The 115,343-nt window shown below is 66.8% G+C and carries 88 protein-coding genes, 2 tRNA genes, 3 rRNA genes, 1 other RNA gene, 3 pseudogenes and 2 riboswitches (2 of these 99 running past the window's edge); of the genes and pseudogenes, 53 read left to right on the forward strand and 44 right to left on the reverse strand.

What is annotated here, in order from left to right; translation table 11 throughout:
- On the forward strand, positions 1-290 hold the 3' portion of the coding sequence (locus INQ43_RS03075) for a hypothetical protein (RefSeq protein WP_194037068.1). Its footprint begins 181 nt before the window's first position; the window shows 290 of its 471 coding nt (coding positions 182-471); its start codon lies off the left edge, out of view; its stop codon occupies positions 288-290.
- 32 nt (positions 291-322) lie between these two features.
- On the opposite strand, the gene lpxH is transcribed toward INQ43_RS03075, so the two are convergent.
- Both lpxH and INQ43_RS03085 read right to left on the reverse strand, forming a co-directional pair.
- On the reverse strand, positions 323-1,057 hold the full coding sequence (lpxH, locus tag INQ43_RS03080; protein ID WP_194037069.1) for a UDP-2,3-diacylglucosamine diphosphatase: 735 nt from the start codon (positions 1,055-1,057) through the stop codon (positions 323-325).
- Between the two features lie 47 nt (positions 1,058-1,104).
- Complete coding sequence (locus INQ43_RS03085) at positions 1,105-1,698, reverse strand: DUF4124 domain-containing protein (RefSeq protein WP_194037070.1); 594 nt, start codon at positions 1,696-1,698, stop codon at positions 1,105-1,107.
- Positions 1,699-1,876: 178 nt separating this feature from the next.
- Here INQ43_RS03085 and INQ43_RS03090 point away from each other — a divergent pair, with 178 nt between their 5' ends.
- Entirely contained in the window at positions 1,877-3,154 is a 1,278-nt protein-coding gene (locus tag INQ43_RS03090; RefSeq protein WP_194037071.1) for a bifunctional O-acetylhomoserine aminocarboxypropyltransferase/cysteine synthase, read from the forward strand.
- A 15-nt stretch (positions 3,155-3,169) separates the two neighbouring features.
- Here INQ43_RS03090 and metF read toward each other — a convergent pair whose 3' ends face one another.
- Positions 3,170-3,994 (reverse strand): methylenetetrahydrofolate reductase [NAD(P)H], encoded by an 825-nt coding sequence (gene metF / locus INQ43_RS03095; protein WP_194037072.1) that lies wholly within the window; start codon positions 3,992-3,994, stop codon positions 3,170-3,172.
- A gap of 210 nt (positions 3,995-4,204) precedes the next feature.
- Between metF and INQ43_RS03100 the strand changes: the two genes are divergently transcribed.
- The 4 genes from INQ43_RS03100 to INQ43_RS03115 all read left to right on the forward strand — a co-directional run bounded on the left by INQ43_RS03100 (position 4,205) and on the right by INQ43_RS03115 (position 7,672).
- The gene (locus INQ43_RS03100; RefSeq protein WP_194037073.1) at positions 4,205-5,152 is read left to right on the forward strand and encodes an alpha/beta hydrolase; all 948 of its coding nucleotides are present in this window, start codon (positions 4,205-4,207) and stop codon (positions 5,150-5,152) included.
- A 64-nt stretch (positions 5,153-5,216) separates the two neighbouring features.
- A complete protein-coding gene (locus tag INQ43_RS03105; protein WP_228062602.1) occupies positions 5,217-6,242 on the forward strand; it encodes a histidine kinase in 1,026 nt (341 codons plus the stop codon).
- On the forward strand, positions 6,239-6,982 hold the full coding sequence (locus tag INQ43_RS03110) for a LytTR family DNA-binding domain-containing protein (RefSeq protein WP_194035051.1): 744 nt from the start codon (positions 6,239-6,241) through the stop codon (positions 6,980-6,982). The genes INQ43_RS03105 and INQ43_RS03110 overlap by 4 nt, the downstream gene beginning before the upstream one ends.
- 132 nt (positions 6,983-7,114) lie before the next feature.
- Entirely contained in the window at positions 7,115-7,672 is a 558-nt protein-coding gene (locus INQ43_RS03115) for a DUF3228 family protein (RefSeq protein WP_194037074.1), read from the forward strand.
- Positions 7,673-7,837: 165 nt separating this feature from the next.
- Here INQ43_RS03115 and ahcY read toward each other — a convergent pair whose 3' ends face one another.
- Complete coding sequence (gene ahcY / locus INQ43_RS03120) at positions 7,838-9,283, reverse strand: adenosylhomocysteinase (protein WP_194037075.1); 1,446 nt, start codon at positions 9,281-9,283, stop codon at positions 7,838-7,840.
- 59 nt (positions 9,284-9,342) lie between these two features.
- A riboswitch (S-adenosyl-L-homocysteine riboswitch) is annotated at positions 9,343-9,446 on the reverse strand.
- 180 nt (positions 9,447-9,626) lie between these two features.
- Here ahcY and INQ43_RS03125 point away from each other — a divergent pair.
- Entirely contained in the window at positions 9,627-12,131 is a 2,505-nt protein-coding gene (locus INQ43_RS03125; RefSeq protein WP_194037076.1) for a prolyl oligopeptidase family serine peptidase, read from the forward strand.
- Positions 12,132-12,456: 325 nt separating this feature from the next.
- Here the strand turns inward: INQ43_RS03125 and INQ43_RS03130 are convergent, their stop codons facing one another.
- The 3 genes from INQ43_RS03130 to INQ43_RS03140 all read right to left on the reverse strand — a co-directional run bounded on the left by INQ43_RS03130 (position 12,457) and on the right by INQ43_RS03140 (position 17,287).
- The gene (locus INQ43_RS03130; protein WP_194037544.1) at positions 12,457-14,013 is read right to left on the reverse strand and encodes an SDR family oxidoreductase; all 1,557 of its coding nucleotides are present in this window, start codon (positions 14,011-14,013) and stop codon (positions 12,457-12,459) included.
- A 181-nt stretch (positions 14,014-14,194) separates the two neighbouring features.
- On the reverse strand, positions 14,195-15,652 hold the full coding sequence (locus INQ43_RS03135) for a sigma-54 dependent transcriptional regulator (protein WP_194037077.1): 1,458 nt from the start codon (positions 15,650-15,652) through the stop codon (positions 14,195-14,197).
- A gap of 21 nt (positions 15,653-15,673) precedes the next feature.
- Positions 15,674-17,287, reverse strand: coding sequence for a HAMP domain-containing sensor histidine kinase (locus tag INQ43_RS03140; protein ID WP_228062603.1), 1,614 nt, complete (start codon positions 17,285-17,287; stop codon positions 15,674-15,676).
- A gap of 174 nt (positions 17,288-17,461) precedes the next feature.
- Here INQ43_RS03140 and sucC point away from each other — a divergent pair, with 174 nt between their 5' ends.
- Positions 17,462-18,625 carry an ADP-forming succinate--CoA ligase subunit beta gene (gene sucC / locus INQ43_RS03145; protein ID WP_194037079.1) on the forward strand — a complete coding sequence of 388 codons (1,164 nt, stop codon included), beginning with the start codon at positions 17,462-17,464 and terminating at the stop codon, positions 18,623-18,625.
- A 24-nt stretch (positions 18,626-18,649) separates the two neighbouring features.
- Positions 18,650-19,525 carry a succinate--CoA ligase subunit alpha gene (sucD, locus tag INQ43_RS03150; RefSeq protein WP_194035058.1) on the forward strand — a complete coding sequence of 292 codons (876 nt, stop codon included), beginning with the start codon at positions 18,650-18,652 and terminating at the stop codon, positions 19,523-19,525.
- A 403-nt stretch (positions 19,526-19,928) separates the two neighbouring features.
- Here the strand turns inward: sucD and INQ43_RS03155 are convergent, their stop codons facing one another.
- The 14 genes and pseudogenes from INQ43_RS03155 to INQ43_RS03215 form a co-directional block, all read right to left on the reverse strand.
- Positions 19,929-20,627, reverse strand: a complete 699-nt coding sequence (locus tag INQ43_RS03155; RefSeq protein ID WP_194035059.1) for a hypothetical protein — start codon at positions 20,625-20,627, stop codon at positions 19,929-19,931.
- 167 nt (positions 20,628-20,794) lie between these two features.
- Positions 20,795-22,096, reverse strand: coding sequence for a threonine synthase (gene thrC, locus INQ43_RS03160; RefSeq protein WP_194037080.1), 1,302 nt, complete (start codon positions 22,094-22,096; stop codon positions 20,795-20,797).
- The gene (locus INQ43_RS03165) at positions 22,093-22,986 is read right to left on the reverse strand and encodes a homoserine kinase (protein WP_255518472.1); all 894 of its coding nucleotides are present in this window, start codon (positions 22,984-22,986) and stop codon (positions 22,093-22,095) included. The genes thrC and INQ43_RS03165 overlap by 4 nt, the downstream gene beginning before the upstream one ends.
- 104 nt (positions 22,987-23,090) lie before the next feature.
- Entirely contained in the window at positions 23,091-25,625 is a 2,535-nt protein-coding gene (gene thrA / locus INQ43_RS03170; protein ID WP_194037081.1) for a bifunctional aspartate kinase/homoserine dehydrogenase I, read from the reverse strand.
- A gap of 40 nt (positions 25,626-25,665) precedes the next feature.
- Positions 25,666-26,754 carry a 3-isopropylmalate dehydrogenase gene (gene leuB, locus INQ43_RS03175; RefSeq protein WP_194037082.1) on the reverse strand — a complete coding sequence of 363 codons (1,089 nt, stop codon included), beginning with the start codon at positions 26,752-26,754 and terminating at the stop codon, positions 25,666-25,668.
- On the reverse strand, positions 26,744-27,325 hold the full coding sequence (gene leuD / locus INQ43_RS03180; RefSeq protein WP_194035063.1) for a 3-isopropylmalate dehydratase small subunit: 582 nt from the start codon (positions 27,323-27,325) through the stop codon (positions 26,744-26,746). The genes leuB and leuD overlap by 11 nt, the downstream gene beginning before the upstream one ends.
- Entirely contained in the window at positions 27,322-28,806 is a 1,485-nt protein-coding gene (gene leuC, locus INQ43_RS12975; protein WP_248285395.1) for a 3-isopropylmalate dehydratase large subunit, read from the reverse strand. The genes leuD and leuC overlap by 4 nt, the downstream gene beginning before the upstream one ends.
- Positions 28,798-30,288: pseudogene (locus INQ43_RS12980) on the reverse strand (2-isopropylmalate synthase); the annotation flags it as partial. The pseudogene INQ43_RS12980 and the gene leuC, both read right to left, overlap by 9 nt.
- Positions 30,289-30,518: 230 nt before the next feature.
- Positions 30,519-31,475, reverse strand: a pseudogene (locus INQ43_RS03190) (threonine dehydratase); the annotation flags it as partial.
- A 4-nt stretch (positions 31,476-31,479) separates the two neighbouring features.
- Positions 31,480-32,385, reverse strand: coding sequence for an aminotransferase class IV (locus INQ43_RS03195; protein WP_194037085.1), 906 nt, complete (start codon positions 32,383-32,385; stop codon positions 31,480-31,482).
- Complete coding sequence (locus INQ43_RS03200; RefSeq protein WP_194035066.1) at positions 32,376-32,612, reverse strand: ACT domain-containing protein; 237 nt, start codon at positions 32,610-32,612, stop codon at positions 32,376-32,378. The genes INQ43_RS03195 and INQ43_RS03200 overlap by 10 nt, the downstream gene beginning before the upstream one ends.
- A 136-nt stretch (positions 32,613-32,748) precedes the next feature.
- Positions 32,749-34,386, reverse strand: a pseudogene (gene ilvG / locus INQ43_RS03205) (acetolactate synthase 2 catalytic subunit); the annotation flags it as partial.
- Positions 34,383-35,429 (reverse strand): ketol-acid reductoisomerase, encoded by a 1,047-nt coding sequence (gene ilvC, locus INQ43_RS03210; protein WP_194035068.1) that lies wholly within the window; start codon positions 35,427-35,429, stop codon positions 34,383-34,385. The gene ilvC and the pseudogene ilvG, both read right to left, overlap by 4 nt.
- Before the next feature lie 80 nt (positions 35,430-35,509).
- Positions 35,510-37,240 carry a dihydroxy-acid dehydratase gene (locus tag INQ43_RS03215; RefSeq protein WP_194035069.1) on the reverse strand — a complete coding sequence of 577 codons (1,731 nt, stop codon included), beginning with the start codon at positions 37,238-37,240 and terminating at the stop codon, positions 35,510-35,512.
- A gap of 468 nt (positions 37,241-37,708) precedes the next feature.
- A riboswitch (TPP riboswitch) is annotated at positions 37,709-37,813 on the forward strand.
- Between the two features lie 88 nt (positions 37,814-37,901).
- On the opposite strand from INQ43_RS03215, the gene thiC reads away from it, so the two are divergent.
- The 4 genes from thiC to INQ43_RS03235 all read left to right on the forward strand — a co-directional run bounded on the left by thiC (position 37,902) and on the right by INQ43_RS03235 (position 46,386).
- The gene (gene thiC / locus INQ43_RS03220; protein ID WP_194037086.1) at positions 37,902-39,857 is read left to right on the forward strand and encodes a phosphomethylpyrimidine synthase ThiC; all 1,956 of its coding nucleotides are present in this window, start codon (positions 37,902-37,904) and stop codon (positions 39,855-39,857) included.
- A 177-nt stretch (positions 39,858-40,034) separates the two neighbouring features.
- Positions 40,035-42,407, forward strand: coding sequence for a winged helix-turn-helix domain-containing protein (locus INQ43_RS03225; RefSeq protein WP_194035071.1), 2,373 nt, complete (start codon positions 40,035-40,037; stop codon positions 42,405-42,407).
- A gap of 173 nt (positions 42,408-42,580) precedes the next feature.
- Positions 42,581-43,471 carry a helix-turn-helix domain-containing protein gene (locus INQ43_RS03230; protein WP_194035072.1) on the forward strand — a complete coding sequence of 297 codons (891 nt, stop codon included), beginning with the start codon at positions 42,581-42,583 and terminating at the stop codon, positions 43,469-43,471.
- An 89-nt stretch (positions 43,472-43,560) separates the two neighbouring features.
- A complete protein-coding gene (locus INQ43_RS03235) occupies positions 43,561-46,386 on the forward strand; it encodes a TonB-dependent receptor (RefSeq protein ID WP_228062604.1) in 2,826 nt (941 codons plus the stop codon).
- Between the two features lie 222 nt (positions 46,387-46,608).
- Here INQ43_RS03235 and ppa read toward each other — a convergent pair whose 3' ends face one another.
- Entirely contained in the window at positions 46,609-47,160 is a 552-nt protein-coding gene (gene ppa, locus INQ43_RS03240) for an inorganic diphosphatase (RefSeq protein WP_194035073.1), read from the reverse strand.
- A 210-nt stretch (positions 47,161-47,370) separates the two neighbouring features.
- Between ppa and INQ43_RS03245 the strand changes: the two genes are divergently transcribed.
- Positions 47,371-48,909, forward strand: coding sequence for a M91 family zinc metallopeptidase (locus INQ43_RS03245; RefSeq protein ID WP_194037087.1), 1,539 nt, complete (start codon positions 47,371-47,373; stop codon positions 48,907-48,909).
- Positions 48,910-49,116: 207 nt separating this feature from the next.
- Positions 49,117-49,668: a hypothetical protein gene (locus INQ43_RS03250; protein ID WP_194037088.1), complete on the forward strand. Its 552-nt coding sequence runs from the start codon at positions 49,117-49,119 to the stop codon at positions 49,666-49,668.
- A gap of 97 nt (positions 49,669-49,765) precedes the next feature.
- Here the strand turns inward: INQ43_RS03250 and INQ43_RS03255 are convergent, their stop codons facing one another.
- The gene (locus tag INQ43_RS03255) at positions 49,766-51,793 is read right to left on the reverse strand and encodes a sodium-translocating pyrophosphatase (RefSeq protein WP_194037089.1); all 2,028 of its coding nucleotides are present in this window, start codon (positions 51,791-51,793) and stop codon (positions 49,766-49,768) included.
- A gap of 75 nt (positions 51,794-51,868) precedes the next feature.
- A complete protein-coding gene (locus INQ43_RS03260; protein ID WP_194037090.1) occupies positions 51,869-53,125 on the reverse strand; it encodes a 6-phosphofructokinase in 1,257 nt (418 codons plus the stop codon).
- A gap of 160 nt (positions 53,126-53,285) precedes the next feature.
- Between INQ43_RS03260 and INQ43_RS03265 the strand changes: the two genes are divergently transcribed.
- From INQ43_RS03265 to INQ43_RS03275, 3 genes are read left to right on the forward strand one after another with little or no spacing between them, the layout of a single operon-like run.
- Complete coding sequence (locus INQ43_RS03265; RefSeq protein WP_194037091.1) at positions 53,286-53,864, forward strand: adenylate kinase; 579 nt, start codon at positions 53,286-53,288, stop codon at positions 53,862-53,864.
- A gap of 7 nt (positions 53,865-53,871) precedes the next feature.
- Positions 53,872-55,278, forward strand: coding sequence for a UDP-N-acetylmuramate:L-alanyl-gamma-D-glutamyl-meso-diaminopimelate ligase (mpl, locus tag INQ43_RS03270; RefSeq protein WP_194037092.1), 1,407 nt, complete (start codon positions 53,872-53,874; stop codon positions 55,276-55,278).
- A gap of 9 nt (positions 55,279-55,287) precedes the next feature.
- The gene (locus tag INQ43_RS03275) at positions 55,288-55,887 is read left to right on the forward strand and encodes an LON peptidase substrate-binding domain-containing protein (RefSeq protein ID WP_194037093.1); all 600 of its coding nucleotides are present in this window, start codon (positions 55,288-55,290) and stop codon (positions 55,885-55,887) included.
- Between the two features lie 18 nt (positions 55,888-55,905).
- Here the strand turns inward: INQ43_RS03275 and INQ43_RS03280 are convergent, their stop codons facing one another.
- Positions 55,906-57,897 carry a bifunctional DedA family/phosphatase PAP2 family protein gene (locus tag INQ43_RS03280; RefSeq protein ID WP_194037094.1) on the reverse strand — a complete coding sequence of 664 codons (1,992 nt, stop codon included), beginning with the start codon at positions 57,895-57,897 and terminating at the stop codon, positions 55,906-55,908.
- A gap of 90 nt (positions 57,898-57,987) precedes the next feature.
- On the opposite strand from INQ43_RS03280, the gene INQ43_RS03285 reads away from it, so the two are divergent.
- From INQ43_RS03285 to INQ43_RS03295, 3 genes are all read left to right on the forward strand, one after another.
- Positions 57,988-58,674 (forward strand): serine/threonine protein kinase, encoded by a 687-nt coding sequence (locus INQ43_RS03285; protein ID WP_194037095.1) that lies wholly within the window; start codon positions 57,988-57,990, stop codon positions 58,672-58,674.
- Between the two features lie 93 nt (positions 58,675-58,767).
- Positions 58,768-59,583 carry an NAD(P)-dependent oxidoreductase gene (locus INQ43_RS03290; RefSeq protein ID WP_194037096.1) on the forward strand — a complete coding sequence of 272 codons (816 nt, stop codon included), beginning with the start codon at positions 58,768-58,770 and terminating at the stop codon, positions 59,581-59,583.
- Positions 59,584-59,635: 52 nt separating this feature from the next.
- The gene (locus INQ43_RS03295; protein WP_194035084.1) at positions 59,636-60,058 is read left to right on the forward strand and encodes a VOC family protein; all 423 of its coding nucleotides are present in this window, start codon (positions 59,636-59,638) and stop codon (positions 60,056-60,058) included.
- 11 nt (positions 60,059-60,069) lie between these two features.
- Here the strand turns inward: INQ43_RS03295 and INQ43_RS03300 are convergent, their stop codons facing one another.
- Positions 60,070-60,945, reverse strand: a complete 876-nt coding sequence (locus tag INQ43_RS03300; RefSeq protein WP_194035085.1) for an ion transporter — start codon at positions 60,943-60,945, stop codon at positions 60,070-60,072.
- 98 nt (positions 60,946-61,043) lie between these two features.
- On the opposite strand from INQ43_RS03300, the gene INQ43_RS03305 reads away from it, so the two are divergent.
- On the forward strand, positions 61,044-62,309 hold the full coding sequence (locus tag INQ43_RS03305; protein ID WP_194037097.1) for an acetylornithine/succinylornithine family transaminase: 1,266 nt from the start codon (positions 61,044-61,046) through the stop codon (positions 62,307-62,309).
- 118 nt (positions 62,310-62,427) lie between these two features.
- Here INQ43_RS03305 and hemL read toward each other — a convergent pair whose 3' ends face one another.
- A complete protein-coding gene (gene hemL / locus INQ43_RS03310; protein WP_194037098.1) occupies positions 62,428-63,720 on the reverse strand; it encodes a glutamate-1-semialdehyde 2,1-aminomutase in 1,293 nt (430 codons plus the stop codon).
- 75 nt (positions 63,721-63,795) lie between these two features.
- Positions 63,796-64,434, reverse strand: coding sequence for a thiamine phosphate synthase (gene thiE, locus INQ43_RS03315; protein ID WP_194037099.1), 639 nt, complete (start codon positions 64,432-64,434; stop codon positions 63,796-63,798).
- A gap of 65 nt (positions 64,435-64,499) precedes the next feature.
- On the opposite strand from thiE, the gene INQ43_RS03320 reads away from it, so the two are divergent.
- Positions 64,500-64,691: a rubredoxin gene (locus INQ43_RS03320; RefSeq protein ID WP_194037100.1), complete on the forward strand. Its 192-nt coding sequence runs from the start codon at positions 64,500-64,502 to the stop codon at positions 64,689-64,691.
- Here the strand turns inward: INQ43_RS03320 and INQ43_RS03325 are convergent.
- Positions 64,688-65,146 carry a DUF192 domain-containing protein gene (locus INQ43_RS03325; RefSeq protein WP_194035722.1) on the reverse strand — a complete coding sequence of 153 codons (459 nt, stop codon included), beginning with the start codon at positions 65,144-65,146 and terminating at the stop codon, positions 64,688-64,690. The two genes, INQ43_RS03320 and INQ43_RS03325, sit on opposite strands and share 4 nt — an antisense overlap.
- 635 nt (positions 65,147-65,781) lie before the next feature.
- On the opposite strand from INQ43_RS03325, the gene INQ43_RS03330 reads away from it, so the two are divergent.
- The 5 genes from INQ43_RS03330 to rrf all read left to right on the forward strand — a co-directional run bounded on the left by INQ43_RS03330 (position 65,782) and on the right by rrf (position 70,988).
- Positions 65,782-67,326 (forward strand): 16S ribosomal RNA (locus INQ43_RS03330).
- 134 nt (positions 67,327-67,460) lie between these two features.
- Positions 67,461-67,536: transfer RNA gene (locus INQ43_RS03335), tRNA-Ala, on the forward strand.
- Positions 67,537-67,564: 28 nt separating this feature from the next.
- Positions 67,565-67,641: transfer RNA gene (locus tag INQ43_RS03340), tRNA-Ile, on the forward strand.
- Between the two features lie 233 nt (positions 67,642-67,874).
- Positions 67,875-70,755: ribosomal RNA gene (locus INQ43_RS03345) — 23S ribosomal RNA — on the forward strand.
- 118 nt (positions 70,756-70,873) lie between these two features.
- A 5S ribosomal RNA gene (gene rrf / locus INQ43_RS03350) occupies positions 70,874-70,988 on the forward strand.
- The 16S, 23S and 5S rRNA genes sit together here with 2 tRNA genes alongside, the layout of an rRNA operon.
- A 310-nt stretch (positions 70,989-71,298) precedes the next feature.
- On the opposite strand, the gene rpiA is transcribed toward rrf, so the two are convergent.
- The 7 genes from rpiA to INQ43_RS03385 all read right to left on the reverse strand — a co-directional run bounded on the left by rpiA (position 71,299) and on the right by INQ43_RS03385 (position 76,224).
- Positions 71,299-71,961, reverse strand: a complete 663-nt coding sequence (gene rpiA / locus INQ43_RS03355) for a ribose-5-phosphate isomerase RpiA (protein WP_194035090.1) — start codon at positions 71,959-71,961, stop codon at positions 71,299-71,301.
- Positions 71,962-71,968: 7 nt separating this feature from the next.
- Complete coding sequence (locus INQ43_RS03360) at positions 71,969-72,439, reverse strand: EVE domain-containing protein (protein WP_194035091.1); 471 nt, start codon at positions 72,437-72,439, stop codon at positions 71,969-71,971.
- Positions 72,436-73,080, reverse strand: a complete 645-nt coding sequence (locus tag INQ43_RS03365) for a 5-formyltetrahydrofolate cyclo-ligase (protein WP_194035092.1) — start codon at positions 73,078-73,080, stop codon at positions 72,436-72,438. The genes INQ43_RS03360 and INQ43_RS03365 overlap by 4 nt, the downstream gene beginning before the upstream one ends.
- A 116-nt stretch (positions 73,081-73,196) precedes the next feature.
- A non-coding RNA gene (gene ssrS, locus INQ43_RS03370) (6S RNA) lies at positions 73,197-73,384 on the reverse strand.
- Positions 73,385-73,439: 55 nt separating this feature from the next.
- Positions 73,440-73,742: a cell division protein ZapA gene (locus tag INQ43_RS03375; protein ID WP_194037101.1), complete on the reverse strand. Its 303-nt coding sequence runs from the start codon at positions 73,740-73,742 to the stop codon at positions 73,440-73,442.
- Positions 73,739-73,960, reverse strand: coding sequence for a TIGR02449 family protein (locus INQ43_RS03380; RefSeq protein ID WP_043957880.1), 222 nt, complete (start codon positions 73,958-73,960; stop codon positions 73,739-73,741). The genes INQ43_RS03375 and INQ43_RS03380 overlap by 4 nt, the downstream gene beginning before the upstream one ends.
- A gap of 56 nt (positions 73,961-74,016) precedes the next feature.
- Complete coding sequence (locus INQ43_RS03385; RefSeq protein WP_194037102.1) at positions 74,017-76,224, reverse strand: GGDEF domain-containing phosphodiesterase; 2,208 nt, start codon at positions 76,222-76,224, stop codon at positions 74,017-74,019.
- Between the two features lie 278 nt (positions 76,225-76,502).
- Here INQ43_RS03385 and INQ43_RS03390 point away from each other — a divergent pair, with 278 nt between their 5' ends.
- Together INQ43_RS03390 and INQ43_RS03395 are read left to right on the forward strand one after the other, a co-directional pair.
- Positions 76,503-77,060: a UPF0149 family protein gene (locus INQ43_RS03390; RefSeq protein WP_194035095.1), complete on the forward strand. Its 558-nt coding sequence runs from the start codon at positions 76,503-76,505 to the stop codon at positions 77,058-77,060.
- 19 nt (positions 77,061-77,079) lie between these two features.
- Entirely contained in the window at positions 77,080-78,387 is a 1,308-nt protein-coding gene (locus tag INQ43_RS03395) for an aminopeptidase P N-terminal domain-containing protein (protein WP_194037546.1), read from the forward strand.
- 33 nt (positions 78,388-78,420) lie between these two features.
- Here the strand turns inward: INQ43_RS03395 and pepQ are convergent, their stop codons facing one another.
- The 6 genes from pepQ to rph form a co-directional block, all read right to left on the reverse strand.
- A complete protein-coding gene (pepQ, locus tag INQ43_RS03400) occupies positions 78,421-79,752 on the reverse strand; it encodes a Xaa-Pro dipeptidase (protein WP_194037103.1) in 1,332 nt (443 codons plus the stop codon).
- A gap of 142 nt (positions 79,753-79,894) precedes the next feature.
- On the reverse strand, positions 79,895-80,296 hold the full coding sequence (locus INQ43_RS03405; RefSeq protein WP_194037104.1) for a PilZ domain-containing protein: 402 nt from the start codon (positions 80,294-80,296) through the stop codon (positions 79,895-79,897).
- Positions 80,293-82,629, reverse strand: a complete 2,337-nt coding sequence (locus INQ43_RS03410) for a DUF1631 family protein (protein ID WP_194037105.1) — start codon at positions 82,627-82,629, stop codon at positions 80,293-80,295. The genes INQ43_RS03405 and INQ43_RS03410 overlap by 4 nt, the downstream gene beginning before the upstream one ends.
- A 119-nt stretch (positions 82,630-82,748) precedes the next feature.
- Complete coding sequence (gene hemW, locus INQ43_RS03415; protein ID WP_194037106.1) at positions 82,749-83,921, reverse strand: radical SAM family heme chaperone HemW; 1,173 nt, start codon at positions 83,919-83,921, stop codon at positions 82,749-82,751.
- A gap of 42 nt (positions 83,922-83,963) precedes the next feature.
- On the reverse strand, positions 83,964-84,557 hold the full coding sequence (gene rdgB / locus INQ43_RS03420) for an RdgB/HAM1 family non-canonical purine NTP pyrophosphatase (RefSeq protein ID WP_194037547.1): 594 nt from the start codon (positions 84,555-84,557) through the stop codon (positions 83,964-83,966).
- Between the two features lie 43 nt (positions 84,558-84,600).
- Entirely contained in the window at positions 84,601-85,356 is a 756-nt protein-coding gene (rph, locus tag INQ43_RS03425; protein WP_194037107.1) for a ribonuclease PH, read from the reverse strand.
- Between the two features lie 107 nt (positions 85,357-85,463).
- On the opposite strand from rph, the gene INQ43_RS03430 reads away from it, so the two are divergent.
- The 10 genes from INQ43_RS03430 (at position 85,464) to INQ43_RS03475 (ending at position 96,638) form a co-directional block, all read left to right on the forward strand.
- On the forward strand, positions 85,464-86,324 hold the full coding sequence (locus INQ43_RS03430; RefSeq protein ID WP_194037108.1) for a YicC/YloC family endoribonuclease: 861 nt from the start codon (positions 85,464-85,466) through the stop codon (positions 86,322-86,324).
- A 33-nt stretch (positions 86,325-86,357) separates the two neighbouring features.
- A complete protein-coding gene (gene gmk, locus INQ43_RS03435) occupies positions 86,358-86,987 on the forward strand; it encodes a guanylate kinase (RefSeq protein ID WP_194035103.1) in 630 nt (209 codons plus the stop codon).
- Positions 86,988-87,088: 101 nt separating this feature from the next.
- Positions 87,089-87,388, forward strand: a complete 300-nt coding sequence (gene rpoZ / locus INQ43_RS03440) for a DNA-directed RNA polymerase subunit omega (RefSeq protein WP_194037109.1) — start codon at positions 87,089-87,091, stop codon at positions 87,386-87,388.
- 188 nt (positions 87,389-87,576) lie between these two features.
- Positions 87,577-89,757 (forward strand): bifunctional (p)ppGpp synthetase/guanosine-3',5'-bis(diphosphate) 3'-pyrophosphohydrolase, encoded by a 2,181-nt coding sequence (locus INQ43_RS03445; RefSeq protein WP_194037110.1) that lies wholly within the window; start codon positions 87,577-87,579, stop codon positions 89,755-89,757.
- A gap of 48 nt (positions 89,758-89,805) precedes the next feature.
- The gene (locus tag INQ43_RS03450) at positions 89,806-90,189 is read left to right on the forward strand and encodes a RidA family protein (RefSeq protein ID WP_194037111.1); all 384 of its coding nucleotides are present in this window, start codon (positions 89,806-89,808) and stop codon (positions 90,187-90,189) included.
- On the forward strand, positions 90,182-92,317 hold the full coding sequence (gene recG, locus INQ43_RS03455) for an ATP-dependent DNA helicase RecG (protein WP_194037112.1): 2,136 nt from the start codon (positions 90,182-90,184) through the stop codon (positions 92,315-92,317). The genes INQ43_RS03450 and recG overlap by 8 nt, the downstream gene beginning before the upstream one ends.
- A 102-nt stretch (positions 92,318-92,419) precedes the next feature.
- Entirely contained in the window at positions 92,420-93,838 is a 1,419-nt protein-coding gene (locus INQ43_RS03460) for a M28 family metallopeptidase (protein WP_194037113.1), read from the forward strand.
- The gene (locus INQ43_RS03465; RefSeq protein ID WP_194037114.1) at positions 93,835-94,776 is read left to right on the forward strand and encodes a nucleoside hydrolase; all 942 of its coding nucleotides are present in this window, start codon (positions 93,835-93,837) and stop codon (positions 94,774-94,776) included. The genes INQ43_RS03460 and INQ43_RS03465 overlap by 4 nt, the downstream gene beginning before the upstream one ends.
- A 75-nt stretch (positions 94,777-94,851) precedes the next feature.
- The gene (locus tag INQ43_RS03470; protein WP_043957864.1) at positions 94,852-95,094 is read left to right on the forward strand and encodes a type B 50S ribosomal protein L31; all 243 of its coding nucleotides are present in this window, start codon (positions 94,852-94,854) and stop codon (positions 95,092-95,094) included.
- Between the two features lie 251 nt (positions 95,095-95,345).
- The gene (locus INQ43_RS03475) at positions 95,346-96,638 is read left to right on the forward strand and encodes a citrate synthase (RefSeq protein ID WP_194037548.1); all 1,293 of its coding nucleotides are present in this window, start codon (positions 95,346-95,348) and stop codon (positions 96,636-96,638) included.
- A 52-nt stretch (positions 96,639-96,690) separates the two neighbouring features.
- Here INQ43_RS03475 and INQ43_RS03480 read toward each other — a convergent pair whose 3' ends face one another.
- Both INQ43_RS03480 and INQ43_RS03485 read right to left on the reverse strand, forming a co-directional pair.
- Positions 96,691-97,368, reverse strand: coding sequence for a hypothetical protein (locus tag INQ43_RS03480; protein ID WP_194037549.1), 678 nt, complete (start codon positions 97,366-97,368; stop codon positions 96,691-96,693).
- 69 nt (positions 97,369-97,437) lie between these two features.
- Positions 97,438-99,942: a penicillin-binding protein 1A gene (locus tag INQ43_RS03485; RefSeq protein ID WP_194037115.1), complete on the reverse strand. Its 2,505-nt coding sequence runs from the start codon at positions 99,940-99,942 to the stop codon at positions 97,438-97,440.
- Between the two features lie 245 nt (positions 99,943-100,187).
- Here INQ43_RS03485 and INQ43_RS03490 point away from each other — a divergent pair, with 245 nt between their 5' ends.
- From INQ43_RS03490 to tkt, 13 genes are all read left to right on the forward strand, one after another.
- Positions 100,188-101,246 (forward strand): pilus assembly protein PilM, encoded by a 1,059-nt coding sequence (locus INQ43_RS03490; protein WP_194035111.1) that lies wholly within the window; start codon positions 100,188-100,190, stop codon positions 101,244-101,246.
- Positions 101,246-102,034, forward strand: a complete 789-nt coding sequence (locus tag INQ43_RS03495; protein WP_194035112.1) for a PilN domain-containing protein — start codon at positions 101,246-101,248, stop codon at positions 102,032-102,034. Before INQ43_RS03490 ends, INQ43_RS03495 begins: the two co-directional genes overlap by 1 nt.
- Complete coding sequence (gene pilO, locus INQ43_RS03500; RefSeq protein WP_194037116.1) at positions 102,031-102,696, forward strand: type 4a pilus biogenesis protein PilO; 666 nt, start codon at positions 102,031-102,033, stop codon at positions 102,694-102,696. The genes INQ43_RS03495 and pilO overlap by 4 nt, the downstream gene beginning before the upstream one ends.
- Positions 102,696-103,250 (forward strand): pilus assembly protein PilP, encoded by a 555-nt coding sequence (locus tag INQ43_RS03505; protein ID WP_194035114.1) that lies wholly within the window; start codon positions 102,696-102,698, stop codon positions 103,248-103,250. Before pilO ends, INQ43_RS03505 begins: the two co-directional genes overlap by 1 nt.
- Positions 103,251-103,413: 163 nt before the next feature.
- Positions 103,414-105,216, forward strand: a complete 1,803-nt coding sequence (locus INQ43_RS03510; protein WP_228062658.1) for a type IV pilus secretin PilQ family protein — start codon at positions 103,414-103,416, stop codon at positions 105,214-105,216.
- Between the two features lie 147 nt (positions 105,217-105,363).
- Positions 105,364-106,392 carry a MoxR family ATPase gene (locus tag INQ43_RS03515; protein WP_194037117.1) on the forward strand — a complete coding sequence of 343 codons (1,029 nt, stop codon included), beginning with the start codon at positions 105,364-105,366 and terminating at the stop codon, positions 106,390-106,392.
- Positions 106,389-107,282 carry a DUF58 domain-containing protein gene (locus INQ43_RS03520; RefSeq protein WP_228062605.1) on the forward strand — a complete coding sequence of 298 codons (894 nt, stop codon included), beginning with the start codon at positions 106,389-106,391 and terminating at the stop codon, positions 107,280-107,282. The genes INQ43_RS03515 and INQ43_RS03520 overlap by 4 nt, the downstream gene beginning before the upstream one ends.
- On the forward strand, positions 107,282-107,770 hold the full coding sequence (locus INQ43_RS03525; protein ID WP_194035117.1) for a DUF4381 family protein: 489 nt from the start codon (positions 107,282-107,284) through the stop codon (positions 107,768-107,770). Before INQ43_RS03520 ends, INQ43_RS03525 begins: the two co-directional genes overlap by 1 nt.
- Positions 107,767-108,795, forward strand: a complete 1,029-nt coding sequence (locus INQ43_RS03530) for a VWA domain-containing protein (RefSeq protein ID WP_194035118.1) — start codon at positions 107,767-107,769, stop codon at positions 108,793-108,795. The genes INQ43_RS03525 and INQ43_RS03530 overlap by 4 nt, the downstream gene beginning before the upstream one ends.
- Entirely contained in the window at positions 108,792-110,597 is a 1,806-nt protein-coding gene (locus INQ43_RS03535) for a tetratricopeptide repeat protein (protein WP_194037118.1), read from the forward strand. Before INQ43_RS03530 ends, INQ43_RS03535 begins: the two co-directional genes overlap by 4 nt.
- The gene (locus tag INQ43_RS03540; RefSeq protein WP_194037119.1) at positions 110,597-112,288 is read left to right on the forward strand and encodes a BatD family protein; all 1,692 of its coding nucleotides are present in this window, start codon (positions 110,597-110,599) and stop codon (positions 112,286-112,288) included. Before INQ43_RS03535 ends, INQ43_RS03540 begins: the two co-directional genes overlap by 1 nt.
- 60 nt (positions 112,289-112,348) lie before the next feature.
- Complete coding sequence (locus INQ43_RS03545) at positions 112,349-113,653, forward strand: dicarboxylate/amino acid:cation symporter (protein WP_194037120.1); 1,305 nt, start codon at positions 112,349-112,351, stop codon at positions 113,651-113,653.
- A gap of 92 nt (positions 113,654-113,745) precedes the next feature.
- Positions 113,746-115,343: the 5' portion of a transketolase gene (gene tkt / locus INQ43_RS03550; RefSeq protein ID WP_194037121.1), read on the forward strand. It continues 394 nt past the right edge of the window; the window shows 1,598 of its 1,992 coding nt (coding positions 1-1,598); its start codon is at positions 113,746-113,748; the stop codon falls past the right edge of the window.

The following is a 115,343-nucleotide window of genomic DNA, read 5'->3' on the forward strand; positions in this document are numbered from 1 at the left end:
CAGCGGGTTTCCATGCGCGTGGCAACGAGCCGTTCTGGTCGGTCGAGGTCGCCGGGGACAAGCTGCTCTACAACACGCCCGATACCCAGCCCGGCGTCGAACTGGCGGCGACGCGAACTGACACCGCGACGGATGTCGAGTTCCGCGGCGTCCATGACGGCAAGGACTTCGTGCTCATCATCACGCCGGGCCATTGCGAGGATTCGATGTCCGACCAGGACTACGATTACACCGCGACCTTCAGCGACGGCGAGCGCCAGCTGACCGGCTGCGCCAGCGCCGAGGACTGACCCTCACGGGTGTTGTTTCGCCGTCCAGCCTCTCAGGCGAGCGCCTCGAGGCGGTGCCCCTGGCGGTCGACCCGCAGCACCGAGCCCTGCTCGTACCAGTCGCCCAGCACGATGCGCTCGCGCGGGCGACCGTCCACGTCCAGCGCGTGCACTGCCGGCCGATGGGTATGTCCATGGATCAGCGTCTCGACGCCGAATTGCTGGAAGGCGGCGGCGACCGCGGCGGGCGCGACATCGGTAATCGTTTCCATCGTGCCTTGCGAGCCCAGGCCCGACTGGTGCGCCTTGCTGGCCTCGCGCGCCTGCTTGGCAAAAGCGATCCGCGCGGCCAGTGGCTGGGCCAGGAACTGCGCCTGCCACACGGGATCGCGCGTCTGCGTTCGAAACTGCTGGTAAGCGACGTCATCGGTGCACAGCGTGTCGCCGTGCATCAGCAGCACCGGTTTGCCATACAGATCGACGACGGTGGGGTCGGGCAGGATCGTCATTCCCGCCCGGTCGGCGAAAGCTTGGCCCACTAGGAAATCCCGGTTGCCGTGCATGAACCAGACCGGCGTTCCGCCATCGGCGACCACGCGCAGGCGGTCGGCGACAAAAGTGGCGGTGGGGGAAGGGTCGTCATCGCCGATCCACGCCTCGAACAGGTCACCGAGAATGTAGAGCGCGTCCGCGCCGCGCGCTTCCGCGTCCAGGAAGCGCCCAAACAGCTCGGTGATGTGCGGGCGTTCCGCGTCCAGGTGCAGGTCGGAGATGAAGAGCGTCGTCATCGCGGCATTGTAGGCGCTGGGTGCGGATCCGCTGAACCACCCACCGCTCAGCCGCGGATCCACCAGCAGCCAAAGTGGCGTTGCAGTCCGAACACGGTGTTGGATGGACTGATCCCGTCGCCGGTCGACTGCTCGATGCGCAGGGCCACGGGTGTCTGGCTGATCGGGCGTTTTGCGTAGTACTCCTCGTCGCTGACCACGCCATCGACCGACGGCATCGTTTGCGGACCGACCTGCACGATGCCGGCCAGCGGCCGGTGCGCCACCGCATCCAGCCGACGCAGGATGGCGACGCTCTGGCCGCCGGACATGCCGGCCCAGTGGTAGACGCCGGCCAGCTGGTTGGTGTCCTGCTGGTTGATCGCGTTGGCGACGCGCAGCACCAGTTCAGGAAGATTGCGTGCGCAGCCAAAGCGCGGCGGTGCCCGGCGACGCTGGCCCGCCTGCCCGATAGGGAGATCGCCTGCCGGGGAAGGCGTCGCGCCAAGTTCGGAGCAGGGGCGATCGGTGTAGACCATGCCGCCGTCCGGCGCCTGACAACGATAGATCGCCGCCTGGACAACGCGCGGTGCCACGCCGGCAGTGACCAGAACACTGGCCATAAGCGCGGCACGCAGCAGGTTGATTGATGCCGGGGACATCCGTGCAGGTTACTACCGGCCGGCGTCGCGGCGGGGCGATGGAAGGGCGCGCGGCGGATTCCGGCGCATTGGTGGAGCAAATGAAATACAGCGTTGGCACAGGCGGCATGCTGCAGCGGCTGTTGTCGTTACATTGACGTGGATGCCACTGAATGACGACCACGAAGAGGGTGTGCCAATGAAGTTTGAAACGCTCGCGATCCACGCCGGATACGAGATCGATCCGACCACCAAATCGGTGGCGGTACCGATCTATCAGACCACGTCCTACGCCTTCGACAGCACCCAGCACGCGGCCGACCTGTTCGACCTGAAGACGCCCGGCAACATCTACACCCGCATCATGAACCCGACCAACGCGGTGCTCGAGGAGCGCGTCGCGGCGCTGGAGGGCGGCGTGGGCGCGCTGGCGGTGGCGTCGGGCATGGCGGCGATCACCTATGCGATCCAGACCATCGCCCAGCAGGGCGACAACATCGTCTCGGTGAGCAAGTTGTACGGCGGCACCTACAACCTGTTCGCCCACACCTTCCCGCGTCAGGGCGTCACGGTGCGGCTCGCCTCGCACGACGACATCGCCGGGCTGGAGGCCCTGATCGACGAGAACACCAGGGCGGTGTTCTGCGAGTCCATCGGCAATCCCGGCGGCGACATCGTCGATATCCAGGCGCTGGCGGACATGGCGCATCGTCACGGCATTCCGCTGATCGTCGACAATACGGTGGCGACCCCGGCCCTGTGCCGCCCGTTCGAACATGGCGCCGACATCGTGGTGCACGCCCTGACCAAGTACATGGGCGGCCACGGGACAACGATTGCCGGAGCGATCGTGGATTCCGGCAAATTCCCGTGGGCCGAGCACAGGGAGCGCTTCGCGATGCTCAACGAGCCCGACCCGTCCTACCACGACGTGGTCTACACCGAAGCGTTCGGCCCCGCCGCGTTCATCGGCCGCTGCCGCGTCGTGCCGCTGCGCAATACCGGCGCCGCGCTGTCGCCGTTCAACGCGTTCCTGGTGCTGCAGGGGATCGAGACGCTGGCGCTGCGTATGGAGCGCCACTGCGCCAATGCGCTGAAGGTCGCGCAGTTCCTGCAGGCGCACGACCACGTGGCCTGGGTGAAGTACGCCGGCTTGCCTGAGCATCCCGACCACGCGCTCGCGCAGAGCTATATGGGCGGCTGTCCGGCAGGCATCCTCACCTTCGGCATCAACGGCGGGGCCGCGGCGGGGGCGCGCTTCATCGACGCGCTGCAGATGATCGTGCGCCTGGTCAACATCGGCGATGCGAAGTCGCTCGCCTGCCACCCGGCATCGACTACCCACCGTCAGCTCACTGCCGAGGAACTGGCCGCGGCCGGCGTCAGCGAGGACATGGTGCGGCTGTCGATCGGGCTGGAGCACATCGATGACATCCTCGCCGACCTCAGCCAGGCGTTGGAGGCCAGCCGCGGCTGAGGCGCGGTTGACCGCTTACGCGAGCCGCGCCAGCACGGCCAGGGTAGGCCTGGCCAGGTTGAGCGTGTAGAAGTGCATGCCCGGCGCGCCGCCGTCGATCAGGCGTTGGCACAGCTGGGCCACCACGTCGGTCCCGAACGCGCGCACGCTGGCGACGTCATCGCCGTAGGCGAGCATCCGCTGGGTGACCCAGCGCGGGATCTCGGCCCCGCACATCTCCGAGAACCGCCGCAGCTGGCTGAAGTTGGAGATCGGCATGATGCCCGGCACGATCGGGATATCCACTCCCGCCGCGCGCACGTCGTCGACGAAGCGAAAATACGCGTCGGCGTTGTAGAAGTACTGGGTGATCGCGCCGTCGGCGCCGGCCTTCGCCTTGCCGATGAAATGCTTCAGGTCGGCGTGCGCGTCGCGGGCCTGCGGGTGCATCTCCGGGTAGGCCGCGACTTCGATGCGGAAATGATCGCCGGTCTCGTCGCGGATGAACTCGACCAGTTCGCTGGCGTAGCGCAGGTCGCCCGGACTGGCCATGCCCGAGGGCAGGTCGCCGCGCAGGGTCACCAGCCGCCTGGCGCCCATGCCCATGTAGCGCTGCAGTTGCGCGCGGATCTCCTCGCGGCTGCCGCCCATGCAACTGATGTGCGGCGCCGCCTCCAGGGCGTGGTGCCCCTGCAGGCGCTCGATCGTCTCCGGCGTATGGCTCAGGGTCGAGCCGCCGGCGCCGAAGGTCACGCTCACGTAGTCCGGAGTCGCCGACTTGAGCCTGCCGGCGGTGCGGTCCAGCTGCTTGCGCTGCTCGTCGGTCTTGGGCGGATAGAACTCGAAACTGGTCGCGATCATGCGGAGGCTGCGTCACGGGTAGGCGGGCAATATATCGCTCTATCGTGATGGATGTAAATGGAATCGGGTTTCCGGGCCGATTGCGCGGGCCGTTCCCGCCGGGCGCTCCCAAACGCCGTCTGCAGCCGATCGCGACCGCTGGTCACCCGGCGCAACACGGCGGTAGTGGATGCGGCGATGCTTGCATCACGACAACAAGGAGCCGCAGCGATGAATCAGCCAGCCCATTCCCTCACCCGTTTCCGAAAGCGCACCCCGGCCGCCGTGGCCGCGGCGATTCTTGCTGTGGCCTCGCTCGGCGCCACCGCAGCGCCGCTGGATCACCACGGCATCAGTATCGAAGTGGTCGGCGAAGGCGCGCCGGTGCTGATGATTCCCGGCCTCAACAGTGGCGCGGACACCTGGCGCGAGACCTGCCATGCATTGCGCCAGCCGGCCGCTGATGGCGCCAGCGCCATGCCGATCCAATGCCACCTGGTCCAGTTGCCGGGCTTCGCCGGCCTGGCGCCGGTGGAGGGCGAGGACTTCCTTCCGGTGATGCGCGACGGGTTGCTGGATTACGTCGTCGAGCACGACCTGCAAGGGCTGACGGTGATCGGCCACAGCCTGGGCGGAACGCTGGCCCTGCAGATGGCGATCAAGCAACCCGACGCGGTGGCCAGGCTGGTAATCGTCGACAGCCTGCCGTATTTCGCCGCCGCGCAGAATCCGGCCGCGACCGTGGCAACGACCAGACCGATGGCCGAGCAGATGCGCGCCGGCATGCTGGCGTTGGACCAGACGATGTATTTCGCCCAGGCCGAGGCTTCGCTGCTGGGCATGACCCGGGCGCCGGAGCGGGTCGAGACCCTGAAGACGTGGGGACGTGACAGCGACCGTGCGACCACCGCCCAGGCCATGTATGAGCTCATGACCACCGACCTGCGTGGCGAGCTCGGTGCCATCGGCGTGCCGACCCTGGTGCTGGGCAGCTGGGCAGCCTACAAACCCTACGGCGCGAGCATCGAATCGACGCGCAAGATCTTCGCCGACCAGTACGCCAAGTTGCCGAGCGCACGCATCGAGATGAGCCAGGGGGGCTACCACTTCCTGATGTGGGACGATCCGCAGTGGGTGCAGGCGCAGATACGCGGGTTTGTCTCGCCCTCGACCCCTTGATGCACCGAGGTGCGGGCGGCCCGCGCCGCCCGGCCTGAACGTGGACAACGCCGTGGAAGATGCCTTGCCAACCCGCCGCTTCTGGATGCTCAACGCGCTCGCGTGGAGCGCCTACATCGGCTTGAGCCTGGGCATGGCCGCCGCGTTCTCGGCGATGTCGCCGGCGATGGTGCTGATCAGCGTATCGCTGGGCGCGCTGCTCTGGCTGGTCAGCGGCGCGATCCGCGCCCGGGCCGCGCGCTTGGGGTGGTGGGAGCGCGGCTTATGGGTATTGGCAACGCGGCTGCTGGCGTCGGTGGTGATCGGGACGACGCTGGCGCAACTGGCGTTGGCGGCGATTCTGGTCCCGTCGATCGCCCTGGGCTGGGTCGAGGTCGCCGGCGGCCTGTCGGCCTATCGCCCCGCCGCGACGCTGATGTACTGGACCAATACCGCGGTCGTGCTGGCCCTGTGGACCGGAATCTGGGCCGGCGCCCATTCGGTGCGCCAGGCGCGCCGGAGCGAGCTGGCGCGGCTGCGCGCGGAGGCGCGCCACCATCTGCTGGAACGCGATGCGCTCAAGGCTCGGCTCAATCCGCATTTCGTCTTCAACGCGCTCAACAACCTGCGCGCGCTGATCAACGAGGACCCGGCGCGTGCGCGTGAACTGGTCACCCGGCTGTCGAACACCCTGCGTCATGCGCTGGAGCATTCCGGAGACACCGAGGTCACTGTCGCGCGCGAGCTCGAAGTGGTGGAGGACTATCTGGCGGTGGAGGCGGTCCACTATGAGGACCGGCTGCGCGTCGTGCGCGAGGTGCCGCCCGATACCCTGCAAGCCACACTGCCGGCGATGGCGCTGCAGCTGCTGGTGGAAAATGCGATCAAGCACGGCATCGCCGTCATTCCCGGTGGCGGCGAGATCACCATCGCCCTGAATCGCGCGGGAGCGGCGCTGCACGTCACTGTCACCAATCCGGTCCCGCTGACCCGCGCCGCGTCCGGCCACGGCGTCGGGCTGGCCTACCTGCAGGCGCAACTCGGTGCAGGCACCGTCGACCTGCAACACAAGGGAGACACCATGGTCGCCAGCCTGGTGGTCCCGCAATGAGCGGGCCGTTGCGGGTGCTCATCGTGGAGGATGCGCGGCTGGCGAGGCGCGAGCTGCGCACGCTACTGGCCGAGTCTGCGGACGTCGAGTGCGTGGGCGAGGCCGAGGACGTTCCTGCCGCCCGCGAGGCGATCGCGCGTTTGCACCCCGACCTGATCCTGCTTGATATCCAGCTGCCCTCGGGCAGTGGCTTTGACGTGCTCGACGGCCTGGACCCGCTGCCGGCGGTGGTGTTCGTCACCGCCTACGACCAGTACGCGGTGCAGGCATTCGAAGCCAATGCGCTCGACTACCTGCTCAAGCCGGTCGCGGCGGCACGCCTGGCGACCGCGTTGGACAAGGCCCGTGCCCAGCTGGGCGAGCAGGACGCGGCGCGCGCGCCCGGGCGTCGGGGCACGGACCTGCTGGCGGCCCACGACCAGGTGTTCCTGCGCGACGGCGAGCGCTGCTGGTTTGTCGCCCTGGGCGAAATCCGCCGGATCGTGGTCGACGGCAACTACGCCCGGGTCTGGTTCCGCGACCAGAACGCCCTGCTGGCGCGCAGCCTCAGCGGGCTTGAAGCGCGCATGCAGCCCGGCCTGTTCTTCCGCGCCAACCGCAACACCCTGGTCAACCTGCGCATGGTCCGCACGGTGGAGCCGTCGGTCGCCGACGGCTACGACCTTGGCCTGGACGATGGCAGCCAGGTGGAGGTGTCGCGGCGGCAGGCACGGGAATTGCGCGAGCGGCTGGCGCTCTAGCCGCCGCGCTCCCGTTGATCGTCAGCGCGCCGGGTTGCCGCGCTGGAGCCGGCCGGAAGCCGCGGGCGTTCTTCTGCAACCGCGCGGTGCAGCGGCTACCCTTGCCGGGTCTCCAGTCAACCCGTGTCGCGCATGTCCATCGTCCTGACCCCGTTTGCCGTTACCCGGTTGTTCCCGCGCACCCCGCGCGGCAATACCATCCAGGACTGCACGCCGGAGCAGTTCGAGCGCCACCTCAACGAGCACGAGCCGCTCAGGATCCTTGAGGGCTACGCGCCGTTCTGCAAGCTGCACGTCCACCGGAACTGGACGTCCACGCGCTGCCTGACCGCGCCGATCACGCAGGACAATTGCCATCTGCTGCGGTCGGCGTACGAAGCGCGCTCGCGCAGGGAACTGCCGGTGCTGGTGCGCTGGTTCGAGGGCCTGGAGCCGCCGGTGGCGGAGTACCTGGTGGTGATCCTCTACAGCCGCGATCAGCTGGCGAAAGAAGGCACCGCGGTGGACGCGGACTGGGGCGTGGTGGGCTGCCTGTACACGATGACGCCGGAGGAAATCCCGATGGCGCCGATCACCATGCTGCGCAACGCGCTGGGTGTGGAGGAGGGTGGCTCGGGGGTGCCGCTGGACCGCGAGGCGTACCGGCTGGCAGTGGAGTTCTGGGAGAACAACGCCAACTGGCGGCCGTGATGCGGACCCGCGCCGGCAAGCCTCTAGCGGCGTGCGGGGTCAGCGCGGCAGGCTTGCGGTAGTTGCCCGCGTCGCAAAGCACGCAGACCGGTCAACACCGGCCCGCAACAAAAAACGGGCGCCGCGGGGCGCCCGTTCTTCATGCGGCGTTGGACGCCCGCCCGATCAGTAGCGGTAGTGATCGGACTTGTACGGACCTTCCACCGGTACGCCCAGGTAGGCGGACTGCTCCGCGCTCAGCTTGGTCAGCTTCACGCCGATCTTCTCCAGGTGCAGACGGGCCACTTCCTCGTCCAGGTGCTTGGGCAGGATGTAGACCTTCTTCTCGTAGCTGTCCTTCTTTTCCCACAGGTCGATCTGGGCCAGGGTCTGGTTGGAGAACGAATTGGACATCACGAAGCTCGGATGCCCGGTCGCGCAACCCAGGTTGACCAGGCGGCCCTCGGCGAGCAGGAAGATCGCGCGGCCGTCGGCGAACACGAACTTGTCCACCTGCGGCTTGATGTTGATCTGCTCGACATCCTTGAGGCCCTTGAGCGCGTCGACCTGGATCTCGTTGTCGAAGTGGCCGATGTTGCAGACGATGGCCTGGTCCTTCATGTTCTGGAGGTGCTCGATGGTGAGCACATCCTTGTTGCCGGTGGTGGTGACGTAGATGTCGCCGCGGCCCAGGGTGTCTTCCACCGTGGTGACCTCGAAGCCTTCCATTGCCGCCTGCAGCGCGCAGATCGGATCGATCTCGGTAACGATCACCCTGGCGCCGTACGCGCGCAGCGAGGCGGCCGAGCCCTTGCCGACGTCGCCATAGCCGCAGACCACGGCGACCTTGCCGGCCAGCATCACGTCCATCGCGCGCTTGAGGCCGTCGGCCAGCGATTCGCGGCAGCCGTAGAGGTTGTCGAACTTGGACTTGGTGACCGAGTCATTGACGTTGATCGCAGGCACCAGCAGTGAGCCGGCTTCGGCCAGCTGGTACAGGCGCAGCACGCCGGTGGTGGTTTCCTCCGACACGCCCCTCCAGTCCTTGACCACGGTGTGCCAGAAGCCCGGGCGCTCGACGGCCACGCGCTTGAGCAGGTTCTTGATCACCTGCTCCTCGTGCGAGGCGGCCTTCTCATCGACCCATTTGGAGCCGTTCTCCAGCTCGTAGCCCTTGTGGATCAGCAGGGTCACGTCGCCGCCGTCGTCCACCACCAACTGCGGCCCGAGATAGCCGCCCTTGCCGTCCGGGAAGCTCAGCGCGGCCAGGGTGCAGTCCCAGTACTCCTCCAGCGTCTCGCCCTTCCAGGCGAACACCGGGGTGCCGGCTGCGGCGATCGCGGCGGCGGCGTGGTCCTGGGTCGAGAAGATGTTGCACGAGGCCCAGCGCACGTCGGCCCCGATGTCCTTGAGGGTTTCAATCAGCACGGCGGTCTGCACGGTCATGTGCAGCGAGCCGGTCACGCGCACGCCTTTCAGCGGCTTGTCGGCGGCGTGCTTGGCGCGGATGGACATCAGGCCGGGCATCTCGTGCTCGGCGATGTCGAATTCCTTGCGGCCCCAGTCGGCCAGTTTGATGTCGGCAACCTTGTAGTCGCCTTCTGTGGAGAAGGTGCGGGTGGTGTCTTTCATGGTCCAGCTCCGGTTCGATCCCGTGGCACCCGTGCGGTGCGTCAAGCGGGGAGGGTGGTCGCAACCGGGCGCCGTTGTAGCGGACAGAGACCACGGATGGTCTCGATCGATCCTGCCAAGCCTGGCCGTCCCTGTAGCGACGGTCGCAGCGCCCCTCGGCGGACCGCGTCATTGTAACGGCTTGTGCAACGCCTTGAACCGGCTCGGCGCCGCATCGGGACTTCCTTCACTGGCCGGGATTCAGCAACTGTGGGAGTTTGACGGTCACTCCAGCGTCGCGGGCCCGCATCGGCGACACGACGCACCACTATCCGCATTTCACCGACATCTTCCCGGGAATCCCATGACCAAACCCAAGCGGCGCTCAACCGCCATCGGCCTGCTGGCTGCCCTGCTGCCCTTCGCACTGCTCACCCCGGCGCTCGCCCAGACCGCTGCGCTGGATGACCAGGGCGGCTATCAGTCGCCCGTGGATGCCTTGCAGGCGCTGGTCGACGCGCCTCGCCAGCCGCAGGTCCGGCTGAGTCCGAACCGCGACTTTGCGACCTTGCTCAAGACCCCGGCGCTGCCGGGCATCGACGTGGTCGCGCAGCCGGAGCTGAAGCTGGCCGGCACGCGGATCAACCCGCGCACCTACGCCAGCAGCGCGTTCTCGTTCGGATCGGACCTGCAGTTGCTGGACATCGCCAAGCGCCAGGAACTGCCGGTCACCGGCCTGCCCGCGGACCTGAAGCTGGCCGACCTGTCCTGGGCGCCGGACCAGAAGCACATCGCCTTCACCCACGTCGACAACGCCTCCGGCCACGTCGAGCTGTGGATCGTCGAGGCCGCCTCGCGCAAGGCGCATCGACTGTTGCAACAGCCGTTGAATACGGTGGCGGGGACCGGTTTCGACTGGCTGCCCGACAGCCGCGGCCTGCTGGTGACCCTGCGCCCGCACGGCCAGGGACCCGCGCCAAACGCCGATGGCGTCCCGGCCGGTCCCAGCATCCAGCAAACCGAGCAGGGCGCGGAGGTGCGCTCGATCCGCACCTACCAGGACCTGCTCAAGAACGAGCAGGACGCGGCGATCTTCGCCCACTACCTGACCAGCCAGCTCGGCCGCGTGGACCTCGCCGGCAAGCTCACATTGCTCGGCAAGCCCGACCTGCTCATCGGCGCATCGCCGTCGCCCGACGGCAGGCACCTGCTGGTGCAGACGGTGGAACGTCCGTTCTCCTACCTCGTGCCGTTCTCGCGTTTCCCGCGCCGCATCGAGGTGCTCGACCGCGACGGCAAGCGAGTCCATACGGTCGCCCGCCTTCCGCTGGTGGAAGGACTGCCGACCGGCAACGACGCGGTCGCCACCGGCGTGCGCCGCATCTCGTGGCGCAGTGATGCGCCAGCTACCCTGGTCTGGGCCGAAGCCCAGGACGGCGGCGATCCGGCGCGTGACGTGGACGTGCGCGACGCCGTGTTCGCCCACGCCGCTCCGTTCAGTGGCAAGCCGGTGGAACTGGCGCGCCTGGGCTTGCGCTACGCCGGCGCCACCTGGGGCCGCGATGACCTCGCGCTGATCGACGAGTTCTGGTGGAAGACCCGCCAGACCCGGCAGTGGCGCATCGCCCCGGGACAGCCCGCGCAGGCGGCGGAGCTGATCTTCGATCGCTCCTACGAGGACCGCTACAGCGACCCGGGTTCCCCGGTGACCCGCCCCGACGCCGCCGGCAACCAGCGCCTGGTGGTATCCAGCGATGGCGGCAGCATCTTCCTGATGGGCGCCGGTGCCTCGGACGAGGGTGACCGGCCGTTCCTTGACCGCTTCAGCCTCGCCGACAAGCAGGCCACGCGCCTGTTCCACTCGCAGGCGCCGTGGTACGAGGCCCCGGTGGCGATGCTGGACGACGACGGCAAACGCATCCTCAGCTCGCGCGAGTCGCCCAAACAGCCGGCCAATATCTACCTGCGCGAGCTCGGCAACGCGGACGCTGCGCCGGTTGCGCTGACCGACTTCCCGCATCCCACCCCGCAACTGCGCGACGTGCAGAAGGAGCAGATCCGCTACCAGCGCAAGGACGGCGTCGAGCTGACCGCCAACCTGTACCTGCCGCCGGGCTACGACGCCAAGCGCGACGGCCCGCTGCCGACCCTGTTGTGGGCCTACCCGCGCGAGTTCAAGTCCGCTGATGCGGCCAGCCAGGTGACCGGATCACCCCACCGCTTCAACGCGATCAGCTACTGGGGACCGCTGCCCTTTTTGACCCGCGGCTACGCGGTGATGGACGGCCCGACCATGCCGATCGTCGGCGAGGGCGACCGCGAACCCAACGACACCTACCTGGAGCAACTGGTGGCCGGCGCCGAGGCGGCGGTGGACGAAGTGGTCCGCCGCGGCGTGGCCGACCGCAACCGGATGGCCATTGGCGGCCATTCCTACGGCGCCTTCATGACCGCCAACCTGCTTGCCCACACCCGCCTGTTCAAGGCCGGCATCGCCCGCAGCGGCGCCTACAACCGCAGTCTGACGCCGTTTGGTTTCCAGGCCGAGGAGCGCAACTACTGGCAGGCGCAGGACACCTACATGCAGATGTCGCCGTTCAACTACGCGCACCAGATCAAGGACGCGCTGCTGATCATCCACGGCGTGGACGACAACAACTCGGGCACGTTCCCGGTCCAGAGCGAGCGCCTGTTCGCGGCGATGAAGGGCCTGGGCGGCAATGCGCGGCTGGTGATGCTGCCCAACGAGTCGCACGGTTACCGCGCGCGTGAGTCGATCATGCACATGCTGGCCGAAGAGGATGCGTGGTTGGAGAAGTACGTGAAAAACGCCGGCAGCGAGGATTCCGGGGTGGCTGACACGCGGTAGCTCATGCCGCGACCTGCGAATGGGAGCCGTGGTGGACATCGGAGGCGGGCGTGGATGCCCTTGAGTGTGAATGTCCCCCGGCACCGGTGAAGCTGGTGCCTCCTCCTTTATTTCACACCCAAGGGCATCCACACCCGCTGTCCGTGCAGCGGCGGTAGTTGATGCACCGTGGGCTGCGCCAGCAGGCAGTCCGGCCACGCAGACGCGAGCTGCGGGCGTTCGGAGCGAAGTAAAGGAGGAGGCCTCCGCCGCAGGCGGGGGCCGGGGGACATTCGCTGCGAACGCCCGCAGTTCGCGGCCCCTAAAGCCCTGTCCGCTGCAACCGCTACCAATCGGTCGGTTTGTAGTCCTTCAAAAACTGGCCCCACACATGGGTGCCGGTGTTGAAGCCGTCGATGATCGGATCCACGATCCGCGCCGCGCCGTCGATGATGTCCAGCGGCGGATGGAAGCGCTCCTCAAGCGTCTTTCGCGCCGCCAGCTCGGCCGGATCCTCGTCGGTCACCCAGCCGGTGTCGACGCTGTTCATGTGGATGCCGTCGCCGTGGTAATCCGCGGCCGAGGTGCGCGTCATCATGTTCAGCGCGGCCTTGGCCATGTTGGTGTGGGGGTGGCGGGTGGTCTTGAAGTTGCGATAGAACTGCCCCTCCACCGCTGACACGTTGACGATGTGCCTGTCGCGGGTCGGTTCCTCGCCGTCGACCGTGCGCAGCATCAGCGGCTTGAGCCGGGCGTTGATCAGGAACGGCGCGATCGCGTTGACCAGTTGCACTTCCAGCAGTTCCACCGACGGGACCTCGTGCATCTGCAGGCGCCAGGAGTTGCGTCCGCGCAGATCCACCTGCTGCAGGTCCTGGTCCAGCCGGCCTTCCGGGAACAGGTGTTTCTGGCCCAGCAGCTCCTCGGCCAGCAGCGGCACCTGCGAGAGCTCGGCGGCACGCACAAGCCCGGCCATCTGGCTGCCGGTGTTTGCCATTTCCCCGCGTGCCGCCGCGGCCTGCACCGACGCGGTGGCCTCACCGAGCAGATCCTGGCTGCGCAGGCCCTCGTATCCGCCGATCAGCTGGCGCACCGCTTCGGGCGTATCGCGCAGCGCAGCGGTCTCGCCGGCCATCATGTGGGCGTAGAACTCCGGCGGACGCCGCACCGTCTGGCACGCATTGTTGATGATGAAGTCCAGCCGCGGCCGCGTCGCCACCAGCTCGGCGCAGAAGGCTTCCACGCTGGGGGTATGGCGCAGGTCCAGGCCGAAGATCTCCAGCCGGTCAGACCACTCGCCAAAGTCCGGCTCCTGGGCGTAGCGTGCGGCCGAGTCGCGCGGGAAGCGGGTCGTGACGATCAAGCCGGCGCCGGCGCGCAGCAGCTTCAGGCCGGCCTGGTAGCCGATCTTGACCCGGCCACCGGTCAGCAGGGCGACCCTGCCGCTCAGGTCCGCCAGCTCGGTGCGCTTGCGGAAGTTGAACGCCGCGCACTCGGGGCACAGCTGGTCGTAGAAGTGGTGCACGCGCGTGTATTTCTGCTTGCACACGTAGCAGTGCAGCAACTCGGGGGATTCCGCGCCGGCGGCGTCTGCATCGGTCTGTGGCTGGCCGTCCGTGCCAGGCGGCGGGAAGTAGTTCAAGGCAGTGAACACAGGCTTGCGCCGCAGCGCGCGGATGCCGGTCTGGTTCAGGACCTCGTCCGCGCGGCGGATGTTCTCGGCGTTGCGCTCGCGCTCCTTCGCCTTGAGCTTCTGCCGGCGCTGTCCGGGCTCGGGGTGATAGACGCTCGCGACCGCCTGGTGCAATCGGGAGCGATCCGCTTTGGGTAGCTCGTCCAGCAGGGTGCGATCGGCGGCCACCGCCTCGAGCAAATCCAGCGCCACCTGCAGGCGCTCGGACAGGGCGGTCGGGTCGGGATGGTCGGTACTGGCCGACGGGCGTGAGAGGGTGGAGTCAGCGTTGGTCAAGATGGTGGCTTTGATCGGGGCAAGACGGCCAGTTTAACGGCCACCGGCATGGGCGCCTCCGATCGATCAGGCAATCCGCCGCCAGCCCCGCGCAGCGAGCGCACCGGAGCGCCGGTCAGTCGATGCCCAGCTTCTTCAACTTGTAGCGCAGCGCGCGGAAAGTGATGCCCAGCGACGCGGCGGTACGGGTCTTGTTGTAGCGGTTTTCCTGCAACGCGTGCTGGATTGCGGCGCGCTCGATTTCCTCGATGTACGAAGGCAACGCGCTGGTCGCGGTGTCGCGCGGATCGATGGTGCGAGGGTCGATCCCCGCCGCGGCGGCCGCCGCCTGTGGCGTCTGGGAGCCGGGCGCGGGTGGCTGCAATGGCGCAACGCCGGGCTCGCGCGGTGCCTGACGCGGCGTGGCATGGGCCGCGCTCGCCTGCGGCAAGTGCAGGTCATGCACCTCGAGCCGGTCGCCGTCGGCCATGGCCATGGCGCGTTCGAGGATGTTCTCCAGCTCGCGCACGTTGCCCGGAAAGGCGTACTGGCCAAGGGCGTCCATGGCCTCGGCGGAAAGCGCCGGCGGTTCGCGGCCCAGGTCGGAGGCCAGGCGCTGGACGATCTTCGCGCACAGGCCCGGCAGGTCGGACAGACGCTCGCGCAGCGGCGGCACGCGCAGCTCGATCACATTGATCCGGTAGTAGAGGTCTTGGCGGAAGCGGCCCTCGGCAACCATGCCGGCCAGATCCTTGTGCGTGGCCGAGAGGATGCGTACATCCACCATCACCTCGGCGTTGGCTCCCACCGGTTTCACCGATTTTTCCTGGATCGCGCGCAGCAGCTTGACCTGCATCGGCAGCGGCAGTTCGGCGACTTCGTCCAGGAACAGGGTGCCGCCGTCGGCGCTGTGGAACAGGCCGGGCTTGTCGGCATGGGCGCCGGTGAAGCTGCCCTTCTTGTGGCCGAAGAACTCGCTTTCCATCAGCTCGTTGGGGATCGCGCCGCAGTTGACGGGCACGAAGGGACCGCTGCCGCGGCTGCCCTCGGCGTGGATCGTGCGGGCAACCAGTTCCTTGCCCACGCCCGACTCGCCGGCGATGTACACCGGGGCCTGGCTGCGCGCGACCTTGGTGATGGTCTCGCGCAGCTGCTGCATCGCGGGCGATTCGCCATACAGGCGGGTGGCCACGTTTTCCGGGTTGGCCCGTACCGCCGGCTTCTCCTTGAGGTCCAGCGCATGGCGGACCAGGTCGCGCAACACCGACAGTTCGACCGGCTTGGCGACGAAATCGAACGCGCCCGCCTTGAGCGCCTCCACCGCGGCGTCCACATTGCCGAAGGCGGTGATCATCGCGACCGGCGTGTCGGGGAACTGCTCGGAAATCTCGGCGATCAGGTCAATGCCGGAGCCGTCGGGCAGGCGCATGTCGGTCAGGCACAGGTCGTAGCGGTTGCGGGCCAGGTGCGCGCGGGCATCGCCCAGGCTGGATGCGGTATCGCAGCGCAGTCCCATGCGGCCCAGGGTCATTACCAGCAACTCGCGGATATCGCGCTCGTCATCGACTATCAAAGCGCTGCGTGTCTCAGCCATCCCGTCCTCCGATCATGAAGGCTAGCTTAAGCGATCACGACGCAGGGAGGCAGTGGCCGACAAGCGGATGCGGAAACAGCTGCCCCCGGCGGGCAGGGCGATGAAGTCCAGCGAGGCCTGGTTGGCACGGATGAGCTCGCGGGCAATGTACAGGCCCAGCCCGGTGCCGTGGCCGGAGGTGGTGAAGAACGGCTGGAACAGCTGTTGGGCGACGCGCTCGGGAATTCCCGGTCCGCGGTCGATGACATCGATGAGCGGATGCCGGCGCTCGTCGTGGTGGATGTGGACGCTCACCCGCGCCGGCTCGCCGGGCATGCGCCCGTAGGTCAGCGCGTTGTGCACCAGCACGGTCAGCACCTGCAGCAGGTGACGCGGATCGACCAGCGCCTGCACCTCCGGCCGCTCCGACGTCGCGACGAGGGTGTCGTTTTCCAGCGGATGGCCGGCGCGGTACTCGTTGACGAATCGGTTCACCAGTGCGACCAGGTCCACGTAATCGGGTGAGGCCGGTTCGCGCCGCGCCAGTCCCAGGACGTTCTCGACGATGCCGTTCATGCGCTGGCCCTGCTGGCGGATGATTTCCAGCAGGCGGCGGTCGGAAACGGCAATGTCGTCGGACTCCTCCAGCAGTTGCACCGCGTAGTTGATCGCCGCCAGCGGGTTGCGGATTTCGTGTGCCAGGCTGGCGGAGAACCGTCCCAGCGTTGCCAGGGTCATGGATTCGGCACGGCGCGAGAGCAGCGACGTGTCATCCAGGAACACCAGGGTCTGGTCGCTGCCGGCAAGCAGGCGGGTGAAGCGTGGGATCACGTCGTTCTGGTCGGTCGCCACCTGCAGCGGCCCGTCGTCGACCACGCCCGACTCGCGCCACGCGGCAAGGCGGCGCGAGAGTTCTGGCAGTGCCAGCGCCAGGTCGCGATGGCCATCGCCGGCTTCGCCCAGCAGCAGCAGCGCGGCCTCGTTGGCCAGCTGCACCCGGTTCTGGCCGTCCACCAGCAGCACGCCGGTGCGAAGGCGACGGATGATCAGCTCGTTGACCTCGGTGAGATGCGCGGTCTGTACCCCGCGGGTCTCGGCCAGTTCGTAGCTGTCGCGCATCTGCCGGCCCAGGATGCTGGTCGTGGTGGCTACCGCCAGATACCCGACCGAGAACATCAACGGCTCGGTGATCGCCCTTTCACTTTCATCCAGCAGGACGGCCCAGAAATGTTCACCGACGATCCCGACCACCGCGACCATGGCTGCGCCCAGGCCCAAACGCGGGGGCAGCAGCAGCGCCGCGGCGCCGACGTTGAACAGCAGCATCAGGGCGATACCGGTGCCCGCGACAGGGATCGCATGGATCGCCAGGATCCCGAACAGCAGGTCGCAGCAGATGCCCACGAGTGCCTGTCCACGCAGTTCGCCACGACGACCGAACGCAAACAGGACGGCGCCCAGGAACAGGTAGGACAGCGCTACCACCCGCGCAAGCAGGTCGTGCCTGGGCGGCTCGAGCATGTCCGTCACCGGCCCGAACAGGACCAGTACCAGCAGCGAGCCTTCCAGCAGCCGGTAAAGCGTGAAGAAGTAGAGTTCGCGGCGCAGCGCGCTGTCGGCGTCGTCGTTGGGCTGGACGGCGAGGGCTGGCGACACGCGGTTCATCCTTGGGCAGTGTTGGTTCGCACGAGTATAGGCACGCGTGTTGCGATCGCGGCCAGCCCGGATTTTGCGGGGGGCGGCGCGATCGGCCACAATAGCGGGCCCCTCGCTCCCGAGCCGTTTCCGGCTGCGCCAGCGAGGGATGTCTTCCACTCCCCTCGGTGACGCATGAATTTTCACGAATACCAGGCAAAGCAGTTGTTTGCCGACTACGGCATTGCCGTGCCGGCCGGGCGCATCGCCCGCACTCCTGAAGAAGCGGTCGAAGCGGCCAAGTCCATCCCGGGCGACCTGTGGGTGGTGAAGGCGCAGATCCACGCCGGCGGCCGCGGCAAGGCCGGCGGCGTCAAGCTGGCCAAGACCTTTGACGAGGTCAAGCAGTTCACCAAGGCGATGCTCGGTACCTCGATGGAGACCTACCAGACCGCCGGCGTCGCCCTGCCCATCGACTCGGTGTTGATCTGCGAAGGCACCGACATCGACAAGGAACTCTACCTGTCGGTCCTGGTCGACCGCAGCACCCAGACGGTGACCTTCATCGCCTCCGCTGAAGGCGGCATGGACATCGAGCAGGTCGCCGCCGAGAAGCCCGAGGCGATCAAGACCATCCACGTGAACTACGTGGAAGGCCTCCAGCCCTACCAGTGCCGGGCGCTGGGCTTCGACATGGGCCTGAACGCCAGGCAGGTCAACCAGTTGACCAAGATCATGACCGGGCTGTTCAAGCTGTTCCACGAGAAGGACCTGGCGCTGGTCGAGCTGAACCCGCTGGCGATCCTGACCAACGGCGACCTCGCCGTGCTCGACGGCAAGATCAATTCCGATGACACCGCGACCTACCGTCATCCCGACCTGGCCGACATGCGCGACATCCGCCAGGAAGACGAGACCGAGGTCAAAGCCAGCCAGCACGACCTGAACTACGTGACCATGGACGGCAACATCGGCTGCATGGTCAACGGCGCAGGCCTGGCGATGTCGACCATGGACGTGATCAAGCTGGAAGGCGGTGAGCCGGCCAACTTCCTCGACGTGGGCGGCGGCGCGACCAAGGAGCGCGTGACCGAGGCGTTCAAGCTGATCCTGTCCAGCGACAAGGTGAAGGCGATCTTCGTCAACATCTTCGGCGGCATCGTGCGCTGCGACATGATCGCCGAGGGCATCATCGCCGCGGTCAAGGAAGTGGACGTCAAGGTGCCGGTGATCGTGCGTCTGGAAGGCACCAACGTGGATGCCGGCAAGGAGCTGCTGAAGAACTCCGGCCTGGCGATCACCTCCGCCGATGACATCAACGATGGCGCCCGCAAGGCCGTCGCCGCCGTTGCCGCCTGACCACATCACCAGGATTCGATATACATGAGCGTTTTGATCAACAAGAACACCAAGGTGATCGTGCAGGGCTTCACCGGCTCGCAGGGCACCTTCCACGCCGAGCAGATGCTCGAGTACGGCACGAAGGTCGTCGGCGGCGTCACCCCGGGCAAGGGCGGCACCACGCACCTGGACCTGCCGGTCTTCAACACGGTCGCCGACGCGGTCGAGCAGACCGGTGCGGACGCCTCGGTCATCTACGTGCCGCCGGCGTTCGCCGCCGACGCGATCCTTGAAGCCGCCGACGCCGGCATCACCGTCATCGTGTGCATCACCGAGGGCATCCCGGTACTGGACATGCTGCGGGTCAAGAACGTGCTCAACGACTACGAAGACGTCGTGCTGATCGGCCCGAACTGCCCCGGCGTGATCACCCCCGGCGAGTGCAAGATCGGCATCATGCCCGGCCACATCCACACCGTGGGCAAGATCGGCATCGTCAGCCGCTCCGGCACCCTGACCTACGAGGCGGTCAAGCAGACCACCGACGTGGGCCTGGGCCAGTCGACGGTCATCGGCATCGGCGGCGACCCGATCCACGGCCTTGACTTCATCGACTGCCTGAAGCTGTTCCAGGACGATGAGCAGACCGAAGGCATCATCATGGTCGGTGAGATCGGCGGCAGCGCCGAGGAAGAGGCGGCCGAGTTCATCGCCCAGTACGTGACCAAGCCGGTGGTCGGCTTCATCGCCGGCGCCAGCGCCCCGGAAGGCAAGCGCATGGGCCACGCCGGTGCGATCGCCTCGGGCGGTCAGGGCACCGCGGAGGGCAAGTTTGCCGCGATGGAGAAGGCGGGCGTGACCACGGTCAAGTCACCCGGTGACCTGGGCGCGGCGATTGCGAAGCTGCTGGCGAAGTAAGCACGCCAGCCAGTGACTTGCCGTCGGAGAAACGGCAGCAGGATCATTGCAGGAAATGAAAAAGGCCACCTTGGGGTGGCCTTTTTCGTGGGTGTTCGCCGGACTCCGGGGTTAGTTAAAGCAATGCGTGATCGCTGGGGTGATTGTGGTCGACCGAGGGGGCGTGACCTGCATGTCTTCCGGGCGAATGTCCCCCGGCTCCCGCCTGCGGCGGGCGCCTCCTCCTTTATTTCGCCCGGAAGACACACAGGCCACGCCTTTGCTGACGGTTCGCCTCTACAAGCACCAGCCACGCTGGAACGACGGGGGTGGGTGTCCTTGGGGCGAAGTAAAGGAGGAGGCACCGGCTTTACCGGTGCCGGGGGACATTCGCGGCCAAGGGCGTCCACCCCCGGCGCCTCGGCTAGTCTGCAGCTGTGCCGCTTTTCTCCGCGTCACCGGCCTCGACCACGGCTTCCCCGCCCCACGGCGCCGGCGGCGTGGCAATCGGCCGGGTCAGGTCGAAGCCGACCCGGAACATGCGGTCCTCGCCGGTGCGCGCCAGTTCGTAGACGAACTGCTTCTCCGGTTCGATCTCGATCGCCCACACGTTGGTATTGGATACGTCCATGCCTTCGCGGGTGAACATTGCCTGGGAAAAGCTGTCGACCGGAAATTCCTGCCTGTTCGCGCTGCCCGGGTTTGCGGTCTCGCCGCCGTACATGGTCACCGGGTCGTCGCTGCCGTCCTCCAGCCGGTGATCGTGCTTCAGGCGAAGGCCGTCACCCGTCCGGGTCAGGACCCAGGTGCGCGAGTAGTTGTCGCCGACGTTGAAGGGGATGCGGATTTCCCGGTCGCTGCACTCGCGCACGTGCATGGTCAGGGTCTGGTCGCGGAACGGGTCCGGACCGTCGCTGACCGGCCGATCGGTCAGTACGCTGCCCTCGAACGCCTTGCCGCACAGCGCGGTGAGGCGGTCGAAAAACGCCTGCTGCGGATCGGCGGTCGCCGCAGACGGTGTGTCGGCAGCGGTGGTGGTAGTGGTGGTATCGGTCGCCGATGGACTGCAGGCGGCGAGGGCGGCGGCGAAAGTCGCCGGCAGAAGGATGCGGGAAATAGTCATCCAGCCACGCTAGCCGGTTTCGACCGTGCATGCCATGCGGGGGTGCAGGAAGCCGTGCACCCGGGTCGATGTCGACAGGGAAAGCGTTGAGCTTGAGGTGGCGTGGCCAAGGAGCGCACCCCACGGACGCGACTGCACGCTGACATCGCGACGCTGGTATCGCGCGATCACGGGTCTGCCGTGGATTCCAGCAACCAGTCACGGAATGCCGCGTAGTCGAGACCCAGTGGCGTGGCCGTCGCGGCGCGCGCGAGTGCGGCGGCGAGCGCGGGCGGTGGCTCCAGCTCGTGGCCGACAAGGGGCTCGACCACGGTCTCGAATTTGGCCGGGTGCGCGGTGGCTACGACCGCCCATGGGCGCTTATCGCCCTGGACGCGCAGCATCTCGAGTGCGTGCAGCGCCACCGCCGTATGCGGGCACGGGACGAGTCCATGCCGGGCGGGCGCAGCGGCAATGGCTGCGCGGATCTGGCCGTCGTCCACGCTGCAGGCCTGCAGCGATGCACGCACCGCGGCGTCGTCGGCATGCCACCAGCGCAGGCGCTCGAAATTGCTCGGTGCGCCGACGTCCATCGCATTGGCGAGGGTCGCCTTGCCGGCTTGTGGGCGGTAGTCCGCGCCGTCGAAGTAGCGTGGCAATACGTCGTTGGCATTGCTGGCGATCACGATGTCCCCAATCGGCAGGCCCATGCTGCGCGCCAGCCATGCGGCGAGGGCGTTGCCCAGGTTCCCGGTCGGGATAACGAAGTTGAGCGACGTGCCGTGGTCGGCCCGGAACTGCAACGAGGCGTGGGCGTAGTACGCCATCTGCGGCAGCAGCCGGCCCAGGCTGATGCTGTTGGCCGACCCCGGCGTGATCGTCTCGCGCAGGCCGGCATCGGTGAGCGCCTGCTTCACCAGCTGCTGGCAATCATCGAACGTGCCCTCGACGCGGAGCGCCTGCACGTTGTCGCCGAAACAGCCCAGCCCATGCGCCTGGCGCGGCGAGACACGCCCATCGGGATACAGGATCACCACGCGGAATCCCTCACGCCTGTGGAATGCCGCGCCGACCGCAGCACCGGTATCGCCGGAGGTTGCGACCAGGATGGTGGTGAGTGGCGTGCCCGATTCGCGCAGGCGCGAGAGTGCTTCGGCGAGGAAGCGCGCGCCGATGTCCTTGAACGCGGCCGTCGGCCCGTGGAAGAGCTCGAGCAGGTAGTCGCCGGCGCCCTGCAACGGGCGCAGCGGCACCGGAAAATCGAAAGCCGCGCGGCACATGTCCGCCAGTTGCGCCTCCAGACGCGATCCGGCGAAGTACGGGGCGAGCAACGCGGCGGCGGTATCGGCGAGCGTGGCGCCGGCCTTGTCCATGTCTGCCTCCGGAATCGCTAGAGGTACATACAGGCCGCCATCGGGCGCCAGTCCGGCCGCCAGTGCATCATCGATTCCGACCTCGGGCGACTCTCCACGGGTGCTGGCGAACTTCATGCGACCACTTCCGCGCGCGGGCCGTTGATGGGCGACAGGTGCACGTCGCTGTCCAGGCCGACCGCGGCAAACGCGGCCTGCATCGCGGTAGCGGCGGTCTGCGCCTGTCCGGTACTGATGAACCAGCCGAACACACTGGGGCCGGCGCCGGAGATGCTCGCGCCCAAGGCTCCATGGGCGAGCGCGGCAGCCTTCACCTCGGCGAAGCCCGGCACGAGCGAGGCGCGGCGGGGTTCCACCAGCACGTCGCGCAGGCCTTCGGCGATCAGGGTGAGATCACCGCGCGCCAGGCCGGTAAGGAACAGGGCCAGATGCTCGCTGTGCTCGACGACCTGACGTAGCGGGTAGGGCGCCGACAACGCTTCGCGCGCGAGCCGCGTCTCGAGCACGTGGTGCGGATGCACCACCGCGCACACCAGCGGCGGCGCCGACAGCGGAATCGCACGGGTCGGGGTCGCCAGCACGACACCGCCAAACAGCATCGGTGCCACGTTGTCGCCGTGCACGCTGCCGCTGGCCACCGACTCACCCAGCAGGGCCAGCGGATACAGCTGGTCGCGCGTCAGCGGTTGGTCCAGCACCGCATTGGCCGCCACCAGCGCCGCCACGCAGGAGGCCGCCGAGCCGCCAAGACCCGAACCCAGCGGGATGCCCTTGCGCAGGCGCAGCTCGAAGCCGTGCGCGATGCCATGTTGCGCGCGCAACTCCATCAGCGCGCGACCGGCGGTGTTGCGCTCGGCCTCGCGCGGCAGCTGCGCTGCGCCGGCGCTGTCGCCGTCGATGCCGGTGATGGTCACCGTGGGCGCGTCGATCCGACGCACGAAGGCGCGGTCGCCCGGGCCCTCGATGCTGTGGCCGAGCAGGTCGAAACCCACGCCGATGTTGCCCACGGAGGCGGGCGCGAATGCGGTGGCATCCTGGCGAGGCGTAGCTCCTGGACTACCGGCGCGGGGGGCGGCGCCGGATGTCTGCCTCGGTCGGTCGATATCCGTATTCACAGTCGTGCCCCGAGCGCTTGCGCAATCGCCAGCACGTCGCCGAACACGCCGGCCGCGGTGACCTCCGGGCCGGCGCCGGGACCCTGCACCACCAGCGGGTTGTCGGTGTAGCGACGGGTGTGGAACTGGATCAGGTTGTCGGTCAGTCGGGTGTACAGGCTGGCGTGTCCTGCCCGCGGCACCACCAGGGCGACGCTCGCGCGACCCTCGAGGTCCATCCGGGCGAGGTAGCGCAAGGCGCCGCCGCCGGCCAGCGCGTCTTCAAGTCGCGCCTGCAGCGGTGCGTCGAGCTCCTCCAGGCGGGCGAGGAACTCCTCCAGCGGAACGTCCTGCAATGCCGGCGGCACAAGGTTCTCGATCTCGACATCCTCCAGTGACAGCATGCGACCGGCCTCGCGGGCGAGGATCACCAGCTTGCGGGCGACATCGATGCCCGACAGGTCATCGCGCGGGTCGGGTTCGGTATAGCCCAGCTCGCGCGCCTCGCGCACCAGCGCGGAGAACGGCACGCTGCCATCGAAGCGGTTGAACAGCCACGCCAGCGTCCCCGACAACACTCCCTCGAACGCGGTCAGTTCATCACCGGTGTCGAGCTGGTTGCGCAGGGTCATGATCACCGGCAGGCCGGCGCCGACGGTGGCTTCGTAGCCGAAGCGGCCGCCGTGGCGGGTGGCGGCGCGGATTGCCTGGTAACGGGCCAGGTCGCCGCTGCCGGCATGCTTGCTCGGCGTCACGACATGGATGCCGGCGGCCAGCCACTGCGGGTAGTAGTCGGCGATGGCGTCGCTGCCGCTGCAATCCACGATCAGCGCGTGCGGCAGATGGCTGGCGCGGACGTGATGGGCGAACGTATCCAGGTCCAGGGCCTCGCCGGCTTCCAGCGCCTCCAATGCCTGCTGCGGCGGCAGGTAGCGAGGCGCCAGGCTCATGCGGCGGCTGTTGGCGATCGCGCGCAGGCGCAGGTCGATGCCGCGCTGGCCCTCACCGGCAAGGCGCTGCAGCGAATCGGCCAGCTGGCCGAGCAGGGCGCGACCGACCTTGCCCGGCCCGATGAGGCCGATGGAGAGTGTCTGCGGTGACAGCCAGAACGCGGAGTGCACGGCGCGCAGACCGCGCACGGCATCTGCGGCGTCCAGCGCCACGGAGATGTTGCGTTCGCTGGCGCCCTGGGCGATCGCGCGGATGTTGACCCGAGCCTTTGCCAGACCATCGAACAGCCGTGCGGCGACACCGGGGGAACCGACCATACCGTCGCCCACGGCGGCGAGGATGACGATGCCCGGCGTCACCTCGACCCCGGCGACCAGCCCTTTCTCAATGGCGTCGGCGAAGGCATTGGCGACCGCCTCGCGCGCCTGCGCCGCCTGCGCCTCGCGCACCACGCAGCAGATCGAATGCTCGCTGGAGCCCTGCGAGATCATCGTCACCGAGACGCCGGCGGCATGCAGGGCCGCGAACATCCGCTCGGCGGTCCCAGGCACCCCGATCAGGCCGGCGCCGCTGAGCTCCAGCAAGGCCATGCGTTCCACCAGGCTGAGGCCCTTCACCGGTGAGGCTGCCGCGGCAGACGCCAGGCTGATCACGGTGCCGGGGGCTGCCGGGTTGCAAGTGTTGCGGATGCGGATCGCCAGGCCGGCCTGCAGCGCCGGCGCTATGGTGCGCGGGTGCAGCACGCTGGCACCGAAATACGAGAGCTCGTTGGCCTCGGCGTAGGACATCGAATCCAGGCACACCGCATCCGGCACCAGCCGGGGGTCAGCGCTGAGCACGCCGTCGACGTCGGTCCAGATGGTGAGCTCGTTGGCGTGCAAAAGACGCCCGAACGCGGCCGCGGAATAGTCGCTGCCATTGCGCCCCAGCGTGGTATTCGCGCCCTCCCCATCGCGGGCGATGAAGCCCGTGATGACGCGGCCACGGGCGCAGTAGTCCTGGCGCTCCGACCACTGTGCCAGGCGCGACTGGCTGGCCTCCCAGTCCACGGTGACGCCCAGCTCGCCGGGGTTGGCGACCAGCACGTCGCGCGCGTCCAGGCGGCCCCAGCCGGCATCGGCGCCGCCCAGCGCGACCTGCAGCAGGCGCGAGGAGCAGACCTCGCCCAGACCATGCACGCGGGCGATGTCGGCCTCGCTGCGCGCCTGCCCCGACGCCATTGCCGTCAGCGTCTCGCCGAGCTCGGCAAACCGGGCTTTTAGCCAGGCGTGGAGGCCATGCGTGGCGTCGGCGTCCAGCACATCGGCCGCGTCCAGATGGCGCTGGCGAAGCGCCATGAAGGCAGGCTTCCAGTCCGTGGCGGACATGCTGGCCTCAGCCAGGGCGATCAAGGTGTCGGTGACCCCGTGCATCGCCGAGACGACGACGAACTGAAGGCCGGGCGCTGACGCATCCATTTCGTCGAGGAGAGCGGCCACGCGCTGGTAGTGGGCCGCGTCGGCAAGGCTGCTGCCACCGTACTTGTGCACGTGGACGGGTTTGAGGTCCGGCGCAAGTGGCTGCCCCGGATCGGTGCGCGGCGGGGCAAGGGGGGAGGGCATCGGAGAATCCTGTCGATCTGCGTTGGGGAGGGTATGTGGCTCAGTCGCGCATACAAACGGCGTAGCAGCGGACCTGCAGGTTTTCCAGCACCGCCGCGGTGGCGGCGCGGGTGCCGATCGCTGCGCCACCGCCCTGGATGTCGGCGGTGAAGGCACCCGCGTCCAGTGCCTGCGACACCGCCTGCTCCACGCAGTCCGCCTCGTCGTCCAGCCCGAGCGAGTGGCGCAGCAGCATCGCCGCACTGAGTATCGCCGCAACCGGGTTGGCGATGCCGCGACCGGCGATGTCGGGTGCCGAGCCGTGGATCGGCTCGTACAGCCCGGCCTTGCCGTCGCCCAGCGAGGCCGACGGCAGCAGGCCCATCGAACCGGCCAGCATCGAGGCCTCGTCGGTGAGGATGTCGCCAAACATGTTCTCGGTCACGATCACGTCGTACTCGCGCGGACGCGACAGCAGGTGCATCGCCATCGAGTCGACCAGCTGGTGCTCCAGGGTCACATCGGGGAATTCGTCTGCGACCACCCGGGTGGCGACTTCCCGCCACAGGCGTGAGGTTTCCAGCACGTTGGCCTTGTCCACCGATGTCAGGTGGCCGCGGCGCTGGCGGGCCAGCTGCCCGGCGCGGCGGACGACGCGCTCGACTTCGCCCACGCTGTACTCGCACAGGTCGCTGGCACTGTCGCTGGCGCGTTGTTTCCGCCCGAAGTAGATCCCGCCGGTCAGCTCCCGCACCACCACCAGATCCACGCCGTTGAGCAGGTGTGGCTTGATCGGCGAGGCGCCCAGCGCGGCGGGGTGCGGTTTGACCGGGCGCAGGTTGGCGTACAGCGCCAGAGCCTTGCGCAGCGCCAGCAGGCCCTGCTCGGGCCGCACCGCGGCCTTGGGATCGGACCACTTGGGTCCGCCCACGGCGCCCAGCAATACGGCGTCGGCGGTGCGGCAGGCATCCAGCGTGCTCTGCGGCAAGGCCTCGCCGGTGGTGTCAATCGCGGCGCCGCCGATCAGGTGCTCGTGGAAGTTGAAGCGGTGGCCGTAGGCGGACGCGACCGCGTGCAGGACCTCGACCGCCGCGGCGGTGACTTCCGGGCCGATCCCGTCACCGGGCAGGACAACGATCTCAGCGTGCATGGTTCAACTCCTCGTAACGGGCGATGGCGGGTTCCTGCTTGAGCAGGTAGCCGAGCTGGTCGACGCCTTCCAGCAGGCAGGTGCGGGCGAATTCATCCAGCGGGAACTCGAACTCGCGCCCGTCCGGCAGGCGGACCGTGCCTCTGGCGACATCGATGTGCAGCTCGATGCCCGGCCGGGCGAGCAGTTCGTCGACCACCGCGTCGGGCAGGACGATCGCGAGCAGGCCGTTCTTGAGCGCGTTGCTGCGGAAGATGTCGGCGATCTGGGCGCTGATCACTGCCCGCAGGCCGAGGTCGAGCAGGGCCCAGGGCGCGTGTTCGCGCGATGAACCGCAGCCGAAGTTGCGGCCTGCGACCAGGATCTGCGCATCCGCATTGGCCGGGTCGTTGAAGGGAAATGCTGGGTCCGGCGCGCCGTCGGCGCGCTGCCGCCAGTCATGGAAGGCGAACCGGCCCAGACCCTTGCGCTCGGTGGTGGTCAGAAAGCGCGCGGGGATGATCTGGTCGGTATCGATGTTGCGTTCGCGCACGACGACCGTGCGCGAGCGCAGTTCGGTGATGGCGCTCATGGCGTGGCCTCCGCGACGACGTTGCGGAGCGGTGCATTGGCCGCTGCCGGCGAAGGGTGCTGCCCGCGCAGGAACGCCTCCGGATCGGTAATCTCGCCGCGGACGGCGCACACCGCGGCGGTCAGCGGCGAGGCGAGCACGGTGCGCGCCCCCTGGCCCTGACGGCCTTCGAAGTTGCGGTTGCTGGTGGACACCGCCAGTTGCCCGGGCGCGACCAGGTCACCGTTCATCGCGATGCACATCGAGCATCCCGGCTCGCGCCACTCGGCGCCCGCGTCCAGAATGATCCGATCGATCCCCTCGGCTTCGGCCTCGCGCTTGATCTGCACCGAACCGGGCACCACCAGCATGCGCACGCGCGGGTGCACCTTGCGGCCGCGCAGGATCCCTGCCGCCTGGCGCAGGTCGTCCAGCCGCGAATTGGTGCAGCTGCCGATGAACACCACGTCTACCGGTTGTCCGGCCAAGGGCTGGCCGCCGGCGAAGCCCATGTACGCCAGTGCCTTGCTGTCGTCATCATTGCCGGGCGGGGGCAACGGCATGTCGATCGCGGTCACCTGGCCGGGGTGGGTGCCCCAGGTCACGGTGGGCCGGATGTCGGCCGCATCGATGCGGACCTCACGGTCGAAGCGCGCGCCCTCGTCGCTGCGCAGCTGGCGCCAGCGCGCGACCGCCTGTTTGAACGCCTCGCCCTGCGGTGCGCGCGGCTTGCCGCGCAGGAACGCGAAGGTGGTCTCGTCGGGGGCGATCAGGCCGGCGCGGGCGCCGGCTTCAATCGACATGTTGCACACCGTCATCCGCTCATCCATCGACAGGGCCTGGATGGCGCTGCCGCGGTACTCGATCACATGGCCGGTGCCGCCGTTGACGCCGATGACCCCGATCACGTGCATGATCAGGTCCTTGGCGGTGACCGACGGGCCCAGTTGGCCGTCGATGGTGATCGCCAGCGTGCGCGGCTTGCGTTGCAGCAGGCATTGGGTGGCCAGCACGTGGCCGACCTCGCTGGTGCCGATGCCGAAGGCCAGCGCGCCGAACGCGCCGTGGGTCGCGGTGTGGCTGTCGCCGCAGACCACGGTCATGCCGGGCTGGGTCAGGCCCAGTTCGGGTCCGATCACGTGGACGATGCCGCGATGGTCGCTGTCGAAATCGAACAGCTCGATGCCGTGGCGCGCCGCGTTGTCGCGCAGGGTCGCGACCTGGTTCTCCGCCTCGGGCGTCGCGTAGGGCAGGCTGCCGTCCGCGTTGCGCGGCAGGGTCGGGGTGGAGTGATCCAGCGTGCCCTTGGTCAACTCCGGGCGGCGCACCTTCAGGCCGCGCGCGTCCAGCTCGGTGAAGGCCTGCGGCGTGGTGACCTCGTGGATCAGGTGCAGATCGATGTACAGAACGGCCGGTGACGCCTCGCTCTCCGGGCCGACCAGATGGCCGTCCCACAGCTTGTCGAACAGGGTGCGAGGCGCGCTGCTGCCGGCCCGGTGGATGCGGTTGGCGATGTCCAGCCACGCCAGCGCGGACGCCTCCAGGATGTCGGTGCTGGTGCCCGAGCCGGTGTGCTCGACGCCGTACAGGGTCGCGACCACGCTGGCCTGGCCCTGGGCGTCATCGCCGGCGGTGATGCTGGAGATCTGGAAGCTGTCGATCTCCAGCGGCAGGTCCGCCGCCCGCGACAGCGCCGCAAACAGGGCGTGCACCGGCCCGTCGCCGACCGCAGCCTCTTCGGCGACCGCGCCGCACGGCCTGGCCAGGCGCACGCTTGCGGTCGGCAGCATGCCCTCACCCACGCCGGTGGAAGCGTGCACGCGCAGCAGTCGGAAGCCGCGCCGCACCGGCGCGTCGGTGCCCAGCACCAGCGTCTCCAGGTCGGCGTCGAAGACCTCGCGCTTCTTCCCCGCCAGCACCTTGAACGCTTCAAAGACCTCATTCAGGCGGGTGTCGTCCAGCGCCAGGCCCAGCGTCTGCAACCGGTCGCTCAGGGCCGCGCGGCCGCTGTGGCGACCCATCACCATCTGCGACTGCTCCCAGCCCACGTCCTGCGGATGCATGATCTCGTAGGTGCCGCGGTGCTTGAGCATGCCGTGCTGGTGGATGCCCGACTCGTGGGCAAACGCGTTCTGGCCGACGATCGCCTTGTTGCGCTGCACCTGCATGCCGGTGATCCGCGACAGCAGGCGCGAGGTCGGCACCAGCCGGCGCGTATCGATCCGCGTGGTCGCATTGAAGTAGCTGCGGCGCACGTTCAGCGCCATCACCAGTTCTTCCAGCGCGCAGTTGCCGGCCCGCTCGCCGATGCCGTTGATGGTGCACTCGACCTGACGCGCGCCGCCTTCGATCGCGGCCAGGCTGTTGGCCACGGCCAGGCCCAGGTCGTTGTGGCAGTGGGCGCTGAACACCGCGCGGTCCGCATCGCGGACATGGGCGCGCAGGTATTCGAACAGCGAGCGGATCTCCGCCGGCGTGGTGTAGCCGACCGTGTCGGGAATGTTGAGCGTGGTGGCGCCGGCGGCGATCGCCGCGCTGCAGACCTCGACCAGGAATTCGGGCTCGGTGCGCAGCGCATCCTCGGCCGAGAACTCGACGTCGTCGAAATAACGCCTTGCCATTTCCACGCCCATCACCGCGCGTTCGATCACCTGCTCTTTCTTCAAGCCGAGCTTGTGCTCGCGGTGCAGCGGACTGGTGGACAGGAACACATGCATGCGCGCGTCTTCCGCGCCTTCCAGCGCGCGCACGCCGGCTTGGATGTCGCCGGGGTGGCAACGCGCCAGCGCCGCCAGGGTCGAGCCGCGCACTTCCCGCACGATCCGCCGGGTGGCCTCGACTTCCGCCTCCGAGCTGGCCGGGAAGCCGACCTCGATCACGTCCACGCCGAGGTCGGCCAGCGCGTGGGCGAACCGCAGCTTCTGCGGCGCGGTCATGCTGCACCCCGGCGACTGCTCGCCATCGCGCAGGCTCGTGTCGAAGATGCGTACGTGCCCGGCAGACGAGTGTTCGGCGGGTGCATGCCCGGCAGGAGCGTGTTCGTCGTGTGCGGCGTCGGGAATGGCTACGTCGGGTTCGTGCGTGCTCATGCTGGAATGACCTCGGGAGTGGGCGCCGGCGTGGGTTGCTCCACGGGGCGGGACGGCGCGGAGGCCGTGCTGGCAGGAGAAAGGGGGCGGACCGCGGAGGTATGGGTGGGCGGCGCGATGTCGCGGCTGCGGCGACGCGGCCGGCGCGGCGCGCGCGGGCGGACGTCGGCGAGCAGTTGCGCCAGCACGCTGGCGTCGATGTTGCCGCCGGAGACGACCGCGCATTTGCGGCGTCCGGCGACCCGTCGACCGGCGGCGAGGGCGAGCGCGCCGGCACCTTCGGCGATGACGTGTTCTTCCAGCGCCAAGCGCACCAGCGTCTCGCGCAGCTCGGCCTCGCGCACGATGACAACGTCGTCCAGCAGCTCGGCCAGCAGCTCGCGGGTCAGCAGGCCGGGCTCCTTGACCCGGACCCCGTCGGCCAGGGTGGTGGCACTCTCGCGCAGCTCGAAGTCGCCGCGCAGCGCACGCGCCATCGAGTCGACGCCTTCGACCTGGGCGCCGACGATGCGCACGCCCTGGGATTTCAGCGCCAGTGCAACACCCGACGCCAGACCGCCGCCACCGATCGGTACCAGCACGACGTCGGGAGCCAGCGCGGCCATTTCCAGGCCGACCGTGCCCTGGCCGGCGATGACATCGGGGTCGTCGAAGGCCGACAGCAAGCGGTAGTCGTTCTGCTCCGCCAGCTCCGCGGCGAACGCCTTGGCTTCGTCGTAGGTATCGCCGTGCAGCCGGACGGTCGCGCTCCAGTGGGCGACACCGGCGACCTTGGTCTGCGGGGCGTTGCCCGGCATCACCGCAATGACCGGCACCCGCAGCCGGTAGCCGGCCCAGGCCAGCCCCTGCGCGTGGTTACCGGCCGAAGCGGCGATCACCGGCCGCTGGTCGCCACGCTCACGCATCGCGAGCAACGCGTTCATTGCCCCGCGCACTTTGTAGGACCCGGTCCGCTGCAGGTTTTCCAGCTTCAACCAGCAGCCGAAACGCTCGGCATAGTGCAACGGCGTCGCCGCCAGGTAGGGCCGCAAGCGCGCCTGCGCGGCCAGCACGGCGGAAGCATTCACACCTGCCAGGGCCATCGCCTCAGTCACGGGGCAGGCCTACATCCGTCAGCCAGACGCGATGGATGCTGTCCGCGCCACTGACCACGTCGCGGTAAAGCTGGGCGATTTCCCGGCCGCGTTTGTCCGATGCGAAGCGGTGCTCGTTGAGGATGTTGATCGGCGTAATTTCCGCCGCGGTGCCGCAGACGAAGACCTCGTCGGCCTGCAGCAACTCCTCCAGCGGGACCGGCCGCGACTCCGCGCCGGTCAGCGCGATCACCGTGTCGCGGGTGATGCCTGGCAGCGCATCGGCGTGGTCGACGGCGGTCAGCTTGTCGCCGTTGAGCATGAACACGTTGGCGCCTGTGCACTCCACCACCATGCCCGCCTCGTCGACGAACAGGGCCTCGTCGAAGCCGCGGGTCTTGGCCTCGTGCTTGGCCAGGATGGAGTTGACGTAGGCCCCGCACAGCTTCAGCGGCGGCAGCGAGGTTGCCGGATTGCGGCGCCACGAGGACACGCCCAGCTTCACCGCGCTGCCCGACAGATGCACCACGGTGCCGAAGGTGGCGACCATCAGGTGCTTGCTCAGCGGCGCGACGTCCAGGCCGATCGAACCGGTGCCGCACCACGCCAGTGGCCGGATGTAGGCCGCGCTCTGGCGGTTCGCGCGCAGCACCTGCAAGGTCGCCTCCGTCGCCTGCCGGATGTCGAAGTCGATGCCCAGCAGCTCGCAACCCTTGCGCATCCGCTCCATGTGGTCGGGCAGGCGGAACACCGCCGACGAGCCATCGACGGTCTGGTAACTGCGGATGCCCTCGAACACGCCGCTGCCGTAGTGCAGGGCGTGCGTGGTCAGCGGTGCCAGCGGCGCGTCGGCGGGTGCCAGCTCGCCGTCGAACCACAGTTTCAGCACAGGGCTTCCCGCGGCGTCTTTCAGCGACATGGCGAGACCTCCACGGCGAGGCAGTCGTGCAGCTTGTGCAGCTGGGCCTGCAGACCGTCGCCGCAGCGCTGGCCTTCCACGTTCATGCGCAGGTGCCAGTGCTCGCCATCGGGCTGGAGTCCGCCATCGACGCCGACGGTCTGGAAGCCGCGGCGCTCGGCGGTGCCGATCACCCGGGCCAGTGCGCCCTCGGCGCGGCGCAGGATGAGGTCAATCTGGTAGCGCATGTGCGTTCTCCGGATGGGCTGATTGGGGTGGGGTTGCGTGCACGTGGACCACGCCGGCGTGGGCGGGCGAGGCGTGGCTGGCGACTGCTGCGGCGGCGTTCGCGCCCGGGATCGAACGCGGCGCCGTTGATTCGTGGAGCATCTGCGCGTTGTTGTGGTTGGGTGGCACCAGCGGCCAGACGTTGGCGTGGGCGTCGATGGAGACGTGCAGCAGGGCCGGTCCGGGTGCTGCGATCAAGCGCTGCAATGCCGACTCGCAGTCGTCCGCGCGGTCCAGCGCGAACGCCTGGATCCCGAACGCCTCGGCAACCGCCACGAAGTCCGGGTTGTCCGACAGGTCGGTCTCCGAGTAGCGGTGCTCGAAGAACAGCTCCTGCCACTGCCGGACCATGCCCAGGCGCTGGTTGTCCAACAGCACGATCTTCACTGGCAGCCGGTAGCGCACGACGGTCGCCAGTTCCTGCACGTTCATCAGGAACGACCCGTCCCCGCTGACACAGAACACCTGCGCCTGCGGATCGGCCATCTGCGCGCCGATCGCGGCGGGCAGGCCGAAGCCCATCGCACCCAGTCCGCCGCTGGTCAGGTGCTTGCGTGGATCGTTGAAGCCCCAGTGCTGGGCGACCCACATCTGGTGCTGCCCAACATCGCAGCTGACGACCGCTGCCGGCGCCAACTCCGACAACCGCCGCAGCAGCGCCGGCGCGTAGACGGTGGCGGTCGGGGCGTCGTAGCGTGCGGCGTACTGGCGTTTGCGCGACTGGCAGGTGGTCCGCCAGGTCGAACATTCCGGCATGGCCGTGGCCAGCTGGTTGAGGCTGTGCTGCAGCTCGCCATGCAGCACCGCATCGCAATGGCGCAGCTTGTTGAACTCCGCCGGGTCCACGTCCAGGTGGATGACCTTGGCGATCGGCGCGAACTGGTCCAGCCGCCCCGTTGCTCGGTCATCGAAACGGGCGCCGACCACCACCAGCAGATCGGCTTCCTGCACCGCCATGTTGGCCGCGCGGGTGCCGTGCATACCCAGCATCCCCAGGTTCAGCGGATGCGCGTCGGGCAGGGCACCCAGCCCGCGCAGGGTCAAGACCGTGGGCACCTGGATGGATTCCACGAAGGTGCGGAACTCGGCCACCGCATCCCCCAGGGCGATGCCGCCACCGCCATAGACGACCGGTCGGCGCGCCTTGGACAGCAGCTCCAGGGCCGTCACCAGGTCGACGTTGGTTGCCGGCGGGTTGGGGTCCACCGGAGCGGGTACGTGGGCCGGCAAATGCGCCGCCGTCGCCAGCTGCACATCCTTGGGCAGGTCGATCAGCACCGGTCCCGGCCGGCCGCTGCGGGCCAGCCGGAACGCTTCGCGCACCACCTCGGGCAGCTGGTCGACGCTGCGCGGGATAAAGCTGTGCTTCACCACCGGCAGGGTCATGCCGAACACGTCCACTTCCTGGAAGGCGTCGGTACCCATCAGCGTGGTGGCCACCTGGCCGGTGATCACCACCATCGGCACCGAATCCAGCATCGCGTCGGCGATGCCGGTCACCAGGTTGGTCGCGCCCGGGCCTGAGGTGGCGATGCACACGCCAACCCGGCCGCTGGCGCGGGCATAGCCGTTGGCGGCGAACGCCGCTCCCTGCTCGTGGCGTACCAGCACGTGCTTCAGCGGGCAGCCGTACAACGCGTCGTAGAACGGCATGATCGCGCCACCCGGATAGCCGAACAGCGTGTCCACCTTTTCCGCGGACAGTGCCTCCACCAGCCAGCGCGCGCCGTTCATGCCGAGGCCGGCTCGGCGCGTTCGTCCACCGCCTTGGGAGCGTTAGCGGACGCCGCCGCATCCGCCTTCGGTGCATCGCACAGCCACGGCATCGCCGCGCGCAGCTTGCGCCCGGTCACCTCGATCGGGTGGTCCAGGTCGGCCTGCTTCAGGGCCTGGTAGTTGGCGTTGCCGGACTTGTACTCGGCGATCCACTGCCGCGCAAAGGTGCCGTCCTGGATTTCCGTCAGCACCTTGCGCATCTGCGCGCGGGTGTTGTCGTCGACCACGTAGGAGCCGCGGGTCAGCGCGCCGTACTGCGCGGTCTCGCTGATGAACTCGTGCATGCGGGTGACGCCACCCTCGTAGAACAGGTCGACGATCAGCTTCAGCTCGTGCAGACACTCGTAATAGGCAACTTCGGGCTGGTAGCCCGCTTCCACCAGGGTCTCGAAGCCGGTCTGGACCAGCTTGGTCGCGCCGCCGCAGAGCACGGCCTGCTCGCCGAACAGGTCGGTCTCGGTCTCTTCCTTGAAGGTGGTCCTGATCGCGTTCTGGCGCGCGCCGCCGATGCCGGCGCAGTACGCCAGCGCGAGCTTTTCCGCACTGCCGCTGCGGTCCTGATGGACGGCGTAGACGGCAGGCACGCCGCGGCCGATCTCGAACTCGCGCCGCACGAGCGCGCCCGGGCCCTTGGGTGCCACCAGCACCACGTCCAGATCCGCACGCGGCGTGATCTGGCCGTAGTGCACGTTGAAGCCGTGCGCGAACAGCAGGCACGCGCCCTGGGTGATGTTGGGCTCGATGACCTTCGTATAGAGCTCCGCCTGGACCATGTCGGGCGTCAGCACCGCGACCACTTCGGCGCCCGCGACCGCGTCGGCAGGCGTGCTCACGCGGAAGCCATCGGCCATGGCCTTGATCGAGGTCGGGCCACCCGGGCGCAGCCCTACGGTGACGGCAAAGCCGGAGTCGCGCAGGTTGAGCGCGTGCGCGCGGCCCTGGCTGCCATAACCGATGACGGCGACTCGGGGACGATGGGGGGTGGGGTCGGTGTTGCTCATGGGAGGGATTCCTGTGGAGTGGGTTGGAGAGGAAAAGAGAGGTGGAGGGGAGAGGGGGTTGATCGGATTCGCGCCGGGACTCAGGTCGTCGCCAGTTCGGCTTCGGGCTTCGCGGCCGTATCGGCGCCAACGAGGGTTGCCGGAATGCCGCGGCCGCTCAGTGGGCCGGGTGCGGTGACCGCGCCCAGCGAGGCCGAGCTGACCAGCTGCGCGTACTTCGCGAGCACGCCGGTGGTGACGCGCGGGGCGATGCGCGCGGGGGTCCGCGAGGCGAGGTCCGCATCGACGTCGATGCGTCGGGTGGTGACGTCGATGCTGATCCGGTCGCCGTCGCGGATCCTGGCGATGGGGCCGCCATGCGCCGCCTCGGGCGACACGTGACCGACCATGAAGCCGCGCGTCGCGCCACTGAATCGGCCGTCGGTGATCAGGGCCACGTCATCGCTCAAGCCCTGGCCCACCAGCGCGGCGGTGACCGCCAGCATCTCGCGCATGCCCGGGCCGCCGGCGGGGCCTTCGAAGCGGATCACGACCACGTCGCCGGCGTTGACCCTGCGCGCCTGGACCGCGGCGAAGCAGCTCTCCTCGGAGTTGAACACCCGCGCCGGGCCTTCGAAATGGTTCTGGCCGTGGCCGGCTAGCTTGACGATGCAGCCTTCGGGGGCGAGGTCGCCGTACAGGATCGAGAATCCTCCAGTCGGCTTGATCGGATCGGTCACCGGCCGCACCGCGTCCTGCTCGGCGGCCGCCGGCAACGCGTCCAGCTCCTCGAACAGACTACGGCCGGTGACGGTGGGCATGTCCTCGATCAGGCCGGCAGCGCGCAGCTCATCGGCCACCAGGGCGACACCGCCGAAGGTGAACAGCTCCGCGGCGGTATAGCGTCCACCGGGTTTCAGGTCGGCGATGACCGGGACCGCCGATGCCTGCTGGAACTCCTCCAGGTCGAAGGCCACGCCGGCCTCGTGGGCGATCGCCAGTAGATGCATCGCGCAGTTGGTCGAACCGGCCGTAGCCGAGACCGCGCGGGCGGCGTTGCGCAGCGAGACCGGGGTCAGCAACTGCCGTGGCAGCGGACCGCCCCGGCCCAACTGCTCCATCACCATTCGCCCGCAGGCGTGCGCCGCGGCAGGCTTGTCGCCATGCGTGGCGGGGATGTCGTTGAGCTGCAGCGGCGACAGGCCCAGGAAAGTCAGCACCATCGCCATCGTGTTGGCGGTGAACTGGCCGCCGCAGGCGCCAGCGCCGGGGCAGGCGTGGCGCTCGACATCCGCCAGCTCGGCGTCGTTGATGTGGCCGGCCGCGTGCGCGCCGACCGCTTCGAACACGTCCTGCACCGTCAGCGACTTTTCGCCGGTCGGGCACTGGCCCGGCATGATCGTGCCGCCGTAGAGGATCACCGTCGGGATATCCAGCCGCGCCGCCGCCATCGCGGCTGCGGGCAGGGTCTTGTCGCAGCCCACCAGCAGCACCATCGCGTCCAGGCAATGGCCCATCACCGCCAGTTCGATCGAGTCGGCGATGGTCTCGCGGGAGGCCAGCGAGGCCCGCATGCCGTCGCTGCCCATCGCGATGCCGTCGGTGACGGCGATGGTGTTGAACTCGACCGGCGTACCGCCGCCTTCTCGGACGCCGTCGGCGGCGTGCCGCGCCAGGTCGCGCAGGTTGATGTTGCACGGCGATACGTCCGTCCACGTGTGCACCACGGCGACCAGCGGCTTGGCGATCGCCGCATCGTCCATGCCGGTGGCGCGCAGCATCGCGCGGGCCGGGGCATGGGCGGGACCTGACTTGATGGCGTTGCTTCTCACGTTGACTTTCCTTTCGCTGCCGGCGGGTCCGGCTGGGTGGGTGGACGGAATCGGGAGTCCTGAAACGAAAAACCCCGCGCCTTTTTGGGGCGCGGGGTCCGGTTCCTGTTACTGGGTCTGTGTGGTCTACACGTACCCGAACCCCGCGCCTGTAAGGACGGTAATAAGGAGGGTTACGAGAATGAGGAGACCGGTGGTCAGCGCGGCGCTGCCGCGGCCGACCGCAGGCGCGGGCGCCGTGGTCGGGGCCGTCATGATCTTGCTGCGATGGATGCTGCGCTGCGTCATGGATCGACCTAAACACGCAGCGAACGCAGATGTCAACTGTTTTATCCGCGCGGTCTCCCTGACGCCCGACACGCAAGGAAAACCGCGTCTCCGGCGCCTTTGTCCGGACAGCTTCCAGGGGTCGGATTGCGCCATATCGAGCGCGACTGTGGTCGCTGGCGGCTGTCCATGGTCCAATGCGGCCACAAGCGGGGGTACCGCGCGCCAGTTCCAATGCGCGGTTGAGAAACACCCTTCGAACCTGACGCGGTTGATACCGCCGTAGGGAGCTTTGCCGGACGCCTGGCGTCCGTGCGCCTCCGCTTTGTGTGCCTGCGAACCCTTCGCATCAGTCCGCCTCGTGCGGTCTGCCACATTCAGCGGAAGAATCCCAATGACTGCACTGTCCCCCAATCCCTCCGGCGTGCCGGTGTCCCAGACGACCGACCATCTGCCTTCCAGCGCGCTGGTCCAACAGGCCGACCAACTTTCCGCCGACGTGGTCCGGCCCATGCCCGGCTCTCGGAAGGTGCACGTCCCGGGCTCCCGCCCCGACCTTCGCGTGGCGATGCGCGAGGTCGTGTTGGAACGCACGCCGACCGTTTTCGGTGGTGAGGACAATGCGCCGCTGGCGATCTACGACACCTCTGGCCCCTACACCGATCCCGACGCGCGCATCGACCTGTCGGCCGGCCTCGCGCCGCTGCGCGCGCCCTGGGTTGCCGAGCGCGGCGATAGCGAAGTGCTGGCCGGGCTCAGCTCCAGCTTCGGCCGCGTGCGTGCAGACGATGCCCGCCTGGACGCGGTCCGCTTCGGCAACCGTCCGCTGCCACGCCGCGCGGTTGCGGGCGTCAACGTCACCCAGATGCACTATGCGCGCCGCGGCATGGTCACCCCGGAGATGGAATACATCGCCATCCGCGAAAACCAGCGGATGGACGCGATCACCGAGGCGCACCTGCTTTACCAGCACCCCGGGCACAGCTTCGGCGCCAACATCCAGAAACGGATCACCCCGGAGTTCGTGCGCGACGAGGTCGCCCGCGGCCGCGCGATCATCCCGTGCAACATCAACCACCCCGAGAGTGAGCCGATGATCATCGGCCGCAACTTCCTGACCAAGGTCAACGCCAACATCGGCAATTCCGCGGTGTCCTCCGGCATTGCCGAGGAGGTGGAGAAGCTGGTCTGGGCGATCCGCTGGGGCGCCGACAACGTCATGGACCTGTCCACCGGCAAGCACATCCACGAGACCCGCGAGTGGATCATCCGCAACTCGCCGGTGCCGATCGGCACTGTGCCGATCTACCAGGCGCTGGAGAAGGTCGACGGCCGCGCCGAGGACCTCACCTGGGAGATTTTCCGCGACACGCTCATCGAGCAGGCCGAGCAGGGCGTGGACTACTTCACCATCCACGCCGGCGTCCTGCTGCGCTACGTGACCCTTACCGCGAAACGCGTCACTGGCATCGTCTCCCGTGTCGGCTCGATCATGGCCAAGTGGTGTCTGGCCCACCACAAGGAGAGCTTTCTCTACGAGCACTTCGAGGACATCTGCGACATCATGAAGTCCTATGACGTGGCCTTCAGCCTCGGCGATGGTCTGCGCCCCGGTTCGATCGCCGACGCCAACGACGCCGCCCAGTTCGCCGAGCTCGAGACCCTTGGCGAGCTGACCCGGATCGCCTGGAAACACGACGTGCAGACCATGGTCGAGGGGCCCGGACACGTGCCGATGCACCTGATCAAGGAAAACATGGACAAGCAGTTGGAGTCGTGCGGCGAGGCGCCGTTCTATACGCTGGGCCCGCTGACCACCGACATCGCGCCCGGCTACGACCACATCACGTCGGCCATCGGGGCGGCCATGATCGGCTGGTACGGCTGCGCGATGCTCTGCTACGTCACGCCAAAGGAGCACTTGGGCCTGCCGAACAAGGAGGACGTGCGCGAGGGCCTGATGGCCTACAAGATCGCCGCCCACGCCGCCGACCTGGCCAAGGGGCATCCCGGCGCGCAGGCGCGGGACAACGCGCTGTCCAAGGCGCGCTTCGAGTTTCGCTGGCAGGACCAGTTCAATCTCGGTCTGGATCCGGATCGGGCGACGGAGTACCACGACGAGACCCTGCCCAAGGATGCCCACAAGTCCGCGCACTTCTGTTCCATGTGCGGGCCAAGCTTCTGCTCGATGAAGATCACCCAGGACGTGCGCAACGAATTCGGCGGCAAGGCTTCCGTCCCCGACAACGATGACAACGCGCATAGGGACAGCCAGGAGATTGCCGAAGGCATGGCGGAGAAGGCAGCCGAGTTCCGTGCCGCCGGCGGGGAGATCTACTCCAAGGTGTAACCGGGGCGCCGGGCAATCGCGCAGGGCGGTTGTCCGGCATGCGCACATCGCGTAAACGGCGGCGCGCGCCGGGTGTTACCGTTTGCCGGATGAAGCCCCCCGATTTGCCGACCCTGCCGGTAGTGGACTTTGGGCATATGGTGAATTGGCTTCGCACCCGGATAATCGTGCGTATTCATGTTGCCGCCTGACGCGTCCCCCTCGCCTGAAAGACTGCGCATTGGTCAATGCACGGTCGACGTCCTGTCGCGCGAAATCCACGCGCCGGGCGCGCGGCGCCCGTTCCGCGTGACGCCCAAGGCAATGGCGGTGCTGCTGGTGCTGGTGGACAGCGCGGACCGGGTGGTCAGCCGCGAGACGCTTCTGGAGCAGGTCTGGCCGGACACCCTGCCCAGCGATGACGTGCTGACCCAGGCGGTGACCCAGTTGCGCAAGGCCTTCCAGGAAGTGCGCAGCGACCCGCGTTACATCGAGACCATCGCCAAGGGCGGCTATCGGCTGCTCGCCAGCGTTGAGAACCCTGGCCAGCAGACTTCCCCCGTTGAAACGGGCGACAAGGCTGGTGCGGAGCCGGTGGTCGACCCGTCTGTCGCGCCGAACCCGGTGGCGGTGGAGCCGGTCGTGGTCGCAGATGACCCATCGGACGTACCGGCCCCGCAGCCGCCGACACCGACTGTTTCGGACCCCGCGAAGGCACCGCCAAGCACTGGACCCGACGCGATGCGTGCCGCAAACAGGACGCAGCCACGCTCGGCATGGCGCGGCTGGCCGCTCCTGGCAGCGGCATTTCTGATACTCGCATTGGCCCTTATCGCTGTGTGGTGGCTGACCGGCCGGCAGACATCACCAACGGTCGATCGGAATTCGGCAAATGCGCAACCGCAGATCACCGGTCGGATCGAGCCGTTCCTGATCACCTCCGCGCCCGGATTCGAACTGGCGCCCACGCTCAGTCCCGGCGGCGGGCTGGTGGCCTACATGGCCATCCCGCCGGGCCAGCGCAACATCGCGATAATGATGCAGACCACCGCCCCGGTCGCCCCGCGCCAGTTGACCTTCCCCGAAGGCATGGCCGAGGACTCCTCCCCCCAGTGGTCGCCCGAAGGCCGTGACATCGCGTTCCTGCGGATTACGCCGGGCGAGGACTGTCGTTTCATGGTGGTACGCGCGACGGGGCGCGGTGAGCGCACCGTGGGTACCTGTGATCCCGACCGACAGCCTGATTTCAGCTGGACGCCCGAAGGCGATGGTTTCATCCTGGACCACGGCAGCGGCCCCGGATTGCAGGTGCTTGATCTGGCCAGCGGCGAACTCCGCGCCATCGAGTACGACGCCGACCCCGACCGCCTTGACTCGTCCCCGCGCTACTCCCCGGATGGCCGGTGGATCGTATTCCTGCGCAATGCACCACTGGCTGACTTCTGGCGCATTCCCGCCGCCGGGGGCAACGCCGAACGCCTGACCCGGATGGGCGGTGAGATCCTCGGTTGGGAGTGGCTCCCAGACAACAGCGGGTTCGTGTATGCGCGGCGGAGCGAAGGCGTCAGTCATCTTTTCCACTTCGATATCGCCAGCGGCAATCACGTCGACCTCGGCGTCGAGGATGCCGAGCAGCCCGCTGTCGCCCGTAACGTGGCGTCCATCGCCTACGTTCTGCGCCACGCCCGATTCGGCATCTATCGCTTCAGCGGCACCGGCGAGCAGATAGGCGGTCGCCTTTTCGCCTCGTCAGGGCGTGACCGCGTACCGTCGATCGCCCCTGACGGTCGCCAGCTGGTGTTTGCCTCCGACCGCGCCGGTCCCTTTGGCTTGTGGTGGGGCGATGTCGAGGACCCCGCATCGCTCCGGATGCTGGAAGGCATACAGCCCGACTCACGTCAGCCGGCTGCGTGGTCCAGCGACAGCAAGCGCGTCGTGCTGGTCGGCAGCCAGCGCGGGGCGCCGCCGGGCTCGGGAGACCCCGGGGTGTTCGAGGTGTTTACCGACAGCGGCCGCATCACCCGCCTGCCGGTGCCGGTCCGCGAACCCGTCCAGGTGGCGTTCGCCCCGGGCCCTGGCGGGCCGGATCAGCGCCTCCTGGTCCTGGCCGACCGCGGCGACGGCCGGCTGCGCCTCAGCCTGTTCGCTGACCCGGAACGTCCGGATGCACCGCTGGCCAGCGTGGACGACGTGACCCGGATACAGGTGGATGCACCGCGCGACCGCGTCATTTTCTCGCGCCTGGGCGATTCCGGCCTGTGGCAGGCGGATCCCGATCTTCGACCTGAAAGCATCCGGCCAGTGCAGTTGCAGGAAGGACTGGCACGCTGGCAACACGCCTGGGCGGCCGCCGGCGACGGTGGCACCTATCTGGTCAGGCGTACCCCCGGCTGCCAGTCGCTGTTGATTCACGACCGTGGGGGTGACGGACGGGAGGTCTGCCTGGACGCCGATCGTCGTGCCGCCACCCGCGCCTTCACATTCAACCCGCGCAGCGGCCAGTTGTTCATCACCCTGGCCGAGGTCGACGGCGGCGATATCGGCTTCGCCACGCTGGACGGGGCCGAATAGAAGGACGTTCGCCGTTCAGCAAGCCATTGAAATTCAATGGTAAATTGCTTTCGGAGTTTTGTCGTCAGCTGATTCGGCACAATTTCGTGCAAGTTTTTGCAAACCCACGGAACTCTTCGGGCCGATCAGGCAAACATGCCGGCCTTGTTAGGCACGTTGTCCAGGAGTTCAAGATGGAAAGTCTGGTGTGGGCTGACCGCGGTCAGCAGTTGCAGGTAGAGCCGTCCGATAACGAAGCACAGGTCCGTTGTATGGGCGCGTCGCGTCTGGGCAGCCTGCAACTGCCGCCAACCATCTATTCCATCTGGGTCCAGGTGCGCGGTAGCTCCTGGGTCGAAGCGCGGGAGGGCAAGTTCCGCCTTCGCCGCGGCGACTGGATCGCCTTCGAGCGCGACTCCCGCCCCAGCATCCAGTCCGACCGCCATGGCGTGTGCATCGGACTCGGACTTGGGGCGGAGATGCTGCAGGCCGCCAGCGAAATGGCCGAGCCGGGTCTCTATCCGGGCCGCGGCCACCTGCAGCTGCATGAGGCGCGCATGTTCCTCGATCTGTGGCGCTCCGCCGTCCGTCGTCTGGAGGCCGCACCGACGCTGAACACCGCAGCCACGATCGGAGCCATGCGCCCGTTGCTCCTGAAGCTGGCGTCGATGCAGAGCGAGATGAGCGCCAACATCCCCATGTGTCCGGGTCGGTCACGCCGACGCAAGCGCCAGGTGTTTGGACGCCTTCAGCGCGCGCACATGTACCTCTATGGCAACCGTGATCGGGTCGTGCGCATCAGTGAACTGGCGGAGCTGACCAGCTTCTCCAGCTGGTATTTCTCCAAGACCTTCCATGGCCTGTACGGCGAAAGCCCGCAGTCGGCATCGGCACGGATGCGCCTGGAGCAGGCCGCCGAAATGCTGCGCGACAGCCAGATGATGGTGGGGGAGGTCGCCGCCGCGTCGGGCTTTGACAACTGCTGCAGCTTCGCCCGGGCGTTCCGGGCGCGTTACCAGACCTCGGCGACCAGCTACCGCAAAGCAGCCACCCTCACCGGGAGGGCAGGATCGGCAAAGTCATAGACCGTCCAGGGCAAAGCAGCGAAGGGGTTTGGGTCGTAGCGTGTTCGGGGCGTTTAACACGCCCATAACGTTATTGGAGATAGACCCCGATGAATTACCGCAATCTGCGCCCCGCGCTGCGTCTCGGCATGCTGCCGGCCGCTGTCGCAGTGGCACTTGTGCCGGCCATTGCCGGCGCACAGGAAGCCCCGGCTTCCCAGGCCACCACCCTTGACCGCATTGAAGTCACCGGCTCGCGTATCCGCCAGGTCGACGTCGAGACCGCACAGCCGGTCCTGATGATTTCGCGTGCAGACATCGAGAACCAGGGCTTCAGCTCGGTCGCCGACATCCTGCAGAACATCTCTGCTGCCGGTTCTCCTGCGTTCAGCCGCGCCTCGCCGCTGACCGCCAACCAGGAAGCCGGTGGTTCGTACATCGACCTGCGCAATCTGGGCGCCCAGCGCACCCTGGTACTGATCAATGGCAAGCGCCTGGGCATCAGCACCAGCGGCTACCAGGACGTCTCCACCATTCCGTCCGCCGTTGTCGAGCGCATTGAGGTCCTGAAGGACGGCGCGTCCTCGATTTATGGCTCCGACGCGATTGCCGGCGTGATCAACATCATCACCCGCAGCAACTTCGACGGCGCGGAAGTCAATGCTTATTACGGCCAGTACGGCCAGGGCGACGGCACGGTCCAGAACTACGACTTCGTTACCGGATTCTCCGGCGATCGCGGCTCGGTCACCATCGGTGCCGAGTACCATCAGGAAGACGAAGTCTGGGCCAAGGATCGCTGGTTCTCCGAGGACACGCGTCCGGGCTATCCGAGCGCAAGCCTGACTACTGTTGGCCAATGGGGTAACTGGTACGACGAAGCCACTGAACAGTGGATGGCGCCTGATCGTGGCAGCAATGCCATCGGCGCCGGTAACTTCCATCCGCAGACCTCGGCCGACACCAGTCGCGCCTCGGACCAGATGCATCTGCGTACCCCGCAGGAGCGTCGCTCGCTGTTCGCCAGCGCCAACTGGGAAATCACCGACAACATCCGTTTCACCAGCGACCTGGCCTACAACCAGCGCGATTCGTTCCGCCAGATTGCCGGCTACCCGATGCAGTCGGCGGCGTTTGATACGCCGATGTCTGGCGACAGTGCCTTCAACCCGGTTCCAGGCACCGATATCGACTGGCGCCGCCGCGGTTGGGAAACCCCCCGTACCACGCAGAGCGATCTGACCACCTGGCGTTTCACCGCAGCCATTGAAGGTTCGTTCCAGCTGGCCGATCGTTACTTCGACTGGGACGTGGGCACTCTGTACAACGAGACCAACCTCACCACCACGAACAACGGCAACTTCTACATCCCGAATGTGGCCAATGCCGTGGGTCCGTCGTTTGTCAATGGTCAGGGCAATGTCGTTTGCGGCACCCCCGGCGCCGAAATTGCCGGTTGCGTGCCATGGAACCCGTTTGCGGGCTTCGGCACCGGTGCGGTCGCCAACTCCCTCGACGACCCGAACGTGATCGGCTACCTGTTCAAGGAAGAGCACGCCACCGGCTCGACGCAGACCAACAGCTACTTCGCCAACCTGGCGGGCTCGCTGTTCACGCTTCCCGCTGGCGACCTTGGCTTTGCGATCGGCTACGAGACCCGCAAGGAACAGGGCGGATTCTCACCGGACGCGATTGCACAGACTGGTGACTCGACCAACCTCGCGTCCGGCAACACCTACGGCCGCTACACGCTTGACGAGTTCTACGGCGAGCTGAGCATTCCGGTGCTGGCTGATGTCGCGTTTGCCAAGGAGCTCACCCTCAACGTCGCAAGCCGCTATTCGGACTACGACAGTTTCGGTGACACCACCAACAACAAGTTCGGCTTCAAGTGGCGTCCGTTCGACGACCTGCTCGTCCGCGGAACCTGGGCTGACGGCTTCCGTGCCCCGACCATCAGTGACCTGTACGGCGGCGGTTCGCAGACCTTCACCACGAACTTCAGCGATCCGTGCGACAGCATCTACGGTGCCGCACGCGGCAGTGCACGATGCCTGCAGGACGTTGCAGCGAACTACCGCCAGTTGAAGCAGGGCTTCATCCCGGTGGACAGCGAAGCGGATCAGACTCCGGTGCCGTTCACCAGCGGCTCCAACCCGAACCTGCAGCCTGAGCTGGCCAAGTCCAAGACCATCGGATTTGTATACAGCCCGAACTACGTGCAGGGCCTCAGCGTTGGCCTGGACTGGTGGAACATCAAGATCACCGATACGGTGGTTTCCGATAGCCCCAACCAGATCCTGCGTGACTGCTACATTGCCGGGATCGAGTCGCGCTGCAACAACTTCAGCCGCGATCCGGTGCTGGGAATTGTCACCGACCTCACCTACGGCATGCGTAACGCCGGCTACACCGAGACCGAAGGTTTTGACCTTGATGTCGGGTATCGGATGGACACGGACTACGGTCGGTTCGGCCTCAACTGGCAGTCCACTTACGTCAGCAAGTACGAACAGCGGCAGACGGATGACGTTGACGTTGTGCCCTCCCAGTACAACGGATTTGGTAGCAACTTCCGCGTGCGGTCCAACGCCAACCTGAGCTGGTCGCAGGGTGACTTCAGTGCGTCGTGGGGCATGCGCTACTACTCCGGGACGAAGGACAACTGCTATCTGGATCGCTGCAATATTCCGCAGTACCAGGCTCCGGACACCAACGGCAAGATCGTCAAGTACAACCGCGTAGGCGGCTCGACGTTCCACGACGTTCAGGTCGGTTGGAAGGCTCCGTGGAATGCGAAGGTGTCGATCGGTGCGAACAACGTGTTCGGCCATTACGGCCCGATCATGCACAGCCAGCCCAACTCGAACTTCGCGTACTACGGCGGCTACGACATCGGTCGCTTCATGTACCTGAAGTACCAGCAGAACTTCTGATCGGTTCATTGACCAGTTGAGTAACAAGGAAAACGGCCCCGGTAACGGGGCCGTTTTTCATTGGTGGGATCGAGGCGGCTGGCTCGCCGGTTCCGGTTCCGGTTCTGTGCGCCATTCCCACTGGGCAGCGCGGCGCGCGGATTTGCCACGCCGTATCCTCGCGCGCTGCAACCAAAAAAGCCGCCTGTCCGGCGGCTTTCGTCCACTTTCGAAGGACGCGGATCAGCGCGCAGGCGCGCCCTCTACGTCCGCCTGGTGACGCTTCATCGCATCCACCAGCACGGCCTTGGCCTCGGCGGCGTTGCCCCAGCCGTCCAGCCGGACCCACTTGTCCTTCTCCAGATCCTTGTAGTGCTCGAAGAAGTGGCCGATGCGCTCGCACCAGTGCGGGCTCACCTGGTCGATGTCGTGGATGTGGGCGTAACCGGCGAACACCGCGGCGACCGGCACCGCGAGGATCTTCTCGTCCTTGCCGGCCTCATCGCTCATGTTGAGCACGCCAACCGGGCGGCAGCGGATGACCGATCCGGGAATCAGCGGCAGCGGCAGGATGACCATCACGTCGGCGGGATCGCCGTCGCCGCACAGGGTGTTGGGCACGTAGCCGTAGTTGCACGGGTAGCGCATCGGCGTGGACAGGATGCGGTCGACGAAAATCGCTCCCGATTCCTTGTCGACCTCGTACTTCACCGGCTCGGCATCCTTCGGGATTTCGATGATTACGTTGATTTCTTCCGGTGGATTGTCGCCGGTGGTGACGTGGTCCAGACCCATGATTGCTCCAGGAGGTAGGGCGTCGGAGGCGACGCCGGGAAAGCCGGCCATTTTACCCGTCCAGCTGCTGCGATGCAGCAACGGCAGTGTTGCCGGCGCTTCGAGGCGATTTCCGGGTTGGCCAGCGGATCGCCCTCGGGTACGCCCCAGCTTGGCGCCGTCCGTACCAGTGCGTATCTATAGGGCAAGTCCACTGAACCGGTACCTGTCATGTCCCTGTCGCTCAACCCGTCCGCCACCCAGTCCCACACCGATCCCCGCCTGCAGTCGAACGACTACTGGAACAATCCGGCCGCGCGGGAGTCCGCGCCGCCGACCTGCGTCTCCACGGCAGACCCGGTGGGCGAGGGAAAGCGCAAATCGGCCGATGCGGTGGAGATCCAGGGCAGCTCGCGCGGCAAGCCGTTGCCGCCGGACAGCACGCCGGACGGCAAGACCGTAGAGCGCGCCGAGATCCACAAGGGTGAGCAGGTCGAGATCACCCGCGAGCAGACGATGGCCGACGCCGGCTACGGCCGCACCTACGTCAGCAGCGACCAGCTGGTGCTGACCACGGGCGCGGGCGATGACCGCGTCAATGTCGGCCAGCGCGACGATGGCACGCTGGATGTCACCGTCAACGGCGAGCAGTACGAGATGCGTCTGGGCGAAAGCCAGGAGCTGACCATCCGTGCCGGCGCCGGTGACGACGTGATCTGCGTCGCGCCCAACGTCAAGGTCAACATCGTGGTCGACGGTGGCGATGGCAATGACTTCATCCAGACCGGCGCCGGCGATGACCGCATCGACGGCGGCGCCGGTCACGACACGATCATTACCACCGGTGGCCGCAACGACATCTTCGGCAACAGCGGCAATGACACCATCCACGGCGGCGGCGCGGTGGATGTGATCCACGGCGGCGATGGCGATGACACCATCCACGGCGGCGCCGGCGACAATTTCATCGAAGGCGGCGCGGGCAACGACGTCATCCACGGCGGCAACGGCAACAACATCATTTCCGGCGGGCGCGGCGACGACGTGATCCGCAGCGGCACCGGCAACGACGTGATCTACACCGGCTCCGGCAAAAACCAGGTCGAGACCGCGGGCGGCGACAATGTCATCCACGCGCACTCCGTCGGTGACCTGATCAATTCGGCCACGGCAGCCAACGATACGGTGGTGAACGTGGAGATCGACTCGTCACTGGGCCAGACCATCAAGGTCGAGGGCTCGGACGCCTTCACCCAGCGCATCGGTGCCGAACTGGACATGCTGCGTGCCTCGCCGGTCGGACAGAAGATGCTGGCCGAGTTCGACGCCGCGGCCGAGAAGAAGGGCAACGTCGTCACCATCCGTGAGCTGGCCAGTGAGCAGAACGGTTATGCCCAGACCTTCAGCCGCGACGCGGACATCGTCAACGGTCGCCCGGGAGCGGGCGGTGACGTGACCATCAGCTACAACCCGAGCTTCCACATGGACGCGTTCCCGACCCCGATCGGCGTGCTTTACCACGAGATGTCGCACGCCTATAACGGCGTCAACGGCACGTTCCAGCCGGGCACCTATCGCGGCGAAGGCCCGGATTCGGGCAGTGTGCCGAACGCGGAGCGCCAGGCGGTTGGCCTGGAGACCAGCGCTCCAGCTTTCGACTTTGACGGTGACCCGTCCACGCCGCCCACCACCGCCAATCCCCACCATCTCACCGAGAACGGTTTCCGCCAGGAGCTCGGCTTGCCGGACCGTCCAAATTACACCCTGTAAGATCGGGCCAAACGCGGAGTCTGCATGACCAATCTTCGTAACGGCCGACCCCTGCCACGATCGACCACTGCGGCGGCCCTCGCCGCAGTGGTCGTGTTGGCAGCGGGTTGTGCGTGCGCAGCGACGCCGGCAGTATCGGGTGTCGTGGGGCCGACCCAACCGGCTGGCGTGGTCGACCCATCCTCGAAAGCTCCGGAGCCTGATTCAATGTCTGCAAGCCGCGCCGTCAGCACCGAAGCCACTGGAACCCTCGCGGCTGTGAAAGCCAGCTTCGACTATTCGCCATCGGAGCGTTTGTTGAAGGTGGCGTACCGGATCGACAACGCCAGCGATGCACCGCTGGCCGTGTTTGATCGCGGCGATCGCCACGCGGTGCTCTCGCGCCAGCACGCCGCGGGCGCGGTGCCGGCGCCGTTTTTCGCCGTGGACGAGCAGGGCGGTGTGACACTCAGCCATGAGGTCTTGCCGTTGCCGACGCCGGCGCCGACCTCTCCGCCGACGCCGTTGGCGGCCAAGGTGGCCCCAGGGGCCAGCATCGAAGGCAGCTTCGAGTTCGCACTGCCGATGTCGCTTGAAGGCGACCGGCTGCGCTGGTGCGTGGGCGTCGCGCCCTTCACCGAAGCTGATTTCAGCGCGGGAGAGAAGGCCGCCGGCATCGACCTGTGGCGTGCCTCGTTTGCCGTGGTGGAGAGCCAGCAACGCCTGTGCACGGCGTGGTTCGATCTGGAGCGTGGCGCGTTTGTGGAGTCCTCGCGCTGACGGTCCACGCGGCAATCCAGTGAACGCCGCCCAGGAAAAAGCCCCGCCGAAGCGGGGCTTTTTTTTACTGCTTTACGCAGTTACGCGCGACCGCCCATCAAAGCAGCGGCACCATCAGAAGGGCCACGATGTTGATGATCTTGATCAGCGGGTTGATCGCCGGGCCGGCGGTGTCCTTGGACGGATCGCCGACCGTATCGCCGGTCACCGCGGCCATGTGGGCCTCGCTGCCCTTGCCGCCGAAGTTGCCGTCCTCGATGTACTTCTTGGCGTTGTCCCAGGCGCCGCCGCCGGTGGTCATCGAGATCGCCACGAACAGCCCGGTGACGATGGTTCCGATGAGAACGCCCCCTAGTGCCACAGGACCCAGTACGAGTCCCACCACGATTGGCACCGCGACAGGAAGCAGTGACGGCAGGATCATCTCCTTGATCGCCGACCTGGTCAGCATGTCGACCGCGCGCGAGTAGTCCGGCCGGGCGGTGCCGGCCATGATCCCGGGGATCTCGCGGAACTGGCGGCGGACTTCCTCCACCACCGCACCGGCCGCGCGGCCGACCGCCTCCATCGCCATCGCACCGAACAGGTACGGAATCAGGCCGCCGATCAGCAGGCCGATGATCACCCGGTAGTCGGACAGGTCGAAGGTGAAGATCTCGCCCGGATTGTGGGTCTGCAGGTTGTGCGTGTAGTCGGCGAACAGCACCAGTGCCGCCAGCGCGGCCGAACCGATCGCATACCCCTTGGTCACCGCCTTGGTGGTGTTGCCGACCGCGTCCAGCGGGTCGGTGATGTCGCGGACCTCCGGCGGCAGGTCGGCCATCTCGGCGATCCCGCCGGCGTTGTCGGTGATCGGGCCATAGGCATCCAGGGCGACGATCATGCCCGCCATCGAGAGCATCGCCGTTGCCGCCGTCGCGATGCCGTACAGGCCACCGAGCATCTGGCAGGCCCAGATCGCGGCGCACACCGACAGCACCGGCCAGGCGGTGGACTTCATCGAGATCCCCAGCCCGGCGATGATGTTGGTCCCGTGGCCGGTGGTCGATGCCTGCGCGATGTGGCGCACCGGCTTGTACTGGGTGCCGGTGTAGTACTCGGTGATCCAGACGATCGCGCCGGTGAGCGCCAGCCCCACCAGCGCGCACAGGTACAGGTTGATCGTGCCGCCGCTGAAGTCGGCCATCAGGATCGTGGTCACCGGGTAGAACGCGATCGCCGAAAGCACGGCCGACACGATCACCCCCTTGTACAACGCGCCCATGATCGAGCCGCCAGCCTTCACCTTGACGAACAGCGTGCCGATGATCGAGGCGATGATCGACACGCCGCCCAATACCAGCGGATACAGCACGCCATTGGGGCCGACCTGGTCCACCATCAGGTAGCCCAGCAGCATCGTGGCGATCACCGTCACCGCGTAGGTCTCGAACAGGTCGGCCGCCATGCCCGCGCAGTCACCGACGTTGTCGCCGACGTTGTCGGCAATCACCGCGGGGTTGCGCGGGTCATCCTCGGGAATCCCGGCCTCGACCTTGCCGACCAGGTCCGCGCCGACGTCCGCACCCTTGGTGAAGATGCCGCCGCCCAGCCGGGCGAAGATCGAGATCAGCGAGGAGCCGAACGCCAGCCCGATCAGCGCATGCAGGGCCGGTTCGCCGACGATGCCCCTGCTGTCCAGCAGCAGCCAGTATCCGGCCACGCCGAGCAGGCCCAGACCCACCACCAGCATGCCGGTGATGGCGCCGCCGCGGAACGCCACGTCCATCGCCGGACCGATGCCGCGCCTGGCAGCCTCGGCGGTGCGCACGTTGGCACGCACCGACACGTTCATTCCGATATAGCCGGCCGCGCCCGACAGGATCGCGCCCAATGCGAAACCGCCCGCCGTCCACCAGCCCAGCATCAGGGCGATCAAAACGAACAGGACCACCCCGGCAACGGAGATGGTCAGGTATTGCCGGTTGAGATACGCGCGTGCGCCTTCCTGGATCGCCCCCGCGATCTCCTGCATGCGTTCGTTGCCGGCGGGTTGCGCGTTGATCCAACGCGCCGAGATGATCCCGTACAGGATCGCGATGACGGCGCAGCCAAGCGCCAGGTACAGACCGTAATGCTCCAGCATGAACTCCTCCCCAGATAGAAGTGGACTACGTGGAATTTCCGATTGCCCCGCGACTATGGCACAGCGTGAAACCCCTTATTCGTGCCAGGGCGCAAGCAATGCGGGCACGGCCACGTTTTTCAGCGTGACGTACCTGGGTAGTCCGTCCGCGCCGTAAGGCGGCGGCGCTTCGCCGTGGATCAGCGGGCCGAGGTAGGCCCGCGCCTTGGCGGTAATCCCATAGCCGTCGCGGCGGATGAAGCCGGCCGGCAAGGTTTTTTCCTTGTTGGCGATCTTCGACAAAGGCGCGGCTTCCACTTTCCAGCGGTAGGGCGCGTCGGCGGTGCGGACGATCACCGGCATCATCGCGTTCATTCCGTCCAGCGCGTACTCCACCGCGGCGGTGCCAACCGCCTGCGCATGCTCCAGATCGGTCCTGGACGCCAGGTGCCGCGCCGAGCGCTGCAGGTAGTCCGGCAGCGCCCAATGGACTTTGTAACCCAGCGTGTCCTGCACGCGGCCTGCCAGGTGCGAGGCGACGCCGCCCAGTTGCTTGTGCCCGAACGAATCGGTGCGCCCGCCTGCATCGGCGATGAACCTGCCATCGGCGTCGCGGATGCCTTCGCTGGCGACCACCACGCAATAGCCGACGCGTTCGACGGTGACCTTCACTTTGGCCAGAAAATCCGCCTCGTCAAAGCTCCGTTCCGGCAACAGGATGAGGTGGGGCGCGTCGTCGGGACCTTCGCCGGCCAGTCCGGCTGATGCGGCCAGCCAGCCAGCGTGGCGCCCCATCGCCTCGTAGATGAAAACCTTGGTGGAGGTTTCGGCCATCGCCGCGACGTCCAGCGCGGCCTCGCGCACCGACACCGCGGTGTATTTCGCGGCCGATCCGAAGCCGGGGCTGCAGTCGGTCAGCGCCAGGTCGTTGTCGATCGTCTTGGGCACGCCGATGCAGTGCAGCGGATAGTCGTACTCGGCGGCCAGGCGGGAGACCTTCAAGGCGGTATCGGCCGAATCGTTGCCGCCGTTGTAGAGGAACCAGCGCACGTCGTGGGCGCGGAAGACGTCGATCAGGCGCTCGTACTTCGCCCGGTCCTCCTCCAGCGACTTGAGCTTGAGCCGGCAGGAACCAAACGCACCGCCCGGGGTGTGGGCGAGGGCGCGGATGTCGGCGATCGACTCTTTCGAGGTATCGATGAGCTCCTCGCGCAGCACGCCAAGGATGCCGTCGCGCGCAGCCAGAACCTTGACCTTGCGTTTGCGTGCGGTCTGGATGACCGCCGAGGCAGTGGCATTGATGACGGCCGTGACGCCGCCGGACTGGGCGTAGAGCAGTGTTCCAGAAGGCATGGGGATTCCAGGAATATGAATGCCGGCGGCGGTCAAGGATGCGTTAAGCTGATTGCCGTTTGCCGGGCTGGTTGAGAGGCTGCTGCGAGTGTAGCGCCGGCCCCGTGTGGCCCAGGTACACAGCCCTGGCCAGCACCAAATTCAGACACAGGAGACAGCGATGCGATTGGTACTTCTCGGCCCCCCCGGCTCCGGCAAGGGCACCCAGGCCGTGCGCCTGAAGGAACACCTGCAGGTTCCGCACATTTCCACCGGCGACCTGCTGCGCGCCGAGGTGGCCGCCGAAAGCAAGCTGGGCATCGAGGCCAGGGAAGTGATGGCCCGCGGCGAGCTGGTCTCCGACGAGATCCTGCTCGGCATGCTGGAAAACCGGTTCTCCCAGGAGGACACCAGGGGCGGTTTCATCCTGGACGGCTATCCGCGCAACCTGGCCCAGGCCGATGCGTTGACCGCGCTGCTGGAGCGCATCGGCCAGCCGATGGATGCGGCCGTGCAGCTTGACGTGCCTTCCGAACTGCTGGTGGAGCGCATCGCCGGCCGCGCCAAGGCCGAAGGCCGCGCCGACGACACGCCCGAGTCGGTGCGCACGCGCCTGAAGGTGTACTCGGACCAGACCGAGCCGGTGGTCGACTTCTTCCGCCAGCGCGGCAAGCTCAGCGTCGTCGATGGCGTCGGTTCGCTGGACGACGTGTTCGCGCGGATCATCTCGGCGTTGAAGCCGGTTCCCGAGGTCGGCTGATCGCGCGATGAAATTGCATATCCTTGGCGTCGCCGGTACGTTCATGGGCGGCGTGGCAACGCTCGCCCGCGAGCTGGGCCATCAGGTCGAAGGCAGCGACCAGGCGGTGTACCCGCCGATGTCCACGCTGCTGAAAACGCTGGGCATCGAGCTGCGCCAGGGGTACGAGCCGGGCAACATCTCCGCCGACTGCGACCAAGTCGTCGTCGGCAACGCGCTCTCGCGCGGCAACCCGGCTGTCGAGCAGGTGCTCGATGACGGACGCGCGTACACCTCCGGGGCGCAGTGGCTGGCCGAGAACGTGCTTCCGGGGCGGGACGTGCTCGCCGTCGCCGGCACGCATGGCAAGACCACGACCACCTCGATACTGATGTGGCTGCTGGAGGCCGCCGGCCGCGGTCCGGGCTTCCTGATCGGCGGCGTGGCCGAGGACTTCGGGGTTTCCGCGCGCGTCGGCACCGGCCGCGAGTTCGTGGTCGAGGCGGACGAGTACGACACCGCGTTCTTCGACAAGCGCAGCAAGTTCGTCCACTACCGCCCGCTGGTCGCGATCCTCAACAACCTGGAGTTCGACCACGCCGACATTTTTCCCGACGTGGCCGCGATCCAGCGCCAGTTCCACCATCTGGTGCGGACCGTGCCGCGTCGTGGCTGCCTGGTCGTCAACGGCGAGGACGCGCACCTGGCCGAAGTGTTGGGAATGGGCTGCTGGACGCCGGTGCAGACTTTCGGGCTGGATGCCGCGGCAGCGGTCGCTCCGGTGTCGCCGGCGTTTGCATTCAACTGGACGGCCCGCCTGCTGGCCGAAGATGGCAGCCGCTTCGTCGTCGTCCACGACGGCGCAGAAGTGGGCGAGGTCAATTGGCCCCTGCTGGGCCGGCACAACGTCATGAACGCGCTGGCCGCACTGGCGACCGCGCACCAGGTCGGCGTCGAACTGCCGGACGTGCTCACGGCGCTGGCCGGGTTCAGCAGCGTCAAACGGCGGATGGAGCGGGTGGGCGAGTGCGCCGGCATCACCGTCCACGACGATTTTGCCCACCACCCCACCGCGATCGCGACCACCTTGGCCGGACTGCGCGCGCGGGTCGGTGACGCGCGCATCGTCGCGGCGCTGGAGCCGCGCAGCAATTCGATGCGCCTGGGCGCCCATGCCGACGCGCTGGCGCCGTCGCTGGAACAGGCGGACGCGGTCGTGTTCCTGCATCGCCCCGAGCTGGCCTGGGACGCGGGTGCGGTGGTCGCCGGGCTGCGTGGTGAAGGCAGCACGGCGCCGGATGTCGAGAGCCTGGTGGCCGAACTGGTCACACGGGTCCGGCCCGGTGACCACGTGTTGTTCATGTCCAATGGCGGTTTTGACAATGCGCCGCGCCGCTTCCTGGCCGCGCTTCAGGACCGGCCGCCACTGCGCTAGGCTGGGGCAATGCCCATCGATACCGCTCCCGAGACGCTCCCCCTGTTCCCGCTGCCCACGGTGCTCCTGCCGGGCGCGCCGCTGGGACTGAGGGTGTTCGAGCCGCGTTACCTGGACATGATCCGCGAGTGCGGCCGCAACGAATCGGGTTTTGGCGTCTGCCTGATCCTGGAGGACGAGGGCGACGGCAAGACCCGGGGCGCCGCGGCGGCCTACGGCACCGAGGCGCGCATCGAGGATTTCGACCTGGGTGAAGACGGCCTGCTCACGCTGCAGGTGCGCGGGACACGCCGGTTCCGGGTGCGCGATGTGCGCATCCGTGACAACGGTCTGCAGGTCGCCCGGATCGACTGGTGCGAGCCGGAGCCCGTATCCCTGCTGTCGCCTGAGCATGGGCTGCTGTCGACCTTGTTGCGCGGCATCCTGGAGCGCTTCGGCGGCGAGTACGCCAAGGCCGATCAGGTCCTGTTCGATGACGCGTCATGGATCGGCTGGCGGCTGGCCGAGCTGTTGCCGCTGGAGGATGAGCAACGCCAGCAGCTGTTGCAGATCGACGATCCCGATGAGCGCCTGGACCGTCTGCTGGTGCTGTTGCCCGACGAAAGCTGAGCCCGCGTCCAGCGCCGGTCAGGGCCCGGTGCGTACGCGCAGCACGTTGACGCCGGTGTTTGGGTGCAGGCCCTGCTGCATCTCAAAGCCCTCCAAAGCGGCAGTCACCAGCGCGTGGGCCTCGCCGTCGTGTGGACGCGGCAGCCACAACACCGCCGCGCCGAGCGGCTTGGCCAGGTGCAGGGTCTGGGTCGTGCCCAGCCACAGCGGCGCGCCGTCCTCCAGCAGCACCGGCGCCGACCACAGCCGCAGCGCGTAACGCTCGTGCGGAATGCGCCCGGGATGGAGCATCAGCAGGCTTTCGGCGTGTGCATCCAAGGTGGCCGGCAGGACCACCTGCTTGCCAATCGGCGTGTCGTCGTCCAGCAGGTTGAGCGTTGCGGCCCAGTCCGCCTGCGGCTGGACCTGCCAGCCGGCGGCCTCCAGGGCGGCCTGCAGCGGCGCCAGTGAGCCGGCGACCTGGACGTCCAGCGGCCAGCGGCGGCGGGGATCGTTTTCGTTGCGTTGCGCCGGAAGGTTCGTCCAGCCGTCGCGCCACCAGCTGTCGCGTTCCACGTAGGTGGTAGGCGCGGCGGGCTCGAACAGGGGCAGCAGCCGGTCGGCTGCGCCGGGTGCGTGCCACAGCCCCGCGGCGATGAACGTGATGTAGAACACCGCCGCCAGCGGGCGCATCCAGAACGAGCGGGCGACATGGCTGCGATAGGCGATCCCCAAGATCAGCAGCCAGACCAGGCCGAACAGCGCGCTGCCGACCAGGTCGCTGAACCAGTGCGCGCCCAGATACAGCCGCGCGAAGGCCACCACCGCGGTGATTACACCCGCCAGCAGGTAGGGCCAGACGCGCTTTCGCCCCGGCAGTTCGCGCGCGATGAGCACGGCGAAGAAGCCGAACACGATGGTCGTCATCGTCACCGTGACCGACGGAAATCCGAAACCTGCGGGCGCGGTCGGCGGGCGCGGCATGTCGATGACCGCCTCCAGCAGCGCGGTCAATGCCAAACCGAACACCAGCGCGGCCAGCCAGTGCGCGGCAGCCATCCAGCGCCGCCGCCACAACAGGTAGGCCAGCGCCACCGCCGCGGCGGAGCCCAGCACCTGCATGTCGCCCAGGCTCGCCAGACCGGCCATCAGCCCATCGGCGAGCGGATTGCGCAACCCGTACATCACCGCGTTGATGTGGTGGTCGATCGCCAATGGGCCGCCGCTGGCGAGCAGGGTCGCCAACAGCGCAAAGCAGCCCCAGCTGATCGCCAGCAGGGAGACCGCAAGCATCGCCAGCGAGGCGGACTCCGGGCGGTTGGGGTCGACCAGGGCGCGCGCGTAGCGGCCCAGCTTGGGATGGCGGCGGGTCCACGCCAGCAAACGCGCGAGCGACACGTCGGCATTCTGGGCGAACCAGCGCCAGCTGTAGAGCACCATCGCCCAGACCAGCGCCACCGCGACCGCCAGTCCGCCCAGGGCGAGCGCGAGGCGGTCGGCCACTGCTGCGACCGCGTCGTAGGAAGCGCCGAGCACCCAACCCGGGGCGAGGAACAGCCCGGCCCACACCAGCGCGGCGAACGCGCTGGGGATCGCGTAGCGCTTGACCGGCATGTGCAGCATGCCGGCGATGGCCGGCACGAACGGACGCACCGCGCCGACGAAGCGCGCGATCAGGATGCTCTTGACGCCGTGGCGGCGGAACATCGTCTCGCCGCGATCCAGCCATTGCGGGTAGCGCAGGAACGGCCAGTGCGCGCGCAGCCGCTGCGGCCCAAGGTGGCGGCCGAACCAGTAACTCAAGCCATCGCCGGCAAATGCTCCCGCGGCCGCACATACCAGCGCATACGGCCCATTGACGTGGCCCAGGCCGATCAGCGCGCCCGCGGCGAACAGCAGCGGCAGGGCCGGTACCACGATGCCGACGATCACCAGCGCATCGCAGAAGGCGATCAGGAAGATGAGCGCGCCGGCTGCGATGGGATGGGTACCGATCCACTCGGTAATGGTTTCGAGCCACGCGGAATTCATCGCCGCATTATGGCAGCGGCCAGCGCGACGGGCGCATGCAAAGAGGCCGCCATGGCGCGCGCTGGAGGCAAGTCCGTAGACTTGCGCTCCATGTCCGTCAGCAAACCTCCGTTGGATACCGCCGACGCAGCCGTCGAGATCGAGGCGCTCAAGGCCGACAGCTTCGGCCGCATCTCCTTGATGCGCGGTCCGCAGGGCGTGTTCGTGCGCCGCGATCTGGGCCATGTGCCGCTGTGGCTGCGATTGCCGGCGTGGTGGCTGGCGCGGCGCGAGGCGCGCGGTTTGCAGCGTGTCATCGGCATCCAGGATGTGCCGCTTCTGCTCAACTGGGATGGCCGCCGGCTCGACCGCAGCTACATGGCAGGCGCGCCGATGTACCTGGCGCCGCCACACGGCGATCTGGCCTACTTCCGCGAGGCGCGCCGGCTTCTGGGGCAGTTGCACCGCTGCGGGCTGGCCCACAACGACCTGGCCAAGGAGGCCAACTGGCTGGTCCTGGAAGACGGCCGCCCCGGCATCATCGATTTCCAGCTGGCGGTCCGGGGCAACCCGCGCTCGCGATGGATGCGCCTGCTTGCACGCGAGGACCTGCGCCACCTGCTCAAGCACAAGCGCACCTACTGCCCGCAGCACATCACGCCGGTGGAGCGGCGCGTGCTCAAGCGCCATTCGTGGGTGCGCGACGCGTGGTTCGCCACCGGCAAGCCGGTCTATCGGTTCGTCACCCGACGCTTGCTGAAGTGGGAAGACAACGAGGGCCGCGGGCCGCAGCCCTGACACGGAGATCCGCTGATCGACGCGGCTGATCGACGGCGCTGATCCAGGGACGCCGGCCTACAATGGCGGCCCTCCCTCACCAGTCGAGCTGCCATGTCCAGCCTGTCCGGCAAGACCCTGTTCATTACCGGCGCCTCGCGCGGCATCGGTCGCGCTATCGCGCTTCGCGCCGCGCGTGACGGCGCCAATGTCGCCATCGCGTCCAAGTCCTCCACGCCCAACCCCAAGCTGGCCGGCACGATCCACTCGGTCGCCGCTGAGGTGGACGCCGCCGGCGGCAAAGGGCTCGCGCTCAAGTGCGATATCCGCGATGAGGACCAGGTCCTGGCTGCCGTCGCGGCAACCGTGGAGGCGTTCGGCGGGATCGATATCCTGGTCAACAACGCCAGCGCAATCTGGCTGCGCGGCACGCTCGACACGCCGATGAAGCGTTTCGACCTGATGCAGCAGGTGAATGCGCGCGGCAGCTTCCTGTGCGCGCAGGCCTGCCTGCCGCACCTGCTGAAGGCGGCCAACCCGCACATCCTCAGCCTGGCGCCGCCGCCCAGCCTGGACCCCAAGTGGTGGGGCCCGCACACCGGCTACACGCTCGCCAAGATGGGGATGAGCTTCGTGACCATCGGCCTGGCGGCGGAGTTCGGTCCGCAGGGTGTCGCCGTCAACGCGCTCTGGCCGCGCACGATCATCGCTACCGACGCCCTGAACATGATTCCCGGCATCGACATGGCGGGCTGCCGCACCCCGGAGATCGTCGCCGATGCCGCCCACGCCGTCCTGGTGCGCGAGGCCGCCGGGTTCCATGGCCAGTTCCTGATCGACGACGACGTGCTGGCCGAGGCCGGAGTGGAGGACTTTTCCGGGTACGCGGTCGATCCATCGCGCGAGCTCCTGTCCGACCTGTTCCTGTAATCGGGTCCACAACGATCCATCGCGCGCTTTTCGCGCCAATGAGGAGAGTCCGATGAAGTACCTGCACGCGATGCTGCGCGTCCATGACCTGGACGCGACCAGCCGGTTTTTCACCGAAGGCCTGGGCCTGAAGCAGACCCGGCGGATGGACAGCGAGGAGGGCCAATTCACCCTAGTGTATTTCGGCGCACCGGAGAATCCGCAGGCCGAGATCGAACTGACCCACAACTGGGGGTCGGATGAGGATTACGGCAACGCCCGCAACTTCGGTCATCTCGCGTTCGAAGTCGACGACATCTACGCGACCTGCGCGCACCTGCAGTCGCTGGGCGTGACCATCAACCGTCCGCCGCGCGATGGACGGATGGCGTTCGTGCTGTCACCGGACCGGATCTCCATCGAGTTGCTGCAGAAAGGCGAGCGCCTGCCGCCTGCGGAGCCGTGGGCTTCAATGCCCAATACCGGCCAGTGGTAGCGGCTCGCCGCTCAGTCCATCAGCTCCGGTAGCGCCCCGCCGCAACGGCGGCAGTAGCGGGCATCCGACTCGTGCCCTTCCAGCCCGCACACCGGACAGCCACGGTTGTCGTGGCGCTCGCGCTCGTTGCCTTTTGCCCGGCGCATGCTGGTGGCCAGTTCGGCGGTATAGATCCCTGTGGGCACGGCGATGATGCTGTAACCGATCAGGATCAGGGTGGAGGTGATCAAGCGGCCGATGCCGGTCTGCGGGGCGAGATCGCCGAAGCCCACCGTGGCCATGGTCACGATCGCCCAGTACATCCCGGTTGGGATGGTGCTGAAGCCGTACTCGGGGCCTTCGATGACGTACATCAGCGCACCGAAGATCAGCGCGATGGTGAGCAGCACGCTGACGAACAGGAAGATCTTGCGCCGGCTGCGCCACAGCGCGCCCGTCAGGACACTGCCTTCCTCGACGTAGCGGGTCAGCTTGAGGATCCGGAACACGCGCAGCACGCGCAGGATCCGCACCACCAGCAAGGCCTGCGTGCCCGGCAGGAAGAACGACAGGTAGGTCGGCAGGATCGAGAGCAGGTCGATCACGCCCCACATGCTCAGCGCATACCGCAGCGGGCGCTTTACCACCACCAGCCGCAATAGATATTCGGCGGTGAACACCAGGGTGAAGCCCCACTCGATCCGGTACAGGGCCTGGGCGTGGTCGATGTGCAGCCAGGGGTCGCTGTCGAGCATGATCACGATCACGCTGGCGAGGATGGTCAGGATCAGCAGCAGGTCGAAGTTGCGCGCCGGCGGGGTGTCGTGGTGGTAGATGATCTCGAACCAGCGCCGCCGCCAACCGCTTTCGGTGGCGGGGTTGAGTTGAGGCGTGAACAACAGGCGCATCGCGTTCCTCCAAGGGCACCTCGACCGGCAGGTTGGGAAAGCCGGAGGGCGCGTGTATCGGGGAGAATACCTGCTCGCCCACCGCAGACCCGAGCGCCATGACCGATCCCGCCCAACTGCACCAGCTCAGCGAGCGCTACTACCTGCCGGTCTACCGGCCGCATCCGATCGTGCTCGACCGCGGCCAGGGCTCACGCGTGTGGGACAGCGCCGGTCGGGAATACGTCGACTTCGGCGCCGGCATCGCGGTCAATGCGCTGGGCCATGCGCATCCGGCGCTGATTGCCGCGCTGACTGCGCAGGCTGCCAAGCTGTGGCACACCAGCAACGTGTTTGTCAGCGAGCCGCCGCTGAAGCTGGCCCAGGCCCTGGTGGACGCGGCGGGTTTCGCCGAGCAGGTGTTCTTCTGCAACTCCGGCGCAGAGGCCAACGAGGCGGCGATCAAGCTGGCGCGGCAATGGGCGGCCGGGCAAGGCCGCGCGCCCGACAGGCGCGTCATCCTGACCTTCCGCGGCGGTTTCCACGGACGCACGCTGGCGACGGTGACGGCCACTGCGCAACCCAAATACCAGGCCGGTTTCGAGCCGCTACCGGGCGGCTTCCGCTACAGCGATTTCAACGACCTGCATGCCGCCGAAGCCGCGATGGCTGCCGGCGACGTGTGCGCGGTGCTGGTCGAGCCGGTCCAGGGCGAGGGCGGGGTGACGCCAGCCACCGACGACTTCCTCCACGGCCTGCGGACCCTGTGCGATCGCCATGGCGCGCTGCTGATGCTTGACGAGATCCAGTGCGGAATGGGTCGCACCGGCACGCTGTTCGCCTGCGACGGCTACGGCGTGCGCCCCGACGTGGTGACCCTGGCGAAGGCGCTGGGAGCCGGCTTTCCGATCGGCGCGATGCTGGTCGGCCCGGCCGCTGCCGGAGGCATGGGCTTCGGCCAGCACGGCAGCACCTTCGGCGGTAACCCCTTGGCCGCTGCGGTGGCGCTGGTGGCGCTGCGCGAAATCGCATCCCCAGGCGTGCTGGCGAACGTGGCGCGTCAGGCGCAGGCGCTGCGAGCCGGCCTGGAGGACATCAACCGTGACCTGGGCGTATTCGACGAGATCCGCGGCCGCGGATTGATGATCGGTGCCCAGCTGAGTCCGGACCGCGCCGGCGAGGCTAGCGCAATCCTCGGGCACTGCCTGGAGCACGGCCTGCTGTTGCTGCAGGCGGGACCGGATGTGCTGCGCTTCGTGCCGGCACTGAACATCCGCGATGAGGACGTGGCCGAGGGCTTGCAGCGCCTGCGGCAGGCGCTGCAAGCGCATCTGGATGCGACGCGAAGGTCATTACCGGGCGCCACGCTGGGTACGGCGAAGTAAATCCGCAGGCGATATTTCTAGCGTGACGCGCCGCTGGCGCCGGGGCTTGCCGCGGCTGGACAGACCGTTTTCGCAACTCCCGCGGCGCCGCCCACGTCGCCGCCGCGGGATCAGACCGTCAAGCCGCGGCAACCTCCGCGAAGGCGCCGCGCGCCGCCTCCAGGGTCTGGGCGATTTCCGCCTCTCCGTGGGCGCTGGACATGAAGCCGGCCTCGAACGCCGACGGCGCCAGGTACACGCCACGATCCAGCATGGCGTGGAAGAACCTGCCAAAGCGCTTCGCGTCCGACGCCGCCGAATCCTCGAAGGTCTCCACCGGACCCTCGCGGAAATACAGGCCGAACATCGCTGGCGCACGCGTCGTGTGGAACGCGACGCCCGCCTCGCGTGCGATTGCCTCCAGCCCGTCGCAGAGCGCGTTGGTGCTCGCCTCCAGCGCCGCATGGAAGCCCGGCGCCTGGATCAGCTCCAGCGTGGCCAGCCCGGCCGCCATCGCGACGGGATTGCCGCTCAGCGTGCCCGCCTGGTAGATCGGTCCGCTGGGCGCCACCTGGCTCATCAGGTCGCGACGACCGCCGTAGGCACCGACCGGCATGCCGCCGCCGATGATCTTGCCGAAGGTGCTCAGGTCGGGGGTAATCCCGTAGCGTTCCTGGGCACCGCCCAGCGCGACCCGGAAACCGGTCATCACCTCGTCGAAGATCAGCAGCGCGCCGTGGCGCGTGCACAGGTCGCGCAGGTGCTGCAGGTAGCCATCGCGCGGCAGGATGCAGTTCGCATTGCCGACGATCGGCTCGATGATCAGCCCGGCGATTTCCTCGCCAACTTCGTCAAACAGCGCGGTCGCCGCGTCGAAGTCGTTGTAGGGCAGGGTCAGGGTGAGGTCGGCCAGCGCCTTGGGCACGCCGGGGGAGTTGGGCAGGCCGAACGTCAGTGCGCCGCTGCCGGCCTTGACCAGGAAGCTGTCGCCGTGGCCGTGGTAGCAGCCCTCGAACTTGACGATCCGCGTGCGCCCGGTGGCGCCGCGCGCCACCCGAATCGCCGACAGCGTCGCCTCGGTGCCGGAGTTCACCATCCGCAGCATCTCCATCGAGGGCACGATGCGGCTGATCGCCTCGGCCATCTCCACTTCCAGCGCGTTGGGCACGCCGAAGCTGAGCCCGTCACGCATGGTCCGCGCGACCGCATCCAGCACCTGCGGATGCGCGTGGCCGGCGATCATCGGGCCCCAGGAGCCGACATAGTCGATGTAGCGGTTGCCGTCGACGTCGAACAGGTGAGGCCCGAGTGCGCGTGCAGCGAAAAACGGTTCGCCGCCGACCGACTTGAATGCGCGTACCGGCGAGTTGACGCCGCCGGGAAGAAGCTCGGCGGCGCGGGTGAAGAGGGCGTGCGAACGGTCGTGATTCATCGATTTACTCGGAAGGGGTGTGGGGTCTGATGGTGCGCGGCTGGATGGTGCGCCGCGTGCGACGGAGGCTATCGATCAAGGTGCCGTCGCGGACTGGAAGCACGCCAGGTAGCCGCGCACTGCAGCCGCCGGATCGGGCGCATCGAACACGCCGCTGATGACGGCCAGCAGGTCCGCGCCAGCATCAACCAGCTGACGGCCATTCTCGGCGGTGATGCCGCCGATCGCCACCCGCGGCACGTTGAGCGACGCCGCCTTACGCAGGAGGTCCGGCGTCGCGCGTCGCGCCAGCGGCTTGGTGGCGGACTCGAAAAATGCCCCGAAGGCGACGTAACTGGCGCCAGCAGCGACCGCTCGTTGGGCAAGCTCCAACCGGTCGTAGCAGGAGGCGCCAAGGATCGCGTCCGCGCCGAGCGCGGCCCGCGCCTCTGCGAGCTCGCCATCGTCCTCTCCCAAATGGGCGCCATCGGCTCCCATCGATGCGGCGAGTCGCCAGTCGTCGTTGATGATCAGCGCGACGCCGTGCCGCGCACACAGGGGTTGCAACGCCGCCACCTGGTGCCGGCGCATCACCTTGTCGGCGAGCTTGTTGCGGTACTGCAGCCATGTCGCACCCGCCGCAAGAACCGCATCGACCCGCGACAGCAGGCGCGCGGTGACTCTCTCGTCCGGGGTGATCGCGTACAGGCCGCGCGGGCTGCGGGTCTCATTCATCTGGCGCGTTGACCTCGTGCGGGGTAGTGGGACAATCAGGTCTTTCCGCGCGGCATTATCCCACCATGACCCAGAACACGACTTCCGCCGAATACCGCACCTGGATGTGCGTGGTCTGCGGGTTCATGTACGAAGAAGCCGAGGGCCTCCCAGAGGAGGGCATTGCTCCTGGCACCCGTTGGGAAGATGTTCCCGACACCTGGACCTGCCCGGACTGTGGCGTGACCAAGGATGACTTCGAGATGATCGAGGTCTAGCGCTGGCTCCCGGCGGTGGCATCGGGCACGCCAATCGCGGGTGAAATCCGCAATACCGCGCCATTGCGCAGCCCTATCTGCGCTGCCTGGCCGGCATTGAGCTCCAGTACGAAGCGAGCGGGTGCGTCACTGGGGTACGGAGGGCAACGGTCTCCCGCCGAGCATGGCGGCACGTCACGTTGCTGGGATACCAGGCGTCGCTCATTGTCGAAGTAGAGGATGTCCAGCGGGATGCGGGTGTTTTTCATCCAGTACGCCTGGGGTCCCTGCTCGTCGTGAATGAAGAGCATCCCGTGGCCGTCTTCCAGCGAATCGCGGTACATCAATCCTTGTGCGCGGCTGGCTGCATCCGCCGCCACCTCCACCTGGTAGCGCGTCCCTTCCAGCTCCACCCACCGGTCCATGCCGGATGCGCAGCCAGACAACAGCCATCCCATCAGTACACCCAGTGCCATCCGTCCCGCGTGTGCCATGCGCCGATCCATTCCTGTAGAGCCCGTAGGCGACCTTCCGGCACCTGCCGACGTTCCGTCAAGCGCTGCGGCGACGAGCTGCACCGCGCCAACAGGCCTGAAACGGGCGCCCGACGCACTATTTCCTCCAAACCCCTTCACAACCCCATCGCACAGGTGCATACTTTGCGGCCCGCCCCGGTCTGGACGACGCGGCAGGGTGAAGCGCCCGGTTCAGGTTTGGTTGTTGACGGACTGGAAAAAGGCGCTAAGATGGTCGGCTCGCCACAGCGCATAGCGCCTCGGTGGGTTCAGCGGGAAACGGATGTGACGAAGTTGTTGACGTCCCCTTGATCCGCTGTATGATGTGCGGCTCCCTTGAGTGCTTCGGCATCAAGGCACGGAACGCGGCGTTGAGGCCGGTTCCGGTGATCTTTGACAGTGTGCGCAGGTGACTTGTGCGGGCGTCTGGCCGGTGGACGGTTGTCCATTAGCAGATGTTCGACACAGTCCAAATGAAACAGATGCAGGCATCGCAAGATGCGTGTAGTTGAGTTATTTGGGTCTGGATAGACACTGCACTCAAAGCATAGGCAGAGCGAGACGCCCTTAAAAGCGTGGAGCCGAGTCGCAATACTTAAGTGAAGAGTTTGATCCTGGCTCAGAGTGAACGCTGGCGGCAGGCCTAACACATGCAAGTCGAACGGCAGCACAGGAGAGCTTGCTCTCTGGGTGGCGAGTGGCGGACGGGTGAGGAATACGTCGGAATCTGCCTTTTTGTGGGGGATAACGTAGGGAAACTTACGCTAATACCGCATACGACCTACGGGTGAAAGCGGAGGACCTTCGGGCTTCGCGCAGAAAGATGAGCCGACGTCGGATTAGCTAGTTGGAGGGGTAATGGCCCACCAAGGCGACGATCCGTAGCTGGTCTGAGAGGATGATCAGCCACACTGGGACTGAGACACGGCCCAGACTCCTACGGGAGGCAGCAGTGGGGAATATTGGACAATGGGCGAAAGCCTGATCCAGCCATGCCGCGTGTGTGAAGAAGGCCTTCGGGTTGTAAAGCACTTTTGTACGGGAAGAAAAGCAACCGGTTAATACCCGGTTGTTCTGACGGTACCGTAAGAATAAGCACCGGCTAACTTCGTGCCAGCAGCCGCGGTAATACGAAGGGTGCAAGCGTTACTCGGAATTACTGGGCGTAAAGCGTGCGTAGGTGGTCTGTTAAGTCTGATGTGAAAGCCCTGGGCTCAACCTGGGAATGGCATTGGATACTGGCAGTCTAGAGTGTGGGAGAGGGTAGTGGAATTCCCGGTGTAGCAGTGAAATGCGTAGATATCGGGAGGAACATCCGTGGCGAAGGCGACTACCTGGACCAACACTGACACTGAGGCACGAAAGCGTGGGGAGCAAACAGGATTAGATACCCTGGTAGTCCACGCCCTAAACGATGCGAACTGGATGTTGGGGACAATTGAGTCTTCAGTATCGAAGCTAACGCGTTAAGTTCGCCGCCTGGGAAGTACGGTCGCAAGACTGAAACTCAAAGGAATTGACGGGGGCCCGCACAAGCGGTGGAGTATGTGGTTTAATTCGATGCAACGCGAAGAACCTTACCTGGCCTTGACATGCACGGAACTTTCCAGAGATGGATTGGTGCCTTCGGGAACCGTGACACAGGTGCTGCATGGCTGTCGTCAGCTCGTGTCGTGAGATGTTGGGTTAAGTCCCGCAACGAGCGCAACCCTTGTCCTTAGTTGCCAGCACGTAATGGTGGGAACTCTAAGGAGACCGCCGGTGACAAACCGGAGGAAGGTGGGGATGACGTCAAGTCATCATGGCCCTTACGGCCAGGGCTACACACGTACTACAATGGTGGGGACAGAGGGCTGCAAACTCGCGAGAGCTAGCCAATCCCAGAAACCCCATCTCAGTCCGGATTGGAGTCTGCAACTCGACTCCATGAAGTCGGAATCGCTAGTAATCGCAGATCAGAATTGCTGCGGTGAATACGTTCCCGGGCCTTGTACACACCGCCCGTCACACCATGGGAGTGGGTTGCTCCAGAAGTAGCTAGTCTAACCCTCGGGAGGACGGTTACCACGGAGTGATTCATGACTGGGGTGAAGTCGTAACAAGGTAGCCGTATCGGAAGGTGCGGCTGGATCACCTCCTTAGAGATATAAAGGCAGCACCAAGCCTGTCAGGCGTCCGCACAAGTGACCTGCATTCAGAGTTCCGGTTGATCGCAAGATCAATGCGGGAGCGTCCGTTTTTGCGTATCGGCCTTGGCCGCGACGTGGATTAGCACGGGGCTTTAGCTCAGCTGGGAGAGCACCTGCTTTGCAAGCAGGGGGTCGTCGGTTCGATCCCGACAAGCTCCACCACGTTGATGTCCTGTAGCGCTCGACTTTTGGGTCTGTAGCTCAGGTGGTTAGAGCGCACCCCTGATAAGGGTGAGGCCGGTGGTTCGAGTCCTCCCAGACCCACCAAACCAACGCTTCCTGGACATTCTGAATGAGACTGCGCACACACACATAGATTTGAAGCGGATGGGCATTGTGGCCGATTCGCGTTCTTTGAAAATTGGGACGTAGCGAGCGTTTTGAGACGGAATGTCCATGACGTGTCGTAGAGGCTAAGGCGGGGGACTTGATCCCCTAATATTTGAAGTGAGACGTTGTGTTCGTGCAACGTATGACTCTGAGGCGACTTGGGGTTATATGGTCAAGCGAATAAGCGCACACGGTGGATGCCTTGGCGGTCAGAGGCGATGAAGGACGTGACAGCCTGCGAAAAGCACGGGGGAGCTGGCAATAAGCATTGATCCCGTGATGTCCGAATGGGGAAACCCACTGCGCAAGCAGTATTGCATGGTGAATACATAGCCATGCAAGGCGAACCCGGTGAACTGAAATATCTAAGTAACCGGAGGAAAAGAAATCAACCGAGATTCCCTGAGTAGTGACGAGCGAACGGGGAACAGCCCTTAAGTTGATTGAGTTTTAGCAGAACAACCTGGAAAGGTTGGCCATAGACGGTGACAGCCCGGTACGCGAAAAGGCTCTTTCAATGAAAACGAGTAGGGCGGGGCACGAGAAACCCTGTCTGAACATGGGGGGACCATCCTCCAAGGCTAAATACTACTGACCGACCGATAGTGAACCAGTACCGTGAGGGAAAGGCGAAAAGAACCCTGGTGAAGGGAGTGAAATAGACCCTGAAACCGTGTGCGTACAAGCAGTAGGAGCTCCTTCGTGGAGTGACTGCGTACCTTTTGTATAATGGGTCAGCGACTTACAGTTCGTGGCAAGCTTAACCGTATAGGGGAGGCGAAGGGAAACCGAGTCTGAATAGGGCGCATAGTCGCGGGCTGTAGACCCGAAACCGGGTGATCTAGTCATGCCCAGGGTGAAGGTACCGTAACAGGTACTGGAGGCCCGAACCCACTCCCGTTGCAAAGGTAGGGGATGAGGTGTGATTAGGAGTGAAAAGCTAATCGAACCCGGAGATAGCTGGTTCTCCTCGAAAGCTATTTAGGTAGCGCCTCGGACGAATACTGCTGGGGGTAGAGCACTGTTATGGCTAGGGGGTCATTGCGACTTACCAACCCATGGCAAACTCCGAATACCAGCACGTACTATCCGGGAGACACACGGCGGGTGCTAACGTCCGTCGTGAAAAGGGAAACAACCCAGACCCACAGCTAAGGTCCCCAATCAGTGCTGAGTGGAAAACGATGTGGAAAGGCACAGACAGCCAGGAGGTTGGCTTAGAAGCAGCCATCCTTTAAAGAAAGCGTAATAGCTCACTGGTCGAGTCGGTCTGCGCGGAAGATTTAACGGGGCTAAGCATTGAACCGAAGCTTGGGGTGCATACTTTGTATGCGCGGTAGAGGAGCGTTCCGTAAGCCGTTGAAGGTGGATTGAGAAGTCTGCTGGAGGTATCGGAAGTGCGAATGCTGACATGAGTAACGATAATGCGGGTGAAAAACCCGCACGCCGAAAGCCCAAGGTTTCCTTGCGCAATGTTAATCAACGCAGGGTGAGTCGGCCCCTAAGGCGAGGCAGAAATGCGTAGTCGATGGGAAGCAGGTTAATATTCCTGCACCTCGCGTAAGTGCGATGGAGGGACGGAGAAGGTTAGGTATACCGGGCGTTGGTTGTCCCGGGGAAAGCAGGTAGGCGGATCCCTTAGGCAAATCCGGGGGGTCATCAACGCCGAGCAGCGAGACCAGTCCATTAGGACGAAGTTACCGATACCACGCTTCCAGGAAAAGCTCCTAAGCTTCAGCTTACGCAGACCGTACCGTAAACCGACACAGGTGGGCAGGATGAGAATTCTCAGGCGCTTGAGAGAACTCGGGTGAAGGAACTAGGCAACATGGCACCGTAACTTCGGGAGAAGGTGCACCCCTGATGGTGGCTCATGCGAGCTATAGCTGTCGGGGGTCGCAGTAACCAGGCCGCTGCGACTGTTTATCAAAAACACAGCACTCTGCAAACACGAAAGTGGACGTATAGGGTGTGACGCCTGCCCGGTGCTGGAAGGTTAATTGATGGGGTCAGCCGCAAGGCGAAGCTCTTGATCGAAGCCCCAGTAAACGGCGGCCGTAACTATAACGGTCCTAAGGTAGCGAAATTCCTTGTCGGGTAAGTTCCGACCTGCACGAATGGCGTAACGATGGCGGCGCTGTCTCCACCCGAGACTCAGTGAAATTGAAATCGCTGTGAAGATGCAGCGTTCCCGTGGCAAGACGGAAAGACCCCGTGAACCTTTACTATAGCTTTACACTGAACGTTGAGTTCGTCTGTGTAGGATAGGTGGGAGGCTGTGAAACCAGGACGCTAGTTCTGGTGGAGCCAACCTTGAAATACCACCCTGACGTGCTTGACGTTCTAACCTAGGTCCGTTATCCGGATCGGGGACCGTGTATGGTGGGTAGTTTGACTGGGGCGGTCTCCTCCTAAAGTGTAACGGAGGAGCTCGAAGGTACGCTCAGCGCGGTCGGACATCGCGCACTGTGTGCAAAGGCATAAGCGTGCTTGACTGCAAGATCGACGGATCAAGCAGGTAGGAAACTAGGACTTAGTGATCCGGTGGTTCTGTATGGAAGGGCCATCGCTCAACGGATAAAAGGTACTCCGGGGATAACAGGCTGATACCGCCCAAGAGTTCATATCGACGGCGGTGTTTGGCACCTCGATGTCGGCTCATCACATCCTGGGGCTGTAGTCGGTCCCAAGGGTATGGCTGTTCGCCATTTAAAGTGGTACGCGAGCTGGGTTCAGAACGTCGTGAGACAGTTCGGTCCCTATCTGCCATGGGCGTTGGAGATTTGAGAGGGGCTGCTCCTAGTACGAGAGGACCGGAGTGGACGAACCTCTGGTGTTCCGGTTGTCACGCCAGTGGCATTGCCGGGTAGCTATGTTCGGAAGCGATAACCGCTGAAAGCATCTAAGCGGGAAGCGCGCCTCAAGATGAGATCTCCCGGGAGCTTGACTCCCCTGAAGGAACCATCAAGACCAGGTGGTTGATAGGCAGGGTGTGTAAGTGCAGCAATGTATTGAGCTAACCTGTACTAATGATCCGTGTGGCTTGACCATATAACCTCAAGTGGCCTTGGACTCGACGACGCGTCGACGACATTCCAGACCAGAACAATCACTCGCTACGTCCCACCCTCTGCAAGCTGGCGCACCCGTGCGCTGCTTCACCCCCTTGCCCAGTGACAATAGCTGTGTGGCACCACCCGATCCCATCCCGAACTCGGAAGTGAAACGCACACGCGCCGATGGTAGTGTGGCTTAAGCCATGCAAGAGTAGGTCATCGCTGGGCATTTACACCAAACGCCGGATCCCGCAAGGGTCCGGCGTTTTTCTTTGTGCGCCAAACGGGCGAAACACCTGACGGGTCTTCTGCAAGTACACGCCGGGAGTCTTATGGCGACGTTGCATTGATTCAAACAGGGGATCAGGCAAACAGTAGATCAGGCGTTCACCGCAGCTTGCACGAGCAGCACGATTACACAGACCAACCCGACGACCGAGACGATGCTGCGCGGAGTCACAGCGGTACATTACGCACAGGCAAAAGAAAGGCGCCGCAGCAAGGTTGCTGGGCGCCAATCTCTACATCATGCAGGAAGTCAGAGGATTCGCAGCGGCTCGCCACCGACAATCACCACGTCCGCCGCTCGCCGGGCAAACAGGCCCACCGCAACCACGCCGGGAATCTGGTTGATGGCGCTCTCCAACGCCAGTGGATCCGTAATGGCCAAGCCGTGGATATCCAGGATCAGGTTGCCGTTGTCTGTAACCACACCCCGCTCGTTGGCGTCCTGGCGCCATACCGGTTGGGCGCGTGTCATGGCCAGGATCTCCCTGGCGACGAGGCTTCGCGCCATCGGGATCACTTCGACCGGCAGCGGGAATTTGCCGAGCACATCAACCTGCTTGCTGGGGTCGACGATGCAGATAAACCGGGCGCTGGCTTCGGCGATGATTTTTTCCCGGGTCAGCGCCGCACCACCCCCCTTGATCAGCCGCTTGTGCGGGTCGCATTCGTCGGCGCCGTCAACATAAAGCGAAAGTGGCCCCGTGGCGTTCAGGTCATACACGTCGATGCCGGCCGCGCGCAGTAGCTCGCTGCTCTGATCCGAGCTGGAAACCGCGCCTTTGATGCGATCTTCCATGCGCCCGAGCGCATCGATGAACCAGGCGACGGTTGAACCGGTGCCGACTCCAATGATGGAGCCGGGTTCCACATACTCAATGGCCTTCTCTGCGGCCAGCCGTTTGGCGTCGGACATCGGGAACTTACTCGAGGGAAAGGAGGAATTTGTATTGGTCGGCAGCGACAGGAAAGACCGAAAGGCGATTGCCGCGGCGGATCAGGGCGAACTCCTCGCCGAGCTCATCGGCGTGGCCCTTGATCTCCTCAAGTGGAATGATTCGGTCCAGTTTGCGCTCGAAGCTGATGTCCACCAGCTGCCATCGTGGTTCTTCGCGGGTGGCTTTGGGGTCGTAGTATTTGGAGTCCGGATCAAACTGGGTCTCGTCGGGATACGCGGTGCTGGCCACGGTCGCAGTTCCTGCGATCCCCGGCACCTTTGTGTTGGAGTGATAGAACAGCACCCCGTCACCGACCTTCATGCCATCGCGCATGAAGTTTCGCGCCTGATAATTGCGAACCCCGTCCCAGGGCTCTGTCCCGACGCGCTGCAGGTCATCGATTGAAAACGCGTCAGGTTCGGACTTCATCAGCCAGTAGCGACGCCGTTTGCTCATGGGAACTCCTGATCGGGGGACGGTGAATTCCTGCTGCCCGCAAGGTCGCTTGCCGATCGGAAGTCCCAACTCCGCGTCTCGCAGCAGACTGCGTCCAGCGGCACGTCCCACGGGGCTGCCTCGATGGCCTCCTGTTGCTGCAGCTCGAATGCGGCACCTACCAGCCAAGGCGGGGCAGCGCCGTCCTTGCGGAAGGCGAAGCTGCGATCATACCAACCGCCGCCCATGCCAAGACGCGCACCCTGCAGGTCGAATGCGACCAGCGGGAGCACCACCAGGGTCAGGTCCTGTGGACGGAGGAGGCTGCCAGATGACACAGCCGGCTCTGGAATTCCGTAGCGGTTGTTGATCAGCGGATCCCCCGGCCGCCACGGCGAGAAGCCGAGTCGTTCGCCATCAAGCACGGGCAGGCAGTAGATGCATTCGCCGGGGAGGTTGAGCTGCCACGTGTGCAAGGCGATCTCGCCATCCATCGCCCAGTAGCCGGCGACGTATCCACTCGCTGGAGCAAACGGCAGGCTGAGGAGGTTCGCCGCAAGGGTGTTGGCAGCAGCAACGCGTTGTGCTGGCGGAAGTTCGCGACGCTTTTGGCGCATCCTTTCGCGTAGCTGGCGACGCTGCGCCGGTAAGTCGTCGGTCATCCTGCAGGAATCCGTTTCGCGCGCGGATAGGGTCCGTTCCACGAGAGGCTGTCGCAGCCTGGGTCCAACGATCGCCGCGCTCCCCCGGGCAGTCCGCACCCTGCTGGGAAATAATGAGATCCTCCGCCGATGTCGATGCGCGCGAAACGACCTTGAACCCGGGGTTCAAGTGGGAACGCTTGTCGGTCTTCGGGCTTTCCGCTACCAGGGCGGACTTGCACTCCGGACTTCCGTTGCATCCCCGCGGTCGCAATTAAGGGCCAAGGCGAATGTTTGCGCGCGCTGTCGTCCACAGCAGAGGACGAGTGGGAAGTATAGCGCGGGTCGGTGATCCCGGGGCGGGTGATCGGCGCTCGCGTTCAGGCGGATGAGTCGTTGAAGAGCCCGTCCAGCTTGCGATTGAGTTCGCCGAAGCTGCGCGAGAGATCTTTTTCGCGACGAGCGGTTTCCTCGCGCAGTTGCTCAAGGTCGTGGGCGAGGTTCAGCGCCGCCAGCACGGCGACCCGATCCAGCGCGGCCATCCGGTTACCGCCGCGAATCTCGCGCATCTTGGCATCGAGCATCTTCGCCGCAGCAAGCAGGCTGTCGCGCTCTTCTGCGACGCAGCCCACCGTGTATTCGCGGTCGAGCAACTGGATGCTGACGGGCTTCGCGTCGCTCATGTGTGCTGCTCCAGCGACTTGAGACGCACGATCATTCCTTCCACGCGTGTCCTGGCCTGCTCGTTCTTGGCCAGGAGGGCGGAACGTTCGTTGGAAAGCGTTTCCTGTTGCTGCCGTAAACTGCGGTTTTCGTCCTGAAGACGACGCATGCGTTCGGCCAACAGCTCAACTCGATCGAGCAAGGCTTGCATCTGGTTGAGCAATTCGGCGCGATCCATCTCCGCACGATAGGCAGGGGCTGGCGGTCGGTCAAGGACGCCGTGGCGAGCGACATTCAGAAAGCCGGCGCTCCGGCCCAGGAACGATCCTGGATAAACCTTGTGACCTCGGCGGCAGGCATCGGCTCGGCCAGCCAGTAGCCCTGGATCTCATCGCAGCGATGGTCACGCAACCATTGCGCCTGGGTGCTGGTTTCCACGCCTTCGGCAACGACAGTCAGGCCCAGGGAGTGGCCCATGGCGATGATGGTGGTGGTGATTGCGGCGTCGTCGGTGTTTTCGGCAAGGTCGTCGATGAACTCCTTGTCGATCTTGAGCATCGTGATCGGAAGGCGCTTCAGGTACGCCAGCGAGGAGTAGCCGGTCCCGAAATCATCGATCGCCAGGTTCACCCCGATACGCCGGAACTGTTGCAGTGAAATGGACGCTTCGGCCGGGTTGTCCATCAACACGCTCTCGGTGAGTTCCAGCTCCAGGCGGTTGGCGGGAATGCCGGTCTTCGCCAACACGCGCTCTACCACCTGCGGAAAATCGCCACGCAACAGCTGCAGCGACGAGACGTTCACGGCGATCGGCAGGTCGGTGAGTCCCGCTTCGCGCCAGTTTGCCAGCGCGCGGCACGCCTCGGTCAGCGCCCATTCGCCGATCTCCAGGATCATCCCGGTTTCTTCGGCGAGCGGGATGAACTGGGCCGGATGGATCTGGCCGTGCTCCGGACTGTGCCAGCGAAGGAGCGCCTCGACACCGGCGATCTGGTTGCTGACCAGCGACAGGCGGGGCTGATAGGCGAGCGACAACTCGTTGCGATCCAACACCGTGCGCAGGGCCGCGGACAGGGTGGCCCGGCGCTGGACATCGAGATCCATGGCCGCCTCGTAGCGCATCGAGGTCCGCCGCCCGACGGCTTTCGCCCGATACATCGCGGTGTCTGCCTGGCGGATCAGCTCACTGGCGATCTGCGCATCGTCCGGGTAGACGCTGATGCCGATGGACGGCGAGATGATCACTTCCTGGCCCTCGCCGAAGGTCACCGGCGACTCGAAGGCGGCGATCAGGCGCTGGGATGCCGTGGTCGCTTCCTCGACGGAGGCGATATTTTCCAGCACCAGCACGAACTCGTCCCCGCTGAGGCGCGCGGCCGTCTGCTGTGGACCGGCAAACGCGTGCAGCCGGGTAGCAACCGCGCGCAGGATGCGGTCGCCGACGCCATGGCCGAGGGAGTCGTTGATGTCCTTGAAACGGTCGAGATCCACGAACAGCACGCCGATGCGCGTGTTGCTGGCACGGGCGCGCACAATCGCCGCCGCTATGCGCTCCAGCAGGAGCGTCCGGTTTGGCAGCCCGGTGAGCGGATCGTAGTTGGCTAGATAGCGCAACTCCTGTTCGGCGCGTTTCTTTTCCGTGATGTCGTTTAGGACTGCAATGTAATGGCTGCGCCGACCGTCGCGCTCGCCGACGGAGCTCACGCGCAGCAGGCAAAGGAACTCGTCCCCGTCCCTGCGCCGCATCCAGAGTTCCCCCGACCAGCGGCCGTCGCGCAGGAGGTCGTGGCGCAGTCGGCGATGGAATTCGATGTCATGCCGGCTGCTGTCCAGGACGCTTGTCGAGCGCTCCAGTACATCGCCTGGATCGTGGCCGGTGATGCGGGTAAACGCCGGGTTGACGGAAATAAAATGGAAGTCACGGTCGAACACGGCGACCGCCTCGTCCATGCTGCGCAACACCTCGCTGGCAATACGTCGCTCGTGCTCCGCGCTGCGGCTGTCGGTGACGTTGCGCACCGTGCCGGCAACGCGGGACGCCCTGCCATCGGCTCCTCGCTCGACGACTTTCCCGCGTGCCCGCACCCAGCACCATCGATGTCCCTCCGCCCGCCGTGTGCGGTGCTCGCTGCTGAAGATCGGCGTGGTGCCGCGCAGGTGTTGGCGAAATGCGTCCTGTACCTGGTCCAGGTCATCGGGATGGATCGTGAGGTCGTGGACCCCGTAGCGCTCCACCGTTACCTCGGGTTGATCGAGCGAGCTTGTCGAGACGCGGGTGTGATGCACCTCCTGGGTGGCGAGATCGTAGTCCCAGAACTGCTCGCCGGATGCCCACAGCGCGAGTTTGAGGCGCTCGTCGCGTTCCTCGATGCGGTTTTCCCAGACCTCCGTTTTCCGCCCTCGCTGTCGGACATGCCATATGAGCGTCACCACGGCGATCAGGGCCAGCAACGCGAGCACGCTGAGGATCAGTGGGTTGCCCGGCACGGCAATTGGGTTCACGCGAGCAGCGCCACTTTCGTCTCCGCCAGGCTGCTTTCGCGCGCTACCCACCTGGTCGATGCCCGCCGCCAGCTGCACTGACAGCGGTGGGCGTCATCCGGGCGAGAACCGGCCGCCGGGGGGCGGCTGGCGGGGGTTGCGCTGGCGGTTACTGGCAGCAGCACTTCAGCATCGCTCCGGGTCCAGATCCCGCCCAGTGTAGGCACGCGCGCGGGGACTGAACAAGCTCGTCGCCGTGGGGCTTGATAAACTGGCGTGCCTCCCCCTGGTGCCTGTTCATGTCGCAAGAACCGAACTCCGGATTGCCGGCCATCTCCGAGGTCGAAGCACAGATCGCGCGCCTGTCCCTGTCATCCAATGCCGCCGAATTGCACGGATCCCTCTGCGGGTGGCTTTCCGGCGGCGGGGCCGGGCAGGGCGACTGGCTGGCAAAGGTGCTGGTGGACGACGACGTCCCTGCTCCTGAGCCGGGCAGCCCCCTCGACGAGCTGCGGATAGCGTCTGCTGCGCAGCTGGCCGACCGCAGTTTCGACTTCGAATTGCTGCTGCCCCACGCCGACGCGTCACTGGCCGTGCGCAGCGGCGCGGTGTTCGACTGGTGCCGCGGCTTCCTGGGCGGGTTCGGTCTGGCCGCCGGGGCGGAACCGCCGTTGTCGGCCGAAAGCCTGGAAGCCCTGGGCGATCTGGCCAAGTTGGCCGCCGCCCAGGCCCAGGACGACGGCGACGAGGATGATGAAGAGGCGCTGGTGGAGATCGAGGAATTCGTCCGCGTAGCGACCTTGTTGTTGCATGGCGATTGTGTGCTCGCCGCGCAGCACCGGCAAAGGCTGCACTGAGTTGGCGGCACCCCTGTCAATGCCGCCCAAGGCCTACGCCCGGCGCCGCAGGTCCTTGATGGAAGTGGCTGGCGACGACTCGATCCTGATCCTGCCGGCAGCGCTGGAGCGGATCCGCAACCGCGACACCCACTATCCCTACCGGCAGGATTCCGACCTGCTTTACCTCACCGGTTTTCCCGAGCCCGAGGCAGTGCTGGTGCTGGTGCCAGGACGAGCCCACGGTGAGTGCATCCTGTTCTGCCGCGAGCGCGACCCGGACCGCGAGGCCTGGGACGGTCCGCGATTCGGTCCTGAGGGTGCGGTGGATGCGTTCGGCCTGGATGACGCGTACCCGATCACCGACCTGGACGACATCCTGCCCAGCCTGCTGGAAGGGCGCTCGCGGGTGTATTACCACTTCGGCCGCGATGCGGAGTTCGACCTCAAGCTGATCGGCTGGGTGAACCGTGTGCGCGCGATGATGAAGATGGGCAACAAGCCGCCGCACGAGTTCCTTGAACTGGGCCACGTGCTGGATGAGTTGCGCCTGTTCAAGGACCGCGACGAGCTGCGGATGATGCAGCGCTCCGCCGATATCACCGTTGCCGCGCATCAGGCGGCGATGCGCTCGGTCCGCCCCGGCATGTTCGAGTACGAATTGCAGGCCGAGCTGGAGCGGGTGTTCCGCGCCAACGACGCCGTGCCGGCCTACAGCAGCATCGTCGGCGCGGGCGCCAACGCGTGCGTGCTGCATTACGTGGCCAACAACGAGCCGGTCAACGACGGAGAACTCGTGTTGATCGACGCGGGCGCGGAATACCGCGGCTACGCCGCCGACATCACCCGCACATTCCCCGTCAGTGGCCGCTTCAGCAAGGAGCAACGCCTGTTGCATGACCTGGTTGGCGCCGCCCATGCCGCTGCGCTCGCCGTGGCGCTGCCGGGCATGCCCTACGAAGCCGGCCACCTGGCCGCGACCGAGGTGTTGACCGCGGGGCTGCTGAGCCTGGGCCTGCTGAAGGGGACGCTGGAGCAAAATCTGGCCGAAGGCAGCTGCCGGCGCTTCTTTCCGCACAAGACCGGGCATTGGATCGGCCTGGACGTGCACGACGTGGGCGACTACCGCATCGAGGGCGAATCGCGCCTGCTCGAGCCCGGCATGGTGTTCACCATCGAGCCGGGGCTTTACGTGCGTGCTGACGACACCAGCGTCGCGCCGCGCTGGCGGGGAATCGGCATCCGCACCGAAGACGATGTCGCCGTGACCCGGACCGGGCACAAGGTCCTGACCGGCAAGCTGGCGCGTAGCGCGGACGAGATCGAGGCCTTCATGGCGGAGGTTTGAGCTCCGCCCGAAGGCCTCGCCACTCCGTGGCGCTTATCCGCCCTGCGCGGTGAACTCATCCCGGGTCAGGTTGATCGGGTCGCCATCGGTGCAGACCACGTCGTCCTCGATCCGCACGCCGCCGAACGGGCGGAACCCGGCGATCCGGTCCCAGTTGAGCGATCCGGCGTGCTCGCCCTTGCGGATCTCGTCGAGCAGCATGTCGATGATGTAAACGCCCGGTTCGATGGTCATCACCATGCCCGGCTCCAGCGTCCGCGTGCTGCGCAGGAACGGCTGCCCGTCCGGACGCGGGATCACGCCGCCGGCGTCGGATTCGGCGAATCCGGCGACGTCATGCACCTGCAGGCCGATGCCATGGCCGATGCCGTGCGGGAAGAAGGCGTTGCTGACGCCGGTCTCCAGCGCCGCCTCGGGCGACATGTCGATCAGCCCGAAGTCCTTGAGTACGCCGGCGAGCTTGAGGTGCGCGCCCAGGTGCAGTTCGCGGTAGTCGAAGCCGGCGCGGACTTCATCGCACATCTGCCGCTGGGCGACGTCGACCGCGTCGATCAGTGCCTGGAACTCGCTGTCGGGATCGGCCGCGTAGGTGCGCGTGATGTCGCTGGCGTAGCCACCGAAGCTGCCGCCGGCGTCGATCAGGAAGCTGCGGATATCTTCCGGCGGCGTGGTCGCCAGCTCGGTGTAATGGAGTACCGCGGCGTGCTCGTTGAGGGCGACGATGTTGTGGTATGGCAGCTCGTTGGCGTCCTGGCGAGCGGCAATGCAGTACGCCATGTGGATGTCGAACTCGCTGGCGCCGCTGCGGAAGGCCGCCTCGGCCGCCCGGTGCGCGCGCACGCCGACCCGCGTCGCCTCGCGCATCATGCCGATCTCGTAGTCGGTCTTGAAGGCGCGGTGGTATTCCAGATAGTTGACGACCGCCGCCGGGTTGTCGGGCAGGTAGTCGCCCAGCGCGCTGGCGGCCTCGCCCAGGATCGCGCAGCGCGCAACGTCGGCCGGCAGGTGCTGCAGCGCCTCTTCGGGCTTGCGGATGATCACGATGTCGAATTGTTCGACCCAGTAGCCCGACGGTGTCTGCGGGACGACGTGCCAGTAGTCGAAGGGCTGCAGATACACCAGCCTGGGTTTGTTGCCGGGGGTGAACACCAGCCAGCTGCCCGGGCTGCGGGTCAGCGGGGCCCACGCCTTGAACTGGGGATTCACCGCGTAGGGATAGTCGCGGTCGTCGAACACCTGGTAGTGCACGGTGCCGCTGGGTACCACGAGGTGGTCGAAGCCGCTGCGCTCCAGGGCGATCGTGCTGCGGCGCACGAGTTCTGCCACGTGCTGCGGATAGGCCTGCGCAAGCTCGGAAATTGCCATGTCGATCCTCTTTGGGGGAGTCCGACAAGTCTGACTGATTCGCCGCGCGGACACAGGGGTCTTCAGCCACCCGCGTCGCAAACCGGCGCGGGCTCAGGCGGGTAATGCTTACCACGCATCCTGTCAGTCCGTGGTCAGCCCGTCAGTCGGGACTGGCCAGCCAGTCGCGCAAATGCTGACGGCCCGGCTCCGGCAGGTTGATGAACCGGAAGCCCGCCCAGCATTTCCCGGTCGCACCGGCGTCCTCCTGCCACAGCAGATGCACGCCGACCTCCACCTGCCCGCGCTGTGGCCGCGCAGCTGGGCCGTCTGCGCCCCGCGGGTTCATGCCGGACAGACTGAAGCGCACCTGGTAGAGCGCGTCATCGACCAGCGGTGAGCTTGCCAACAGGAGCATGCCGGTCTCCGAGATGTTGCCCAATTGCCCGATGACCCGCTCGCTCATGCTGTCGATGACCTCGACCACGCCGGTGACGGGGCGACGCCGGCGCCTGCGTGCGTCGATGCTGCCCGCACCGGGAGCTTCAGACCGGGACACGTTCATTGCGACGCCTCGCTGCCGGGAAGATTGCGGCCGAAACTGCGCAGCCTGCCGAGAGTCGCCTGCCAAGCGCGATCCACCAGGCTGGTGTGATCGTCGGCGGGCACGATTCTCGCCTGGCCGCTTGCGAGGAGGCGGGCGATCTGGTCGAGGGTTTCCCGACCCTGCTGGTCCTCGATGCGCTGGCCCCTTGCAGTGAGCAGCAGCACGCGTCCCGTGATCGGACTGAACCACGCCAGGCGATGACGCACACGATCGCCCTGCTGGTTGATGTTGAACTCGATCGGGGTACCGAACGCCACGCTGCGCAGGTGGACAAAGCACTCCTCTTCGCGTGCGTCGCGTGGTGCGACAGGCGGCAACGGCGGTATCTCGTTGGCGCCCAGCCGCGCCCGCGCCTTCAGCTTTACCGCAAGCTCGGTGCGCGATGCGGGATCGTCTCCCGCTTCGTTTGCCGCCACGAGCCTGCCCGCGATGGCGTCCGCTTCTTCGCCCTGGTAGCCGACCAGCCCAAGAGCTTCTGTCACCCGCGGCTGTAGCGATTCGGGCGCGGGTTCGCCGCGGTTGGCGGCGATGATCCGGGCAGTGGCGTCGACATGATCGCGCCACTCAGGCGACTGCTCACCGTGTCGCAACAGGACCAGGCTGAGGACGTCGGTCCACGCCTGCTCCAGCAGCGTGGAGAGAAACCGGGGGACCGCGGTGTCGCCGATCGCTTCCGTTATCGCCAGCGCGGCCTGCTGCTTCGCCCGCTCCAGCTTGTCGCGGCCGCGGGCCGCTTCGACCTGGCGCCGCTGGGCGACCTCGGCCTTGAGTGCCACCGCGTCCAGCTGGGCCCTCAGCGTCTCCTGCGCGGCGGCGAAGACGGCCGGATCACCGTGGTAGTTATCGACGACGTGATTGACGGCTTCATGCAACTGGTCATCCAGACGCGGATCCGCGCCCGGATCGTTCTCGTCCAGCCAATGGGTGCCGGCCTCAGCGATGGAGTTCAGCAATTGCCGGGCCGGGTGCTGCTTGCGTACAAAGAAACCGCGGTCCTGCAGGGCGACGCGCAACAGCGGGACCTGCAGCCGTTCCAGCAGCGCCGCGCCACGGGTGCCTTGGCGCAATTCGCGACCGATTTCGCTGTAGAGCAGACCCAGCAGTTCGAAGGTCTCGTCGTCATGGTCGGCAAGCTGCGCCGCGCGGCCCCGCTGCTGCCGGCTCTGCTGAAGCAGAGCCTGGCGAACCTGTCCGGGAGTGCGCGGAGTGGCCGTGCCCTCGGCCGGCGCCTGCAGGCTGCCCAAGGCCGCATCAAGTTCATCGGCCGCCAGGGTGTCGCCGGTCGGGCCGTGGTGGCTGCGCGGTTCGACGCGCCGGGATTCGGCCAGCAATTGCTGCAGCTGGGCCAGCGCCTGCATCTCGTCGGCCGTATCCACCCGTCCGCCAAGACCCGAATTTTGACGCGTCAGTCCATGCGAACCTTGCGCGTCGGCCCCGGACTGCCCGTCGGTGCGTCGTCGCTGCGGACTAACGTCGGCGGAGGAAGGCCCGCGAGCATCATTTCGATTCGGCTCAGTAGAGCCTGTGTCCTTCTCCCTGCCTTCGGAATCGGGCGCTTGGCCGCTGCGTTCGCCTTTTTCACGTCGCGCCAGGGTCGGGACAAAGGTCAGCCCTGGGAGCACATTCTCGCGATCGAGCAACGCGTTCATCGCTTCGACGAGGGACAGATAGCCGCCCATCATCTGCTGGTCGAACAGGCGGTATAGCTGCAGTCGCGTTTCCACATCACCGGTCACCCCGGTGGAGGCGCGCGAGAGCATTGTGGCTACAGCGGTTGGCCCCACGGGCAGGTTCGATCCGTCAAATGCCGGTTGCCCGGCGAGCACGGCCAGGCGCTGGCCAAGCAGAAGAAGCGGAAGACCGGCGCGCGATTCGTGGCGACGTGCGATCGCGGTCAATACGTTGGTTTCGGTTACTTCACTGTGGTCGACCAACCGCAACCCGGCGACGTCCGGGGTCGTCTCCGCTGCTGAATCAGTGAGCACTGGCGCGCGCAGGCTTTCAAGCGCGCCTGCCAGCTCCGCCGAGAACGATTTGACCAGCTTGTGGCGTTTTGCACGCAATGCGCCAAGTGACGCCAGATAGCCCGACTGGGCACCCGCATTGCGTGCCTTCTCCGCCTCGCGGAACAGGTCCTGCTCCAGAGTGTCGAGCAGGCGCACCAGTTCGCGCTCCAGCTCGTCGCCAGCCAGTGCCTGCAGCCTGCCGATAATTGACCGCACACGCGAGGGGAAAGCGGTGGCGCCGTTTGCAGGACGCGGCTGCGGAAGCGGTGCATCTAGGTAGGACATGTGGGCCGGACTCCCCCCGAAGGCCGTAATTTTTGCGAGCGTAACAGGACGTGCTAAACGTGGGAACTGTGACGTGCTTCCGGGTGGCGGATGCTGACGGACGGGACCCCGTAACCGCGTCAGTCCCCCAAAAACAACTCGATGACGTCATTGGTGAAGCGTCTTCCCAAGGGTGTCGGGCGGACCCTGTCGCCCTCGACGATCAGCCATTGCTTCTGCACCGCCTGTTGCAGCTGCGCCTGGATCGCGTTGCGCGGGACGCCGGTGCTGGCTTCGAATCCGGTCAGGCTGAAGCCGTCCACCAGGCGCAGGGCGTTGAGCATGAATTCGAACGGCCGGCGCTCCGTCGCGATGAGTTCGTCGCCGCCAATGCCGCGCTCGCCGCCGGCGGCCTCCAGATAGGCGGTGGGGTGCTTGAGCTTCCAGCGGCGCAGGATCGACTGGTCGTGGCCGGAGGTGATCTTGCCGTGCGCGCCGGCACCGATCCCCAGGTAGTCGCCGTATTTCCAGTAGTTCAGGTTGTGCACGCACTCGCGTCCGGGCCGTGCGTAGGCGCTGACTTCGTATTGGCGGTAACCCGCGTCAGCGAGCATCCCCTGGCAGTGCTCCTGGATGTCCCAGCTGCCGTCCTCATCGGGCAGGCCGGCAGGCGGGCGCGCCGCGAAAACCGTGTTCGGCTCCAGGGTCAGCTGGTAGTGGCTGATGTGCGTGGGCTGCAGCGCGAAGGCCTGCAGCAGGTCGCTTTCCGCCATCGCCAGGCTCTGGCCGGGCAGGGCGTACATCAGGTCCAGGTTGATGTTGTCGAATCCGGCGTCCTGCGCCAGTTTTATTGCCGCGGTGGCTTCAGTGCTGTCATGGATCCGTCCCAGACGTTGCAGGCAGCCGTCGTCAAAACTCTGCACGCCGAAGCTCAGGCGGTTGATGCCGGCGTCGCGATAAGCCTTGAAGCTGCCGTGCTCGACGGTACCGGGATTGGTTTCCAGGGTGATCTCGCAACCGGGCGCGAAACGCAGCCGCGAGCTGGCGCCCTGCAGGAAACGGTCAATCAGCTCGCCGGGCATCAGGCTGGGAGTGCCGCCACCAAAGAACACCGTTTGCACGGTGCGGCCCCAGACCAGCGGCAGGTCGAGGTCCAGGTCGGCCAGCAGGGCGTCGACATAGGCCGCGAAGGGGAGCTCGCCGCGGCCCTGGTGGGAATTGAAATCGCAATACGGACACTTGCGTACGCACCACGGAACGTGGACGTACAGCGACAACGGCGGTGGGGACAGCGTGGACGGCGACAGGCTCATGCGCTCATTGTCCCACCGACCGGGCCGGCGCCGGGGAAACCGCTAGAGCGCAGCCAGTTGCCGTTGCAGCTCGCGCAGGGCGCGGCCGCGGTGACTGCACGCGTTCTTCACTGACGGTTCCAGCTCGGCCGCGGAGACGCCGTGCATATCGTCCATGAACACCGGGTCGTAGCCGAACCCGCCGCTACCGCGGGGACGATCCAGGATTCGCCCACGCCAGTCGCCCTGCGCGATCAGCGGGGCCGGGTCCTCGGCATGGCGCAGCAGGACCAGTGTGCAATGGAAGTGCGCGCCGCGCTGAACCGCGGGCAGGTCTTCCAGCGCCTGCAGCAGCTTGTCGATGTTGCGCGCCGCATCCCCGGGTTCGCCGGCATAGCGCGCCGAGTACAGTCCCGGCGCCCCGCCGAGGGCGTCCACACACAGCCCGGAGTCATCCGCGAGCGCCGGCAAGCCGGTGACGCGCGACGCATGGCGTGCCTTCAAGAGGGCGTTTTCGACGAAGCTCAGTCCGGTCTCCTCGATATCTTCGACGCCCAGATCGCCTTGGGCCACGAACTCGATCCCGGCCTCGGCAAACAGGCGGTTGAACTCGGCCAGCTTGCCGCTGTTACCACTGGCCAGGACGATTCGCGACAGCGCGGTCATTCCGGGGAGCGGCCCGGATTGCAGTCCCGCTCGGTCACTGGCCGAGCGCTTCACGCTGCATTGCGACCAGTTCGCTCACCCCGCGGGCAGCCAGCGAGGTCATCGCGGCGAGCTCCTCGGCGCGGAAGGCATGGCCCTCCGCGGTTCCCTGGACCTCGATGAAGCCGCCGCCGTCGTTCATCACCACGTTCATGTCGGTATCGCAATCGCTGTCTTCGGCGTAGTCCAGGTCAAGCACCGGCACGCCGCGATAGATGCCGACCGAGACTGCTGCGACCGCGCCGAATATCGCGCTACGCCCCGACTTGGGCTTGATGTCGCCACGCTTGGTCATCCAGTGCACCGCATCCACCAGCGCGACGTAGGCGCCGGTGATGGCCGCGGTGCGGGTACCGCCGTCGGCCTGCAGGACATCGCAGTCCAGGGTGATGGTGCGCTCGCCGAGCATCTTGCGGTCCACGCAGGCGCGCAGCGAACGGCCGATCAGGCGCTGGATTTCCAGCGTACGTCCGCCCTGCTTGCCGCGGGCCGCCTCGCGGTCGTTGCGGGTGTTGGTCGCGCGCGGCAGCATGCCGTACTCGGCGGTAACCCAGCCCTCGCCCTTGCCGCGCAGGAAGCCGGGCACGCGGTTCTCCACGCTGGCGGTGCACAGCACCCGGGTATCGCCGAAGCTGATCAGCACCGATCCTTCGGCGTGGCGGGTGAACGCGCGTTCGATGCGGACCTCGCGCAGCTGGTCCGGAGCGCGGCCGCTGGGCCGGGAGAACTCGTTCGTACCGCTTGCTGACATGCTGTGCTTGCCGTTGGAAGTTAGGGGGTTTGGGGGCGGCGAGTTTACCATTCACCCCGGAGTGCCCCCTTCGGCATCCACTTCCACATCACCACAAGGCACCGCCAATGATCCGCAGCATGACCGCCTTCGCCAACGGCGAACGCGTCACTCCCTGGGGCACGCTGGGTTGCGAACTGCGCTCGGTCAACCACCGCTTCCTCGAGATCGGCATGCGCCTGCACGATGACCTGCGCTCGCTGGAGCCGGTCCTGCGCGAGCGGATTGCTGCCCGGATCAGCCGCGGCAAGCTCGACATCAGCCTGCGCCTGCGCTCACCCGAGGGCGAGGGCGGCCTGCACACCGACCCGGCCCGGCTGCGCGAGCTGTCCGAGCTGGCACTCCAGTTGTCGTCGCCATTCCCCGGCCTGCGGGTGGATTTCACCCAGCTGCTGCAGTTCCCCGGCGTGCTGCAGGCGCCGGCGGTGGATGGCGCCGCGTTGCAGGCCGAGGCCCTGGCGCTGGTGGATGACGTGGTCGACGAGTTCATCGCCGCGCGCGAGCGCGAAGGCGGCAAGCTGGCGGCCGGCATCGCCGAGCGGGTGGATGCCATCGAAGCCATCGCGGTGCAGGTGCGCGCGTTGATGCCGGCGATCCGCCAGGGCCAGCGCACCAAGCTGGAGAATCGCCTGGCCGAGCTGGCCCAGCCGGTCGACCCGGGCCGGCTGGAGCAGGAGCTGGTGATGTGGCTGCAGAAGCTCGACGTGAACGAGGAACTCGACCGGCTCGATTCGCACGTCGTCGAAGCACGACGCGTGCTCGGCTTGAGTCAGGCCGTCGGCCGGCGCCTGGACTTCCTGCTGCAGGAGTTCAACCGTGAGGCGAACACGCTGGGCTCCAAGTCCGTCGACGCGCGCAGTTCCACCGCCGCGGTCGAACTGAAGGTCCTGATCGATCAGGTCCGCGAACAGATCCAGAACATTGAATAACCGCCATCCCTTGAGGGCCAGCAGCCGATGAGCATGCGCGGAACCCTGTTTATCGTTGCCGCGCCTTCGGGTGCCGGCAAGTCCAGCATCGTCAACGCGGTGCTCGCGCGCGATCCCAACATCCGCCTGTCGATCTCGTTCACCTCGCGCCCCGAGCGGCCGCGCGAGGTCAACGGCGAGCACTACCATTTCGTCGATGAAGCGACTTTCGAGCGCATGGTCGAGGCCGGCGACCTGTTCGAGCACGCGCGTGTCCACGGCGACTGGAAGGGCACCGCCCGCCAGTCGGTGGAGCCGCAACTGGCCAGCGGCAAGGACGTGCTGCTGGAGATCGACTGGCAGGGCGCACGCCAGGTGCGCAACAAGCTGCGCGGGGCGGTCAGTGTCTTCATCCTGCCGCCGTCACGGGCTGCGCTGGAGGAGCGCATGCGCAACCGCGGCCAGGACAGCGAGGAGGTGATCGCGCGCAGGCTGGCGGCCGCCCGCGAGGAGATGTCGCATTACGCGGAGTTCGATTACGTCATCGTCAACGAGGACTTCGACACCGCGGTCGATGAGATGTGCGCGATCTTCACCGCCAGCCGGCTGCGCCGTGAGGCCCAGGTCGCCCGCCACGGGAAACTGATCACCGCATTGCTTGCCAATGAACCCGAAGCCCGCTAACTGATTGATTCCCAAGCGACAACTTGCTTGTAGCCCAGTGAATCGTTACAATCCCGTCCCCTTTGCATCTGCATGACGGCCCGCCGGCCGCCAGGAGCCCCATGGCCCGCATTACCGTAGAAGATTGCCTGGAAGTGGTCGATAACCGCTTCGAACTCGTCATGATGGCCGCCAAACGCGCGCGCCAGCTGGCCAACGACGTCGAGCCCAAGCTCGACAACAGCGAAGGCAATGACAAGCCGACCGTGCTCGCCCTGCGCGAGATCGCCGCCCGCGTGATCGACGCCGACTTCATCGATGCCGTCGACAAGTCCGAGCGCGAGCGCAAGGAGCGCGAGGCTCTGGAGTGGGCCGCTGCGGAAGTCGTCACCGACGAGGACCTCGCCAAGGGCGACGACTGAGCGAGCATTCGCGCCGGCCCCGTCGCATCGACGGGAGCTTTGCCAGCTACACCAACGGCTCCGCTTCGGCGGGGCCGTCTGTTTTTTGGCGCCACCGCGCTGCCCATGTTTGCCGCCGTTTACGCAGACCAGGCGGTGCGCCTGCACCTGCGTTGCGCTGCGATCCGTCCCCCGCGTAGATTGCCTGCATGACTTCTTTCGAGCCCGTCTGTAGTACCTCCACCCCGCAGATCGTGGATCCGGCGAGCTTGCCGGGTTACATGCTCGATCTGGAGCGAGCTGCAAAATATCTGGATGAGCCGCAGCGGGCGCAATTGCGTCTGGCGTGGTCGGTCGGGGCCGCGGCGCACTCGGGGCAGATGCGCAGCTCCGGCGAGCCCTACATCACCCATCCGGTGGCGGTCGCCCGTATCCTCGCCGAGCAGGGCCTGGATGTGGAAACGCTGCTGGCAGCGATCCTGCACGACACCATCGAGGACACGTCGCTGGGTTGGGACGACATCGCCGCGCAGTTCGGGCCCACGGTGGCCGAGCTCGTGGACGGCGTGACCAAGCTGGACAAGCTGCAGTTCCGCGATCGCCAGGAGGCCAACGCGGAGAGCTTCCGCAAGATGCTGCTGGCGATGTCGCGTGACCTGCGGGTGATCCTGATCAAGCTCGCCGACCGCCTGCACAACATGCGCACGCTGGGCGCGAAGGATCCCAAATCACGTCAGCGCATTGCCCGCGAGACGCTGGATATCTATGCGCCGATTGCCCAGCGCCTGGGCATGAACCAGATCAAGAGCGAATTGCAGGATCTGGGTTTCCGCGCCCTGCACCCGTACCGCCATGCGGTGCTGGAAAAGCGCATCCGCAGCGAGCCGATGGTGCGCCGCGAAGCGCTGGTGCAGATCGAGGCCAACCTCGCCCAGCGGCTGGCCAAGGAACAACTGCCGCATCGGTTGATCAGCCGGGTGAAGTCGCCGTGGAGCATCTACACCAAGATGCGGGCCGAAGCGAAGAGCTTCGCCCAGGTGATGGACGTGTTCGGCTACCGCATCGTGCTGCGGACAGTGGCCGACTGCTATCACGCGCTGGGCGTGGTCCATTCGGTCTACAAGCCGCTGGATGCACGGTTCCGCGACTTCATCGCCATCCCCAAGGCCAACGGTTACCAGTCCCTGCACACGGTGCTGTTCGGGCCCTACGGATCGCCGATCGAGGTCCAGCTGCGAACCGAAGAGATGGACCTGATCGCCGAGAAGGGCGTGGCCGCGCATTGGACCTACAAGGACGGCAGCCAGGCACCCAACAGTGCGCAGAACCGCGCCTACAACTGGATCAGCGGACTGGTCGAGTCGCAGCACGCGACCGGCTCGTCGCTGGAGTTCCTGGAAAACGTCAAGATCGACCTGTTCCCCGACGAGGTCTACCTGTTCTCGCCCAAGGGCGACATCCTGTCGCTGCCGCGCAACGCCATCGCCCTGGATTTCGCCTACGCCGTCCACACCGACGTCGGCAACCAGGCGGTGGCGGCGCGGGTCGACGGCAAGCTGGTCCCGCTGCGCACGCGCCTGTCCAACGGCGAGCGGGTGGAGATCATCACCGCCAAGTCGTCCACGCCCAAGCCGCAGTGGCTGGAGTTTGTCGTCTCCAGCAAGGCGCGCACGGCGATCCGCCATCAGCTCAAGCAGATGGGTCACGAGGACGCGGTGCAGCTCGGGCACCGGATGCTGGATAGGGCACTGGAAGCGCTGGGCAGCTCGCTGGAGCGGGTTTCGACTGCGCGCCTGGACGCCTATCTGCACGAGGGTCGCCACCCGCGCCTGGAAGCCCTGCTGGCCGATATCGCGCTGGGCAACAAGATGCCCAGCCAGGTCGCCTACGCACTGGCCCGATCACCGGGGGAGGACGCCGCGCCGGCGCCGGCGCACACCGCGCTGACCCAGGAGAAAATCCTCATCACCGGCAGCGAGCGCGGCGTGATCAGCTTCGCCAATTGCTGCATGCCGCTGCCCGGCGACGACATCATGGGCTACCACACCGCCGGCAAGGGCATCGTGGTGCACCGCAAGGAATGCCCCAACGTCGCCGAGTACCGCAAGTCGCCGGACCGCTGGGTCTCGATCGGCTGGGACCACACGGTCAGCGGCGATTTCAGCGCGGCGCTGCGCATCGAGGTCGACAACCGCCCCGGCGCGCTGGCGCAGGTCGCGGCCGCCATCGCCGACGCCAAATCCAACATCGACCGGGTGGAATACCTGGAGCGCGACATCAACGTTGCGGTGTTGCGTTTCTCCATCGAGGTGAAGGACCGGCGCCACCTGGCCAACGTCATCCGCAAGGTGCGCCGGCTCAGCGTGGTGCTCGGCGTGCAGCGCATCTGAGCCGGCGCTTCTACAATGCCGGCTGTCCCCCGTGATTCTGGAGCCTGCATGTCCCGCACCCCGATCCATACCGACCACGCACCCGCGGCGATTGGTCCCTATTCCCAGGCCGTGCGCATGGGCCAGACCGTGTTCCTGTCCGGCCAGATCCCGCTGGACCCCGCGACCGGTGAGCTCGTCGACGGCGACGTAGCCGCGCAGGCGCGGCAGTCGTTCGACAACCTCAGGGCCGTCTGCGAAGCGGCCGGCGGATCGCTGGCCCAGGTCGCCCGGCTGGGGCTCTACCTCACCGACCTGGGCGAATTTGCCGCGGTCAATGCGGTGATGGCCGAGTATTTCCAGGCCCCGTACCCGGCGCGCTCCACCATCGAGGTCTCCGGCCTTCCCAAGGGCGCGGCATTCGAGGTCGACGCGATCCTCGTCCTTGGCTAGAACCGCCCGTCGACCTCCGGCGCTGGCGGCAGCGGGCGAGACCCCGCTGACCGCGTTGGTCGGCTGCGGACCGCGGATGGCCGGGAAGCTCGCCGCCCGCGATCTGCATACGCTGCAGGACCTGTGGTTCCAGTTGCCGCGGCAATACGAGGACCGCACCCGCCTGACCGCGATCCGTGACCTGCGACCAGGCGTGGCGGCACAGGTCGAGGGCCGGGTGGTGGCCGTCGAGCGTGGCTTCCGCGGTCGCCCGGTGCTGCGCGTCGCGATCACCGATGATTCCGGATCCGGACTGGTGTTGCGGTTTTTCCACTTTCGCGCCGCGCAGGTGGCGCAGTTCGCGGTCGGCGCGCCGCTGCGTTGCTACGGGACGCCGCGCCCGGGCCAGCAGGGCCTGGAGATCGTGCATCCCAGCTACCAGGTCCTTGAAGCCTCGGGCGGGGACGCGCTGGGCGATGCGCTCGATCCCGTGTATCCGACCGTCGAAGGCATCGGTCCGGTCACCCTGCGTCGCTTGATCGGCCTGGCCTTGGACCGGCTGCCCGACAGCGCGACGCTGGAGCTGCTCGCCGACGCCGACGATCTGCCGCCGCTGCGCGAAGCGCTGTTGACCGTGCACCGGCCCCCGCGCGACGCCGATGTCAGCGCCTTGCTGGCCGGCACCCATCCGGCCCAGCGCCGGCTGGCGCTGGAAGAACTGCTGGCCCACCACCTCAGCCTGCGCCGGCAGCGGATCGCCCAGCAGGCCCATCGCGCGCCGACCCTGGCGGACCAGAGACTCGCTGGCAAGTTGCTGGGACAACTGCCGTACCGGTTGACCGGTGCCCAGCAGCGCGTCTTTGCCGAGATATGCGCCGATCTGGCCCGGTCCTCGCCGATGCTGCGCCTGGTGCAGGGCGATGTGGGCTCGGGCAAGACCGTCGTCGCCGCCCTGGCCGCTCTGGTGGCGGTCGCCAGCGGTCGCCAGGTGGCCCTGATGGCGCCCACCGAGCTGCTCGCCGAGCAGCACCTTGTCAACTTGCGCGAGTGGCTGGATCCGCTGGACGTTCCGTTGGCGTGGCTGGCCGGCAAGGTTACCGGCAAGGCGCGGCAGCAGGCTCTGGCGGACGTCGCTTCGGGTGCGGCCCGGGTGGTGGTCGGCACCCACGCCGTGATGCAGGAGAGCGTCGTCTTCGATGACCTCGCGCTGGCGATCATCGACGAGCAGCACCGCTTCGGCGTGCACCAGCGGCTGGCCCTGCGCGACAAGGGCGGGGCGGCCGGCGGCGATGCAGGCACGGTGCCGCACCAGCTGGTCATGACCGCCACGCCGATCCCGCGCACGCTGGCGATGTCGGCCTATGCGGACCTGGATGTGTCGTCGATCGACGAGCTTCCGCCTGGGCGGACGCCGGTGCAGACCGTGGTGCTGGCCAGCGAGCGTCGCCCCGAACTGGTCGAGCGCATCCGCGCCGCCTGCGCGCAGGGCCGCCAGGCCTACTGGGTGTGCACCCTGATCGACGAGCCCGACGAGGACGCCAAGCCCGGCGCGGTGATGAAGATCGAGGCGCAGGCCGCGCAGACCACGTTCGAGACCTTGGCGGCCGGACTCCCGGAACTGCGGGTCGGTCTGGTCCACGGGCGCATGAAGGCTGCCGAAAAGCAGGCGACGATGGCCGACTTCAAGGCCGGGCGCATCGACCTGCTGGTGGCAACGACCGTGATCGAGGTCGGCGTGGACGTGCCCAACGCCTCGCTGATGATCATCGAGAACGCTGAACGGCTCGGCCTGGCCCAGCTGCACCAGTTGCGCGGCCGGGTAGGGCGCGGCAGCGAGGCCTCCAGCTGCGTGCTGATGTACCGCTCGCCGTTGTCGATGCTGGCCCGGCAGCGCCTGGAAACCATGCGCGCGACGAACGACGGTTTCCTGATCGCGGAAAAGGACCTTGAACTGCGCGGCCCCGGCGAGCTGCTGGGCACCCGCCAGACCGGCCTTGCCGAATTCCGCCTCGCCGACCTCGCGCGCGACGCCGACCTGCTGCCGCAGGTGCATGAGCTGGCCGAGCGGCTGCTGCGCGATTCGCCCGAGCTCGCCGAACGCATCGTGGCGCGCTGGATCGGTACCGCCGTGCGCTATGCCGGCGCATGATCCCCGGTGCCGCGACGCGGATTCAGCGTTATGGTGATCGGCCCGCGACGCTGCCAGCCAGCGCCGCCCAGTCCTGACCACGCCTGCTCCGGAGATCCACGCATGCGGTCCACGCTGATGTCTGCCCTGCTGCTGTGCCTGCCGCTGTCCGCGCTCGCGGCACCGCCGGTACCGCCAGCCACCCAGCCCGAGCTGGAACAGATCGGCACCGCGCCCTCGGCCCAGCGCATCGAGGCCGACATCCGCACCCTGGTAGGGTTCGGCACCCGCCACACCCTGTCTGATACGACGTCCGACACGCGGGGCATCGGTGCGGCGCGGCGCTGGATCAAGGCCGAGTTCGAGCGCATCTCGGCCCAGTGCGGCGGTTGCCTGGAGGTGCGCTACGTCAGCGAAGTGGTCTCCGGCGAGACGCGCGTCCCCGATCCGGTCGAGATCGTCAACGTCATCGCGATCCAGCGCGGCAGCAGCGACCCCGACCGCTACGTGATAATGAGCGGCGATATCGACTCGCGCGTATCCGACGTGATGGACGCCACCTCCGACGCGCCCGGTGCCAACGACAACGCGTCCGGTGTCGCCGGCACTTTGGAGGCGGCGCGGGTGCTGTCCAAGCACCGCTTTGCCGGATCGATCATCTACGCCGCGTTGGCCGGCGAGGAGCAGGGCCTGTTCGGCGGCAAGATCCTCGCCCGGCACGCGATCGACAACGGCTGGCGGATCGAGGCGGTCCTCAACAACGACATGATCGGCAACATCGCCGGGCTCAACGGCGTGATCGACAACACGACCGCGCGGGTGTTCGCCGAGGGCACGCGCTTCGATGAAACCCCCGAGCAGGCCACCGCGCGCCGCTTCACCGGCGGCGAGGTGGACTCGCCCTCGCGCAACCTCGCCCGCTACATCGACCGGATGGCCGATCTCTACGTGCCCAACCTGGACGTGATGATGGTCTACCGCCTGGACCGCTTCGGCCGCGGCGGCCACCATCGTCCGTTCAATGACATCGGCGCCCCCGCGGTGCGGGTGATGGAAACCAACGAGCACTACCATCGCCAGCACCAGGATCTGCGCACCGAGGACGGTGTTGTCTACGGCGATACCATCGACGGCGTTGATTTCGCCTACGCCGCCAAGCTGACGGCGCTCAATGCGGTGACGCTGGCCGGGCTTGCAGGCGCGCCACCACCGCCGGCGGATGTCGAGATCGAGGGCGCGGTAACGGCGGATACCACCCTGCGCTGGTCGCCCGTCCCGGCTGCGCAGGCGCCCGACCTGGCCGGCTATAAACTCTACTGGCGGCTCACCACCGAGCCCCAGTGGAGCCACAGCCGCTACGTCGGCAACGTCTCCCAGTACACCCTCAGCAACGTGGTCATCGACAACTACTTCTTCGGCGTTGCCGCCGTGTCCACCGACGGCGCCGAGAGCCCGGTGGTGTTCCCCGGCGCCGCAGGCAGCTTCGGCGGCTACAAGGCGGTCGCGCGCGAACCCATCAGGCAAGACCAGACCACACCATGACTGAACAACGCATACCTCTGCTCATCGACACCGATCCCGGCGTCGACGATGCCCTCGCCCTGCTGATGGCCTTCAACGATCCGCGGCACGAGGTCGTCGGCCTGACGATCGCTGCCGGCAACGTCGGCCTGGCGCACACCGTCGCCAACGCGCTGAAGATCTGCGACGTGGTGGGCGCCGATGTCCCGGTGTTTGCCGGTTGCGCATCGCCGTTGCTGCACCCCGCGGTCGACGCGGCGTACGTGCACGGCCAGGACGGCCTGGGCGACGTTGGCCACGCGCCCTCGCAGCGCCAGGCCGAATCCGAACATGCGGCGTTGGCGATCCTGCGCCTGTCGCACCAGTACGCAGGGAGCTTGCTGCTGGTCGCGCTCGGCCCGCTCACCAATCTGGCGGTGGCCCTGAAGCTCGACCCGAGCCTGCCGTCGCGGATCGCCCGGCTGGTGGTGATGGGCGGGGCGGTCACCGGCCACGGCAACATGACCGCACACGCCGAGTTCAACATCGGCTTCGATCCGGAGGCAGCGCATATCGTGCTCTCCGCGTTCCCGCACTTCGAACTGGTCGACTGGGAAGCAACGATTTCCCACGGTCTCCCGCACGGCGAGGTGTTGCAGTGGCTGGACGCCGACAGCCCGAGGGCAAAGTTCTTCGAGGCGATCTCGCGCAAGACCCGGGAATGGTCGGCCGATCGGCGCGGCGATGACTGGTACGCCGCCGACGCGCTCGCCATGGCCCACGCACTGGAGCCCGAAGGCGCGCTCGATGTCGCCCGGCGCGTGCTGGTGGTGGAGACGGAAGGACGCCGCACCCGCGGGGCCACGGTGGTGGACTGGCGCGTTGAGCAGTCCGACGCAGGCGGCAACGCATCAATTCTGTTGCGCTATGATCGGCGCCGATTCCAGCGGCGCGTGCAGGCCGCCCTGGCCGCGATCTGAGTCGCGCGACTTGCGCCGTCCATGCAAAGCCCGCTATTATTGTCAGCTTCCTTCCGCATAGATTGGTGAGTGCCAATGAAAGCCGGCATCCATCCCGAATACCGCGAAGTCGTGTTCCAGGACGTGACCAGCGATTTCCAGTTCCTGACCCGCTCGACCCTTGGCAGCAAGGAGTCGGTGAAGTGGGAAGACGGCAACGAGTATCCGCTGATCAAGATCGACATCTCGTCGGCCTCGCACCCGTTCTACACGGGCAAGCACAAGATCATGGATACCGGTGGCCGCGTGGACAGGTTCCGCAAGCGCTACGCCAAGTAAGCATCGGCGGCGCTACGCGCTGTATATACGGGTTTTGACAACGGCTGCCGAGAGGCGGCCGCTGTTGTTTCAGCGACGCCTGTGCAACGCATCGAGCCACGCGTGGCGACCGCTGGCGCGTCCATGCGGTAGGGCATTGTGCGATAATTGGGTGTTCGCCATTGGTTGCGATCCTTTGTCCCCCTCCCGTTTCGCGCCGTGCGCGAACGTGCAGACAGCAGGAGCATTTTGTGTCCGATTCGTCGTCCAGCCTGAACGCCTCAGCCGATCAGGCCACCCTCTCCGTCGGCGGCAAGGCTGTCGAGCTGCCGGTCCAGCAGCCGACCCTTGGCGCACCATGCATCGATATCGCCAAGGTGCCGCGTGCCACGGGGTGTTTCACCTATGACCCCGGGTTCACCGCCACCGCCAGCTGCAAGTCGGCCATCACCTACATCGATGGAGAAGAGGGCGTGCTGCTGTACCGCGGCTACCCGATCGAGCAGCTCGCGGAGAAGTCCAATTTCCTCGAAGTCGCCTATCTGCTGATAAACGGTGAGTTGCCCGACAAAGCCGGTTTCGCCGCTTTCGAGCACGACGTCACCCATCACACGATGATCCACGAGGCCTTTACCGGCTTCCTGGGCGGCTTCCGTCATGACGCCCATCCGATGGCGATGCTGGTCGGCATGCTCGGTTCGATGGCCAGCTTCTACCACAACGAACTCGACCTCGAGGATCCGGCCCAGCGCCGCCTGGCCGCCATCCGCCTGATCGCCAAGGTGCCGACGATAGCGGCGGCCTGCTACCGCCATTCGGTCGGCTGGCCGTTGAACCACCCGCGCAACAACCTCGACTACACCACGCGCTTCCTGCACATGCTCTACGAAGTGCCGAGCGAGCCGCTGGAGCTCAACCCGATCGCTGCCAAGGCGATGGATCTGCTGTTCATCCTGCACGCCGATCACGAGCAGAACGCCTCCACCTCGACCGTTCGCCTTGTAGGCTCCACCGGCGCCAATCCCTACGCGTGCGTCGCCGCCGGCGTTGCAGCCCTGTGGGGTCCCGCGCACGGCGGTGCCAACGAGGCCGTGCTGAAGATGCTCAGCGAGATCGGCCGTCCCGAGAACGTGCAGTCCGCCGTTGACCGTGCCAAGGACCGTGATTCCGGCTTCCGCCTGATGGGCTTTGGCCACCGCGTCTACAAGAACTATGACCCGCGCGCCGCCCTGGTGCGCAAGATGACCCACGAGGTGCTCGGCGAGCTCGGCATCAACGACCCGCTGCTGGACGTGGCGATGAAGCTGGAAGAGGCTGCGCTTCAGGACGATTACTTCGTCGAGCGCAAGCTGTACCCCAACGTCGACTTCTACTCCGGGATCATCTACAAGGCGCTGGGTATCCCGGTGGAGATGTTCACCGTGATGTTCGCCATCGCACGCACCGCCGGCTGGGTGGCGCACTGGCTTGAACAGCAGGATGATCCTGAGAACAAGATCGGCCGTCCGCGGCAGATCTACACCGGCGCAGCCAACCGTGACTACGTCGGCGTGGACAAGCGCTGATCGATTCGCGAGATCATGCTGTCAGTGAAAACCCCGCCTTGAGCGGGGTTTTTCATGGGTGAGGGGCGGTGCCGGAAGCCGTCCCCGCCAACGCTTCCCCGTCCCGCATCAGGCGTCGCAACTGGTTCGCGCTGGCGCGGCGCATCGGCTGGTCGTCTCCCCGTGCAAGCGGCGCCTGCCGAACCTGCAGCGATGGCAGGCCGACCAGTTCGAAGGCGACATCACCGGCAAAGAACCGCCATACCGGGAACTCTTCGTCGCGTCGGGCGTCCAGGCGTAGCCGGACACGGTCGGTGTCGGCGGGAATGTCGTGCTGCTGCAGGTGGTGGGCGACCGCGTCCGCATCGTCGTCATGCAGATGCAGGGTGACCACGCTCTGCGCGTCCGCGGTGCCATCCAGCACCGGCCCGGTCAGTCGGGGCTGGAAGGGGGCAAGGAACTCCATGGCTTCCAGCGCCGCCTCGCGATAGCGATGCGACAGTTCCGCGATTTCGGGACGGAACAGGCGTTGGTAATCCTGCAGCGCCTGCTCGATGTGCTCGTTGTCGGGCAACAGCGCCTTGTCGGTTACGCCCAGCCGCTGGGAGGCCTTGCGCCGTGCCTGTGGGTAGTCGCCGGCCTCGCCGGTGCCCATGAGCCGGGCGGCTTCCCGGGCGACACCATCGCGGATACGTGAGTTTGCATCACTGCGCGGATGGGATCGCGCCTTGCCCGATTTCCCGCCGGCCATCCTGCCGGAGCGGGTGGACTTCAGGGGGCGTTTTGTCACGTTCTGCCTCCCGTTGCGACGCGCCACGCGTCAGAAGATGTCGAAGGATTCCTCGGTTGGCTCGTTGGACAAGTCATAGTACGCGGTGTCGGTTTGCATGCGCTCCAGGTCCTCGACCTTCACCCACTCGGTCAGGCCGCCGCTTCCGCCGGGAATGAGCGTGCCGTTCGCCGATACCTGCACTTGGACCATGCCGTCGGGTGGCGTATTGGGGCTGATCGGCCGATCCTCCAGCGCGGCGCGCATGAAGTCGATCCAGATCGGCAGCGCCGCCTTGCCGCCGTACTCGCCGCGGCCAAGGGGTTTGAAATTGTCCCGGCCGACCCACACCGTGGTCGCAAGGTCACCACCGAAGCCGGAGAACCAGGCGTCCCGATGCTCGTTGGTCGAGCCGGTCTTGCCGCCCACGTCCTCACGTCCCAGCTCCTTGGCCCGCACGCCGGTACCGCGCTGGACGACGTCGCGCATCATCGACACCATCTGGTAGGCGACCCGGCCATCAATGGCGCGAGGCGCAACAATCATGTCCTCACGCGGCGGCGCCGGCGGCTCTTTCTCCACATCCACCTCCTCTGTCGCCTCCGTCGGAGCCGATGTGGGTGGGCCGAGATTGAAACCGCCGACCACCGTTGAAGCGGGCGCAGACGTTGCGCCGCCCGATGCGCCCGTGCCACGGCAGGTCCGGCACGCGGTCTTTGGGTTCTCCTGGAACACCACCGCGCCATCACGGTCACGGACCTCTTCGATGAACCACGCATCCACCAGGAATCCGCCATTGGCGAAAGCGGCGTAGCCACGCGCGACCGACATCGGCGTCAACGATGCGGTGCCCAGCGACATGGACAGGTTCGGCGGCAAACTCGATTCCTCGAAGCCGAAATGGCTGATGTACTTGCGCGCATAGTTGACACCGATGGTGTCCAGCAGGCGCACGGAAACCAGGTTGCGCGAACGCACCAGGGCTTCGCGCAGGCGCATCGGCCCGGAGAAGCGGCCGTCATCGTTCTGCGGGCGCCACTCGCGGCCGCGCCGATCCTTGAACACCACCGGCGCATCCAGCACTACCGATGCCGGGTTGAAGCCCTGCTCGAGCGCAGCGGCATACAGGAACGGCTTGAAGCTGGAACCCGGCTGGCGTCGGGCCTGGGTCGCGCGGTTGAACTTGCTGCCGGCAAAGCTGAACCCACCTGATAGGGCGCGCAGGGCGCCGGTGTCAGCCTCCAGCGACACCAGAGCCGCCTCGGCGCGTGGCAGCTGGGTCAGTTCGTACTTTGGTAGGGCCGGTTCGGCGGCAGTGGCGCCGGCGTCTTTTGCCGCCGGTTCGATGCGGTGGACACGAACCAGGTCACCGCGCTTGAGCAACTGCGCGGGGCTGCGCCCGCCCCAGCCCTGACCATTGTCCAGGGTCACCGCGCGACCGCTGGGCAGGACCACGCTGGCGCTGCTGCCTTCGATCGACAGGACGATCGCGGGGATCATGTCGGACTGCGCGGAGATGCTGCGAAGGCGCGCTTGCGCAGTAGCGGCGTCCTCGTCTTCGGCCAGATCGAAGTGCTGCTCCACGCCGTGCCAGCCGTGGCGCTTGTCGTAGATCACCAGTCCGTCGCGGACCGCCTGGTTGGCCGCGGCCTGCATCTGCGGGTCGATGGTGGTGATGACGTGGTAGCCGCGGGTCAGCGCTTCGGCGCCGTAGCGGGCAATCATCTCCTGCCGCACCATCTCGGCCACGAACGGCGAGTACATCTGCAGCGGCGGCTCGTGCGGGCTGGCGTGCATGGCTACGGCGCGCGCCGACGCGGCATCGGCAGCGCTGATGAAGCCCAGTTCCGCCATGCGCTGCAAGGTGTAGTCGCGGCGGATCTTCGCGCGGTCGGGGTTGCTGAGTGGGTTGCCGCTGGAGGGGAACTTGGGAATGCCGGCCAGCGAGGCGATCTCGTCCAGATCCAGTTCGTCGAGTTTCTTGCCGTAATAGAACTCCGCCGCTGCAGCAACGCCGTACGCACGGTTGCCGAAGAAACTCTTGTTGAGATACAGCTCCAGGATCTCGTCCTTGGACAGTTCGTTTTCCATCCGCCAGGCAAGCATCATCTCGGCGATCTTGCGGGTGTAGCTGTACTCGGAGCTCAGGAAAAACTGCCTGGCAACCTGCTGGGTGATCGTTGAGCCACCCGGGACCCGCTTGTCGTCGGTGGTGGCCAACAGCCACACGGCCCGCGCAACGCCCCGGTAGTCCACGCCGTTGTGTTCGTAGAAGCGGCTGTCCTCGATGGCGATGAAGGCCTGCTTCAGATGCTCGGGCACATCGGCGATATCAACCGGATAGCGTCGCGTCTCGCCGAACACCGCCATCAGCCTCCCGTCGCGCGCATAGACGTACATCGGCTCCTGCAACTCGACGTTGTGCAGTGACTCCACGTCGGGCAGCTTGGGCGAGATCAGGTAATAGACGGTGGCCAGGGCCAGCACGCCAAGTACCGCAAGGCCGATCGCCGCCAGCACGGCCCAGCGCAGGAAACGTCGAAAGCGAAGATGCATCGAATGAGGTCCGGATGACGGTTTCGGCAATCGGCAAGTATAGAGGACCGCGAAGCGGGCGCTGGGTATCAAGACAAGACGCCGCGGGTCTGGAATACTGCGGCACGGGGCAAGCCCATTTGCGACAGAAACGGGCACTGGTGGGCAGTTGGGGATGGAAGTGCTTGCGGGCTTGTGAAAAGTCCGTTATCTAAGGATCGGCCACAAGCGGTGCGTACAGCATCTGATGGCAAGGGGAGATAACTTTGGGCGTCATCAAGAAGAGCCAGCCGGCACTCGTCGGCGTGGATATCAGTTCGACTGCGGTCAAGCTTCTGCAGCTGTCGCGGGCTGGCAACCGGTATCGCGTGGAGCATTACGCGGTGGAGCCGTTGCCGCCCAACGCGGTGGTGGAAATGAACATCGTGGAACCCGAGGCGGTTGGCGAGGCGATCAAGCGCGCCATGGCCCGCTCGGGCACCCGCGCCAAGCACGCTGCAGCAGCCGTGTCCGGATCGGCGGTGATCACCAAGGTGATCCCGATGCCGGCGGAGCTGGACGGCGATGACCTGGAAGCCCAGGTCGAGCTGGAAGCGGTCAACTACGTTCCCTACCCGATCGAGGAAGTGAACCTGGACTTCGAAGTGCTCGGGCCGATGCCCGGCAGCCCGGAGTCGGTGCAGGTGCTTCTGGCCGCATCGCGCTCGGAGAACGTTGAGGTCCGTGCCTCCGCGCTCGAGCTGGGCGGGCTTATCCCCCAGGTCATGGACGTGGAAGCGTTCGCGATCGAGAACGCGTTCGCCCTGATCGCCGATCAGCTGCCCATCCCGCGCGACGGCCTGGTCGCGCTGATCGATGCGGGAGCCACGATGACCACGCTCAACGTCATCCGCCATGGCCGCAGCATCTACAGCCGCGAACAGGTATTCGGCGGCAAGCAGCTGACCGACGAGATCATGCGCCGTTACGGCCTGAGCTATGAGGAAGCCGGTCTGGCGAAGCGCCAGGGCGGACTGCCGGAAACCTACGAGACGGAAACCCTGGATCCGTTCAAGGAAGCCCTCGTACAGCAGGTCAGCCGCCTGCTGCAGTTCTTCTACGCGGGCAGCGAACACAACCGGGTCGACCAGATCGTGCTGGCCGGGGGCTGCGCGGCCATCGCGGGCATCGCGCCGCTGGTCGAGGAGCAGCTGGGCGTGCCGACGATGATCGCCAACCCGCTGGCACACATGACGCTGGGACCACGGGTGCAGGCGCATGCACTCGCGCAGGATGCTCCGGCCCTGATGATCGCGTGCGGGCTGGCATTGAGGAGTTTTGACTGATGGCACGGATCAACCTTCTTCCGTGGCGCGCCGAGCGCCGCAAGCAGCGCCAGAAGGACACCATGCTGCTGCTGGCGCTGTCTGCGCTGGGTGCGATCGTGCTGTCGTTCATGATCATCTGGTACCACAACGCCCAGATCGACGGGCAGAACGAGCGCAACGATTACCTCAAGGCGCAGATCGCCGAGGTCGACAAGAAGATCGAGGAAATCGACGAGCTGGACCGCAAGAAGTCCCAGCTGCTGGCGCGCAAGGAAGTGATCGAGGAGTTGCAGGCCAACCGATCGCAGATGGTCCATCTGTTTGACTCGCTGGTGCGCACCATCCCTGACGGCGTCGTGCTGACATCCATCAAGCAGGACAACGAAACGCTCACCCTTGAAGGCCGCTCGCAGTCCAACGCGCGCGTCAGTACCTACATGCGCAACCTGGAAGGCTCGGGCTGGATGACCCGTCCGGAACTGTCGATCATCGAGGCGAAGGGCTTTGAGCAGGGCCTTCCCTACGAGTTCAAGTTGCAGGTCAAGCTGGCCAACCCCAGCGCGACCACTGACGAGGACGGCGATGGCGTTGCCGATGAGCAGGTCGCCCAGCTCACCCCGGCGGCTGACGGCTTTGTCGAGCCGCCGGTGGCAACCGTCACCCCCCTGGGCGGTGGCACGGATGCAGGTGCGGCTGCCCGCAGTGAAGACGCTGCCGACATCGCACAGCCGGCGGACGACGCAACCGAGGAACCCGTCGCGCCGGCCGAGTCGGCCGATGCCAGTGAGAGTGGAGCCGCGTCGTGAGCAAGAAAATCAATATCAAGGAACTGGACTTCAACAACATCGGCGGCTGGCCGCAACAGGCCAAGGTCGGCCTGTGCGTGATCCTGGTCCTGCTGATCGTGGGGCTCAGCTGGTGGCTGTTCGTGCGCGACAAGCGCGACACCCTGGAGAGCCTGGAGCGCACGGAGACCGAGTTGCGCGGCACCTTCGAGACCAAGCAGGGCAGGGCATCCAACCTGGAGCCGCTGAAGCTGCAATTGGCCGAGATGGAGCAGCAACTGCAGCAGATGTTGCGCCAGTTGCCGAGCAAGACCGAGATGCCCGACCTGATCGTCGACATCTCGCAGACCGCACTGGCGACCGGTATTACCAACGAGCTGTTCCAGCCTGGTCCCGAGCAGCCCAAGGAGTTCTACGCCGAGAAGCCCATCTCCCTGCGCATGGTCGGCTCGTATCACCAGTTCGGTGGCTTCGTCAGCGGCGTGGCGTCGCTCCCACGGGTGGTGATCATGACGATGCACGACATCTCGCTGAAGCCACGTGGTGCCGGGAAAGAGACGGGCATCACCGCCAACTCGCCGCTGGAGTTGGCCGGGACGGTGAAGACCTACCGCTACCTGGACGAAGAAGAAATGGCGGAGCAAAGCGCTGCCGCGGAAGCTGAAAAGAAGGGGGCAAAATGATGGGCAACTCGACCATCCGCCGCCGTGCGGGAGCGCCACGCCTGTTGCTGGTAGCCGTGGCGCTGGTTGCCGTGGCCGGCTGCACGCGCGGCGTGACCAGCACCTACGGCGACGCGCCGAACCTGGAAGGCTGGGTCGCCGACGTCAAGACGCGACCGGCGCCACCGCTGGATCCCTTGCCGATCATGCAGCAGTTCGAAACCTTCGAATATGCAGCGCACGGCCTGCGGGATCCTTTCAGCAACGCATTCACCGACCGCGACAACGGCGGCGGTCCACGGCCGGATTCGGACCGGCGCAAGGTGCCGCTGGAGCAGTTCCCGCTCGATTCGCTGGACATGGTCGGAACGCTGGGCCGCGGCGGTGCAACCGTGGCCCTGGTGATGGCGCCCGACAAGGTGACCTACAAAGTGACCCGGGGTGAGTACATGGGTCAGAGCGACGGTCGGGTGACCGGCGTGTTCGAGGACCGCATCGAGTTGGTGGAACTGGTGTCGGACGGTGCGGGGGGCTGGCTGGAACGTCCGGCGTCGCTCACCTTGGAAGATCAATAAGGATTGGGGAATTAGCACGATGACCGTTTATAAAGCCATACGATCGCCACGTGCGCAGCGCCCCATGGTGCTCCGCAATACAGGTTTGGGCCTGCTGCTGGGGGCGATGGCCGCCGTCAGCGGCGTCCACGCCGCCGGACCGGTAGGTGCCAACCCGGGCCAGATGACCGGCGCGCATGTCGCACCGGCCTCCAGCCCGGATCCTGCCAAACAGGTCCCCGGAACCGTCTCGGTGTCCAACATCGACTTCAAGCGCGGCGATGGCGGCGCGGGTCGCCTGATCCTGAGCTTCACCGGCGAAGGTGCTGCGCCGGACATGCGCAGCCAAGGGAACTCGGTGGTCATCAACGTGGCCAACGCTTCGCTTCCGGCGAACCTGCAGCGACCGCTGAACGTGTCCGACTTTGCCACTCCTGTGGACAATATCGAGGCGCGCAGCAGCGGCGGTGGCACCACCCTGGTGCTCAACACCGGCGGCCCGTTCGAATCGATGGCCTACCAGACGGGCAAGGACTACGTGGTCGAGATCGTGCCGCGCGCCGAGGTGGCCACGGCTGCCAGGTCGAGCCGTGCGCCGGCGATGGGCGCAACCAGTGGCGTATCGACGACGGAGACCAAGGTCTACGGTGGCCGTCCGGTCACGTTCAACTTCCAGGACGTGCCGGTGCGCACGGTGCTGCAGTTGGTGGCCGAGGAATCCAACCTCAACATCGTTGCCGCCGACAGTGTCAGCGGCAACGTGACCCTGCGGTTGATCAATGTGCCGTGGGACCAGGCGCTGGACATCGTGTTGCAGGCCAAGGGGCTGGACAAGCGCCGCAGCGGCAACGTGGTGTGGGTGGCCCCGCAGTCCGAGCTGGCCCAGCATGAGCAGGCCCGCGAAGATGCGCGGATCGCCATGTCCAACCGCGTCGAGCTGGTCACCGAGTACATCCAGATCAACTATCACAACGCCGGCCAGATCTACACGGCGCTGACCGAAGCCAAGGGCGTGGGCGGTTCGGGTGGCGGCGGTGGCGGCAGCGGTGGCAGCAGCAACACCGACACCGGTTTCCTGTCCCCGCGTGGACGGCTGGTCGCCGACGAGCGCACCAACACCCTGATGATCAGCGACACGCCGAAGAAAGTCGCCGAGATGAAGGAACTCATCGCCGTGATCGACCGTCCGGTCGACCAGGTGGTGATCGAGGCGCGCGTCGTTGTTGCTACCGAGAGCTTCTCGCGTGAGTTGGGCGCGCGGTTTGGGGTCAGCGGCACCAAGGACAATGTCGGCTTCAGCGGCAATCTCGAGGCGAACAAGGAAAACCTCAATTCGGTCAATGATTCCAGCGCCGCAACCACAATCACTCGCGGGTTGATGAGCAACCTGGCCGTCGCCAACCCCGCCGGCGCGGTTGCGCTGTCGATCCTCAACGCCGGTTACCTGCTCGACATCGAGTTGTCGGCGATGCAGACCCAGGGCCGTGGTGAGGTGATTTCCAACCCCCGCATCGTCACCAGCAACCAGCGTGAGGCGATCATCAAGCAGGGTCAGGAAGTGGGTTACGTGACCATCCAGCCGGCGACGGCGGGTGGTGTGGCGACCCCGAGCGTGCAGTTCAAGGAAGTCGTGCTGGAAATGAAGGTCACCCCGACCATCACCAACGACGGCCGCGTGTTCCTCAACCTCAACGTCAAGAAGGACGAGATCGAGGGCTTCGTCAAGACCGGTATCGGCGACGTGCCCCAGATCAGCACCCGCGAGGTCAACACCGCGGTGCTGGTGGAAGACGGCCAGACCGTCGTGGTCGGCGGCGTGTACGAGTTCCGCGACCGCGAAGACGCCAGCAAGGTGCCGTTCCTGGGGGACATCCCCTTCCTTGGCAACCTGTTCAAGAAGAAGGGTCGCCAGAAGGAGAAGGCGGAACTGCTGATCTTCGTCACGCCGAAGGTGCTGGAGGTACAGCAGCGCAGCCACCGCAACTGATCCAGCGGTGGAACGGAAAACGGAGCCTTCGGGCTCCGTTTTTTTTTGGTGGACGCTGAACGCCGACGGCAACGCGTTGAACCCGTCACGCCCACTTGGGTCAAACTTGCGCGAGGCCCGCAATCGGGGCCGCAACCGGGATTCTTGATGGACCATGTGACCGACCATTTCGCTCCTGCCGCCGAGCCCGCCGAACATGCCGCGCCAGGCCGGCTGCAGGCCGCGTTTGACGACCTGCGCGGCGCGCTGTCGGAACAGATCATCGGCCAGTCGCGGCTGGTGGAACGGCTGCTGATTGCACTGCTCGCCGATGGCCACCTGCTGGTGGAAGGCGCGCCCGGCCTGGCCAAGACCACGGCGATCCGGGCGCTGGCATCGCGGCTGGACGCGCAGTTCGCCCGTGTGCAGTTCACTCCGGACCTGCTGCCCTCCGACCTCACCGGCACCGAGATCTGGCGGCCGCAGGACGGCCGCTTCGAGTTCATGCCCGGCCCGGTATTCCACCCGATCCTGCTGGCCGATGAGATCAACCGGGCGCCGGCCAAGGTCCAGTCGGCGCTGCTGGAGGCGATGGGCGAGCGCCAGGTGACGGTGGGGCGGGCGACCTATCCGCTACCGGACCTGTTCCTGGTGATGGCGACCCAGAACCCGATCGAGCAGGAGGGAACCTTCCCCTTGCCCGAGGCGCAGCTGGACCGTTTCCTGATGCACGTGCGGATCGGCTATCCCGACGTGGACGCCGAAACGCGCATCCTGGAGCTGGCACGCAACCAGGCGCGGCGGGCGCTGACCCACACCGAGCCGGCGTTCAAAAAGCTGCCACTGGAAGACGTTTTCGCGGCGCGCGCCGAGGTGCTCGAACTGCACGTCGCGCCCATGGTGGAGCGTTATCTGGTGGAGCTGGTGCTGGCCTCGCGCGACGCCAGCAGCTACGACCCCGCGCTCGCGCGGCGGATCGAGTGGGGCGCGAGCCCCCGCGGTTCGATCGCGCTGGAGCGTTGCGCGCGTGCACGCGCGTGGCTGCTGGGACGGGATTTTGTCACCCCTGACGACGTGCGCGACGTGGCGCCGGATGTGCTGCGCCACCGCGTGCTGCCCAGTTACGAAGCGACCGCCGAAGGCTGGGACGGAGACCGCCTGGTCGCCGAACTCATTGCGAAGGTGCCGTTGCCGTGAGCGATGGGGTCATCCCCGCGATCGAGGAACTGGTGGCACTGCGCGCCGCAGTGACCGGGCGCCGGACGCCGCGCCGGGGCAGCCACGGCGGCGGCCAGGCGATTTCCCCGATGCGGGGCCGCGGCATGGAGTACGCCGAGTCGCGTGAATACGCCGCGGGCGACGACGCCCGCCACATCGACTGGCGGGTCACCGCCCGCACCGGGCGTGCCCACACCAAGCTCTACCAGGCCGAGCGCGAGCGCTTGAGCCTGATCGTCGCCGACACTGCGGCCAACCTGTATTTCGGTACCCGCGTGCGCTTCAAGTCGGTACAGGCCGCGCGCGCCGGCGCCATCGCGGCATGGGCGGCAATACGCGACGGCGACCGCGTCGCCGCGCTGCGCGGTTCCACGATTGAGCCACCGGTTTCCCCTGCCGGCGGCGCCCGTGGCGCGCTGCGGGTGATCGAGGCGCTGGCCCGTTGGTATGCCGCACCGGCCGATGACGACAAGGGCCTGGCAGTCGCCCTGGACCATGCCCAGCGGGTGCTCCGTCCGGGTTCGCGGGTGCTGGTGCTGGCCGATCCCGCCAGTGTCGCGGCCATGCCCGCGTCGCGCTGGACCGCGCTGGCGCGCCACCAGGAGGTCGTCCTGCTGCTGTTGACCGATCCGCTTGAAGCCGATCCCCCGCCTGCGGTCCTGCCGTTCGAGGCAGGCGGCCATCGGGTCGAGGTCGATCTGGCCGGCGACGCGGCGCGGCAGCGCTGGGACGCCGAGTTCTCCGCCCCGGTCCGGATGGCGCTGAAGACCCTGCCGACCCGCGGCGTGCGGGTCCACGTCCTGTCCAGCGATGCGCCCAGCGAATCCTGGCTCGCCTTGCAGGACCGACGCCCCGCGCTGGTGGCGTGATGCAGGATCCCACACTGCTGCTGCGCGACATCCATCAGCCGCCGGCGCCGCCGTTCTGGCCGCCGGCGCCGGGATGGTGGCTGTTGGCTGGTGCAGTCCTGCTGGTGCTGGGCATCGTGATGGGGCTGCGTTGGAAGCGCGCGCGGCGGCGGCGGGAAATCGCAGCGATCTTCGACAATGCGTTGGATGAGGCGGCAACCCCGACCGCCGAAGTGGCTGCGATCTCCCAGCTTCTGCGCCGTGCCGCGCGCCGCATCGATCCGGAAGCGGACCGCCTGCAGGGCGATGCATGGCTGGCATTTCTCGATCGCCCGGCTGGGAACACCCGTCGCAGCCGGAAAGCGAGCGCGACGGACGGTGGGTTCGGGGGTGCACCGGGTCGCCTTCTGCTGGAGGGCGCGTTCCGGCCCGAGGTCGACCCGGCCGATGTCGCAACGTTGCGCTCGCTGGCACGTGCGCGGTTCCAGCAGTGGATGCTGGACCAATGAGCGGCCTGCTGGCGAATACCGTGGGCGCGTGGCTGGATGGTTTCGCTTGGCCGTGGTTGTTGCTGGCGTTGCCATTGCCGTGGCTGGCGCGCCGGGTGCTCCCCGCCCGGCGGAGTTCGGCGCCCGCCCTGGCGGTGCCCTTCGGTGATCGCCTCGCCGGCATTGGTGCGGCCGCCGCCGGCAGCGGCCGCAGCGCTGGCACCTGGTTGGCATGGGCGGCATGGGTCTTGCTCTGCCTGGCGGTGGCGCGACCGCAACAGGTCGGCGAGGCGGTCATGCCGCCGCAATCGGGGCGCGAGATGATGGTCGCGCTGGATCTTTCCGGCAGCATGAGCGAGCCCGACATGATGCTCGGCGGGCGCCGGGTGGACCGGTTGACTGCGGCCAAGGCGGTGCTGTCGGACTTCCTCGATCACCGCGAAGGCGATCGGGTGGGTTTGCTGGTGTTTGGCCAGCGCGCGTATGTGCTGGCGCCACCGACGCTGGATCTGGCGACGGTACGCCAACAGCTCGGCGACAGCGTGGTCGGACTGGCCGGTCGGGAGACCGCGATCGGCGACGGCATCGGCCTGGCGGTAAAGCGCCTGGTCAGCGGCGCGGAGGATCGCGAGTCCGGCGCGCACGTGCTGATCCTGCTCACCGACGGCGTCAACAACGCGGGGATGCTGGAACCGCTGAAGGCTGCTGAGCTGGCAAGCGACGCTGGTGTGCGTGTCTACACCGTCGCCTTCGGCGGTGATGGCGCGATGTCGGTGTTCGGGTTCCAGCTGCCGGTTCCCGCCGGCGAGGACGAGGTCGATGAGGCAACGCTCACGCAGATCGCTGAAAGCACCGGCGGGCGGTTCTTCCGCGCCCGTGACACCGCCCAACTGGCCGGCATATACGCCGAAATCGACCGGTTGGAGCCGATCCGGCAACCCGGTGAAGCGTTGAGGCCGCGGATCGAACGCTACCAGTGGCCCCTGGGCGCGGCGCTCGGCTTGGGCTTGCTCGGCTTCGCCGCGCCGCGCCGGAGGCCATCGTGATCGCGGCGCTTGGGCAACTGCAGTGGCTGCGGCCGGACTGGCTGTGGGCGCTGGCGCTGCTGCCGGTGCTGGCGTGGTGGTGGCAGCGCCGCCGCACCCGCGCCAGCATCTGGACGCAGGCGGTGGACGCCCATCTGTTGCCGCATCTGCTCAAGCCAGGCCCGGCCACGCGTCGCTGGCTGGCGCCGGCGATCGCCGCATTGGCGTTCACCCTCGCGGTGCTGGCTTTGGCCGGCCCCAGCCTGCGCGAGGTCCAGCAACCGCTGTGGACGCAGGACTCGCCGCTGGTGGTCGCGGTCGACCTGTCCAGCGCGAGCCTTGCCGCGGATACGCCGCCGTCGCGCATCGCACGGGTGCGGGTGAAGCTGGCCAGCTTGCTCGCCGGTCGCCAAGGCGGGCAGGTCGGTCTGGTCGCCTGGGCGGGGGAGGCGTTCACAGTGGCGCCGCTGACCGCCGACACCGCCAACGTCGCCTTGTTTCTGGACGCGCTGGACCCCGATGTCATGCCGGTCGATGGCCAGCGACCGGACCGGGCGATCGCCCGGTCGGCGCAGTTGCTGGCCCAGGCCGGATTCCAGGACGGGACGATCCTGCTGTTGAGCGATCACGCGACCCCGGCGGCACGGGCGGAAGCCGCCAAGGCAAAGGCGCGTGGCTACACGGTATCGGCCCTGGGGCTGGGGACGGCGGAGGGAGCGCCGTATCGCACGACCGGCGGCGCGATCGATGTCGCGCGCCGCGATGATGCGTCCTTGCAGGACCTCGCGGCGGCCGGCGGCGGCCGCTACGCCGCGCTAGCCGAAAGCAACGACGATCTCGCGACGCTCGGCGTACTGGATTCCCGCCGTGGCACCGGCGCTGCAGACGGTGCGGAGCCGGGCACTTCGGTCACCACCCGTCAGGACGACGGCTACTGGTTGCTGTTGCCCCTGATGCTGCTGGCGCTGCTCGCGTTCCGTCGCGGCGCGCCCGTCCTGCTGCTGGTGCTGTGCCTCTGGCTGCCGGGTCGCGACGCATTGGCGGCGGACCTGTGGCAACGGCCGGACCAGCGCGCGCATCGCACCATGCAGGACGCGGAAGCGGCCTACCGGCGCGGCGACTTCGAAGAGGCGGCGAAGATCTACGCGGATGTCGACGGCGCCGACGCGGACTACAACCGTGGCAACGCCCTTGCGCGCCAGGGCAGGTACGCCGACGCCATCGCCGCGTATGACCAGGCACTGAAGGCGGCGCCGACCATGGAGGACGCGATCGCCAACCGGCGGGCGGTGGAAGCGGCGATGAAGCGCAAGCCTCCGCCGGGCCCGACGTCGTCTTCGGGCGAGTCCGGGGAGCCCAAGGGCGATGACGATGCGGGCTCCGGCAACAGCGACCCTTCGTCCGATGCCGACAGTCAGAAGAAAGACCCGGCGACGGACCAGGACCATGACAAGGATGCCGGTGACGGTCGCGGCGGGGATACGCCGGCGGCGCAGGACGAGCAGGACAAGTCTTCCCGCTCAGGCAGCGACGCCCAGAACGGGACGGACAACGAGCCCGAAGCCGCCGATGCCGAGGCCCAGGCGGCTGCCGATGCGGCGCAGCGCGAGCGCATGCGTGAAGCGCTCGAAAGCGCGGCGGATAACGCCGAAACCGACGGCGGCGCCGCTGCCGATGCGACGCCCGAGAGTGCCGATGAGCGCGAACGGCGCGTTGCCAACGAGGCCTGGCTGCGGCGGATCCCCGATGATCCCGGCGGCCTGCTGCGGCGCAAGTTCCGGATCGAATACGAGCGCCGCCAGCGCGAAGGGAGCACCGATTGATGAAGCCCATGGCTCGAGGAATCCTGCAGACGCTCGCCTGCCTGCTGTTGCTGGTCAGCCTGGACGCGAGCGCCAGGACACGGGCGTGGCTGGACCGCGACCACATCGCGATGGGCGAGACAACGACGCTCAATATCGAGACCGACACCGGCACCGCGCCCGACTACGCGCCGCTGCAGGCGGATTTCGCGATCAGTGGCCACACCAGTCGCCGCCAGGTGGAACTGGGCGGTGGCAAGGTCACCAGCCGCACCCTGTATGCCGTTGCGCTGCAGCCGCGGCGCGAGGGCCTGTTGACGATTCCCGGGATCGCCGTGGGTGGCGAGAAGACCAATCCGCTGCCGCTGACGGTGGCGCCCACAAGTGCGGCCACCCCGTCGCAGGCGGGCGCGGACGTCTTCCTGGAAAGCGAGCCCGACGACGCCTCGCCCTACGTGCAGCAGGCGGTCGGCTGGACGGTGCGGCTGTATTCGGCGGTGCCGCTGGTGTCGGGCCAGCTCGACCAGCCCGCACCGCCGGGCGTCTCGCTGACCCAGGTCGGTGAGGACCTGCGCTTTGACCGCCAGATCGGCGGACGTGACTACAGCGTGGTCGAGCGTCATTACCTGCTGGTTCCTGACCGCAGCGGCCCGGTGGAGGTGCCCGGCGCGATCTTCCGCGGCCGCGGTGTGAGCGGGTTTTTCGATGACCTGATGGGGCGCGGCGACAGCCTGCAGGCGAAGGCGCCCGCCATGACCCTGAGCGTGAAACCGATTCCGGCCCAGGCGCCGCAACCCTGGCTGCCGCTGCAGGGGCTGGAATTGCGCTATCTGACGACGCCGCAGAGTGCCGAGGCCGGTGCGGCGGCCACGCTCACCGTGGAGGCGGTGGTGGACGGCGCGAGCGCGTCGCAGTTGCCGGAACTGCAACTGCCGGAGGTTGCCGGCGCGCAGGTGTTCCCCGAGCCGGTGCAGACCGAAGAGCGCTGGGTCGATGGTCGACCCCAGGTCACCCTGCGCCGTCAGTTCGCGCTGGTGCCCGCGCAGCCAGGGACGCTGCGTATTCCCGGTCCACAGATGCCCTGGTGGGATGCCGTGGCCGGACAGGCGCGTACCGCGGAGCTGCCCGCACTCGCCCTAGAAGTCTCGGCAGCGGCCAGCAGCGGGCTGCCAACGGGCAGCTCCGGTGCTACAGGTGTCGCGCGCTCTGGCGGCGCTGATGGTGCTGGCGCCGTCCAAGGGCAGGGCGCCGCGTCGGACCACCAGCCTTGGGTTATCGCAACCGTGGTTTTCGGATCGGCATGGTTGCTGACTCTGTTGTGGGGCCTGCACCGTGTGCCCGCGTCCGCATCCGGCGCTGTCGCCGGGGCGGTTGCCGGTCCGATTGCCCCGGGTACGAAGCGGCCCCCGGCGGACCTGTCCGGCTTCGCCAGGTCGCTGGATCACGGCGACTTCGACGAGGTCGCCACGCGGCTGTGCGCCCTGGCGCGACCGCCTGCGACCGACATCGACGAGGCGCGCGCCCGGCTTGCCGATCCGGCCCAGCGCGAGGCGGTGGCGGCCGTGCAGCGCGCGCGCTGGGGCGACGGCGACGGGGTCGATGCGCGACGGCAGCTGCGATCGGCCTTCGCGCGCGGTCCGCAATGGCGCGACAGCCAGGGCGGCGCGACGACCTCCACGGAGTTGCTGCCGCCGCTGTATCCACCGCGCTGAGGCAGGCCTCGGCGAGCGCGGGTTTGTTACGCTCGGGCGCTGCCACCGCGGAGTGCACTGATGACCGATTCCACGCCTGACACCGCGCCGCGGACCCGCATGCCGCTGCACTGGAAGATGGCGATCGGCTTCGCGTCCGGCCTGCTGCTGGGGCTGCTGGTGTACTCGGCCCAGGTGCCGGGCGCCGACGTGTTCATGCGCTACGTCACCGACCCCGTCGGCCAGCTGTTCCTGCGGCTACTGTTCATGCTGGTGATCCCGCTGATCTTCTCCGCGCTGGTGCTGGGCGTGGTGGAGATCGGCGATCCCGAGTCGCTGGGCCGGATCGGCCTGAAGACGCTGCTCTACATTCTTGTGGTCACCGCGATCGCCGTCGCCATCGGCATGCTGATGGTCAACGTGTTCCAGCCGGGCGCGGGCATGTCACGCGAGGTCGGCGAGGCACTGATGGCGCGCGAATCGGAGGCCAGCGCGGCGATCATGACCCACCGCGAGTCGCTGTCGGGCATCGACATCCTGCTCAACATCGTGCCCCGCAACCCGGTGCAGGCGGCCGCCGACGGCGAGCTGATCTCGGTGATGTTCTTTGCGCTGATGTTCGGCATCGCTGCGACGGTGATGCGCACGCCGGGCGTCAACGCGTTTGTCGGCACCGTGCAGGGCATCTACGAGATCAGCCTGAAACTGATCGACTGGGTGATCCGGACCGCGCCCTACGCGGTGTTCGCGCTGATGTTCAGCCTGGCGGCGAAGGTCGGGCTTACCGCCCTCAAGCCGCTGGCGATGTACGTGCTGGTGGCGGCCGGCGCGATGGCGCTGCACATGGTGGTCGTGTTTCCGCTGTTGCTGCGCTTTCTGGGCGGCATGTCGCCGCTGTTCTTCTTCCGCCGCGCCCAGCTGGCGATGCTGACCGCGTTCTCGACCTCGTCCTCCAGCGCGACCCTGCCGACCACCCTGCGCGTGGCCGAGGAGGAGCTGGGAACGCCGCGACGGATCGGCCGGTTCGTCTGCACGCTGGGCGCGACCGCCAACATGAACGGCACGGCCCTGTTCGAAGGCGTGACGGTGCTGTTCCTGGCGCAGTTTTTCCTGATCGACCTCAGCCTGGGCCAGCAGGTCCTGATCGTGCTGATGTGCGTGCTTGGCGGGGTGGGCGCGGCCGGTGTGCCGGGTGGATCGCTGCCGGTCATCGCGATGATCCTGGTGATGTTCGGCATTCCGCCGGAAGGGCTGGGCCTGATCCTGGGCGTCGACCGTTTCCTCGACATGTGCCGGACCTGCGTCAACGTCACCGGCGACCTGGTCGGCACGGTGGTGATTTCACACAGCGAGGCGGGCAAGGCCCACGTCGAACTGCCCGAGTGAGGGCGCGTTTGGCCGCGCGCGCGGAACCGGCGACAATGGGCGACTGCCCTGCAGCGAGTCTGCAAGGGCCGCCCCCCATTCCTGGATCCGCCATGCCCACGCCCAGCCGTCGCGACCTTGCCAACGCCATCCGTTTCCTCGCCATCGACGCCGTCCAGGCGGCCAACTCCGGCCATCCGGGCATGCCGATGGGCATGGCCGACATCGCCGAGGTGCTCTGGAATGACTACCTGAGCCACAACCCGGCCAACCCCGGCTGGTTCAACCGCGACCGCTTCGTGCTGTCCAACGGCCACGGCTCGATGCTGCAGTACGCGCTGCTGCACCTGTCGGGCTATGACCTCTCGATCGAGGACCTGAAGCAGTTCCGCCAGCTCGAATCGCGCACGCCGGGCCATCCGGAAAACTTCATGACCCCGGGCGTGGAAACGACCACCGGTCCGCTGGGCCAGGGCCTGGCCAACGCGGTCGGCATGGCGCTGGCGGAGAAGCTGCTCGCGCAGCGCTTCAACCGGCCCGAGCACGCCATCGTCGACCACCGCACCTGGGTGTTCATGGGCGATGGCTGCCTGATGGAGGGCATCTCCCACGAGGCGGCATCGCTTGCCGGCACCTGGGGGCTGAACAAGCTGGTCGCGTTCTGGGACGACAACCACATCAGCATCGACGGCGACACCGCCGGCTGGTTCACCGACGACACGCCGGCGCGCTTCGAGGCGTACGGCTGGAACGTCGTGCGCGGCGTGGACGGCCACGACGCGGACGCGATCAAGCGCGCGATTGACGAGGCGCTGTCGAGCAACGACAAACCGACCTTGCTGTGCTGCCGCACCACGATTGGTTATGGCTCGCCGAAGAAGGCCGGCAGCGAGTCCAGCCACGGCTCGCCGCTGGGCGCCGATGAAATCGTCGCCACCCGCAAGGCGCTGGGCTGGGAGCACGGCGCGTTCGAGATTCCGGACGAGATCTACGAGGGCTGGCGCGTCGGCGGCGTCGGCAGGTTCCGCGAGGATCAGTGGAACGAGGCCTTCGACCACTACGCGACCCGTTTCCCGCTTGAGGCCGCGGAACTGGTCCGCCGCTCGCACGGCGAACTGCCCGACGATTTCGCCGAGGCCGCCGATGCGTTCATCGCCAAGCTGCAGGCCGACGGCCCGGTGATCGCTTCGCGCAAGGCCTCGCAGAACGCGATCGAGGCGTTTGCGCCGCACCTGCCCGAGCTGGTTGGTGGTTCGGCGGATCTGGCCGGTTCCAACCTCACCCTCTGGAGTGGCAGCAAGTCGGTCACCGGTGAGGGCCGCGATGCCAACTACATCTATTACGGCGTGCGCGAGTTCGCGATGACCGCGATCAGCAACGGCCTAAGCGTCCACGGCGGCTTCATCCCCTACGACGCGACCTTCCTGGTGTTCAGCGACTACGCGCGCAACGCGGTACGCATGAGCGCGCTGATGGGCGCGCGCGCGATCCACGTCTACACCCACGACTCGATCGGTCTGGGCGAGGACGGACCGACCCACCAGCCGATCGAGCACCTGGCCAGCCTGCGCTACATCCCCAACAACGATGTGTGGCGTCCCTGCGATGCGGTGGAATCCGCGGTCGCGTGGAAGGCGGCGATCGAGCGCGCCGACGGTCCCAGCTGTCTGGTGTTCTCGCGTCAGAACCTGGACCACCAGCCGCGCGACAA

The sequence above is a fragment of the Lysobacter sp. H23M47 genome (assembly GCF_015209765.1).
In the GTDB taxonomy this organism is placed as follows: Bacteria; Pseudomonadota; Gammaproteobacteria; order Xanthomonadales; family Xanthomonadaceae; genus Novilysobacter; species Novilysobacter avium.

Coding starts and splice junctions, on each gene's coding strand:
- lpxH (WP_194037069.1), bottom strand. CDS start 1,057: ATGACGACGCTCTTCATCTCCGACCTGCACCTGGACGCGGAACGCCCG.
- INQ43_RS03085 (WP_194037070.1), bottom strand. CDS start 1,698: ATGTCCCCGGCATCAATCAACCTGCTGCGTGCCGCGCTTATGGCCAGT.
- INQ43_RS03090 (WP_194037071.1), top strand. CDS start 1,877: ATGAAGTTTGAAACGCTCGCGATCCACGCCGGATACGAGATCGATCCG.
- metF (WP_194037072.1), bottom strand. CDS start 3,994: ATGATCGCGACCAGTTTCGAGTTCTATCCGCCCAAGACCGACGAGCAG.
- INQ43_RS03100 (WP_194037073.1), top strand. CDS start 4,205: ATGAATCAGCCAGCCCATTCCCTCACCCGTTTCCGAAAGCGCACCCCG.
- INQ43_RS03110 (WP_194035051.1), top strand. CDS start 6,239: ATGAGCGGGCCGTTGCGGGTGCTCATCGTGGAGGATGCGCGGCTGGCG.
- INQ43_RS03115 (WP_194037074.1), top strand. CDS start 7,115: ATGTCCATCGTCCTGACCCCGTTTGCCGTTACCCGGTTGTTCCCGCGC.
- ahcY (WP_194037075.1), bottom strand. CDS start 9,283: ATGAAAGACACCACCCGCACCTTCTCCACAGAAGGCGACTACAAGGTT.
- INQ43_RS03125 (WP_194037076.1), top strand. CDS start 9,627: ATGACCAAACCCAAGCGGCGCTCAACCGCCATCGGCCTGCTGGCTGCC.
- INQ43_RS03135 (WP_194037077.1), bottom strand. CDS start 15,652: ATGGCTGAGACACGCAGCGCTTTGATAGTCGATGACGAGCGCGATATC.
- sucC (WP_194037079.1), top strand. CDS start 17,462: ATGAATTTTCACGAATACCAGGCAAAGCAGTTGTTTGCCGACTACGGC.
- sucD (WP_194035058.1), top strand. CDS start 18,650: ATGAGCGTTTTGATCAACAAGAACACCAAGGTGATCGTGCAGGGCTTC.
- INQ43_RS03155 (WP_194035059.1), bottom strand. CDS start 20,627: ATGACTATTTCCCGCATCCTTCTGCCGGCGACTTTCGCCGCCGCCCTC.
- thrC (WP_194037080.1), bottom strand. CDS start 22,096: ATGAAGTTCGCCAGCACCCGTGGAGAGTCGCCCGAGGTCGGAATCGAT.
- thrA (WP_194037081.1), bottom strand. CDS start 25,625: ATGCCCTCCCCCCTTGCCCCGCCGCGCACCGATCCGGGGCAGCCACTT.
- leuB (WP_194037082.1), bottom strand. CDS start 26,754: ATGCACGCTGAGATCGTTGTCCTGCCCGGTGACGGGATCGGCCCGGAA.
- leuD (WP_194035063.1), bottom strand. CDS start 27,325: ATGAGCGCCATCACCGAACTGCGCTCGCGCACGGTCGTCGTGCGCGAA.
- INQ43_RS03195 (WP_194037085.1), bottom strand. CDS start 32,385: ATGTCGCTGAAAGACGCCGCGGGAAGCCCTGTGCTGAAACTGTGGTTC.
- INQ43_RS03200 (WP_194035066.1), bottom strand. CDS start 32,612: ATGCGCTACCAGATTGACCTCATCCTGCGCCGCGCCGAGGGCGCACTG.
- ilvC (WP_194035068.1), bottom strand. CDS start 35,429: ATGAGCAACACCGACCCCACCCCCCATCGTCCCCGAGTCGCCGTCATC.
- thiC (WP_194037086.1), top strand. CDS start 37,902: ATGACTGCACTGTCCCCCAATCCCTCCGGCGTGCCGGTGTCCCAGACG.
- INQ43_RS03225 (WP_194035071.1), top strand. CDS start 40,035: ATGTTGCCGCCTGACGCGTCCCCCTCGCCTGAAAGACTGCGCATTGGT.
- INQ43_RS03230 (WP_194035072.1), top strand. CDS start 42,581: ATGGAAAGTCTGGTGTGGGCTGACCGCGGTCAGCAGTTGCAGGTAGAG.
- INQ43_RS03235 (WP_228062604.1), top strand. CDS start 43,561: ATGAATTACCGCAATCTGCGCCCCGCGCTGCGTCTCGGCATGCTGCCG.
- ppa (WP_194035073.1), bottom strand. CDS start 47,160: ATGGGTCTGGACCACGTCACCACCGGCGACAATCCACCGGAAGAAATC.
- INQ43_RS03245 (WP_194037087.1), top strand. CDS start 47,371: ATGTCCCTGTCGCTCAACCCGTCCGCCACCCAGTCCCACACCGATCCC.
- INQ43_RS03250 (WP_194037088.1), top strand. CDS start 49,117: ATGTCTGCAAGCCGCGCCGTCAGCACCGAAGCCACTGGAACCCTCGCG.
- INQ43_RS03255 (WP_194037089.1), bottom strand. CDS start 51,793: ATGCTGGAGCATTACGGTCTGTACCTGGCGCTTGGCTGCGCCGTCATC.
- INQ43_RS03260 (WP_194037090.1), bottom strand. CDS start 53,125: ATGCCTTCTGGAACACTGCTCTACGCCCAGTCCGGCGGCGTCACGGCC.
- INQ43_RS03265 (WP_194037091.1), top strand. CDS start 53,286: ATGCGATTGGTACTTCTCGGCCCCCCCGGCTCCGGCAAGGGCACCCAG.
- mpl (WP_194037092.1), top strand. CDS start 53,872: ATGAAATTGCATATCCTTGGCGTCGCCGGTACGTTCATGGGCGGCGTG.
- INQ43_RS03275 (WP_194037093.1), top strand. CDS start 55,288: ATGCCCATCGATACCGCTCCCGAGACGCTCCCCCTGTTCCCGCTGCCC.
- INQ43_RS03280 (WP_194037094.1), bottom strand. CDS start 57,897: ATGAATTCCGCGTGGCTCGAAACCATTACCGAGTGGATCGGTACCCAT.
- INQ43_RS03285 (WP_194037095.1), top strand. CDS start 57,988: ATGTCCGTCAGCAAACCTCCGTTGGATACCGCCGACGCAGCCGTCGAG.
- INQ43_RS03290 (WP_194037096.1), top strand. CDS start 58,768: ATGTCCAGCCTGTCCGGCAAGACCCTGTTCATTACCGGCGCCTCGCGC.
- INQ43_RS03295 (WP_194035084.1), top strand. CDS start 59,636: ATGAAGTACCTGCACGCGATGCTGCGCGTCCATGACCTGGACGCGACC.
- INQ43_RS03300 (WP_194035085.1), bottom strand. CDS start 60,945: ATGCGCCTGTTGTTCACGCCTCAACTCAACCCCGCCACCGAAAGCGGT.
- INQ43_RS03305 (WP_194037097.1), top strand. CDS start 61,044: ATGACCGATCCCGCCCAACTGCACCAGCTCAGCGAGCGCTACTACCTG.
- hemL (WP_194037098.1), bottom strand. CDS start 63,720: ATGAATCACGACCGTTCGCACGCCCTCTTCACCCGCGCCGCCGAGCTT.
- thiE (WP_194037099.1), bottom strand. CDS start 64,434: ATGAATGAGACCCGCAGCCCGCGCGGCCTGTACGCGATCACCCCGGAC.
- INQ43_RS03320 (WP_194037100.1), top strand. CDS start 64,500: ATGACCCAGAACACGACTTCCGCCGAATACCGCACCTGGATGTGCGTG.
- INQ43_RS03325 (WP_194035722.1), bottom strand. CDS start 65,146: ATGGCACTGGGTGTACTGATGGGATGGCTGTTGTCTGGCTGCGCATCC.
- rpiA (WP_194035090.1), bottom strand. CDS start 71,961: ATGTCCGACGCCAAACGGCTGGCCGCAGAGAAGGCCATTGAGTATGTG.
- INQ43_RS03360 (WP_194035091.1), bottom strand. CDS start 72,439: ATGAGCAAACGGCGTCGCTACTGGCTGATGAAGTCCGAACCTGACGCG.
- INQ43_RS03365 (WP_194035092.1), bottom strand. CDS start 73,080: ATGACCGACGACTTACCGGCGCAGCGTCGCCAGCTACGCGAAAGGATG.
- INQ43_RS03375 (WP_194037101.1), bottom strand. CDS start 73,742: ATGAGCGACGCGAAGCCCGTCAGCATCCAGTTGCTCGACCGCGAATAC.
- INQ43_RS03380 (WP_043957880.1), bottom strand. CDS start 73,960: ATGGATCGCGCCGAATTGCTCAACCAGATGCAAGCCTTGCTCGATCGA.
- INQ43_RS03390 (WP_194035095.1), top strand. CDS start 76,503: ATGTCGCAAGAACCGAACTCCGGATTGCCGGCCATCTCCGAGGTCGAA.
- INQ43_RS03395 (WP_194037546.1), top strand. CDS start 77,080: ATGCCGCCCAAGGCCTACGCCCGGCGCCGCAGGTCCTTGATGGAAGTG.
- pepQ (WP_194037103.1), bottom strand. CDS start 79,752: ATGGCAATTTCCGAGCTTGCGCAGGCCTATCCGCAGCACGTGGCAGAA.
- INQ43_RS03405 (WP_194037104.1), bottom strand. CDS start 80,296: ATGAACGTGTCCCGGTCTGAAGCTCCCGGTGCGGGCAGCATCGACGCA.
- INQ43_RS03410 (WP_194037105.1), bottom strand. CDS start 82,629: ATGTCCTACCTAGATGCACCGCTTCCGCAGCCGCGTCCTGCAAACGGC.
- hemW (WP_194037106.1), bottom strand. CDS start 83,921: ATGAGCCTGTCGCCGTCCACGCTGTCCCCACCGCCGTTGTCGCTGTAC.
- rph (WP_194037107.1), bottom strand. CDS start 85,356: ATGTCAGCAAGCGGTACGAACGAGTTCTCCCGGCCCAGCGGCCGCGCT.
- INQ43_RS03430 (WP_194037108.1), top strand. CDS start 85,464: ATGATCCGCAGCATGACCGCCTTCGCCAACGGCGAACGCGTCACTCCC.
- gmk (WP_194035103.1), top strand. CDS start 86,358: ATGCGCGGAACCCTGTTTATCGTTGCCGCGCCTTCGGGTGCCGGCAAG.
- rpoZ (WP_194037109.1), top strand. CDS start 87,089: ATGGCCCGCATTACCGTAGAAGATTGCCTGGAAGTGGTCGATAACCGC.
- INQ43_RS03445 (WP_194037110.1), top strand. CDS start 87,577: ATGACTTCTTTCGAGCCCGTCTGTAGTACCTCCACCCCGCAGATCGTG.
- INQ43_RS03450 (WP_194037111.1), top strand. CDS start 89,806: ATGTCCCGCACCCCGATCCATACCGACCACGCACCCGCGGCGATTGGT.
- INQ43_RS03460 (WP_194037113.1), top strand. CDS start 92,420: ATGCGGTCCACGCTGATGTCTGCCCTGCTGCTGTGCCTGCCGCTGTCC.
- INQ43_RS03465 (WP_194037114.1), top strand. CDS start 93,835: ATGACTGAACAACGCATACCTCTGCTCATCGACACCGATCCCGGCGTC.
- INQ43_RS03470 (WP_043957864.1), top strand. CDS start 94,852: ATGAAAGCCGGCATCCATCCCGAATACCGCGAAGTCGTGTTCCAGGAC.
- INQ43_RS03480 (WP_194037549.1), bottom strand. CDS start 97,368: ATGGCCGGCGGGAAATCGGGCAAGGCGCGATCCCATCCGCGCAGTGAT.
- INQ43_RS03485 (WP_194037115.1), bottom strand. CDS start 99,942: ATGCATCTTCGCTTTCGACGTTTCCTGCGCTGGGCCGTGCTGGCGGCG.
- INQ43_RS03495 (WP_194035112.1), top strand. CDS start 101,246: ATGGCACGGATCAACCTTCTTCCGTGGCGCGCCGAGCGCCGCAAGCAG.
- INQ43_RS03505 (WP_194035114.1), top strand. CDS start 102,696: ATGGGCAACTCGACCATCCGCCGCCGTGCGGGAGCGCCACGCCTGTTG.
- INQ43_RS03510 (WP_228062658.1), top strand. CDS start 103,414: ATGACCGGCGCGCATGTCGCACCGGCCTCCAGCCCGGATCCTGCCAAA.
- INQ43_RS03515 (WP_194037117.1), top strand. CDS start 105,364: ATGGACCATGTGACCGACCATTTCGCTCCTGCCGCCGAGCCCGCCGAA.
- INQ43_RS03525 (WP_194035117.1), top strand. CDS start 107,282: ATGCAGGATCCCACACTGCTGCTGCGCGACATCCATCAGCCGCCGGCG.
- INQ43_RS03530 (WP_194035118.1), top strand. CDS start 107,767: ATGAGCGGCCTGCTGGCGAATACCGTGGGCGCGTGGCTGGATGGTTTC.
- INQ43_RS03540 (WP_194037119.1), top strand. CDS start 110,597: ATGAAGCCCATGGCTCGAGGAATCCTGCAGACGCTCGCCTGCCTGCTG.
- INQ43_RS03545 (WP_194037120.1), top strand. CDS start 112,349: ATGACCGATTCCACGCCTGACACCGCGCCGCGGACCCGCATGCCGCTG.